This window comes from Massilia phyllosphaerae (assembly GCF_034659755.1).
Lineage (GTDB): Bacteria > Pseudomonadota > Gammaproteobacteria > Burkholderiales > Burkholderiaceae_D > Telluria > Telluria phyllosphaerae.
The window spans coordinates 172,036-280,784 of sequence record NZ_JAXSQX010000006.1 but is presented as its reverse complement, the minus strand read 5'-3'; the positions used below and the strand labels follow the sequence as shown (position 1 = coordinate 280,784).

Annotated in this window: 100 protein-coding genes, 1 other RNA gene and 1 pseudogene (1 of these 102 running past the window's edge); 40 read left to right on the top strand and 62 right to left on the bottom strand. The window is 65.9% G+C overall.

Annotation, left to right across the window (positions count from 1 at the left end; genetic code table 11):
• From U1H99_RS22515 to U1H99_RS22490, 6 genes are all read right to left on the bottom strand, one after another.
• Positions 1-621, bottom strand: a 621-nt coding sequence (locus U1H99_RS22515) for a response regulator (protein ID WP_323143942.1), incomplete at its 3' end; no start/stop codon positions are given.
• Between the two features lie 17 nt (positions 622-638).
• Complete coding sequence (locus U1H99_RS22510) at positions 639-4,892, bottom strand: hybrid sensor histidine kinase/response regulator (protein ID WP_323143941.1); 4,254 nt, start codon at positions 4,890-4,892, stop codon at positions 639-641.
• Positions 4,889-6,061, bottom strand: a complete 1,173-nt coding sequence (locus U1H99_RS22505; RefSeq protein ID WP_323143940.1) for a patatin-like phospholipase family protein — start codon at positions 6,059-6,061, stop codon at positions 4,889-4,891. Before U1H99_RS22505 ends, U1H99_RS22510 begins: the two co-directional genes overlap by 4 nt.
• Before the next feature lie 60 nt (positions 6,062-6,121).
• The gene (ggt, locus tag U1H99_RS22500) at positions 6,122-7,921 is read right to left on the bottom strand and encodes a gamma-glutamyltransferase (RefSeq protein ID WP_323143939.1); all 1,800 of its coding nucleotides are present in this window, start codon (positions 7,919-7,921) and stop codon (positions 6,122-6,124) included.
• A 176-nt stretch (positions 7,922-8,097) separates the two neighbouring features.
• Positions 8,098-8,865, bottom strand: a complete 768-nt coding sequence (locus tag U1H99_RS22495) for a 3-hydroxyacyl-CoA dehydrogenase (protein WP_323143938.1) — start codon at positions 8,863-8,865, stop codon at positions 8,098-8,100.
• Between the two features lie 103 nt (positions 8,866-8,968).
• Positions 8,969-9,736 carry a hypothetical protein gene (locus U1H99_RS22490; protein WP_323143937.1) on the bottom strand — a complete coding sequence of 256 codons (768 nt, stop codon included), beginning with the start codon at positions 9,734-9,736 and terminating at the stop codon, positions 8,969-8,971.
• Positions 9,737-9,903: 167 nt separating this feature from the next.
• On the opposite strand from U1H99_RS22490, the gene U1H99_RS22485 reads away from it, so the two are divergent.
• On the top strand, positions 9,904-11,202 hold the full coding sequence (locus tag U1H99_RS22485; protein WP_323143936.1) for an acetyl-CoA hydrolase/transferase family protein: 1,299 nt from the start codon (positions 9,904-9,906) through the stop codon (positions 11,200-11,202).
• Positions 11,203-11,205: 3 nt separating this feature from the next.
• On the opposite strand, the gene U1H99_RS22480 is transcribed toward U1H99_RS22485, so the two are convergent.
• A complete protein-coding gene (locus U1H99_RS22480) occupies positions 11,206-11,397 on the bottom strand; it encodes a hypothetical protein (protein ID WP_323143935.1) in 192 nt (63 codons plus the stop codon).
• A 279-nt stretch (positions 11,398-11,676) separates the two neighbouring features.
• Here U1H99_RS22480 and U1H99_RS22475 point away from each other — a divergent pair, with 279 nt between their 5' ends.
• Positions 11,677-12,213, top strand: coding sequence for a DsbA family protein (locus U1H99_RS22475; RefSeq protein WP_323143934.1), 537 nt, complete (start codon positions 11,677-11,679; stop codon positions 12,211-12,213).
• Between the two features lie 45 nt (positions 12,214-12,258).
• Here the strand turns inward: U1H99_RS22475 and U1H99_RS22470 are convergent, their stop codons facing one another.
• From U1H99_RS22470 to U1H99_RS22440, 7 genes are all read right to left on the bottom strand, one after another.
• On the bottom strand, positions 12,259-14,466 hold the full coding sequence (locus U1H99_RS22470) for a sodium-translocating pyrophosphatase (protein ID WP_323143933.1): 2,208 nt from the start codon (positions 14,464-14,466) through the stop codon (positions 12,259-12,261).
• Positions 14,467-14,613: 147 nt separating this feature from the next.
• The gene (gene adk / locus U1H99_RS22465; RefSeq protein WP_323143932.1) at positions 14,614-15,270 is read right to left on the bottom strand and encodes an adenylate kinase; all 657 of its coding nucleotides are present in this window, start codon (positions 15,268-15,270) and stop codon (positions 14,614-14,616) included.
• A 224-nt stretch (positions 15,271-15,494) separates the two neighbouring features.
• Positions 15,495-16,253 carry a 3-deoxy-manno-octulosonate cytidylyltransferase gene (gene kdsB / locus U1H99_RS22460; RefSeq protein ID WP_323143931.1) on the bottom strand — a complete coding sequence of 253 codons (759 nt, stop codon included), beginning with the start codon at positions 16,251-16,253 and terminating at the stop codon, positions 15,495-15,497.
• 4 nt (positions 16,254-16,257) lie between these two features.
• Positions 16,258-16,431 (bottom strand): Trm112 family protein, encoded by a 174-nt coding sequence (locus U1H99_RS22455; RefSeq protein WP_141828593.1) that lies wholly within the window; start codon positions 16,429-16,431, stop codon positions 16,258-16,260.
• The gene (lpxK, locus tag U1H99_RS22450) at positions 16,412-17,440 is read right to left on the bottom strand and encodes a tetraacyldisaccharide 4'-kinase (protein ID WP_323143930.1); all 1,029 of its coding nucleotides are present in this window, start codon (positions 17,438-17,440) and stop codon (positions 16,412-16,414) included. Before lpxK ends, U1H99_RS22455 begins: the two co-directional genes overlap by 20 nt.
• Positions 17,441-17,710: 270 nt before the next feature.
• Positions 17,711-18,163 (bottom strand): ExbD/TolR family protein, encoded by a 453-nt coding sequence (locus tag U1H99_RS22445; protein ID WP_323144128.1) that lies wholly within the window; start codon positions 18,161-18,163, stop codon positions 17,711-17,713.
• Positions 18,163-18,768: a MotA/TolQ/ExbB proton channel family protein gene (locus U1H99_RS22440; RefSeq protein ID WP_323143929.1), complete on the bottom strand. Its 606-nt coding sequence runs from the start codon at positions 18,766-18,768 to the stop codon at positions 18,163-18,165. The genes U1H99_RS22445 and U1H99_RS22440 overlap by 1 nt, the downstream gene beginning before the upstream one ends.
• A 1,218-nt stretch (positions 18,769-19,986) precedes the next feature.
• Here U1H99_RS22440 and xseA point away from each other — a divergent pair.
• The 5 genes from xseA (at position 19,987) to U1H99_RS22415 (ending at position 24,350) form a co-directional block, all read left to right on the top strand.
• Positions 19,987-21,348, top strand: coding sequence for an exodeoxyribonuclease VII large subunit (xseA, locus tag U1H99_RS22435; RefSeq protein WP_323143928.1), 1,362 nt, complete (start codon positions 19,987-19,989; stop codon positions 21,346-21,348).
• Positions 21,349-21,464: 116 nt separating this feature from the next.
• Positions 21,465-22,043 (top strand): superoxide dismutase, encoded by a 579-nt coding sequence (locus tag U1H99_RS22430; protein ID WP_141828589.1) that lies wholly within the window; start codon positions 21,465-21,467, stop codon positions 22,041-22,043.
• A 254-nt stretch (positions 22,044-22,297) separates the two neighbouring features.
• Positions 22,298-22,648 carry a DUF3147 family protein gene (locus U1H99_RS22425; RefSeq protein ID WP_323143927.1) on the top strand — a complete coding sequence of 117 codons (351 nt, stop codon included), beginning with the start codon at positions 22,298-22,300 and terminating at the stop codon, positions 22,646-22,648.
• 128 nt (positions 22,649-22,776) lie between these two features.
• Positions 22,777-23,571, top strand: a complete 795-nt coding sequence (locus U1H99_RS22420) for a glycosyltransferase family 25 protein (protein ID WP_323143926.1) — start codon at positions 22,777-22,779, stop codon at positions 23,569-23,571.
• Positions 23,572-23,663: 92 nt separating this feature from the next.
• Positions 23,664-24,350: a response regulator gene (locus tag U1H99_RS22415; RefSeq protein ID WP_323143925.1), complete on the top strand. Its 687-nt coding sequence runs from the start codon at positions 23,664-23,666 to the stop codon at positions 24,348-24,350.
• Between the two features lie 180 nt (positions 24,351-24,530).
• Here the strand turns inward: U1H99_RS22415 and U1H99_RS22410 are convergent, their stop codons facing one another.
• Positions 24,531-25,223: a hypothetical protein gene (locus U1H99_RS22410; RefSeq protein ID WP_323143924.1), complete on the bottom strand. Its 693-nt coding sequence runs from the start codon at positions 25,221-25,223 to the stop codon at positions 24,531-24,533.
• Between the two features lie 2 nt (positions 25,224-25,225).
• Positions 25,226-26,092, bottom strand: coding sequence for a MipA/OmpV family protein (locus tag U1H99_RS22405; RefSeq protein WP_323143923.1), 867 nt, complete (start codon positions 26,090-26,092; stop codon positions 25,226-25,228).
• Between the two features lie 284 nt (positions 26,093-26,376).
• On the opposite strand from U1H99_RS22405, the gene U1H99_RS22400 reads away from it, so the two are divergent.
• Complete coding sequence (locus tag U1H99_RS22400) at positions 26,377-27,705, top strand: ATP-binding protein (RefSeq protein WP_323143922.1); 1,329 nt, start codon at positions 26,377-26,379, stop codon at positions 27,703-27,705.
• Between the two features lie 161 nt (positions 27,706-27,866).
• Here U1H99_RS22400 and U1H99_RS22395 read toward each other — a convergent pair whose 3' ends face one another.
• The 4 genes from U1H99_RS22395 to U1H99_RS22380 all read right to left on the bottom strand — a co-directional run bounded on the left by U1H99_RS22395 (position 27,867) and on the right by U1H99_RS22380 (position 31,848).
• Entirely contained in the window at positions 27,867-28,412 is a 546-nt protein-coding gene (locus U1H99_RS22395) for a thiol:disulfide interchange protein DsbA/DsbL (RefSeq protein WP_323143921.1), read from the bottom strand.
• 261 nt (positions 28,413-28,673) lie between these two features.
• Positions 28,674-29,003: a hypothetical protein gene (locus U1H99_RS22390; RefSeq protein WP_323143920.1), complete on the bottom strand. Its 330-nt coding sequence runs from the start codon at positions 29,001-29,003 to the stop codon at positions 28,674-28,676.
• Between the two features lie 13 nt (positions 29,004-29,016).
• A complete protein-coding gene (locus U1H99_RS22385) occupies positions 29,017-29,679 on the bottom strand; it encodes a thiol:disulfide interchange protein DsbA/DsbL (protein WP_141828582.1) in 663 nt (220 codons plus the stop codon).
• Positions 29,680-29,865: 186 nt separating this feature from the next.
• Positions 29,866-31,848 carry a TonB-dependent receptor gene (locus U1H99_RS22380; protein ID WP_323143919.1) on the bottom strand — a complete coding sequence of 661 codons (1,983 nt, stop codon included), beginning with the start codon at positions 31,846-31,848 and terminating at the stop codon, positions 29,866-29,868.
• Between the two features lie 516 nt (positions 31,849-32,364).
• Between U1H99_RS22380 and U1H99_RS22375 the strand changes: the two genes are divergently transcribed.
• The 3 genes from U1H99_RS22375 to U1H99_RS22365 all read left to right on the top strand — a co-directional run bounded on the left by U1H99_RS22375 (position 32,365) and on the right by U1H99_RS22365 (position 36,443).
• A complete protein-coding gene (locus U1H99_RS22375; protein WP_323143918.1) occupies positions 32,365-34,605 on the top strand; it encodes a M1 family metallopeptidase in 2,241 nt (746 codons plus the stop codon).
• Positions 34,602-35,543: a hypothetical protein gene (locus tag U1H99_RS22370; RefSeq protein ID WP_323143917.1), complete on the top strand. Its 942-nt coding sequence runs from the start codon at positions 34,602-34,604 to the stop codon at positions 35,541-35,543. Before U1H99_RS22375 ends, U1H99_RS22370 begins: the two co-directional genes overlap by 4 nt.
• Before the next feature lie 138 nt (positions 35,544-35,681).
• The gene (locus tag U1H99_RS22365; RefSeq protein ID WP_375341640.1) at positions 35,682-36,443 is read left to right on the top strand and encodes a dioxygenase family protein; all 762 of its coding nucleotides are present in this window, start codon (positions 35,682-35,684) and stop codon (positions 36,441-36,443) included.
• A gap of 125 nt (positions 36,444-36,568) precedes the next feature.
• Here the strand turns inward: U1H99_RS22365 and ylqF are convergent, their stop codons facing one another.
• From ylqF to U1H99_RS22345, 4 genes are read right to left on the bottom strand one after another with little or no spacing between them, the layout of a single operon-like run.
• A complete protein-coding gene (ylqF, locus tag U1H99_RS22360) occupies positions 36,569-37,516 on the bottom strand; it encodes a ribosome biogenesis GTPase YlqF (protein WP_323143915.1) in 948 nt (315 codons plus the stop codon).
• A 60-nt stretch (positions 37,517-37,576) separates the two neighbouring features.
• Entirely contained in the window at positions 37,577-38,830 is a 1,254-nt protein-coding gene (locus U1H99_RS22355) for a choice-of-anchor X domain-containing protein (protein WP_323143914.1), read from the bottom strand.
• Positions 38,831-38,879: 49 nt separating this feature from the next.
• On the bottom strand, positions 38,880-39,755 hold the full coding sequence (locus U1H99_RS22350; protein WP_323143913.1) for a hypothetical protein: 876 nt from the start codon (positions 39,753-39,755) through the stop codon (positions 38,880-38,882).
• Between the two features lie 54 nt (positions 39,756-39,809).
• On the bottom strand, positions 39,810-40,739 hold the full coding sequence (locus tag U1H99_RS22345) for a histone deacetylase family protein (RefSeq protein WP_323143912.1): 930 nt from the start codon (positions 40,737-40,739) through the stop codon (positions 39,810-39,812).
• A 157-nt stretch (positions 40,740-40,896) separates the two neighbouring features.
• Between U1H99_RS22345 and U1H99_RS22340 the strand changes: the two genes are divergently transcribed.
• The 5 genes from U1H99_RS22340 (at position 40,897) to U1H99_RS22320 (ending at position 46,858) form a co-directional block, all read left to right on the top strand.
• Positions 40,897-41,817, top strand: a complete 921-nt coding sequence (locus U1H99_RS22340; protein WP_323143911.1) for an AAA family ATPase — start codon at positions 40,897-40,899, stop codon at positions 41,815-41,817.
• Between the two features lies 1 nt (position 41,818).
• Positions 41,819-42,868 carry a DUF58 domain-containing protein gene (locus U1H99_RS22335; RefSeq protein WP_323143910.1) on the top strand — a complete coding sequence of 350 codons (1,050 nt, stop codon included), beginning with the start codon at positions 41,819-41,821 and terminating at the stop codon, positions 42,866-42,868.
• Positions 42,865-44,868 carry a transglutaminase TgpA family protein gene (locus U1H99_RS22330; RefSeq protein WP_323143909.1) on the top strand — a complete coding sequence of 668 codons (2,004 nt, stop codon included), beginning with the start codon at positions 42,865-42,867 and terminating at the stop codon, positions 44,866-44,868. The genes U1H99_RS22335 and U1H99_RS22330 overlap by 4 nt, the downstream gene beginning before the upstream one ends.
• Complete coding sequence (mltB, locus tag U1H99_RS22325) at positions 44,865-46,052, top strand: lytic murein transglycosylase B (protein ID WP_323143908.1); 1,188 nt, start codon at positions 44,865-44,867, stop codon at positions 46,050-46,052. The genes U1H99_RS22330 and mltB overlap by 4 nt, the downstream gene beginning before the upstream one ends.
• Before the next feature lie 464 nt (positions 46,053-46,516).
• A complete protein-coding gene (locus U1H99_RS22320; protein ID WP_323143907.1) occupies positions 46,517-46,858 on the top strand; it encodes a hypothetical protein in 342 nt (113 codons plus the stop codon).
• A gap of 182 nt (positions 46,859-47,040) precedes the next feature.
• On the opposite strand, the gene cysM is transcribed toward U1H99_RS22320, so the two are convergent.
• The 17 genes from cysM to gyrA form a co-directional block, all read right to left on the bottom strand.
• Positions 47,041-47,943, bottom strand: a complete 903-nt coding sequence (cysM, locus tag U1H99_RS22315; protein WP_323143906.1) for a cysteine synthase CysM — start codon at positions 47,941-47,943, stop codon at positions 47,041-47,043.
• 157 nt (positions 47,944-48,100) lie between these two features.
• On the bottom strand, positions 48,101-48,478 hold the full coding sequence (locus tag U1H99_RS22310) for a ComEA family DNA-binding protein (protein WP_323143905.1): 378 nt from the start codon (positions 48,476-48,478) through the stop codon (positions 48,101-48,103).
• A 187-nt stretch (positions 48,479-48,665) separates the two neighbouring features.
• Complete coding sequence (rfaE1, locus tag U1H99_RS22305; RefSeq protein ID WP_375341638.1) at positions 48,666-49,664, bottom strand: D-glycero-beta-D-manno-heptose-7-phosphate kinase; 999 nt, start codon at positions 49,662-49,664, stop codon at positions 48,666-48,668.
• Between the two features lie 7 nt (positions 49,665-49,671).
• Positions 49,672-51,054: a UDP-glucose dehydrogenase family protein gene (locus tag U1H99_RS22300; protein ID WP_323143904.1), complete on the bottom strand. Its 1,383-nt coding sequence runs from the start codon at positions 51,052-51,054 to the stop codon at positions 49,672-49,674.
• Positions 51,055-51,066: 12 nt separating this feature from the next.
• Positions 51,067-52,242, bottom strand: coding sequence for a lipopolysaccharide assembly protein LapB (gene lapB / locus U1H99_RS22295; RefSeq protein WP_323143903.1), 1,176 nt, complete (start codon positions 52,240-52,242; stop codon positions 51,067-51,069).
• 38 nt (positions 52,243-52,280) lie between these two features.
• Positions 52,281-52,598 (bottom strand): LapA family protein, encoded by a 318-nt coding sequence (locus tag U1H99_RS22290; RefSeq protein ID WP_323143902.1) that lies wholly within the window; start codon positions 52,596-52,598, stop codon positions 52,281-52,283.
• 302 nt (positions 52,599-52,900) lie between these two features.
• A complete protein-coding gene (locus U1H99_RS22285; protein WP_008446215.1) occupies positions 52,901-53,206 on the bottom strand; it encodes an integration host factor subunit beta in 306 nt (101 codons plus the stop codon).
• A 46-nt stretch (positions 53,207-53,252) separates the two neighbouring features.
• Entirely contained in the window at positions 53,253-54,959 is a 1,707-nt protein-coding gene (rpsA, locus tag U1H99_RS22280; protein WP_323143901.1) for a 30S ribosomal protein S1, read from the bottom strand.
• Positions 54,960-55,100: 141 nt separating this feature from the next.
• Positions 55,101-55,763: a (d)CMP kinase gene (gene cmk / locus U1H99_RS22275; RefSeq protein WP_323143900.1), complete on the bottom strand. Its 663-nt coding sequence runs from the start codon at positions 55,761-55,763 to the stop codon at positions 55,101-55,103.
• Positions 55,764-55,776: 13 nt separating this feature from the next.
• The gene (gene aroA, locus U1H99_RS22270) at positions 55,777-57,108 is read right to left on the bottom strand and encodes a 3-phosphoshikimate 1-carboxyvinyltransferase (protein ID WP_323143899.1); all 1,332 of its coding nucleotides are present in this window, start codon (positions 57,106-57,108) and stop codon (positions 55,777-55,779) included.
• Between the two features lie 14 nt (positions 57,109-57,122).
• Positions 57,123-58,031, bottom strand: coding sequence for a prephenate dehydrogenase (locus tag U1H99_RS22265; RefSeq protein ID WP_323143898.1), 909 nt, complete (start codon positions 58,029-58,031; stop codon positions 57,123-57,125).
• Positions 58,031-59,134, bottom strand: a complete 1,104-nt coding sequence (gene hisC / locus U1H99_RS22260) for a histidinol-phosphate transaminase (RefSeq protein ID WP_323143897.1) — start codon at positions 59,132-59,134, stop codon at positions 58,031-58,033. The genes U1H99_RS22265 and hisC overlap by 1 nt, the downstream gene beginning before the upstream one ends.
• 133 nt (positions 59,135-59,267) lie before the next feature.
• Entirely contained in the window at positions 59,268-60,338 is a 1,071-nt protein-coding gene (pheA, locus tag U1H99_RS22255; RefSeq protein WP_323143896.1) for a prephenate dehydratase, read from the bottom strand.
• Positions 60,339-60,479: 141 nt separating this feature from the next.
• Entirely contained in the window at positions 60,480-61,565 is a 1,086-nt protein-coding gene (serC, locus tag U1H99_RS22250; protein WP_323143895.1) for a 3-phosphoserine/phosphohydroxythreonine transaminase, read from the bottom strand.
• A 14-nt stretch (positions 61,566-61,579) separates the two neighbouring features.
• The gene (locus U1H99_RS22245; protein WP_323143894.1) at positions 61,580-62,128 is read right to left on the bottom strand and encodes a DUF2059 domain-containing protein; all 549 of its coding nucleotides are present in this window, start codon (positions 62,126-62,128) and stop codon (positions 61,580-61,582) included.
• Positions 62,129-62,211: 83 nt separating this feature from the next.
• Entirely contained in the window at positions 62,212-62,787 is a 576-nt protein-coding gene (locus tag U1H99_RS22240) for a DUF2059 domain-containing protein (protein WP_323143893.1), read from the bottom strand.
• Positions 62,788-62,863: 76 nt separating this feature from the next.
• Complete coding sequence (gene gyrA, locus U1H99_RS22235) at positions 62,864-65,479, bottom strand: DNA gyrase subunit A (protein ID WP_323143892.1); 2,616 nt, start codon at positions 65,477-65,479, stop codon at positions 62,864-62,866.
• A 398-nt stretch (positions 65,480-65,877) separates the two neighbouring features.
• On the opposite strand from gyrA, the gene ompA reads away from it, so the two are divergent.
• The 7 genes from ompA (at position 65,878) to U1H99_RS22200 (ending at position 71,327) form a co-directional block, all read left to right on the top strand.
• The gene (gene ompA, locus U1H99_RS22230; RefSeq protein WP_323143891.1) at positions 65,878-66,591 is read left to right on the top strand and encodes an outer membrane protein OmpA; all 714 of its coding nucleotides are present in this window, start codon (positions 65,878-65,880) and stop codon (positions 66,589-66,591) included.
• A 179-nt stretch (positions 66,592-66,770) separates the two neighbouring features.
• Positions 66,771-67,490 (top strand): bifunctional 2-polyprenyl-6-hydroxyphenol methylase/3-demethylubiquinol 3-O-methyltransferase UbiG, encoded by a 720-nt coding sequence (gene ubiG / locus U1H99_RS22225; RefSeq protein ID WP_323143890.1) that lies wholly within the window; start codon positions 66,771-66,773, stop codon positions 67,488-67,490.
• An 11-nt stretch (positions 67,491-67,501) separates the two neighbouring features.
• Positions 67,502-68,209, top strand: coding sequence for an HAD family hydrolase (locus tag U1H99_RS22220; protein WP_323143889.1), 708 nt, complete (start codon positions 67,502-67,504; stop codon positions 68,207-68,209).
• A gap of 233 nt (positions 68,210-68,442) precedes the next feature.
• On the top strand, positions 68,443-69,072 hold the full coding sequence (locus tag U1H99_RS22215; protein WP_323143888.1) for a glycine zipper 2TM domain-containing protein: 630 nt from the start codon (positions 68,443-68,445) through the stop codon (positions 69,070-69,072).
• A gap of 116 nt (positions 69,073-69,188) precedes the next feature.
• Positions 69,189-69,547, top strand: a transfer-messenger RNA (tmRNA) gene (gene ssrA, locus U1H99_RS22210).
• Between the two features lie 353 nt (positions 69,548-69,900).
• Positions 69,901-70,254 (top strand): hypothetical protein, encoded by a 354-nt coding sequence (locus U1H99_RS22205; protein ID WP_323143887.1) that lies wholly within the window; start codon positions 69,901-69,903, stop codon positions 70,252-70,254.
• Between the two features lie 413 nt (positions 70,255-70,667).
• Positions 70,668-71,327, top strand: coding sequence for a hypothetical protein (locus U1H99_RS22200; RefSeq protein WP_323143886.1), 660 nt, complete (start codon positions 70,668-70,670; stop codon positions 71,325-71,327).
• On the opposite strand, the gene U1H99_RS22195 is transcribed toward U1H99_RS22200, so the two are convergent.
• The 5 genes from U1H99_RS22195 to U1H99_RS22175 form a co-directional block, all read right to left on the bottom strand.
• Positions 71,278-71,868: a type 1 glutamine amidotransferase domain-containing protein gene (locus U1H99_RS22195; protein ID WP_323143885.1), complete on the bottom strand. Its 591-nt coding sequence runs from the start codon at positions 71,866-71,868 to the stop codon at positions 71,278-71,280. The genes U1H99_RS22200 and U1H99_RS22195 overlap by 50 nt on opposite strands.
• Before the next feature lie 84 nt (positions 71,869-71,952).
• Positions 71,953-72,510, bottom strand: coding sequence for a type 1 glutamine amidotransferase domain-containing protein (locus tag U1H99_RS22190; RefSeq protein ID WP_323143884.1), 558 nt, complete (start codon positions 72,508-72,510; stop codon positions 71,953-71,955).
• 89 nt (positions 72,511-72,599) lie between these two features.
• Complete coding sequence (locus tag U1H99_RS22185; RefSeq protein WP_323143883.1) at positions 72,600-73,931, bottom strand: Nramp family divalent metal transporter; 1,332 nt, start codon at positions 73,929-73,931, stop codon at positions 72,600-72,602.
• A gap of 74 nt (positions 73,932-74,005) precedes the next feature.
• On the bottom strand, positions 74,006-74,323 hold the full coding sequence (locus tag U1H99_RS22180; protein ID WP_323143882.1) for a chaperone modulator CbpM: 318 nt from the start codon (positions 74,321-74,323) through the stop codon (positions 74,006-74,008).
• 1 nt (position 74,324) lies between these two features.
• The gene (locus U1H99_RS22175) at positions 74,325-75,269 is read right to left on the bottom strand and encodes a DnaJ C-terminal domain-containing protein (protein ID WP_323143881.1); all 945 of its coding nucleotides are present in this window, start codon (positions 75,267-75,269) and stop codon (positions 74,325-74,327) included.
• A gap of 524 nt (positions 75,270-75,793) precedes the next feature.
• Between U1H99_RS22175 and U1H99_RS22170 the strand changes: the two genes are divergently transcribed.
• The 4 genes from U1H99_RS22170 to U1H99_RS22155 all read left to right on the top strand — a co-directional run bounded on the left by U1H99_RS22170 (position 75,794) and on the right by U1H99_RS22155 (position 82,868).
• Positions 75,794-76,264 carry a PEP-CTERM sorting domain-containing protein gene (locus tag U1H99_RS22170; RefSeq protein ID WP_323143880.1) on the top strand — a complete coding sequence of 157 codons (471 nt, stop codon included), beginning with the start codon at positions 75,794-75,796 and terminating at the stop codon, positions 76,262-76,264.
• 170 nt (positions 76,265-76,434) lie between these two features.
• Positions 76,435-77,844, top strand: coding sequence for an MATE family efflux transporter (locus U1H99_RS22165; RefSeq protein WP_323143879.1), 1,410 nt, complete (start codon positions 76,435-76,437; stop codon positions 77,842-77,844).
• A 179-nt stretch (positions 77,845-78,023) separates the two neighbouring features.
• Positions 78,024-80,369 (top strand): glycoside hydrolase family 31 protein, encoded by a 2,346-nt coding sequence (locus U1H99_RS22160; protein ID WP_323143878.1) that lies wholly within the window; start codon positions 78,024-78,026, stop codon positions 80,367-80,369.
• A gap of 279 nt (positions 80,370-80,648) precedes the next feature.
• On the top strand, positions 80,649-82,868 hold the full coding sequence (locus U1H99_RS22155; RefSeq protein ID WP_323143877.1) for an alpha/beta fold hydrolase: 2,220 nt from the start codon (positions 80,649-80,651) through the stop codon (positions 82,866-82,868).
• A gap of 173 nt (positions 82,869-83,041) precedes the next feature.
• On the opposite strand, the gene U1H99_RS22150 is transcribed toward U1H99_RS22155, so the two are convergent.
• The 3 genes from U1H99_RS22150 to U1H99_RS22140 form a co-directional block, all read right to left on the bottom strand.
• Positions 83,042-83,215: a CsbD family protein gene (locus tag U1H99_RS22150; RefSeq protein ID WP_323143876.1), complete on the bottom strand. Its 174-nt coding sequence runs from the start codon at positions 83,213-83,215 to the stop codon at positions 83,042-83,044.
• 113 nt (positions 83,216-83,328) lie between these two features.
• On the bottom strand, positions 83,329-83,979 hold the full coding sequence (locus U1H99_RS22145) for a class I SAM-dependent methyltransferase (protein ID WP_323144126.1): 651 nt from the start codon (positions 83,977-83,979) through the stop codon (positions 83,329-83,331).
• Positions 83,980-84,112: 133 nt separating this feature from the next.
• Positions 84,113-86,209 carry a M13 family metallopeptidase gene (locus U1H99_RS22140; protein ID WP_323143875.1) on the bottom strand — a complete coding sequence of 699 codons (2,097 nt, stop codon included), beginning with the start codon at positions 86,207-86,209 and terminating at the stop codon, positions 84,113-84,115.
• Positions 86,210-86,443: 234 nt separating this feature from the next.
• On the opposite strand from U1H99_RS22140, the gene U1H99_RS22135 reads away from it, so the two are divergent.
• Positions 86,444-86,728 carry a flagellar protein FliT gene (locus U1H99_RS22135; protein ID WP_323143874.1) on the top strand — a complete coding sequence of 95 codons (285 nt, stop codon included), beginning with the start codon at positions 86,444-86,446 and terminating at the stop codon, positions 86,726-86,728.
• Positions 86,729-86,821: 93 nt separating this feature from the next.
• Here the strand turns inward: U1H99_RS22135 and U1H99_RS22130 are convergent, their stop codons facing one another.
• Positions 86,822-87,181, bottom strand: a complete 360-nt coding sequence (locus U1H99_RS22130; protein ID WP_323143873.1) for a winged helix-turn-helix transcriptional regulator — start codon at positions 87,179-87,181, stop codon at positions 86,822-86,824.
• Positions 87,182-87,648: 467 nt separating this feature from the next.
• Complete coding sequence (locus tag U1H99_RS22125) at positions 87,649-89,001, bottom strand: FimV/HubP-related protein (RefSeq protein ID WP_323143872.1); 1,353 nt, start codon at positions 88,999-89,001, stop codon at positions 87,649-87,651.
• A gap of 140 nt (positions 89,002-89,141) precedes the next feature.
• Here U1H99_RS22125 and fumC point away from each other — a divergent pair, with 140 nt between their 5' ends.
• From fumC to U1H99_RS22110, 3 genes are all read left to right on the top strand, one after another.
• Positions 89,142-90,539, top strand: coding sequence for a class II fumarate hydratase (gene fumC / locus U1H99_RS22120; protein ID WP_323143871.1), 1,398 nt, complete (start codon positions 89,142-89,144; stop codon positions 90,537-90,539).
• A gap of 175 nt (positions 90,540-90,714) precedes the next feature.
• Positions 90,715-90,927, top strand: coding sequence for an RNA-binding S4 domain-containing protein (locus U1H99_RS22115; protein WP_141828527.1), 213 nt, complete (start codon positions 90,715-90,717; stop codon positions 90,925-90,927).
• Positions 90,928-91,090: 163 nt separating this feature from the next.
• The gene (locus tag U1H99_RS22110) at positions 91,091-91,381 is read left to right on the top strand and encodes a DUF883 family protein (protein WP_141828526.1); all 291 of its coding nucleotides are present in this window, start codon (positions 91,091-91,093) and stop codon (positions 91,379-91,381) included.
• Between the two features lie 73 nt (positions 91,382-91,454).
• On the opposite strand, the gene bufB is transcribed toward U1H99_RS22110, so the two are convergent.
• From bufB to U1H99_RS22065, 9 genes are all read right to left on the bottom strand, one after another.
• On the bottom strand, positions 91,455-93,116 hold the full coding sequence (gene bufB / locus U1H99_RS22105) for an MNIO family bufferin maturase (RefSeq protein ID WP_323143870.1): 1,662 nt from the start codon (positions 93,114-93,116) through the stop codon (positions 91,455-91,457).
• 2 nt (positions 93,117-93,118) lie between these two features.
• On the bottom strand, positions 93,119-93,397 hold the full coding sequence (locus U1H99_RS22100; RefSeq protein ID WP_323143869.1) for a BufA1 family periplasmic bufferin-type metallophore: 279 nt from the start codon (positions 93,395-93,397) through the stop codon (positions 93,119-93,121).
• A 250-nt stretch (positions 93,398-93,647) separates the two neighbouring features.
• Positions 93,648-93,848 (bottom strand): YjfB family protein, encoded by a 201-nt coding sequence (locus U1H99_RS22095; protein ID WP_323143868.1) that lies wholly within the window; start codon positions 93,846-93,848, stop codon positions 93,648-93,650.
• 78 nt (positions 93,849-93,926) lie between these two features.
• Complete coding sequence (mobB, locus tag U1H99_RS22090) at positions 93,927-94,430, bottom strand: molybdopterin-guanine dinucleotide biosynthesis protein B (protein WP_323144125.1); 504 nt, start codon at positions 94,428-94,430, stop codon at positions 93,927-93,929.
• Positions 94,431-94,443: 13 nt separating this feature from the next.
• Positions 94,444-95,307 (bottom strand): general secretion pathway protein GspB, encoded by an 864-nt coding sequence (locus U1H99_RS22085; protein ID WP_323143867.1) that lies wholly within the window; start codon positions 95,305-95,307, stop codon positions 94,444-94,446.
• Position 95,308: 1 nt separating this feature from the next.
• Positions 95,309-96,985 carry an ExeA family protein gene (locus U1H99_RS22080; RefSeq protein ID WP_323143866.1) on the bottom strand — a complete coding sequence of 559 codons (1,677 nt, stop codon included), beginning with the start codon at positions 96,983-96,985 and terminating at the stop codon, positions 95,309-95,311.
• Between the two features lie 8 nt (positions 96,986-96,993).
• Complete coding sequence (locus U1H99_RS22075; RefSeq protein WP_323143865.1) at positions 96,994-97,491, bottom strand: hypothetical protein; 498 nt, start codon at positions 97,489-97,491, stop codon at positions 96,994-96,996.
• Positions 97,488-97,673 (bottom strand): hypothetical protein, encoded by a 186-nt coding sequence (locus U1H99_RS22070; protein WP_141828519.1) that lies wholly within the window; start codon positions 97,671-97,673, stop codon positions 97,488-97,490. The genes U1H99_RS22075 and U1H99_RS22070 overlap by 4 nt, the downstream gene beginning before the upstream one ends.
• Positions 97,674-97,747: 74 nt before the next feature.
• The gene (locus U1H99_RS22065) at positions 97,748-98,572 is read right to left on the bottom strand and encodes a metal-dependent hydrolase (RefSeq protein WP_323143864.1); all 825 of its coding nucleotides are present in this window, start codon (positions 98,570-98,572) and stop codon (positions 97,748-97,750) included.
• 135 nt (positions 98,573-98,707) lie between these two features.
• On the opposite strand from U1H99_RS22065, the gene U1H99_RS22060 reads away from it, so the two are divergent.
• Complete coding sequence (locus U1H99_RS22060) at positions 98,708-100,687, top strand: CocE/NonD family hydrolase (protein ID WP_323143863.1); 1,980 nt, start codon at positions 98,708-98,710, stop codon at positions 100,685-100,687.
• The gene (locus tag U1H99_RS22055; protein ID WP_323143862.1) at positions 100,687-101,070 is read left to right on the top strand and encodes a GFA family protein; all 384 of its coding nucleotides are present in this window, start codon (positions 100,687-100,689) and stop codon (positions 101,068-101,070) included. The genes U1H99_RS22060 and U1H99_RS22055 overlap by 1 nt, the downstream gene beginning before the upstream one ends.
• Positions 101,071-101,127: 57 nt before the next feature.
• On the opposite strand, the gene U1H99_RS22050 is transcribed toward U1H99_RS22055, so the two are convergent.
• Together U1H99_RS22050 and U1H99_RS22045 are read right to left on the bottom strand one after the other, a co-directional pair.
• On the bottom strand, positions 101,128-101,883 hold the full coding sequence (locus tag U1H99_RS22050; RefSeq protein ID WP_323143861.1) for an Npun_F0296 family exosortase-dependent surface protein: 756 nt from the start codon (positions 101,881-101,883) through the stop codon (positions 101,128-101,130).
• Between the two features lie 269 nt (positions 101,884-102,152).
• Positions 102,153-102,344 (bottom strand): PEP-CTERM sorting domain-containing protein, encoded by a 192-nt coding sequence (locus U1H99_RS22045; RefSeq protein ID WP_323143860.1) that lies wholly within the window; start codon positions 102,342-102,344, stop codon positions 102,153-102,155.
• A 93-nt stretch (positions 102,345-102,437) separates the two neighbouring features.
• Here U1H99_RS22045 and U1H99_RS22040 point away from each other — a divergent pair, with 93 nt between their 5' ends.
• The 7 genes and pseudogenes from U1H99_RS22040 to nagA form a co-directional block, all read left to right on the top strand.
• Positions 102,438-102,830, top strand: coding sequence for an alpha/beta hydrolase family protein (locus U1H99_RS22040; protein WP_323143859.1), 393 nt, complete (start codon positions 102,438-102,440; stop codon positions 102,828-102,830).
• Positions 102,831-102,875: 45 nt separating this feature from the next.
• The gene (locus U1H99_RS22035; protein ID WP_323143858.1) at positions 102,876-103,205 is read left to right on the top strand and encodes an alpha/beta hydrolase family protein; all 330 of its coding nucleotides are present in this window, start codon (positions 102,876-102,878) and stop codon (positions 103,203-103,205) included.
• A gap of 230 nt (positions 103,206-103,435) precedes the next feature.
• Entirely contained in the window at positions 103,436-105,199 is a 1,764-nt protein-coding gene (locus U1H99_RS22030; protein ID WP_323143857.1) for a glycoside hydrolase family 16 protein, read from the top strand.
• Between the two features lie 184 nt (positions 105,200-105,383).
• On the top strand, positions 105,384-106,271 hold the full coding sequence (htpX, locus tag U1H99_RS22025) for a protease HtpX (RefSeq protein WP_323143856.1): 888 nt from the start codon (positions 105,384-105,386) through the stop codon (positions 106,269-106,271).
• A 12-nt stretch (positions 106,272-106,283) separates the two neighbouring features.
• The gene (locus tag U1H99_RS22020) at positions 106,284-107,342 is read left to right on the top strand and encodes an AI-2E family transporter (protein ID WP_323143855.1); all 1,059 of its coding nucleotides are present in this window, start codon (positions 106,284-106,286) and stop codon (positions 107,340-107,342) included.
• A gap of 142 nt (positions 107,343-107,484) precedes the next feature.
• A pseudogene (locus tag U1H99_RS22015) lies at positions 107,485-108,129 on the top strand (glucosamine kinase nucleotide-binding domain-containing protein); the annotation flags it as partial.
• A gap of 276 nt (positions 108,130-108,405) precedes the next feature.
• A protein-coding gene (gene nagA, locus U1H99_RS22010; protein WP_323144124.1) for an N-acetylglucosamine-6-phosphate deacetylase crosses the window boundary here: on the top strand, positions 108,406-108,749 show its beginning. Its footprint extends 757 nt past the window's final position; 344 of the gene's 1,101 nt are visible here — the first part of the coding sequence; its start codon is at positions 108,406-108,408; its stop codon lies off the right edge, out of view.

The following is a 108,749-nucleotide window of genomic DNA, read 5'->3' as shown; positions in this document are numbered from 1 at the left end:
CGCCCCCCCAGGCCGGCCGCGCGGGGCGCAGCGTGGGCCCCGCCCCGCCAGCGGCGCGCGCGCCTGCGCCAAGGCTGCGTCCTGGTCGCCGGCCAGCAGCTGCGGGATGTCGGCGGCGGCGCCGGCCAGCTGGCGCTGCAGGCCGCCGAGGTAGAGCAGCAGGCGAGCGTTGTCGATGCCGAGGCGGCGCGCGGTCGCCTGCGGGTCTTCCGCGGCGGAAGCACCGCCGGATGGCGCGAGGCGCCCCAGGTGCTCGCTGACCCGGGCATGGTCGAAGGGCTTGACGATGTAGCCGTCGGCGCCGAGGCTGAGCGCCTGCTCCATGCTGGCGGCGTCGCCGGCGGCCGACACCAGCACGAAGGGCAAGCCGGCGAAGCGGGCGTCGGCCCGGACCCGCGCCAGCAATTCCATGCCCGACAGGCGCGGCATGCGCAGGTCGCAGAACACGATCGCGGGTGCGGCCCCCTCCAGCAGCCGGGTCCAGCCCTCCTCGCCATCCTCGGCTTCCAGCACGTCAAAGGCGCCGGCGCCGTCGACCAGGTGCATCAGCACCATGCGCGACACCACGTCGTCGTCGACGATCAGGACACGCCTGGCATCTTCTTCAAAATATTGTTTCATGGCACATTATAATGAGCTCATACGGTGCTGGCCTCGAAGCGCGCGAGCAATGCCAGCAGCTGCGGCAAGCGCCGCCGCACGTTGTCGAGGCGGCCGGCGTCGGCTTCCCGTTCGAGTTCGCCGCACAGCGCGTGCAGGCCGTCCTCGCCCAGGTAGCCGGCACTGCCGCGCATGCCGTGCAGCAGGCGGCCGGCGGCATCGGGGTCGCCGGCGTCGAGCGCCGCCTGCAGGTCGGCGCGGCGGCGCGGCAGGTCGGCCGTGAAGGCGCTGCGCATGCGCTCCTGCAGGCCGGTCGGCGCGGGTGCGGGCGCGTCCGGCAGCGCCCCGGTGAACACGCCGAACATTGCATCCAGGTCGGCGGTGCTGGGCACCGGCGCGGCGCCTGCCGCAGGCGCACGCGTCTCGCGCGGCGGCATCGGCGCCAGCGGAATGCCGCGCTGCAGCTGGCGTTCGATGGCGCGCGTCAGGTAATAGTGCAGCTGGGTGTCGTCGATCGGCTTGGTGAGGAAGGCATCCATGCCGCAGGCCAGGTAGCGCGAGCGGTCTTCCTCGCTGACGTTGGCGGTGAGCGCGACGATCATCAGGTGCTGGTCGATCACCGGCGCGTCGCGCGAGCCGCCTTCGCGGATCAGGCGGGTGGCGCTGGCGCCGTCCATCTCGGGCATGCGGCCGTCCATCAGGATCATGTCGTAGCGCGTGTGGGCGCAGGCCCGCACCGCCAGCAGGCCGTTGTCGACCACGTCGACCTGGTGCCCCAGCTCTTCCAGCATCATGCGCACGATGATCTGGTTGGTCGGGTAATCCTCGGCGCACAGCACGCGCAGGCGGTGGGTGTGCGGCTGGCGCGGGGCATCCGACAGCACCGGCGGCGCTACCCCGTCGGCCAGCGGCAGCAGCACGCTGAAGGTCGAACCGGAGCCGGGCGTGCTGACGGCGCCGATGCTGCCGCCCATCAGGTCGACCAGTTGGCGGCAGATCGCCAGGCCCAGGCCGGTGCCGCCGTAGCGCCGGGTGGTGGTGGCGTCGGCCTGCTCGAACTGCTGGAACAGGCGCGGCAGCGCATCGGCGGCGATACCGATGCCGGTGTCTTCCACCGAGAAGCGGATCATGTTGCGGCCGGCCGCATCCCACTGGTCTTGCTGGCGGCGCTCGACACGCACCGTGACCTGGCCGCTGTGGGTGAACTTGAAGGCATTGCCGACCAGGTTCACCAGGATCTGGCGCAGCCGGGTCGGATCGCCTTCCACGAAGCGCGGCAGGTCGGGGTCGAGGTGCAGCGCGAAGCCGACGCTGAGGGCCCCGGCCTGCTCCTCGAACAGCGTGACCACCTGGCCGATGGTCTCGTCGAGCGCGAAGTCGATGTGCTCGATGGTCAGCTTGCCGGCCTCGATCTTGGAAAAGTCGAGCAGGTCGTTGATGATCGCCAGCAGCGACTCGGCGTTCGCCTGGCCGCGCAGGATCTGCTCGCGCGTGGATGCCTTCAATTGCCCGTCGCGCAGCGCGAAGCCGAGCATGCCGATCACGCCCGCCAGCGGGGTGCGCATCTCGTGGCTCATGTTGGCCAGGAATTCGGATTTCTGGCGCGTCGCATCCTCGGCGCGCTGCTTGGCCAGGTACAGGCCCTCCTCGTTTTCCTTGAGCGCGTTGTTGGCGCGCGCCAGCTCGTCGGTGCGGCGCCGGACCTGGCGCTGCTGCTCGCGCAGCTCCTCGGTCTGGCGCTCCAGCAGGCGGTTCTGCTGCTCGATCTTTTCGGTGCGCACGCCGACCTGGTGCTCGAGCAGGTCCTTCTGGCGGCGCAGGCCATCCAGGCGCACGCGGTAGGCGCCGTAGCAGATGCCGCCCACCAGCAGCGCGCCCAGGCTGCGGAACCACCAGGTCTTCCAGTACGGCGGCAGGATGGTGATATCGATGCTGGCAGCGGCGTCGCTCCACACGCCGTCCTTGTTGGCGGCGCGCACCTCGAAACTGTAGGTGCCCGGATCGAGGTTGGTATAGGTGGCGAAGCGCTTGCCGGCGTCGGCGCTGATCCACTCCTGGTCGAAGCCGGACAGGCGGTAGGCGAAGCGGTTGCGGCCCGGCGCGGCAAAGTGCAGCGCCGAGAATTCCAGCGAGAACACCGAGTCCGACGCCGGCAGCGTGACCCCGCCGACGCGCTCGATCGGTCCCTGCAGCAGTCCGGGGTGGGCCAGCTGCACCGGCTGGCCGAAGATCTGCAGCCCGGTGATCACCGCGCGCGGCGCGATCGAGTTGTCGTGCAGGGCGCGCGGGTTGAAGGCGGTGATGCCGTTGTTGCCGCCGAAGTAGAGCGTGCCGTCCGGCGTGCGCAGGCTTGACGCGTCGAAATAGGCGCCTTCGATGGTGCCGTCTGCCGAGTTGTAGTTGCGCCAGATGCCGCTGACCGGGTCCAGCCGCGACAGTCCGCTCGATGTGCTGACCCACAGGAAGCCGTCGAGGTCTTCCTGCAGCGCGGCGACGGCGTCGTCTTCCATGCCCTCGCGCCGCGTGTAGCGCTGGAAGCGCGGGGTGCCGTCAGTCGCGATCACCATCTTGTTCAGGCCGACCGCGGTACCGATCCACAGCGTGCCGTGGCGGTCTTCCAGCAGGTAATGTACTTCGTCGTGGCTGAGGCTGGCCGCGTCGTTGGGGTCGTGGCGGAAATGGCGGAACCTGCCGCTGGCGCGGTCGAGCAGGTCGAGGCCGTCGAAGGTGCCGACCCACAGCCGCCCCTGGCGGTCTTCCAGCATCGGCCGCACCACGTTGTCGGCCAGGCTGGTGCTGGAGGCCGGGTCGTGCTGCCAGGTGGTCAGCGCGCCGTGGATGCCGCCGCTGCGCGGATCCAGCCGGTGCAGGCCACCGCGGCTGGCGATCCACACCACGCCGTCGCGCGTGACCAGCAGGTTGCGCACGTTGTTGGCATCGACGTCCTTCGACAGGCTGCGCCGCGCGATGCGCCCGCTGGCCGGGTCGAGCCGCGCCAGGCCGTTGCGGGCGCCGACCCAGACCGCGCCGTCCGCCCCGAGCGCGACCGCGGTGGCCATGGCGTCGCCGGTGAGGCCGGCGGTCACGGGCGCCAGGCGCCAGGCCGTGTCCTCGCCGCTGGCCGGGTCGAAGCGGTGCAGCCCGCCGTTGGTGGCCAGCCACAGCTTGCCGGCGCTGTCGCCGACGATGCCGCGCACCTTGTTGTCTTCCAGCGCGATAGGCGAATCCTCGCCGCGCACGATGCGCGCGAAGCCGCCGCTGCCCATGTCGGCGCGCGACACCCCGCCGTACCAGGTGCCGACCCAGAAAGTGCCGACGCGGTCGGCGTACAGCGCCGACACCTGGTTGTCGCCCAGGCTGTAGCTGTCGGTGATGCGGTGCGGATGGTGGGCGAAGGTGCCGGCCGCGGCCTGCCAGCGGTACAGGCCGCGGTCGTGCGAACCGACCCAGATCTGGCGCCCGGCGTCCTGGTACAGCACGCTGATCTCGCCGGCCGGCATGCCCTCCCCCAGCCCGAAGCGGTGCAGCTCGCCCGACTGGCCCAGCGGCAGGCGCTCCAGGCCGCCCATGCTGCCGACCCACAGGTGCTGCTCGGGGTCGACCAGCAGCGCCTGGATGACGTCGTAGGCGCCGCCCTGCGGCGACGGGTGGTGGCGGAAATGGGCCCGGTCCGGCCCCAGGCTGTCCAGCCCCAGCGACGATCCGATCCACAGGCGCCCGCGCGCATCCAGCGCCAGCGAAGTCAGCTTGTCCGAGGCCAGGCTGTCGGCCACGCCCGGCACATGGTGCCAGATCGTGAAGCGGCCGCTGCCGATGTCGAAATGCTGCAAGCCGTCGGCGGTGGCCAGCCACAAGCCGTCCTTGCCGTCGTCGAGGATGGCGCGGATGTGACGGTTGCCGTTGCCGCGCTTGGCCGGTTCGCTCGGCTGGAAATGGGTGAAGGAACCGGTGCTGGGCTCGAAGCGGTCCAGGCCGCCGTCGGTGCCGATCCACAGCCGGCCCTTGCGGTCGACGTAGAGCACGCGCACCCAGTTGTTGATCAGCGTCTTGGGGTCGCCGATGACGTTGCGGTAGCTGGTAAAACGGTAGCCGTCGTAGCGCGACAGGCCGGACTGGGTGCCGAACCACATGAAGCCTTCCGAATCCTGCACGATCGCCAGGACCGATTCCTGGAGCAGCCCGTTTTCGACCGACAGGTGCTCGAAGCGCAGGGTCGGCACCGGGGCGGCCTGCGCCGGTGCCAGCAACACCAGCAGCAATGCCAGCGTGGCGAAAAGAAAGCGCCGGATCATGCGAAGAACTCCAGTACGTCGTCGCGCCGGGCGTACGTGTCTTCCCGCCCCAGCGCCATCAGTTCGCGCGTGTAGCCCGGCTCGAACAGCAGATAGGAGGCGAGCGCCGCGCCGCGCGCCTCGGTGGCGCCGATCCCGGCCAGCAGCGTGCGCACCGGCCCCGGCAGGTCGTGGGTATGGCGGGCGGCGATGTCGTCGAGGCGCTCGGACGGCGCGATCACCAGCAGCGCCACCGGGCGCAGCGGGGTGCGCGCCAGCAGCTCGCGCGGCAGCATGGCCAGGGTCTGGTTGACGCGGTTCAGGCGCTCGATGTCGGCCGCCAGGCTGTCGAGGAAGATCGAGGACAGCGCGTGCCCGGCGATCTGCGCCAGGCTGGGATAGCGCACGCGGGCGCTGTCCATGGTGCGCTCCTCCGATTCGCTCATGCGCCCGGCGCCGACCACCAGCACCCGCGTCGCGCCGAGGTGGATCGCCGGCGAGATCGGCGCCAGCTGGCGCATCGAGCCGTCGCCGCAGTATTCGAGGCGCCCGTCCAGGTACAGCGGCACCGCCGGAAAGATGAAAGGCAGCGCGCTCGACGCCAGCAGGTGCTCGACGCCGATCTGGTTGGCCAGCGCGACCCGCTGGTGGCGCCGCCACGGTTCGACCGGGCGCGCGCTCTGGTAAAAGGTAACGTGGTTGCCGCCGCTGTAGGACGAGGCGGTGACGGCCAGCGCATCCAGGTGCCCGGCCTCGAGCGCGGCGTCCAGGCGCGGCAGGTCGAGCATGCGGTGCAGCAGGCCGGCCAGCGGCGTGTTGTCGAGCAGGGAATTGGGCGGCGCCGCGTGCCAGCTGCGCAGCAGCCAGCCGAAGGAGAGCAGCGACAGCCAGCGTGCGCCGGAGCGCAGCACGGCAATCGAATCGGCGCGGTAGACCTGGTGCGCGGCGATATCGTTCCAGGTGGCGCACAGGCCGTCGACGGCATCGCCGAAGTCGTCGGCACGGCAGGCCAGGCCGGTAGTATTGATGGCGCCGGCCGAGGTGCCGCACACGATCGCGAACGGATTGCGCGCGGCCGGCCAGCCCGCCTCCGCCAGGATGCGGGAAATCGCCTGCAAGACCCCGGCCTGGTAGGCCGCCCGGGCACCGCCTCCACTAAGGATCAGCCCGGTTTTATGCGCAATATCCACACGGCAAGGTTAGCAAACAATGCTGTGCTTGCGGTGAATAAATAGTCTTTTACTAACTAATTAATCTCCTTTTGCGACACCTTCGCGCCGCGGGTCGGCGCCACCGAACCACAGCGGCACCCCATGGATCTCGATCCGCTGCACGCCTTGCAACCCGGACGTCTGCTCGCCGATGCTGATGCCGTGCCCACGCGCCTTCAGTTCGGCGATCTCGGCCGCCGGGAAGCGTCCCTTCTCCAGCTCGGTCGGGCCGTTGCGGCTGCCGAAATTCGGCAGCGCGATCGCTTCCTGCATGTTGAGACCCCAGTCGAGGGTGCCGACCAGCACCTTGGCCACGTAATTGATGATCAGCGGACCGCCCGGCGAGCCGACCGCCTCGACGAAGCGGCCGGTCTTGCGGTCGAACACGATGGTCGGACTCATCGCGCTGCGCGGCCGCTTGCCGGCTTCGACGCGGTTGGCGATCGGTCCCTGGGCGTCGCGCGAATCGAAGGAAAAGTCGGTCAGCTGGTTGTTCAGGATGAAGCCGTCGACCATCTGGCGCGAGCCGAAGGCATCCTCGACGCTGGTGGTCATCGACAGGCCGGCGCCGTATTCGTCGACCGCCACCACGTGCGAGGTCGAATGGGCCTCGATCGAATTGTCCAGGCCCCAGTTCCACGCCATTTCCACGCCCGGCGGATTGCCGGCCTGCGCCTTGCCCATCGAGCGTTCCTTGACCAGCGCCGCCCGTTGGCTCAAGTAATTCTTGTCGAGCAGCGCCGGCAGGCCGCGGCCCGGCAGCGGCACGAAGTCGGTGTCGGCGGCGTAGCGGTCGCGGTCGGCGTAGGCCAGGCGCCCCACTTCCGAGAACACGTGCACGGCCTCGGTACCGGGGATGCCGTTGGTCGGCGCCAGCGACTTCATGTCGCGCGTCTCGAACATGCCGAGCATCTGCGCCACCGCGATGCCGCCCGAGGACGGTGGCGGCATGCCGCACACGGTGTAGGCGCGGTAATCGTTGCAGACCGGTTCGCGCACCTTGGGTTGATAGGCGCCGATGTCGGCCGCGGTGAGCAGGCCCGGATTGGTCGGGTGGCCCTTGACCTTGGCTTCGATGTCGCGCGCGATGCGGCCCTTGTAGAACACGTCGGCGCCGCCCGCGGCGATCTCGCGCAGGGTCTTGGCCAATTCCGGATTCTTCAGCACGTGGCCGACCGGCCACGGCTTGCCGTCGGGCGCATAGAAGTACGCGCGCGCGGTCGGGTCCTTGCCGATGTAGGGGTCGCCGGCCAGCAGGCTGTTCAGGCGCGGGCTGACCTTGAAGCCGTTCTCGGACAGGCGGATGGCCGGCTCGAACAGCGTTTTCCAGGCCAGCTTGCCGTGCTGGCAATGGGCCAGCTCGAGCATGCGCAGCACGCCCGGGGCGCCGGTCGAGCGGCCGCCGACGATGCCTTCGGTGCGCGACAGCGGCGTGCCGTCCGGGCGCTGGAACAGGTGCTCGTCGGCTTTCGAGGGCGCGGTCTCGCGGCCGTCGAAGGCCTGCACCTTCTTGCCGTCGTAGTACACCAGGAAGGCGCCGCCGCCGATGCCCGACGATTGCGGCTCGACCAGGGTCAGTACCAGCTGGGTCGCGATGGCGGCGTCGATCGCCGTACCGCCCTGCTTCAGCATCTCGTAGCCCGCTTCGACGGCCAGTGGATTGGCCGCCGCCACCATGTTCTTGCGCGCGGCCCAGCCGGCCTTCTCGTGCCAGCCGCTGGCGGCTTCGGGGGCCTTCTGCAGGGCCTGGGCGGCGTCCTGGGCAAAGGCGGTGCCACCGGCAAGGGTGGCAAAGACGGCGCCGAGGGACAGGGCGAGGACGGGCAACTTCAGGGTCATAAGGATTCTCCGGTCATGAAAACGACGCGCGCGGCCTGAGCCGCGCGCCATACCACAGAACATCCTACCCGAAATTGCCAGATCGATCAGGACGAGCAATTTCCGCTGCATAAGGGTGCGCCGCGCCCGACGACGGTGCGGCCTTGCCCTGCGCGGCGCCTTTGCTTATGCCCCGCTTACTTCGGCTGCATGCGGATCGCGCCATCCAGGCGGATGGTCTCGCCGTTCAGCATCACGTTTTCGATGATGGCTTTTGCCAGGTGCGCGTACTCGGCCGGCATGCCCAGGCGCGGCGGGAACGGCACCATCTGGCCGAGCGAATCGCGCACTTCCTGCGGCATGCCCATCAGCATCGGGGTCTCGAAGATGCCGGGAGCGATCGTCATCACGCGGATGCCGCTGCGCGCCAGGTCGCGCGCCATCGGCAGCGTCAGGCCGGCCACGCCGGCCTTGGAGGCGGCATACGCCGTCTGGCCGATCTGGCCGTCGAAGGCGGCGACCGAGGCGGTATTGATGATCACGCCGCGCTCGCCGTGCTCCAGTCCGTCCTGTTTGCCGATCGCGTCGGCCGCCAGGCGGCACATGTTGAAGGTGCCGACCAGGTTGATGCTGATGGCGCGCTGGAAGGCGTCCAGCGGGTGCGGGCCATCCTTGCCGACGGTCTTGACGGCGGGCGCCACGCCGGCGCAGTTGACCAGGCCGCGCAGCGAGCCCAGCGCCAGCGCCGCGGCGACCACGGCCTGGCCGTCGGCTTCCGAGGTGACGTCGCATTGGACGAACCGCGCATTTTGTTCACCCAGTTCGGCGGCCAGGGCAGTGCCCGCGTCAAGCTGCACGTCGGCCAGCACGACCTTGCCGCCGGCTTGCACGATCATGCGCGCGGTGGCGGCGCCGAGGCCGGAGGCGCCGCCGCTCACGATGAATACATTGTTCTGGATTTGCATGCTGTCTTCTCCAAGGTTGTCGTTCTTATTAGACTCATTTGACGTTTACGTAAACGTCATCCTCGGATTGTAGCGAGCTTTTGCGTCGACCGCCATGCGCCCGTCAGAAGCATTGCACGCTGACGCCGCTGCGGGTGCACAGCCGTCCACTGCTGTTGACGCCGGCATTGCCGGTGCCGATGCCGTTGTAGCGCCTGCCGGCGGTGTCGGTGCAGGAATTGCCCTGGCAACCGGCGATGATGCTGCGCGTCGGTCCGGCCGGGCTTGGCGGCACCGCCTGGGCCGGTACCGGTACCGGCACTGCGGGTGCAACGGTGTTGGCGCCAGCGTTTGCCGAGCGCAGCGGGCGCGGCGGCGCCGGTTCGGCGGCCGGCTGCCAGGCGGGGCGGCGCAGGTTGGAGTTGGTCGTGCGGCGCTGCGCGTCTGCCGGGTTGGCGGGCTGGGCCGGCGCCGGGCGGGCCAGGCTGTCGGTTTCGTCGTGGACTTCGGCCGGATCCTTGCGCGCCGGATCGCGCGCTTCCTGGGTGCGTGGCGCCAGCGTCGGGCCATACGAGGGAGCGGCTGCGCCGGTGGTGGCGCCATTGCGGCGCGCCTGCGCCTCGAACTGGGCCGTCTCCGATTGGGCGGTGCGGGCGGCCTGCGCGGCGGTGCTGGTCTCGTCCTCGACGGCGGCGGCGCGGTTCGCTTGCTCGGTCTTGCGGGCCTGGCGCCCGGTGGCGGCACTCTGTTCGCTCGCAGCGGGGGACTGCGCCTGGCCCTGCCCTGCCTGGGGCGGCCGCGCCTGGGCCGGACCCACCTGCCAGGTGGCGCACAGCGCGAGCAGCACGGCGGCCGCCTTCCAGGGTGCTGCCATCGATCCTTCGGTTGCCATATCGCCTCCTGCGTCTCTGCCTGCATGTGTTGCCGCCATTATCGGACGCGGCCACGGAACCCGGCGCGCGTGTCGGATTGCTGTCGCGAATCGGCGTCGATACCCGGGGCCATCCTGCTATGCTGGAAACAGATGCGGCACCAAAATAAAAGCCACAGGAGACAAGCATGCAAACTCTGCAGGAGATGTACCGCGCCAAACGCGGCAGCGCCGACGATGCCCTGAACCACGTGCGCGACGGCGACATGATCATCGTGCCCACCGGCGTCGGCGAGCCCCCGAGCCTGCTGCACGCACTGTCGGCGCAGTGCCGGCGCTTCAACGACGTCCAGGTCGCGCAAATCCTGGCCATGCGCAAGTATGGCTACTTCGACCCCGGCTGCCGCCCCCACGTGCGCCACGCCGCGCTGTTCTTCGGCGGCGCCTCGCGCGCCGGTGGCCAGGGCGGCTGGTGCGACTTCATCCCGAATTACTTTTCCGAGATCCCGGCGCTGATCGAGCGCGGCCTGATGCCGGCCGACGTGGTGTTCGCCATGGCGTCCAGCATGAGCCCGCACGGCTACTTCGCGCTCAGCCTCGGCACCGACTACACGATGGCGGCCGTCGCCAAGGCACGCGCCGTGGTACTGGAAGTGAACCCGAACGTGCCCTTCACCCATGGCCAATGCCACGTGCACATTTCCCAGGTAACTGCGCTGGTCGAAAGCGAAGAGGCGATCCTGGAAGTCGGCCTGCCCACGATCGGCCCGTTGCAGGAAGCGATCGGCAGCCTGGTCGCCGAGCAGATCGAGGATGGGTCGACGCTGCAGATCGGCTACGGCGGCATCCCGGACGCGGTGGTGATGCAACTCACCGGCAAGCGCGACCTCGGCATCCACACCGAGATGATCGGCGACGGCATTCTGAAGCTGGTGGAATCGGGGGCGGTGAACAACAGCAGGAAGACCCTGCTGCCGGGGAAGATGGTGGCGACCTTTGCGCTCGGTTCGCGCAAGCTGTACGAGTTCATGCACAACAACCCGATGCTGGAAATGCATCCGTCGAACTTCACCAACGACCCATACATCGCCGGCCAGAACGACAAACTGGTGACGATCAATGCCAGCCTGCAGGTCGATTTGCTGGGCCAGTGCGGCAGCGAAAGCATCGGCCACCTGCCTTATTCCGGCACCGGCGGCCAGGTCGATTTCGTGCGCGCCGCCAACCGCTCGCGCGGCGGCAAGTCATTCATAGTGCTGCCGTCGACGGCCAAGGACGGCACGATCTCGCGCATCGTGCCGACACTGGCGCTCGGCACCCACGCCACCACCAGCAAGAACGACGTCAACTACGTCGTCACCGAATGGGGCGTGGCCCAGCTGCGCGGCAAGTCGGCACGCCAGCGCGCGCAGGCGCTGATCGCGATCGCCCATCCCGACTTTCGCCCGTGGCTGCGCGAGCAGGCTGACGGGATGTGCGTGTTTTAAGGCTCAGTTCGCGTGCACCTCCACGCGGCTGCGCGCCGGCTGGCCCGCGGTGCCGTACAGCAGCAGGTTGCGGCGCAGCGCCGTCAATTCGCTGTCGGTATCGGCCATGGCGCGGGTTGCCTCGGGCAGGCGGGTATCGTCCGGCCCGGTGCTGCGGACGCCGGGAGCGCCATTGTTCTCGTCGTAGTGCGACATGGTGAATCTCCATTTGGTTGGTAACAGGACGCGGGGCCAGACGTATTACGGGCTCGACCGATGCAGCAACCATGAGAACGGGAGCACAAGCCGCCGCTGATGGGGGTACTCTACCGCAGTTCTGCCGCCCTGGGCGCAAGATTGATGCTTTTTTGACAGTAATTTCCCAGTCGAAAGCTGCGCCAGCAATCCGCACCGGCGTGCCATGATGAACCCATCCGGCGGCGCATGCCCACCCATTGCGCTGCCTTCATCATTCGGAATCGGATTGGAGAAACCATGCAACGAGTCGACGAGATCGGCAAGGACGAACACGTACGCGGCCCGCAGGATGCGGCCGTGACCCTGATCGAATACGGCGATTTCCAGTGCCCGTACTGCGCGCGGGCGCACTTTGCGCTGACGGAGCTGATGGATGAACTCGGCAACGAAGCCGGCGGCATCCGGCTGGTGTACCGCCACCTCCCGCTGTCGGACCTGCACCCGCTGGCCGAGCTGGCGGCGGAAGCGGCCGAGGCCGCGGCCAGCCAGGGCAAGTTCTGGGAAATGCACGACGCGCTGTTCGAGCAGCAGAACCAGGTCGCGGACCCGCAGGACCTGGCCGTGCTGGGCGAGAGCGTCGACCTCGACGTCGACCGCTTTGCCGGCGAGGTGCAGGAACGGCGCCACCGTCAACGCGTGCAGGCCGACCTGGCGCGCGCCCGCCACGATGGCGCGGACCGCACGCCGACCTTCTTCATCAACGGCAGGCACTACCCCGGCGATTCGGACCGGGATTCGCTTGAAGCGGCCCTGCGCCAGGCCTTACAGCGGTAAACGCAGGTCCTCCGCTTGCGTGCCCGACGGACCGTAGGCTACGTATCACCGCGTGGGCGGCGCGACCGTTGCGGCTGATTCGTCGGCGGCGCTTGAGCCGCCCACCCTACGCGCGGCAACCGCAGGCTGCGCTGGCGGTGCCGTGGCCGATGCGGCTGCCGGCGCGCTGCGGATCTGGGCGACGGCCGGTTCGGTGACGGCCAGCCAGCCGCCGGCCGGCAGAAGCGGCACCAGCAGCAGCGCCACGATGTTGATGATCTTGATCAGCGGATTCACCGCCGGCCCGGCCGTGTCCTTGTAGGGGTCGCCCACCGTGTCGCCGGTGACGGCGGCCTTGTGCGCATCCGACCCCTTGCCGCCGTAGTGGTTGTCTTCAATGTACTTCTTGGCGTTGTCCCAGGCGCCGCCGCCGGTGGTCATCGAGATCGCCACGAACAGGCCGGTGACGATGGTCCCCATCAGCAGGCCGCCCAAGGCGGCCGGCCCCAGCAGCATCCCGACCGCGACCGGCACCAGCACCGGCAGCAGCGAGGGCAGCACCATCTCGCGGATCGCCGACGCGGTCAGCATGTCGACCGCCTTGTCGTATTCCGGCTTGCCGGTGCCCGCCATGATGCCGACGATGTCGCGGAATTGGCGCCGCACCTCGACCACCACGGCCCCGGCCGCCCGTCCCACCGCTTCCATCGCCAGCGCCCCGAACAGGTAGGGCACCAGGCCGCCGATGAACAGGCCGACGATCACCATCGGGTCCGACAGCTCGAAGCTGATGTGGGTGCCGCGCGAGGCCAGCGCATGCGTGTAGTCGGCGAACAGCACCAGCGCCGCCAATCCGGCCGAACCGATGGCGTAGCCCTTGGTGACGGCCTTGGTGGTGTTGCCCACGGCGTCGAGCGGATCGGTGACGGCGCGCACGTCGTCCGGCATGCCGCTCATCTCGGCGATGCCGCCGGCGTTGTCGGTAATCGGGCCGTAGGCATCCAGCGCGACAATGATGCCGGCCATCGACAGCATCGCCGTGGCGGCGATCGCGATGCCGTACAGGCCGCCCATCTGGTACGAGACCAGGATGGCCGCGCATACCACCAGCACCGGATAGGCGGTGGCCTTCATCGACAGGCCGAGGCCGGCGATGATGTTGGTGCCGTGGCCGGTGGTCGATGCCTCGGCGATATGGCGCACCGGCTTGAATTCGGTGGCCGTGTAGTATTCGGTGATGTAGACCATCGACGCGGTCAGCACGATGCCGACCAGCGCGCAACCCAGCATCGGCCAGCGCATGGCGCCGCTCGGCCACGCCAGCCAGGTCACCGCCGCGAAGCCCAGCAGCGACAGGCCGGCCGACCACCACAGGCCGGTGTACAGCGCCGACATGATCTTGTGCCCGGCCCGGTTTTTCACCAGCGAGCAGCCGACGATGGAGGCCAGTATCGAGATGCCGCCCAGCAGCAGCGGATACAGCATGGCGGCGCCGCCGACGGTGACACCTGCCTCCGGTACCATCAGCGCGCCCAGCAGCATGGTCGCGACCAGGGTCACGACATAGGTTTCGAACAGGTCGGCCGCCATGCCGGCGCAGTCGCCGACGTTGTCGCCCACGTTGTCGGCGATGACGGCGGGATTGCGCGGATCGTCCTCGGGAATGCCGGCTTCGACCTTGCCGACCAGGTCGGCGCCGACGTCGGCACCCTTGGTGAAGATGCCGCCGCCGAGGCGCGCGAAGATCGAGATCAGCGAGGCGCCGAAGGCCAGCCCGACCAGCGGCTGGATGGCGTCATGGGTCGACAAGGCAGCGTCGGCGCGCGCCACCAGGAACCAGTAGAACAGCGACACCCCGAGCAGCCCCAGCCCCACCACCAGCATGCCGGTGATGGCGCCGCCGCGGAAGGCGACGTTCAGCGCCTTGTCCAATCCGTTCGCCGCGGCCTGGGCGGTGCGGACGTTGGCGCGCACCGAGACGTTCATGCCGATGAAGCCGCACGCGGCCGACAGCACGGCGCCGGCCAGGAAGCCGAATGCCGTGGCACTGCCGAGAAGGAAGAAGATGGCGACCAGCAGCACGATGCCGACGATGCCGATGGTGCGGTACTGGCGCGCCAGGTAGGCCGACGCCCCCTGCTGGATCGCCAGCGAGATTTCCTGCATGCGGCCGGTGCCGGCATCCTGTTGCAGGATCCAGCTGCGCGACCACAATCCATACAATACCGCGATGACGCCGCACGCGACGGCGAACATGAGCTGCGTGGATGCCATTGTCGTCCTCCCTGTCTTCGATCAAGCAACACCACACGTTCGAAAGGCCGCATCCTGCCCGGCCAGCCTACCTGCGTACTGCAAAACTTTGATCCAAAAACCTGGACGGATGGCACAACGTCATCCGGCGCTTATTTTTTTGCGGGCTTACTCCGACAGCGCGGCAAACGCGGCGTCGCGCACCTGCTCGACCGGGCCCACGCCCGTGATCTTGCGGTACTTCGGTGCGCCCGGCAGACCCGATTGCGCCCACTTGTTGTAGTAGTCCAGCAGCACTTCGGTCTGGTTGTGGTACACGGCCAGGCGCTTGGCGACGGTTTCTTCCTTATCGTCGTCGCGTTGCACCAGCGGCTCGCCGGTGACGTCGTCGACGCCCTCGGTTTTCGGCGGGTTGAACTTGACGTGGTAGACGCGGCCCGACGCCGGGTGGCTGCGGCGGCCGGTCATGCGCTCCAGGATCATCTCGTCCGGCACGTCGATTTCCAGCACGTAGTCGATGTTCACGCCGCTGTCCTTCATGGCGTCGGCCTGCGCGATGGTGCGCGGGAAGCCGTCGAACAGGTAACCGTTCTTGCAGTCTTCTTCCTTCAGGCGTTCCTTGACCAGACCGATGATGATGTCGTCCGATACCAGTTGGCCCGCGTCCATCACTTTTTTCGCCGCCAGGCCGAGCTCGGTGCCGGCCTTGATCGCCGCGCGCAGCATGTCGCCGGTGGAGATCTGGGGAATGTTGTACTTTTCTTTGATGAAGTTGGCCTGGGTACCTTTACCGGCACCGGGGGCTCCTAAGAGAATGAGACGCATGAAGGATTTTCCTAATAGTTTTATAAACGACAACGGGCACCGTTATGGTGCACGGAGTGCGCGTTTGATGCTAATTCTGATGCATATTTGCCTAGCTTGACACGGAACTTACCACAAAAGCACCCCTGAAAGCCACTGGCAGGGGGCGATTGATCGACCAGTTGCGCTGGCGCAGACTGGTCAGATTGGTGTTTCCAAGATGATCAAAACCGGCAGTATCAAATTCAGTGACTGCCCTGGTAATGCAGCCGTACCCGCGCCAGGTCTTCCGGCGTATCGACACCGGCATGGGGCGCTTCCGCGGTGACGTGCACCGCAATGGGGACGCCGTGCCATAGCACGCGCAGTTGCTCCAGGGCTTCGATGGCTTCCAGTGGCGACGCTTCCAGCTGCGGGTATTGCTGCAGGAAGGCATTGCTGTACGCATACAGGCCGATATGGCGCAGTGGCACGTAGCCCGGCGGCAAAGCCGCGCGGTCCTGTGCGAAGCCGTCGCGGTGCCAGGGTATGGTGGCCCGCGAGAAGTAGAGTGCCCGTCCGGCCTTGTCGAGCACGACCTTGACCACGTTCGGGTTGAAAGCGTCCTCGGCGGACGACAGCGGATGGGCGCAGGTGGCCATCGGCACGCCGGCGCCGATGCGCGCGGCGCAGGCGGCCAGCAGCGCCGGGTCGATCAGCGGCTCGTCGCCCTGCAGGTTGACCACCACCGCCTCCGGCGCCAGCTGCAGCGTGCGCGCCACCTCGGCGATGCGGTCGGTGCCCGACGGATGGTCGGCGCGCGTCATGCAGGCTTCGATACCGTGTGCGGCGCAGGCGGCGGCGATGTCGGCATGGTCGGTGGCGACGATGATGCGCTGCGCACCGGAGGCCTGGGCGCGCTCGGCGACGCGCACGATCATCGGCTTGCCGCCGAGGTCGGCCAAGGGTTTGTTCGGCAGCCGGGTCGATGCCAGGCGTGCCGGGATGATGACGACGAAACCCATCCGCTTACAGGGTCGGTTCGACCTTGCGCGCCTGGTCGGCCCACATGATCGGGATGCCGTCGCGGATCGGATACGCCAGGCGGTCGGGGCGGCAGGTCAGTTCCTGGGCTTTCTTGTCATATTCGAGCGGTCCCTTGCACAGGGGGCAGACCAGGATATCAAGCAGTCGGGCGTCCACGACATTTCTCCACAATTTGAGCGGCCAGGGCAGTATCGATCTGCGCCGTGACCGGAACGACCCACAGGCGCGGATCGTTGTTGATGTTTTCAAGTTGCCGACATTTTACTGCATCCTTCTCGGTGACCAGGATCACGTCGGCGGAAACCCCGCGGAAGGGATCGTCCAGGAAGTCGTGGTGGTCGGGCAGCGCCATCTCCTCGACCTGCAATCCGTGCGCGCGCAGCATGCCGAAGAAGCGTCCCGGATTGCCGATGCCGGCCGCCGCCAGGATGCGCTGCCCCCTGAACGCCGCCAGCGGCTGGCGCTGGCCGGGCGCCCGCAGCGCTTCCGCCATGCCGCCGTCGAGGCGCATCTGGAACGCCCTGCCCCCCACCGCTGCCGCCAGCGCCGGCGTCAGCTCCGGCGTGTTGACCACCGTGAAATCGCGCCGGCGCGACGGCGGCTCGCGCAGCGGCCCGGCCGGCAGGGTCCAGCCGTTGCCGACGCCGCGGCCGTCGAACAGCACGACTTCGACGTCGCGCCGCAGCGCGTAATGCTGCAAGCCGTCGTCGGCGATCAGGACGTCGACCTCGGGGTGCAATGCCAGCAGGCGCCGTCCGGCCGCGGCGCGCCGCCGCCCGACCACCACCGGGCAGCCGGTGCGGGCGGCGATCAGCAGCGGCTCGTCGCCGACCTCGCCCGCGCGCGCAGCCGGTGTCACCTCGCGCGCTTCGCTTTCCGCACTGCCATGGCCGCGCGAAATCACCCCAGGTCGGAAGCCGGCCGCCCGCAGCTGCTCGGCCAGCCAGATCGTCAACGGGGTCTTGCCGGTCCCGCCGATAAAGATATTGCCGACCACGATGACCGGGACCGGCAGGCCTTCGGATGCCAGCAGGCCGGCGCGGAACAGGCGCGCACGCAGGGCCGCGAGCAGGCGGAACAGCAGGGACAGCGGCCACAAGGCCAGGGCCAGCGGGCCGCGCCGGAGCCAGGCGCGGGTGAGCGTGGATTCGAGGGAGGATACCATGTATGTGTAATTGCAATAGCTTGAGAATGTGCACCGGCTTATTCGCGTAAGTAGCCCATGCACACGCGTTGGCTCACTTACGCGTGTTAGCCCAGAAACGTCGTTCCCGGCACTGCCGGAAACGACTCCCCGCGAAGGCGAAAAAAGCGCCACTGGCGCTTTTTTCCCCAAGTTTGCAAGCATCTCGGCAGCGCAAGCAAAACTTGGATCCCCGCCTGCGCGGGGACGACGTCAATGAATGACGCGGGTATGCAGAGGGTTCGACTTCTGTTACTTCTGCCCACCCGTCTGCGCCGCAAACGTCAGCTTGTCATACCCGGCCATGCGCGCCGCTTCCAGCACGTTGATCACCATCTGGTGCATCGCAAACTGGTCGGCATTGACGATGATCACCGGATCGCGCGCCGGGGTCGCCAGCGGCTGGCCATCCGGACCGGTGGCAGCGGCGCGTTTCAGGTCGTCGGCCAGCCCGGCCACGCCGTGGAAGGAGACCGGCAGGTTATTCACCGTGTAATTGCCCTTGGCATCGACGGTGACGTTGATCTCGAACGGCTTCTCGATCGCCTTTTCGGCATCGGCGGTCGGCAGCGTGATCTGCAACTCGGTGAACTTGCTGTAGGTGGTCGTGACCATCAGGAAGATCAGTACCACCAGCAGCACGTCGATGAACGGGATCAGGTTGATCTCCGGATCCTCGCGTTTGCGGCCGCGGCGAAAGTCCATCATTTGCGGGCACCGTGGACGACGTCGACGAATTTCACGGCCTGCAGCTCCATGTCGATGATGAAGCTGTCGACCAGCGCGCGGAAGTGGCGGTAAAACACCAGCGCCGGCATCGCGATCGCCAGGCCGAAGCCGGTGTTGTACAGCGCCACCGAAATGCCGTGTGCCAACTGGGCCGGGTTGGTGCCGCTGGCGTTCTGGGCGCCGAAGATCTCGATCATGCCGACCACGGTGCCGAACAGGCCCATCAGCGGCGCCAGCGAGGCGATGGTGCCCAGCGTGGTCAGGAAACGTTCCAGCATGTGCGCCACACCCCTGCCCGCTTCCTCGATCGACTCCTTCATCACGTCGCGCGGCGCGTCGACGTTGCGCAAGGCGGCCGCCAGGACGGCGCCGAGCGGCGAATTCTGTTGCAGCTTGTCGATGATATCAGGAGTGACTTTTCCACTGCGATAGACCTGGATGACTTCATCGAGCAGTTGGCGCGGCAGGATCTTTTCGCGGCGCAGGTAGATCAGGCGTTCGATGATGAGCGCCAGAGCAATGATCGAGGCAATCAACAACAACCAGATGGGCCAGCCGGCGGCCTGGAGAATGGCGAGCAAATGGAACTCCTGGGATAAGAAAAAAACAACAGATCAGGGGATACGTTGGGAATTGCGCAATGTAACGTGTTGCTCGTTTTGCGGCAAGTAGAGTTCTTCACACTTTCTGTGGATAAAAGTGTGCGCAATGGCACGCCTTGGCTGCGAGTGCTTTGATTCTTAAAGGATATTTCTTCATGCGCAAAAAGTCATCAAGGGCGGATTGTGTTGCCCACCGACAAATCCAGCTTGGCTCACCCCGGCTAAGTTGCTCACAATTTCTGTGGATAAATTTGTGCGGAACAGGGCGAATCCGACTTAAGCTATTGATTCCTTTAGGAAAATTAAAAAGATTAAAAATGAAGCAGCCTTGCGCGGTATCAAAGCACTCATCTGCAAACGATGTTTCTGCACACTTTTTGTGGACAAAATTGTGCGCAAGCGAAGGCAGCGATAGTCAAGTCATTGATTTTAAAGACAAAAGTTATCAAGCCTAATTTTTAGTCAACATCTTTTGGCGCGCATTCGCCATGACTTTCCACACAAACTGTGGAAAAAGATGTGTGCAAAAGGCCGGGGCAGGCCTCAAGTACCTGATTTCATTTGGAAAACCTATGCAAGCTCAATTTTTAGGCAAGCCCGACCAGAGGCGCGGCCATTGCCTGCCAGGCTTGGCAGATCGACTATCGAGCGCGGCTTGCTGGTATAGTGCCACCCTTTGTTGCCAAGACCTATGCATCACGCGTTCTACACAAATTTTGTGGAAAAGATTGTGAGCAAGGACTTTGATCCATATCAAAGTCTTTGAATTTAAACAGGATTTGCTCCTTGCGCTTTTTTTGAGCACGCCATGCCAGCCGTGGATATGTATTGCTGACACTGAACAATGTGGCGCCGCTGCCAAGGTGTGCACATAAATTGTGGAAAACGATGTGAGCAAGGATGCGAAGTGCCACCTAAGTCCTTGATTGCTTAAGGAAAACTTTTGCATGCTGAATTTTTAGGCGGCCAGGTTTATCGACTTTCTCACAATTTCTGTGGATAAGATTGTGGCCAAGTCATCCCGGGCGGATGGAAGCCTTTGATCCGTAAGGAAATTTTGTTTCTGCATCGAAATCAGGCAGCAGACTTTTTCATTAAAAATCAAACGTTTACAAAAACTATCTTCGGTAGTACTGCAGATATAAAATCGATAACACTTCTGCCGGGTTTTGTGGACAGTTCCTATAGCTCATCCATATGTTCAGTAACGACGACGCCGATCCCGCCTATACCGCCCCACCCGTCCTGAGCGTGACTGCGCTCAACCAGCAGGTCGCGCGCCTGCTCGAGCGCAGCTTTCCGCTGGTGTGGATCGGTGGCGAAATCTCGAATTTCACGCGCGCCGCCTCGGGCCACTGGTACTTCACGCTGAAGGACGACGCGGCCCAAGTGCGCGCCGTGATGTTCCGCGGCCGAGCCCAGTACGCCGGCTTCACGCCGCGCGAAGGCGACAAGGTCGAGGTACGGGCACTGGTCACGCTGTACGGCGCGCGCGGCGATTACCAGATCAACGTCGAGGCGATCCGCCGGGCCGGCGTCGGCGCGCTGTACGAAGCCTTCCTGCGCCTGAAGGAAAAGCTGACCGCGCAAGGCCTGTTCGACCAGGAGCGCAAGCGTCCGCTGCCACTGTTCGCGCGCAGCGTCGGCATCGTCACCAGCCCCCAGGCGGCGGCCTTGCGCGACGTGTTGACCGCCCTCAAGCGGCGCGCGCCACACGTGCGCATCGTGCTGTACCCGGCACCGGTGCAGGGCCAGGGCGCGGCCGAGAAGATCGCCGATGCCATCCAGACGGCATCGCGCCGTGCCGAGGTCGACGTGCTGATCGTCGGCCGCGGCGGCGGCTCGATCGAAGACCTGTGGAGCTTCAACGAAGAAGTCGTGGCGCGCGCGATCGTCGGCGCCAGCATGCCGGTGATCTCGGGCGTGGGCCACGAGACCGACTTCACCATCGCCGACTTCGCCGCCGACCTGCGCGCCGCCACCCCGACCGCTGCCGCCGAGCTGGCGGTGACGCCCCGTGCCGACTGGCTGAACTCGCTCTCGGCCGATGCCGGCGACCTGCGCCGCGCAATGGAACGCGTCCTCGGCGACGCCGGCCAGAACCTGGATAACCTCAGCCGCCGGCTGCTCAGCCCATCGAGCCAGATCGAGCACCAGCGCCTGAAACTTCTTGGCATGGCCAGCACTCTGACCCATGCGGTGCGCGGCCCGCTCAACCGCCAGAGCGTGACGCTGGCCCAGCTGCAGCAACGCTGGGCGCGCCACCGTCCGGATTCGCGGGCCATGCGCACCCAGCTCGCCTCCGAACAGCGCCACCTGGTCGCCAGCATGGCGGGCCAGCTGCGCGCGCGGCGCGAGGCGATGGCGGCGCTGGCGGCCCAGCTCGAACTGCTGAACCCGCAGCGCACGCTGGAACGCGGCTATGCCATCGTCAGCAATGCCAAGGGCAAGGTGCTGCACGCACCTGGCCAGATCAAGCCGCGCGACGTGCTGCGGGTGCGGCTGGCCGAAGGCAGCGTCGAGATCGGCGTGTCCGGCGTGCAGGACGTGCTCGATTGAAGGCTTGACTAAATAGCAGGCTCGACATGCATGTATATGTTATCCGGTTTAGAATAAGCGCCGATTCGGAACATTAACCCGCATCTTTCTGCTGCTAACTAATCAAAGGAAAAGACATGGAACATACTCTGCCGCCGCTGCCGTATGCCAAGGACGCCCTCCAGCCGACCATGTCGGCTGAAACCCTGGAATACCACTACGGCAAGCACCACCAGGCTTACGTCACCAACCTGAACAACCTGATCAAGGGCACCGAGTACGAAAACATGCCCCTGGAAGAGATCATCAAGAAATCGCAGGGCGGCGTGTTCAACAACTCGGCCCAGGTGTGGAACCACACCTTCTTCTGGAACTGCATGTCGCCGAACGGCGGCGGCGCGCCAACCGGTCCGGTCGCCGATGCGATCAACGCCAAATGGGGTTCGTTCGACAAGTTCAAGGAAGAGTTCCAGAAGTCGGCCGTAAGCAACTTCGGATCGGGCTGGACCTGGCTGGTGAAGAAGACCGACGGCACCGTCGACATCGTCAACACCTCGAACGCAGCCACTCCGCTGACCACCGAGAACAAGGCCCTGCTGACCGTCGACGTCTGGGAGCACGCCTACTACATCGACTACCGCAACGCTCGTCCGAAGTTCGTCGAGTCGTGGTGGAACATCGTCAACTGGGACTTCGTGAACCAGAACCTGGCGTAATCGCGCCGGCGCCGTTCGCGGCGTCACCCGTCAACGGCCCGCTCCAGCGGGCCGTTGCCATTTCAGATCGGCACGCGTCTCCTGCAGCTTCCTGCAACGCCAGAACCACACCAATACGCCTGCAATGATGAACAGCCAGGCGGTCCTAGGCTTCCGTGGAACTGCCTCTGCACCATATCGAACCGGCATGTACGAGGATCCGTGCGACGATTGCTCCCCTGCGCACCCGATATCAATTTATTCAGAGGAGACTTATGGCCTGGGTCGTCACGAAATACCTGATCACGGCCGCCGTCGTCGTGCTGGTCTCGGAATTTGCCAAACGGAGCGACAAGCTGGGCGCACTGGTCGCCGCGCTACCGCTGGTCACGCTCCTGACGCTGATCTGGCTGCATGTCGAGAAACAGCCGCCTGCCAGGGTGGCCAACCACGCCTGGTACACCTTCTGGTACGTGGTACCGACGCTGCCGATGTTCCTCGTCTTTCCTGCCCTGCTGGAGAGTCTGGGCTTTTGGCCGGCACTCGGCGTGTGCGTGGTCTTGACCGTGGTCTGCTTTGTCGTGTTCGCAGCGCTTGTCAAACGGCTCGGCATCACGCTCATGTAGAGCATCTTGTCGTAAGTACGGACAATGGCTTTCCACAGGGTATTGACTTATAATCCGAGCGCTTCGGAACAGGCGTCCGCCGCCGGACGCCGAAGCCTGCCCTTCCCTCCCCGATTGCCATTCTCATCGTGATCACTCCGGAAAACATACATACCTTCATCATCAGCCTTCCCAAGGACAAGCACCGCCGCGAATACCTGGGCGGGCAGCTGGAAAAACTGAACATTCCCTATTCGGTGCTGGAAGCGGTCAACGGCAAGGCTCTGTCGGCCGAGGAACTGGCGCTGGCCTACGATCCGAAAAAGGCAGTCCGCCTGTTCAACCGCGAACTCTCGAAAGGCGAAATCGGCTGCACGCTCAGCCACGTCAGCATCTACCGGAAGATGGCTGCCGAGAATCTTCCGCACGCGCTGGTGCTGGAAGACGATGCCAAGATCCTGGAAGACGACCTGGCGGCGACGCTGTCGAAGCTGGCACAGCTGTACCCGGCCGACGTTCCCGTCGCCGTCATGCTGATCCATGTGAAGCGCGTCGACGCCAATTCCCGCGTGCCGCTGGATGCGAAGCACGACGTTTACGACGCCTACCGCGGCGTGCACACGCACGGTTATTTCATTACCAGGGCGGCTGCGGAAATTCTTGCGCAGAAGCTGTATCCGGCTTATGTCGTCGCCGACAAATGGGAATATTTCCAGGAGAATTTCATTGACGTGAAATGCCTGGTGCCCTATCCGGTGGGCCTGACCGAGGCTGCGCAATCGTCCAGCATCGAAGCCATGGGCGTGCGCGAGAAAAAGCTGACGGACGGCCACAATTACGGCTATTACCTGAGAAAGACGTTGCACCAACTGGTGTACCTGGTGCGCTCCCGTCCTTTCATCCGGATCGAACACAAAGGCCGCTCCGAACTGGACCCGCTGTAGCCTGTCACCAAATGTATTGAATTGTCGTACAGGTCACATATTGTTCGCCGAGTCTGGCTGCTCTTATAGAATACCCGCCGGAGGTGACAATCATGTATCGCGTATTGCTGGTGGAAGACGATCCGCGCCTAGCGGAACTGGTGACGGAGTATCTGTCCGGCTATGAATTCACGGTCGAACTGGCGACGCGCGGCGACGTCGCGCTCGACAGCTTCAAGGCCGGCAAGCCCGACATCGTCGTGCTCGACCTGATGCTGCCCGGTATGGACGGGATGGTCGTGTGCCGCCAGATCCGCGACATCTCCGAAGTGCCGATCCTGATCCTGACCGCGCGCGAAGATACCTATGACGAAGTCTCGGGCCTGGAACAGGGCGCGGACGATTTCGTCAACAAGCCGGTCCAGCCACGTGTTTTGCTGGCACGCCTGCGCGCCCTGCTGCGCCGCTCCCAGCCCAAGGCGGCCGGCGACAGCCGCGTGCTTGAGTTCGGCGCGCTGCGCATCGTCACCACCGACCGCAGCGTTACCTGGCGCGGCGAGCCCTGTGTGCTCAGCAATACCGAATACAAGCTGCTGCTGGTACTGGCCGAGGCCGCCGGGCGCGTGCTGTCGCGCGACGAGCTGCTGAAGAAGATGCGCGGCATCGAATTCGACGGACTGGACCGCAGCATCGACAACAGCATCTCCAAGCTGCGACGCAAGTTCGACGATACGGTGTCGGAAAAGATCAAGACGGTGTGGGGCGAGGGTTATCTGTTTTCGCCTTCGGCGTGGAATTGAACGGCAACTGAAGCAATGGAGCCAGCGTCATTCCCGCGAAAGCGGGAATCCATGCTGAGCTATCGACGACCGTCTTCTCGAAACACTACTGCGCTTTGAAATAAGCGAATTCGGTCATTCAGTATGGAGCCCGCCTTCACGGGAACGACCATAAGGTATCGACTCACCTCAGCGCCGGCATCACTCGAACACCGGCAAAATCGCCAGCGGCACTGTGTCCGTCACCACCTGCCCGCGCTCGCTCCCGAAGCGGTAGATCACGGTCGGCAAGCCCTGCTCGGCCACGCCCGGCGCCGCCGGCAGCACTTCCTCGGTCCCGCCCTCGCGCCGCCAGTGCGCCCCGCCCTCGCCTTTTTTGCCGAATACGAAGCGCGTGCCGACGCACTGGCGGCTGCGCTGCGACGCGTCGACGTAGCGCGCGAAGCCGAGCGCCTGGCCGCAGGCGCTGCGCAGGTCGGCACTGTCGTAGACGCCGTCGGCACGGGTGGCGATGCTGACCTGGGGACGCAACGTGAACGGGATGCCCTTGCGGTTCAGCACCAGCGCCGCGTTGTCGTCGTAGGCCGCTTTCTGCAGCGGCAGCGGGGTGCGCCCGAGCGGATCGAGCGGCAGGTGCAACTGGGTCGTCTTGCCGGCCAGCGTCAGCTGCAGGCCGTCGCCGGGGACGGCAGCGCCGCGCGGCAGCACTTGCAGCTGGCTCTGCAGGAAGTGCTTGGGGCCGCCGTATTTTTCGAACACGACCATGGCGCGGTAGGCGTCGCGGTAGCTGGCCCACTCGCCGTCCTGCAATTGCGCCCGCGCCTGGCCGGCCGCCAGCAGCAGCGGCAGGGCGGTGGCAGCGACGGTAGCGAGGGAAAGCCGTACGGTGCGCATCGTCAGAAGCGGTAGGCGACGGCGGCCGAGACCGTCACGTTGGTGGGCCGCTCGACGAGCGGGCTGTTGGCGGCGTCGCCCAGCAGGCGCTTGACCTGCACATTCGAGGTCAGCATCCACGACGGCGTCCAGGCCCAGGTCCAGCGCGCGCCGACGTGGACGTCCTGCAGGCCGCCGCCCGGCCGGTAATAAGCAAAACGGCTGCGCTCCGCTTCCGCCTGCGTCACGCCGAACCAGGTGGCATTGTCCTTGCGGTTGACCAGGGTCACACCGGCTGCCAGCGACAGGGTGTGATGTTCGGCGATCGGGGCGGCCAGGCGCTGCACGCCCAGCTGCACGCGCACGCCGTCGTGGTCCCTGCCGGAACCGGCCAGCGCGGACCCTGTGAGGCGCCAGTCGGGCGTCAGGTAATAGTTGGCGAAGGCGCCGGCCTGCAGGCGGGTAGCGATCTCGTCCATGCCGCCGAGGCGCTGGCCGCGCAGCATCAGCTGCTTTTCGATGGGATTGACGAGCACGAAGCTGGTGGTCTCGACGACGCTGCCGATGCCGTTGCCGCTGCCGCGTTCGTCGCGGCCCGGCAACACCGCCAGCAGCGGACCGAACTCGAAAGTCGGCGAATCGGACAGGTGCATGCCCGCGCTCATGCCGGACACGAAGATGCCATTGCTCCACTGGACCTGCAGCACGGGCAAGGCCCTGACCTTGCGGCTGCCGGTACCGTCGTAGCGCGGCGCCGATTGCGCGCCGAGGCCGAAGTACATGTCGCGGCTGCCGTCCGGCATCGGGTTGCGCGCCGGCGTCTGCGCCCAACCCGGGAGACAGGCGGCGCTGCAGGCAATGCCGAGGACGAGGCGCAGAAGCTGATTCATGTCGAGATGGAGAGATTCGGAAAGACAATATTCTACGTGCTTGTTTTCCCGCCTCCCATATCTCGATGCTGCATCCAGCTGGAATAAAAAAACCCACCCTCACTCGCGCTTCAGGTGGGCAAACGGAAACCTGATATGTCCGCATCGTACGCAAGGCAAGTGCGGCAATCACCCGTGAAATGTCGAGCGATTGTCGTCAATTTGTAAATGCCTACTTTTTGCAATTACTCCTATACAATCTCGCGGATGCGCATGACCTCTTCAACCGCCAACGGCAGCGCGGCGTGAACCGCCTGTTCTTCCGCTTCTTCGTGCTCGTGATGCTGTCGATCACGGCGGCCACCTTCGTCATCTACTTTGTTTTCGCGCGCCTGTTCGGCGATCCGCTGGAAGACATCGCCCGGCGCCAGGCCTCGGCCCAGATCTTCCTGATCGAGCAGTACGTCGACCAGGCCGCAGCCGACGAATGGCTGGGCCGCCTGAACAAGGTACGCGAAGTGTCGAGCGCGCACTTCGACCTGGTGCCGCTGGCGCAGGCGCGCGCCGCCCTGGCCGCGCGCCAGCAGGCGGCGCTGGCACGCGGCGAGATCGTCCTCGATCCGGCCCAGCGCGCTTTCTACCGGCGCGTCGATACGGCCGGCATGCGCTACGTCGGCAGCGAGGACGAGGTGATCCACGCCTGGAACCTGCCGATCGACCTGGAACAGGCGCTGGCGATGGAAGTGCTGCGCTACGTGATCGTGGCGCTGGCGTTGCTGGTGCCGATCGCGCTGTGGTCGCGCGCCCACTGGAAGGCCTTGCAGTCGCTGTCGCGCGTGGCCGACGAGTTCGGCGCCGGCCGGCTGTCGGCGCGGGCGCAGCTGCAGCCGGCCGATGCGGTCTACCCGCTGGCCGAGCGCATCAATGCGATGGCCGAGCGCATCCAGGGCTTGCTGGAAGCGCAGAAGAACCTGCTGCATTCGGTGTCGCACGAATTGCGCACGCCGATCGCACGGCTGGAGTTTGGCCTGGAGCTGCTGGCGGAACGGGCCGCGGACCCTGGCGCCGGCGGTCCTGCCCATGCGGCGGCGCTGGTCAAGCGCATCGGCGCCATGGGCGGCGACCTGGCCGAGCTGAACGAACTGGTGAACGAGCTGCTGTCGATGAGCAAGCTGGACAATGCAGGGGCGGCGCAATCCCTGCCCTTCGCACTCGCACCCATGCTGCAGGAATGTGCCGACGGCATGCATCCGCGCCCGCAGCAGCTGGATTGCGAGGTCGACGCCGGCCTGGGCAGCATCGACGGCGACCGCCGCCTGCTGGCGCGCGCGGTCGGCAACCTGCTGCGCAATGCCGAGAAGTACGCGGCGCGGCAAGTGCTGCTCAGTGCGCGCCGCCTCGAGGACCGGGTCGAGATCGCGGTCGAGGATGACGGCCCCGGTATCCCCGACGACGAAGCCGAGCGCGTGTTCGAGCCCTTCTACCGGCTCGACCGCAGCCGCGACCGCGCCACCGGCGGCTTCGGCCTCGGGCTGTCGATTGCGCGCAAGGCCGTGCTGCTGCATGGCGGCACCCTGCACGTCGAACGCGCCTCGCTCGGCGGTGCGCGCTTCGTGGTCAAGTTGCCGCTGTAAGAGCCTATCCCAGTAGGCAGGGGGAAGCTGATGGCGATGCATGGCAAGCGCGGGCAAGGCGCGAGGAGGAAGCATGGTTTCCCCATGCGACGACGAGCAACGCCGCCCCCGCTTGCCAGGCGCGCCAGCAGCGACTCCGGCCTACTGGGATAGGCTCTAAATTATTTCGACTGGGCTGCCTTGTCGACCAGCGCCGTGGCCACCTGCAGCGTGGCATCGAACAGCGCCGCACGATCGCGCGGCGCGAACTTGGTGCCCACCGTCGCCGGCGAGGTCACGTAGCGGCCGTCGATGATCAGCGCCGGCGCCGAATCGATGCCGTAGGCGGCCGTGATCTTGGCGAGCTGGCGCAGCTTGGTGCTGACGCCGAAGGAATTCCAGGCATTCAGGAAAGTCGCGCGGTCGATGCCGTTATTCGCCACCCACTCGATGATGGCCTCGTCCTTGTTCAGGCGGATGCGGTCGACGTGCACGGCCTTGAAGATCTTCGCGTGCATCTGGTCGACCTTGCCCAGCGCTTCCAGCGTCAGGTACAGGTGGGCTTCGGGGTCGTTGGGACCGGTGTACGGGAAGTGCACGCGGCGCACGGTGATGCGGTCGCCCTGCTGGCGGATCCAGTTCTCGAAGCCCGGCTCGAGTGCATTGCACACCGGGCAGTGGTACATGAAGAACTCGATCACCTCGACCTTCTTGCCGGTGGCCTGCACCGGCTGCGGCTGGGAAAGCGTGAGCTAGTCGACGCCGTTCTGCGGATTGGCGGGCGATGCCAGGGCGGCGGTGGACGCCAGCAGAAACACACTGGCGGCGGCGAGATCGAGGAAACGCATGGTGCAATCCTTCAGGTTCGGTGGGCGAACCTGAAGGGTAGCATTGTTTCCAAGATATATTTACTTAATGGAAACTTAAAGCGAGGAACGTAAAGCGAGACATGTAGCGTGGGCCACGCAAGATGAGCGGACCCAGCGTACTCAGCGGCCCGGCTTCGGCGGCGGCTCCGGCTTTACGTGGGTGACGCCGTACCACAGGTGTTCCCACCAGTGGTCGCGCGAGCGCACCGTGCGCAGGCATTGCTGGTCGATCGATCCCTTGAAGACCGGGTCCTGGCACTGGTTCGTCATCAGGGCATTGCGCTGGTTTTCGGCATTCACCAGCGCGATACCCAGCCAGAAGGCAAGCGCCGCGAAGGCCAGCGCCAGACACCACGCGAGGTGGTTCCAGTTGCTCGAATCGAACAAGTCCTCCGTTTCCGGCTTGGACTTGTCGTATATGTTGAGGATCTTGCCTTCGACGTCGCTCATCTTGCGTTCTTGATTACTTCGTTTTCGCCGCCTTGGCGACCAGGGCATCCATCACTTGCAGGGTGGCCTGGAACAGCTGCGGCTCGTTGGTGGTCTTCACCGAATTGTAGACGATCGACGGCGAGGTCTGGTACTTGCCGTCGATGACGATGGTCGGTGCGCCTTCGACCTTGTAGGCCTCGACCAGCTTGCTCTGCTGGCGCAGCTTGGTCATCACGCCGAACGAGTTCCATGCATTCAGGAAGGTCGCACGGTCGATGCCGTTCTTCGAAACCCAGTCGATGATCGTATCGTCCTTGGTCAGGCGCACGCGGTCCACGTGCATCGCCTTGAACACCTTGGCGTGCATCTGCTCGACCTTGCCCAGTGCTTCGAGCGTCAAGTACAGGTGGGCTTCCGGATCGCTGGCGCCCTGCGACGGGATGTGCACGCGGCGCACGACGATGTTGTCACCCTGCTTTTTGACCCACTGTTCGAACTGCGGTTCCAGCGCGTTGCAGTGCGGGCAGTGATACATGAAGAATTCGATCACCTCGACCTTCTTGCCCACCGCCTGTACCGCTTGCGGCTGGGGGAGCGTAATGTACTCGACGCCATTCTTCGGGTCGGTCGGCGAAGCGAAGGCGGTGCCGGCGGCAAGGGCAGCGGCGAGCAGGGCAAAACGCAGGGAACGCATAGATATCCTTCTGGTGTCTGGTTACGGGTACTGTACGGAACGAACGACCGCGAGATTACCACTTTTTCGGCCGTCGGCCCTTAGCCGGAGCTTAGATTTTGCATTTGCTTACGGTACTTACACCCGATTCGGGGTCAGAGCAAAATGCTTCGACAATTCTGCTCTGACCCCGAATTTGGTTGCGGCTTAGAAGTCGTAGCGGGCCGAGACTTTCACTTGGCGGCCATTGCTCGGGTAGATGCCCGAGCGGCAGCCGTAGGCGTAGCTGTAGTACCGGCGGTCTGCCAGGTTGAGGCCGCTGACGGCGAACTCCCAGCCGTCGGTCTTGACCGCATAGCGGGCGTCGAAGGTCACGTACGAGGGCATGCGCAGGTCGCAGCTGTTGTCGAAGTCGTTGCCGTTGCGCTGGCGGTCGACCCACTGGACGCCGACGTCGGCCGACTGGGCACCCGCCGGCAGCCAGGCCAGGCGCGCGGTGACCACGTTCTTCGGCACCAGCACCAGTTCGCGGCCGGCGTTCGGGCCTTCGGTGAACTCGGCGTTCACGTGCTGCAGGTGGGCGCTGGCGTGCCAGTCGGCGGCGATACGGGTCTCGGCGTCGATCTCGATGCCTTGGCGGCGGGTCGGATCGAGGTTGATGTTGGCGCCGAAGCCGTTCACGGTCGGGTCGTAGAAGATTTCGTTGTTCAGCTTGTGGCGGAACAGGCGCGCGGTCAGCTTGCTGTCGCCGGCCGCGTTGGCCAGTGTCGCGCCCAGTTCCAGGTCATGCGAGGTCTGTATCTTCAGCATCGTGTTGACCGGGAAGCGGTAGGCGTTGTCGTCGACGTTCGGCACGCGGTAGCTCTGCCCTGCCTTGGCGTACACCCCGAGCGGCGCCAGCGGCTTGTAGCTGAGCTGGGCTTCCCAGGCGTTCTGCGATTGCTTGCCGTGGTCCGGGGTGGCGAAGGCCAGCTCGTCGGTGAAGTCCTTGTCGAAGGTCTCGTGGCGCGCGCCCAGGGCCACGCGGCCTTCATGGGCGGCGTCGAAGCGCAGCTCGTCGCGCAGGTAGACGGCGCGCGAGGTCTGGCTGGCGTCGGCGTTCGAGTACGGCGAATCGGTCTTGCGTTTCCAGCGCGCCAGGTCGACGCCGGCCACGGCTTCGTTGACCATGCCACCCACGTTGCCCAGCCAGCGCGCGCGCGGCGAGAACTGGTCCTGGCGGCCGTCGTAGGCATTGGTCGACGGGTCGGCACTCGACAGGTAGGCCGCGCGCACCTTGCGTTCGCGGTGCGACAGCTCGGCCGCCAGGTCGACCGCACCCAGGCGGTACGCGACGAAGGCGGTCGCCAGGTTGGTGTCGAGCGAGCCGAAGTCGAACGGGGTGCCGGCCGTGCTCGGATCCTGGTCGAACTGTTGCAGCGTCAGCGGACCGGGGAAGCGGGTTTCCTGCTGGGCGCTTTCGACGCGCATGCCGATACGGCCGTTGTTGATACGGGTCTGCAGGCCGACGCTGAAATTGCGCAAGTCATAGGCGCTGTTCTTGCGGTCGTTCTGGCTGCCTTGGCGCGCCACCGCGACGTCGGCGGTGATGTCGCCGGTCACCTGGGTCAGCGCCACGCGCACGTCGTGCTGGTGGAATTCGCCGCCTTCGGCGAACACCGAACCGTGCATGCCCTGTTGGCCACCGCCGCGGCGGGTGAAGATCTGGATCACGCCGCCGATCGCGCCGTCGCCGTACAGCACGCTGCCGCCGCCGCGCGTGATCTCGATGCGCTCGACGGTGTCGATCGGGATCGCGGCCAGGCTGGTCGCGGTCTGTTCGTTCTCGCTCAGGCGCACGCCGTCGACCAGCACCACCATGTTCTGGGCGCTGTTGCTGCCGAAGCCGCGCAGGTCGAGCGTGAAGTCGGGCGAGGAATCCAGGCTCTGGCGGCCGTACACACCGCCGATCTTGCGGATCGCCGCGTTGACGTCGTTGACGCCGGCACGGCGGATCTCGTCCTGGGTGATGACGGTGGCGCCGATCGGCTGCAGCGCGGTGTCGCTCGGGAAGCGGGCGCCGGTGACGACGACGGTCGACGGGACGTCCTGGGCGGCGGCGGCGCCGCTCAGCAGGGACAGGGCAAGGGCGCAGGCCAGCGCGAGCGGCCGGACGGCCGGTGCGCCGCTGGAAACAACAGCAGGATTCATTGGATTATTCTTGATTCGTTGTGGCCGGCGCGCGTCCCCGCACGGCGGCTTGTCATCGGAAGCGCAATAAGAGCGTCTGGCAAGGCCTTCAGGGCAAGGCGCAGCGTCGAAGACAGTACGCTAGTACGGCGAGACGATGCAACGCAGCCATGAAGGTTTTGCCAGGCGCTCCGGCGCTTTCCCCCTGTTCTGGCCGGTATCCGGGCTGACAAGACGGACCGCATCGCGTTTTGCGATGCAGCCTGCCGCCAAGAAAGGCGGCGCTTGCTTACCGCGCTCTTATCCAATTTTGGGGCAGCACACGTTGACGCCGGGCCGGAGGCCGGGCATGCCGTGTCCCGTTTGACTCGGCGCGCGGAACGCACGCCGGAGCACCAGAACCGGGCGATTATACCTTTGATAAAAGTCCACCGCCATCCGTGGACCGACAGGTCATCATAAAGAGTGGATTGTCCGTCGCGTTCTCGCATATAGTTATGTGCATAAAAGCAAGATCACTTTGAGGGGTGCGTTTTCATGCGACTCAGTTCCACGGTATTCAAGATCGCCGCCGCCGCGGGCGTCGCCGGCAGCTTGCTGGCAGCGGGCGCCGCGGTCACGGCCGGCCTGCGCGTCCAGGACGGCCACCCTGCCGCGGCGCCTGCCGCCACGGCATCCACAGTGTCGCCCGGCGCCGACGGCATTCCGCTGGCAGGCCCGCACGCCGCCGCGGTCACCACGCCGAGCAGCCCGGATGCCTGGGGCGGCCCGCGCAGCGGCAGCGAGCCGACCCTGTCCGACCGTGTGGTCCACTACGACATCGACGCCACGCTGGACCCGGTCAAGCACAGCGTCACCGGACGCGAAAAACTCACCTGGCGCAACCGCAGCGCCGTGCCGGTGAAAAGCGTCTACCTGCACCTGTACATGAACGCTTTCGAGGGCAGCGGCAGCACCTTCTTTACCGAGAAGCGCCTGCGCGAGAGCGGCTTCCGCTCCGGCGTCGATACCAAGGATGGCGAATGGGGCCACATCGCGCTGCGCGGCGTCAGCCAGGGCGACGCCCAGGTACCGTGGACCTTCGTCCAGCCCGACGGCGGCCCGGCCAGCGACCACACCGTGGTGCGCTTCGACCTGCCCGTCGCGGTGGCGCCGGGCGCCTCGACCACCTTCGACATCAACTTCCATACCCAGCTGCCGCGCGTGATCGCGCGCACCGGCTACTTCGGCACCTTCCACCTGGTCGGCCAGTGGTTCCCCAAGATCGGCGTGCTGGAACTGCCGGGCGAGCGCGGCGCCACCGCCCCGCGCTGGAATACGCACGAGATGCACCTGAATTCCGAGTTCTACGCCGACTTCGGCAGCTACGACGTCCGGCTGACCGTGCCGAAAGAGTACACGGTCGGCGCCACCGGCGAGCGCGTCGGCACCCCGGTCGAGAAGGACGGCATGCTGACCCATCGCTTCGTGCAGGGCGACGTCCACGACTTCGCCTGGACCGCCGACCGCCGCACCGCCAAGCCGATGGTCGACACCTGGACCGGCCCCGGCAGCCCGCAGGTGACGGTGACCGTGCTGTACCCGCCCGAATACGTGGCCAGCGCGGCGCCGGCGCTGAAGGCGGCCAAGGATTCGCTGACCTATTTCTCGAACACGCTCGGCCCCTACCCGTATAAGACGCTGACCGTCGTCATCCCGCCCTACAACGCCGAAGAAGCCGGCGGCATGGAATACCCGACCTTCTTCACCGCCGAAGGCTACGTCAACGCCGATCCGGACACGCTGAGCCGCTATGCGCTCGACGCCGTCACCATCCACGAATTCGGCCACGGCTACTTCTACGGCCTGCTGGCCTCGAACGAATTCGAGGAACCGATGCTGGACGAAGGCCTCAACGAGTACTGGCAGCTGCGCATGCTGCGCGCGCGCGGCCAGGACATCCACCTGGCCACCCCGCTCAGCCGCAAGCTCGGCTTCGGGCCCGGCTTCAAGGCCTTCGAGGCCGAACGCATGGGCACGCCGCGCAACGACCCGGCCGACGCGCCCGGCCAGAACGCCTACGACCGCCTGCAGGGCATCGGCCCGGTCTATTCGCGCACCGCCACCACGATGCGCGACCTGGAAGCGCAGATCGGCAAGGAAGCGACGGAACGCGCCTTCAAGGAATACTACCGCCGCTGGAAATTCCGCCACCCGAGCGTGGCCGACCTGCGCGAGACCCTGGCCGAAGCGAGCGGCCGGCGCGCCGCGGTGGAGGCGGTGTTCGCGCAGCAGGTCTACAAGAGCACGCGCGTCGACGACCGCATCGCCGCCTTCAGTAGCCGCGAGGAGCTGCCGCTGCCGGGCACGCGCCAGGCCGGCAGCGCCTGGGTCGAGGACAAGCAGAGCGACATCGACAAGCGCGTCGAGACCGTGCGCGCCGACTGGAAGAAGGCGCATCCGAACGCCAGGGATGGCCAGGGCCCCTACCCGTGGCGCACCGAAGTGCTGGTGCGACGCCAGGGCGCGCCGGTACCCCAGCTGCTGCGCGTGAAGTTTGCCGACGGCAGCGTCGAGACCGTGCACTGGGACGCCGACGAGCCATGGCGCAAGTTCAGCTGGGTCAAGCCGGCCAAGGCGGTGTCGGCCGAACTCGATCCTGAGCGCCGCCACTTCCTCGACGTCAGCAAGCTCGACGACAGCCGCACCCTCGAGCCCGACGCCAGCGCCGCGCGCCGCTGGAGCCTGGATGTCGCCGCCATCGTGCAAACCCTTCTCACCCTGATCGCGACCGTATGATGAATTCCCAACTCGAATCGACGTCGCTGGCCCCCGAGAACGATGCGCTGCGCGGCGTGCGCCGCCCTCCTTTCGGACTCAGGCGCGCGCTGCGCGCGGCCGGCGCCGCGCTGCAATGGCGCCTGCTGCTGTGGTGGGTCCTGCTGCTGGTGCTGCCGGCCATCGTGGCCGCGCTGCCGGTGTGGCGTATGCTGTCCGCCAATCTCGACTACGCGGTGCACGCGCCGCAGCTGGCGGCGCGCCTCGACATGCTGGCTATCGCCGACATCGGCGCCAGCCTGCAGGAGCGCTGGAGCACGGCGGTCGGCACCGGTGGCATGGTCGCGCTGGCGCTGACGCTGCTGCTGTCGCCGCTGCTGTCGGGGATGACGATCGCCGCCGCGCGCGCGCCGGGGCGCCTGGGCATGGGCGCCCTCTTGACCGGCGGCGCCCAGGAATACCCGCGCATGCTGCGCACGCTGGTCTGGGCCGTGGTCCCGCTCGGGATCGCCGGGCTGCTGGCCGGCGCCGCCTTCCGTGCGGCCGGCAACACGGCCACCAATGCGCTCCTGGAAACCGATGCCGCCCATGCCTCGCGCAGCGCGGCCCTGGTGGCGCTGCTGGTGTTCGTGATCGTGCACGCGACGGTCGACGCCGGCCGCGCCCTGCTCGGCAGCGAACGGCAGCGCAAGTCGGCGGTGGTGGCCTGGTTCGGCGGCGTCAGGCTGCTGCTGCGCCGGCCGCTGGCGCTGCTGGGCAGCTACGTGGTCATCACCGCCATCGGCCTGACGCTCGCCGCACTGCTGGCGCTGGCGCGCGTGCAGGTGCCGGCGCTGGGTGCCGGCGGCACGGTCGGGGCCATCCTGCTGGCCCAGCTGATCGTGGTGGTGCTCGGCTGGATGCGCAGCGCGCGGCTGTTTGCGCTGATGGCGCTGGCGCGCGACCAGGCGCCGCGCTGACGCCCCCCGCCACGCGAACGGCGCGGATGGGATACCATCGGCATTTTCCCTGTCAGCCAAGGAGCCGCCGTGTCCGATTTACCATCTCTCCGCCTGCCCACGTATTTCGTCTCGCACGGAGGCGGCCCCTGGCCGTGGATGAAGGACCAGTACGGAGGGGCCTACGACAAGCTGGAAGCCTCGCTGGTCGACATCCGGCGCCAGGCCGGCGCCCGTCCCAAGGCGGTGCTGGTGGTGAGCAGCCACTGGGAAACCGAGGGCTTCACGGTATCGTCGGGCACGGCACCGGGCATGATCTACGACTACGGCGGCTTCCCGCCGCACACCTACCAGATCCAGTATCCGGCGCCGGGCCAGCCGCAGCTGGCCGAGCGCGTGGCCGGGCTGCTGAACGCCGCCGGCCAGCCGGCCACGCTGGATGCCGAGCGCGGTTTCGACCACGGCACCTTCTCGATGCTGAAATCGGTGTACCCTGACGCCGACATGCCGGTGGTGCAATTGTCGATCCGCCGCGGCTATGACCCGGCGGTCCACCTGGCCGCCGGGCGCGCGCTGGCGCCGCTGCGCGACGAGGGCGTGCTGATCCTCGGCAGCGGCCTCTCCTTCCACAACCTGCGCCAGTTCGGGCCGGGCGGCGCGCTGGCCTCGCATGCCTTCGACACCTGGCTGCAGCACGTGCTGCTCGAGCTGTCGCCGGCGGACCGCGAACAGGCGATGCTGCAGTGGAGCGAGGCGCCGTATGCGCGGCATGCGCATCCGCGCGAGGATCACCTGGTGCCGCTGTGGGTGGCGCTGGGCGCGGCCGAGCAGGAGGCGGCCGCTTGCGTGTATCACGAGGATGCGTTCTTCGGCGCCTTGACCGTGTCGAGCTTCCGGTTCGGCCAAGCGCCAGGTGAATGATGTAGGGTGGGCTCTCCGAGCCCACGCGGACGTATGCGTAACGCCGGCTTCCGCGTGGGCTCGTGATTGATGCCGCCGGCATCAATCACCCCACCCTACGAGTCCTTACTACGCCACCAGCAAATTTACGTACCGCGCTTGCCGCGGGCTGCTTCCTCGGCCTTGCGGGCGGCTTTCTCGGCAGCGATGCGCGCCTTTTCTTCCATCTCGATGCGGTGTTGCTCCAGCGCCGCGGCGCGGGTCTGCGGCGTTTCCAGGCTGATGCGGCCCAGCGCGCCCTGGCGGTAATCCTGCAGCAGCACGTGGGCCGCCTTTTCGTAGTCGAAGTCGCCGCCGCGCACGCGGAAGCCGCGCCGCGCCGCCACGCCTTCGATCACGCCGACGCCGTCCAGGCCCTCGGTCTTGAGGCCGTAGCGCGCCGCCAGCAACTGCGGATAGCGTTCCAGCAGCAGCGTGCCGAGGAATTCCGCGACTTCCTCCTCGATCACGGCATTGGTGCCGACCGCGTGGCTGGCGGCCAGCATCATGCCATCGCTTTCCATGGCGATCTTCGGCCACAGCATGCCGGGGGTATCGACCAGCACCGTGAACTTGTCCAGGTAGAGCCGCTGCTGGGTCTTGGTCACGGCCGGTTCGTCGCCAACCTTGGCCACGCGCTTTTTCAGCAGCGCGTTCATCAGGGTGGACTTGCCGACGTTGGGAATGCCCATGATCATGATGCGCAGCGGCTTGGTCGGCACACCGCGGTGCGGCGCCAGCGACTTGCACAGCTCGGGGATGCGGTTGACGTCGGACGGCTTCTTGGTCGTCATCGGATAGGCGGTGACGCCGTCCTGGGCGTCATACCAGGCGGCCCAGGCGGCGGTGGCCTGGGGATCGGCCAGGTCGGTCTTGTTCAGCACTTTCAGGCAGGGGCGCTGGCGGAACTTGCGCAATTCCTCGACCATCGGGTTGCTGCTCGCCTGCGGCAGGCGGGCGTCCAGGACCTCGATGACCACATCGATGTTTTCCATCTGCTCCGCGGCTTCCTTGCGCGCGGCGGCCATGTGCCCCGGGAACCATTGTATCGACATCTTGTATTCTCAAAAATCTGCGTTCAAAGCGCTATTTTACGCTGGGTGCGCCTCCTTCCCCTATTTTAGGGGCGCGTTTTGCCCTGCTTGCGCACACGCGCTCGGCGGCAGGGGCTGGCCGGGATCGAAGGCTGCCAACTGCTGCCGGGCCAGCGCCACGTCCTTGCCGAACTCGGTCAGGTAGCGCGAGCGTTCCTCGCTCTGCCATTCAGCGTCCGAAAAACCGGCCAGCGAATGCGCCGCGCTGGTGAGGACCTTGCCCTCCAGGCGCGGCAGCAGGGCGCGGTCGGTGGCGCTGCCGTTGCCGGATGCGGGATTTTCCTTGAGCAGGTAGCCGTCGACGTCGCGCAGCGTCAGCGGCAGCGCGGCTTCCCGGTCGCGCATCAGCTTGCCGAACACCGTCAGCCTGAGGTCATTCGGACCCGGGCCGAGGATGTCGTTGAAGGTCAGCAGTGCGAACGGGCGGCCGGCGGCATCGTCGACGCGGCCGCTGATCACGTAGCGGCCGGGCATGCGCACATCGAGCTTCAGGATGAAGGCCAGCGCGCCGTTCTCGACCGCCTCGCGCGCGGGGCCGCTCCACACCGCCGGCAGCGCGGGCGTGTAGATGACGTCGAACAGGACCGCGCCGCTCTTGCCGCCGGCATTGAAGCGGACTTCGGTGCGGATGGTGCCGTCGAAGCCGGCCAGCCCGGTCTGGGCCGGGGCCAGCACCCCGGTGAAGGCGCCATCGCCCGCAACCGGGTCGGCGCCGTTGCCATCGTCGGCGAAGGGTAGCGCGGCCTGGGGCGCCGCGCGCGTGGCGCCGTAGGTGATGCCGCCAGCCAGCGCCCGCGTGACCACCAGCGGTAGCACCCTGCCCTCGGCGTCGACCGCGCGCAGCGAGAAGGCCACCGCCTCGCCCGCCGCCAGGTAGACGCGCGACTGCGCCGTCTGCACCTGGATCTTGGCATCGCTGGCGCCGCCCTCGAGCCGCAGCGGATGCATCTCGGTAACCGGTGCATTCGGCGCATTCTGGTCGATGTGCTCGGCCATCGGGCGCGAACCGGCCGGGTAGCGGCTGCCGGCGCGGTAGCTGCAATACATGTGCTCGACCAGCTGCAGGTGTTCGGTCAGCGCGCGGCGCCGGCGCGCGCGGTCGTCCGGCATGGGCAAGCCGGCGCCATCCGCCTTGCTGGAAACATGGCGGGCCGATGCGCCAGGCATGGCGGCCGCGGCGCTGGGCACCGGCGCCGGCGGATCGTGACGGAACAGGCGCGACGCCATCATCAGCGCCAGCAGCAGCGCCAATATCAGCGCGAACCTCGGCGCCAAGGTCCGCGCCGCGCTCATGGCCCGCCGGGACCGTCCCGCCGGGCGTCCCCTAGCGCGCGTTGGCCGCCACCGCATTGCGCATCACCGACACGATCCCGCCCCAACTGCCGTTCGTGTAGTGGTTGTAGTCTTCGCGATCGTCGCGGAAGGCCACCGAATGGTTGTTCCACTTGGTGCTGCCGCCCTGGTTCGGCGCCGTGCCGAGGGTCAGGTCGTCGCAGAACCAGTCGCCCGGATTGCACAGTGCCCGGCCCGAACTGCCGGACACGCCGCCCGCGCTGTGATAGGCCTCGACCTCGTCGTCCTGGCCCGGCAGCACGCCGGAATACAGGGTGCCGCGTGCGCCGGCATACATCCAGAACATGATGCCGCGGGTTTCATTGTGGTTGTACATGGCGCGCGCGGTGGCGACCCTGACGTCCTGCACCAGCGGCTCCGAGGTGGTCCAGGCGCCGATGGTGGCCAGTTCCGAGCCGCCGCCGGAGCCGGCCGCCGAGGCCACCCACTTGATGTTCCAGCCGGTCTGCGTGCCGCCACCGGCCCCACAAACGCCGGCGCCATCGGCCACCGCATTCCTGACCGTGCGCGTCGAGCCGCCGTAGTTGGCCAGCGTGTAGCCGATCAGGAGGTCGCCGGCGCTGTGGGTCGCGATGTAGCACCAGTTGTTGCCGGTGCAGAAGCAGTCGAGGGCGTCGCGGATGCGCGGGCTGGCCGCCGCGATGCTGCTGCGCCCATCCCAGTTGGCGGATTTCTTGTTGATGCCGGCGTCGATGCCGGACGGGCCCCAGTAGGTCCAGCTGTTGTAATTGCCGACGATGCCGCCGCCGGTACGGCCGTTGATCCACAGCGTGTAGTTGGTGGCCGAGGCCAGCCCCGTCACCACGAGCAGGCACAGCGCGATGCAGGAATGCAGCAGTCTCATCATTCTCTCCAACCTGGTTGTTGTCGAGTTTAGAGACTGCCGCGTTCAAATAGGTTCTCAGTCCAGCTCGGCCAAGGCCTTGACGTGGGCCACGACGCTGCGGCCCAGCGCCGATAGATTGTAGCCCCCCTCCAGGCAGCTGACGATGCGTCCCTGCGCGTGTTCGCGCGCCACCTCCACCAGCCGGTGCGTGATCCACGCGTAATCCGCCTCAACCAGCGCCATGCCGCCGAGGTCGTCCTCGCGGTGGGCATCGAAGCCGGCCGACACGAAGATCATCTGCGGCCGGTGCGCATGCAGGGCCGGCAGCCATTGTTCCTCGACCACCTTGCGCATGGCGCTGCCGTCGGTGCGGGCCGGCACCGGGATGTTGACGCTGGTCGGTGTCACCGGGCCGGGTTCGGTGTACGGATAGAACGGGTGCTGGAAAAAGCTGGCCATCAGCACGCGTGGGTCGTCGCGGAAGGATTCATCGGTGCCGTTGCCGTGGTGGACGTCGAAGTCGACGATCGCGACCCGCTCCAGCCCGTGCGCCTCGAGCGCGTGGCGGGCCGCGATGGCGACGTTGTTGAACAGGCAGAACCCCATCGGTTCGGACGGGCGCGCGTGGTGCCCGGGCGGGCGCACCGCGCAAAAAGCGTTGTCGATGGTACCGGCAAGCACCGCGTCGGTGGCGGCCACGGCGGCCCCGGCGGCGCGCAGCGCGGCGCGGTAGCTGTCCTTGCACAGCAGGGTGTCGCCGTCGAGCGGATAGTGCTCGCCGGCGGGCGGCAGGTTGTCGCGCACCAGGTCGAGCGCGCCGCGGCTGTGGTTGCGCAGGATGGCGGCTTCGTCGGCCAGCGGGGCGCTGCAGTGCTCGATCAGGCCGTCCAGGCGCGCCAGGATCAATTGGTCCTCGATCGCGCGCAGGCGGGCCGGCGTTTCCGGATGCCAGTCGCCCATGTCGTGCAGGAGGCAGTCCGGGTGGCTGTAGATTGCGGTACTCATGGTCGTTGTCGGTATGCTGCGCTCATCCATATCGCCCCCGATTTACGGTTCTCGCATAGAATCGAACCGGAAGCATGTTGACGCAGGAATAAAAAGATTGCCGTTGACGTTAATCTACCATGCGTCTGGGGCTCGCGCGGAATCAAGAAAGGAATCCATGTTTAACAAACTGCACGCCGCGGCACGCCAGGTCAGCCAGATCGTGGTCGGCAAGGACCGGCAGGTGCGCCTGGCCATCACCTGCCTGCTGGCCGGCGGCCACCTCCTGATCGACGACGTGCCCGGCGTCGGCAAGACCACGCTGGCGCATGCGCTGGCCCTGTCGCTCGGCCTGAAATTCAACCGCGTCCAGTTCACCAGCGACCTGCTGCCGGCGGACGTGGCCGGCATCTCGGTCTACGAGCGCGAAAAGAACGGCTTCGCCTTCCACCCCGGGCCGATCTTCACCCAAGTGCTGCTGGCCGACGAGATCAACCGCGCCACGCCCAAGACCCAGTCCGGGCTGCTGGAAGCGATGGAAGAACGCCAGGTGACGGCCGACGGCGTCACGCGCGCCCTTCCCGAACCCTTCTTCGTGATCGCGACCCAGAACCCGGCGCACCAGGTCGGCACCTTCCCGCTGCCGGAATCCCAGCTCGACCGCTTCCTGATGTGCCTGTCGCTGGGCTACCCGGACGCCGCCGCCGAACGCGCGCTGCTGATGGGAGAAGACCGGCGCGCCATGCTCAAGACCATCGTCCCGACCATGCAGCCGGGCGAGCTGATGGAGGCGCAGCGCGCGCTGCGCGCGATCCACGCGTCCGGCTCGCTGATCGATTACCTGCAGGCGCTGGCCCAGTCCTCGCGCTCGGGCCAGCTGTTCGCCGAAGGCCTGTCGCCGCGTGCCACGCTGGCGCTGCTGCAGGCGGCGCGCGCCTGGGCCGCGCTGGAGGGGCGCGACCACGTGATCCCCGAAGACATCCAGACGCTGCTGGTGCCGGTCTGCGCGCATCGCCTGCGCCCGTTGAAGGCGGCGCATGGCACCGCGATGGCCAGCCGCGACCTGGTGCTGCAATTGCAGAAATCGGTCCCGGTGTGACATGAAAACGGCGACCGTGGCGCACAAGGTGGACGGCGCGGAATCGCCGTGGGCCGGCTGGCTGCGGCGCCGGCGCGGCGCCTGGCGCACGCGCGCCACCGCCAGCGACGCCGGCGAGGTGGAACTCGGCCAGCGCCGCGTCTACATACTGCCCACCGGCGCCGGCATCGGCTACGGCGTGCTGCTGCTGGTATTGCTGATCGGCTCGATCAACTACAACCTCGGCCTCGGCTTCGGCCTGACCTTCCTGGCCGCGGCCTGCGCCGTGGTCGACATGTTTTATACCTACCGCAACCTGGCCCACCTGCGCCTGCGCGCCGGCCGCGCGCCGGACGTGTTTGCCGGCACCGAAGTGCCGTTCGAGCTGCATGTGTCGAATCCGACCCGGATCGACCGCTACGCGGTGCTGGCCGACGTCGACGATGCGCCCGAGCCGCGCCACGCGATCGACGTGGCGGCCGGCAATAGCGTTGCGCTGGTGCTGGCGGGGCCGACCGATCGGCGCGGCTGGCGCGCCGCGCCGCGGGTGCGCCTGACGACCCGTTTTCCGCTCGGCCTGTTCCGCGCCTGGAGCTACTGGCAGCCGGACAGCCGCGCGCTGGTCTATCCGGCGCCCGAGCAGGATGCGCCGCCGCTGCCGATGAGCGGACGCCCCAGCCCGGACGGCAGCGGCAGTGCCGGCAGCGACGATTTTGCCGGGGTGCGCAGCTACCAGCCGGGCGATCCGCTGCGCCACCTGGCCTGGCGCCAGATCGCGCGCCTCGACCCGCGCGACGGCGGCCACCTGGTCACCAAGCAGTTCGAGGGCGGCGCGGTGGACCAGCTGCTGCTCGATTTCGACGCCCTGCCGACGCAGCTCGACCTCGAGCTGAAGCTGTCGCGCATGGCGCGCTGGGTGCTGGAAGCCGAGCTGCGCACCCTGCCCTATGCCTTCCGGCTCGGGCGCATCCAGCACGACACCGCGCTCGGGCCGGCGCACCAGGCGGCCTGCCTGCGCGCACTGGCGTTGTACGGACTCCCCCAGTCGGACCCCATGCGGGACAAGCCATGAAAGCGCGCTTCCTGAACCTGGCGCGCGACAAGCAGGACACCCTGCTGCTGCTCGCCAGCGCCCTGCTGGTGCTGGCCCCGCACGCGGCCCACCTGCCGCTGTGGGTCTCGCTGCTGTGCGGCGCCACGCTGGCCTGGCGCGCCGCCATCACGCTGCGCGGCAAGCGCATGCCGCCCACGCTGGTACTGGTGCCGGTGGCCGCGGCGGCGATGGCGGGCGTGCTGCACTCCTATCACACGCTGCTCGGCAAGGATGCCGGAGTGGCGATGCTGGTGCTGCTGGTGGCCTTCAAGATGCTGGAAATGCATGCGCGGCGCGACCTGTTCGTGGTGATCTTCCTGTGCCTGTTCCTGGTGCTGACCAACTTCTTTTATTCGCAGAGCATCGGCACCGCGCTGCTGATGCTGGCGTCGCTGGCGGCGCTGCTGACGGTGCAGCTGTCGTTCCAGCTGACCGGCGCCGTACCGCCGCTGCGCGCGCGCCTGCTGATGGGATCGCGCATCCTGCTGCTGGCGGCGCCGCTGGCGGCGGTCGCCTTCGTCGTGTTCCCGCGCGTCGAGGGGCCGCTGTGGGGCATGCCGGACGACGGCCGCAGCGCGCGCACCGGCCTGTCCGACACGATGTCGCCGGGGCAGATGGCCAACTTGGCGCAATCGTCCGAGATCGCCTTCCGCGTACGCTTCGACGGCCCGGCGCCGTCCCAGCCCCAGCTCTACTGGCGCGGTCCGGTGCTGGCCAGCTACGACGGCCAGACCTGGACCCGGCTGGCGCCGGGACGGCGCCAGGGGCGTACGCAAGCGGTGTCGGTCTCGGTCAACGGGAAGGCGCTGCATTACCAGGTGACCCAGGAGGCGTCGCAGGCGCGCTGGCTGTTCGCGCTCGAGGTGCCGCAGGCGCTGCCGGCACTGCCCGAGCGCAGCGTGAGCCTGAGCCCCGAACTCGAAATCCAGGCGAACGCGCCGCTGACCGAGCGGGTGCGCTACGACCTGGCCTCCTTTGTCAATTTTCGCCTGCAGGGCGACGCCGCGCTGGACGATCCGGCCGACTGGCTGCTGCTGCCCTACGGCGCCAATCCGCGCGCCCTCGCCGCCGGCCAGCGCCTGCGCGCCCAGGAAGCCGATCCGGCACGCCGCGCGGCGGCCGTGCTGCGCGATTTCGCCGGCAAGGGTTACGTGTACACGCTGCAGCCGCCGCTGCTGCCGGGCGAAAACTCGATCGACGAATTCCTGTATCGCACCCGCGCCGGCTTTTGCGAGCACTATGCCGGCGCCTTCGTGTTCCTGATGCGCGCGGCCGGCGTGCCGGCGCGGGTCGTGACCGGCTACCAGGGCGGCGAGTTGAACCCGATCGACGGCTACCTGACGGTGCGCCAGTCGGATGCCCATGCCTGGGCCGAGGTCTGGCTGGAAGGACGCGGCTGGGTACGCCTCGATCCGACCGCCGCGGTGTCGCCGCTGCGCGTGCAGCGCGGCATGGCGGGCGCCCTGCCGCCGCCGGCGCCGTTCGGCATGGACATGCTGGGCCGCCTGATCCAGCCGGACCCGAATTCGCTGCTGGCGCGGGTGCGCTACGCGCTCGGCGCCGCCAACAATGGCTGGAACCAGTGGGTGCTGAACTATACGCCGCAGCGCCAGCACGACCTGGTGCAGCGCCTGCAGGGCGGCCTGTTCGGGTGGCGAAGCGTGGCGCTGCTGGCGCTGGGCTGCCTGGTGTTGCTGGGCGCCAGAATATTATGGCGGCGCCGCCGGGCCGACCCGGTCGATACGCTATACTCCGCCCTGTGTGGACGCCTCGGCCAGCTTGGCCTGGCGCGTGCGCCTGACGAAGGCCCGACTGCCTACGCGGCGCGCATCGCCGCCGCCGGCCTGGCGCCCGGACCAAGCGCCGCCGCCGATGAATTCCTGCGCCGCTACAGCGCCTACCGCTACGGGCCGCCGCATGCCGGCGCCGTGCCTGCCCTGCTACCGATCCTGAAAGATTTGCTGTCCCGAGTTCGATGAAATCCTTAGTTCCGCTGTTGCTCGCCCTGGCCTTCGGCGCCGGCCAGGCATCCTCCGCCCTTGCCGCGTCGTCCACCCGCCCTGCCAAGACGGCGTCCAAATCGACCGCGAAGGCCACAAAGGCCGCCAAAGCCGGCAAGCATGCCAAGTCCAAAGGCAAGGCAGGCAAGGCGGCCGCCGCCGCAGTGGCGGCCGTCGCGGCGCGCCCCGGCATCGACTACGACGGCGAAGCGGCCAACTTCAGCGAATGGCAGGCGGTCCGCGACTTCGAGGACGAGATGGTAGCCAGTCACGGCTTCGACCGCGCCGCGCTCGACGAGACCATCCGCCAGACCCGCTTCGTCGATTCGGCAGTACAGCTGGTGAAACCCGCCCCGCCCGGCAAGCCGAAGAACTGGCGCACCTACAGTAGCCGCTTCATCGAGCCGATCCGCATCGGCGCCGGCGTGCGCTTCTGGAACGAGAACGCCGCGACCCTGGCGCGCGCCGAGGCGCAGTACGGCGTGCCGGCCGAGATCATCGTCGGCATCATCGGCGTGGAAACCATCTACGGCCGCGATACCGGCCGGTTCCGCGTGGTCGACGTGCTGGCCACCCTCGCGTTCGCCTATCCCGAAGCGCCGAACCGCACCGACCGCATGGCCTTCTTCCGTGACGAGCTCGCCAGTACCCTGCTGCTGGCGCGCAAGGAAAACATCGATCCGTTTTCGCTGCTGGGCTCGTTTGCGGGGGCGGTCGGCATGCCACAGTTCATGCCGGGCAATATCCTGAAATATGGCGTGGATTACGACGGCGATGGCGTGGTCGACCTGCGCGGCTCGCCCGCCGATGCGATCGGCAGCGTCGCCAACTTCCTGGTCGAGCATGGCTGGGACCGCACCAATACCGGACCCTCCGTGTTCGAAGCCAATGTCGCCCCGAGCCTGGCCTGGCAGCCCCTGCTGGGCGGGCTGAGCGCACGTTATCGCCCGGACGAACTGCAGGATGCGGGGGTCGCTACCCGCACGACCCTGCCGGATAGCCGCCTGTACGGGTTGGTCGACCTGCAGAACGGGGCCGATCCGACCGAGTACTGGGTGGCGAATGCTAACTTCTTTGCAATCACAAAGTACAATCGCAGTTATTTCTATGCCATGTCGGTGGTCGAACTGGGCCGCGCCATCAAGCTGTCGCGCGGTATTTGAGCTTGCCCGAGCCAGAAAGTTTGTATCAGTTTGTAACGGAAATGACGCTTTTTTAAAGACTTGCTGTCGTCCTGATAACGATATACCCCCGGGGTGTATGTTGATTTTGACTAAACAGTTCTCCTAAGAAACAGGGTAGAAGCAGCGCATACCCCCGCTTTCATTGTCATTCCCCCATCCTAATGTGTAAGCGTGCGGCCACGCATCGATAATTGCTTTACACTTAAGCTTAAGTAAAAAACAATTATTATTTCAGTGACTTTGTGAGAGAATTGCATTGCGGCTATTGTTGCGATTAGACAACGAACTCAACAGAGCCTACTGATATTTATTGCTCTTGAGTACTAAATTAGAAATTACTTGTATAATTTAGTAGAAATTTTCGAAACGTTTTTATATAACGTAACTTGAATTTCGGCAGAAACGCCCCAAGTGAACCCCTGGACATAGGAATAGTGAACATCATGACCAACCAAGTCGGCATCGATATGAACAGTGATTCGGAATCCGATGAGCTGCTGCAGTACAACCCCAACCGCCTGCTCGATACCCTGATCGAGAACCTGCGCCTGAAGAACGACGCTGCCCTGTCGCGCGCACTGGAAGTGGCACCGCCGGTGATCTCGAAGATCCGCCACCACCGCCTGCCGGTCGGCGCTTCGCTGCTGATCCGCATGCATGAAGTCAGCGACCTGTCGATCCGCGACCTGCGCTACCTCATGGGCGACCGCCGTGCGAAGTTCCGCATCAGCGACAAGCAGTTCAAGCCGAAGGACAAGGACAACGCAGGCATCGGCGCCGAGTAATCGTGAACGCCGGACCGGACGGCGGCCCGATTGCGTGCCGCCCAACGTCCATCATGCAGCGAGATTTACGGTAGACCTTGTTGCCCTATCCGGGAACAGGGAGATTGTTTTCCCCCAGCGGGAAGCACCCAGCGCCTAAACGTCGCGCCGGGCTTGCGATGCCAGGACTGGCATCCAGTTGATTACGCGGGAAACACACCCGTCGACAGATAGCGATCGCCGCGGTCGCAGACGATGAACACGATCGTCGCATTCTCTACGGTTTGCGAAATACGCAATGCGATTTCGCAAGCCCCGGCCGCGGAAATACCGCAGAAAATCCCCTCTTCGGCCGCCAAGCGGCGTGCCATCTGTTCCGCAGCCGCCTGCGTCACGCTTTCGACCTGGTCCACACGGCTCTTGTCGAAGATGCGCGGCAGGTAGGCTTCCGGCCATTTGCGGATGCCCGGGATCGACGATCCCTCTTCCGGCTGGGCGCCGACGATGTGAATCGCCTCGTTTTGTTCCTTCAGGTAATGCGACACGCCCATGATGGTGCCGGTGGTGCCCATTGCGCTCACGAAGTGGGTGATGCGGCCTTCGGTATCGCGCCAGATCTCGGGACCGGTGGTCTCGTAGTGGGCGCGCGGATTGTCCTCGTTGGCAAACTGGTCGAGGATGATGCCCTGGCCGTCCTTCTGCATCTGCTCGGCCAGGTCGCGTGCATATTCCATGCCGCCGGTCTTCGGGGTCAGGATGATCTGGGCGCCATAGGCAGCCATGCTCTGGCGGCGTTCGATCGACAGGTTGTCGGGCATGATCAGGACCATCTTGTAACCGCGGATCGCGGCCGCCATCGCCAGCGCGATGCCGGTGTTGCCGCTGGTCGCTTCGATCAGGGTATCGCCCTGCTTGATCTGGCCGCGTGCCTCGGCGCCGCGCAGCATTGACATGGCGGCGCGGTCCTTGACCGAGCCTGCCGGGTTATTGCCTTCGAGCTTGCCGAGGATGATGTTGTTGCGGGCCGCCGCGTCGGCGCCGGGGATGCGCATCAGTTGCACGAGGGGGGTATTGCCGATCGTGTCTTCGATGGTCTTGTATGCCATTGCTTTGCTTTCTTGCGAACTCGAAAGAGACATTTTAATCCGAGATGCGTTGCAGCGTATGAAAGCGGTTATGTACACAAGTACGTCGCCCCTGCGCAGGCAGGGGCGACGTTTGCATCAGCTGAATACCTGCAGCTTCAGCTCAGCGCAGCGCGGATCAGCTAGCCGCTTTCGCCGGCTCGGCCTTGGCGGCATCCGGTTTGGCTTTCACCGCCTTGGCCGGCTTGGCGGCCGTTTTATCGCCCGGCGCCGCCATCGGCGCGCCGTCCATCGCCTTGCCGTTCACCTGCAGCCCGGCCTGCGACAGCTTGGCCGCGCGCTTCTCGCCGACGCCTTTCACGCGCTTCTGGAAATCGGCCCAGTCCTTAAACTCCCCTTTGCTGCGCTCGTCGATGATTGCCTTCGACATGCTCGGGCCGACGCCCTTGACACTGTCCAGCGCCGCGGCATCGGCCTTGTTGACGTCCACCTGGGCGAACGCAAAGCCGGTCGATGCCACCAGGGTGGCGAGAGCAAGTATCAGTTTCTTGATCATCTGGTTTCTCCGTTCTTATCGATTGAGCAGTGACATGGACGGCACATGCCGCCCCTGCAGATAACGGATACCGCTGAGGATGCGTTGACGGAATACGATTGTGCGATATCAACGTAGGGTGGGCGCACCGTGCCCACGCGGACGCAGGTCTCACGCCAACGTTACGCGTGGGCACATGGTACCCATCCTACGCGCCGTCGCTGCGGCGGCGCTGCGCGAACAGCTCGTCGCGGGTGACGGTGGCCGTGCCCAGCTTGCCGACCACGATGCCCCCGGCGCGGTTGGCGGTGGCCAGGGCTTCCGGCAGGGGCACGCCGGCGCCGAGCATGGCGGCCATGGTGGCGATCACGGTGTCGCCCGCGCCGGAGACGTCGAACACTTCGCGCGCATCGGCCGGGACGTGCACGATCTCGTCCGCGGTGTACAGGCTCATGCCCTCTTCCGAACGGGTCAGCAGCAGGGCCTGCAGGTCCAGTTCCTCGCGCAGGCGCTGCGCCTTGTCGGTCAGTTGCTCTTCGGTCTTCCAGCTGCCGACGATGCGCTTGAGTTCCGACTTGTTCGGGGTCAGCATGGTGGCACCGCGATAAGGCGTGAAATCGTCGCCCTTGGGGTCGACCATCACCGTCTTGCCGGCGGCGCGGGCAAGCCGGATCATCTCGGCCACGTTGACCAGGCTGCCCTTGTTGTAGTCGGACAGGACGATCACGTCGTAGTCCGGCAGCAGCGCCTTGAATTGCGTGAGCTTGTCGCGCAGGACGGTCTCGGTCGGGGTGTCCTCGAAGTCGATGCGCACCATCTGCTGCTGGCGTCCGATCACGCGCAGCTTGATGATGGTGGAGATGGCCGAGTCGCGCTTGAGGTAGCTGTGGATGCTCGATTCGCGCAGGATCTGCTCGACCGAGTCGCCGGCTTCGTCGTTGCCGACCACGCCCAGCAGGCCGCAATGGGTACCCAGCGCGGCCGCGTTGCGCGCCACGTTGGCGGCGCCGCCGAGGCGCTCTTCACGCTTTTCGATGCGCACCACCGGCACCGGGGCTTCCGGCGAGATGCGCGAGACGTCGCCGAACCAGTAGCGGTCGAGCATGACGTCGCCGACGACCAGCAGGCGCACGCTGTCGAGCTGCGGCGCCTCGGCCTGGCGATAGCTGTCGGTCGAGAGCTGGCGGCTTGGAATCATGTCGTTCATGCGCGCCTCACTTGCCGGCCACATGGCCGGTGAGCACGGAACGGCCGATGCCATGGTACTCGATGCCAAAACCGGTCATCAGCGACGGCTCGAACAGGTTGCGGCCGTCGATGATCACCGGCTGCTTCAGGCGCGCCTTGATCTGGTCGAAGTCCGGGCTGCGGAAGGCCTTCCATTCGGTGACGATCAGCAGCGCCTCGGCGCCATCCAGCGCGTCCATCGGCGCCGCCTTGAATTCGACGCGCGCCATCTGCTCGGCATCGAGATCGAGGGCCAGCACGCGCTGCGCCTCGTGCATCGCCACCGGGTCGTGCACGGCGACGCTGGCGCCGCGCTTCAGCAGTTCGGCCAGCAGCACGCGCGACGGCGCTTCGCGCATGTCATCGGTGTTCGGCTTGAAGGCCAGGCCCCAGACCGCGAAGCGCTTGCCCGCCAGGTCTTCGCCGAAGCGCTGCACGACCTTGCGGCCCAGCACCCCCTTCTGGCGGTCGTTGACGGCTTCCACGGCGCGCAGGATCAGCAGGTCCTGGTCGTACTGGCGCGCGGTGCGCTCGAGCGCCTGCACGTCCTTCGGGAAGCAGGAACCGCCGTAGCCGGCGCCGGCGTACAGGAAGCTGTGGCCGATGCGCGGATCGGAGCCGATGCCGTGGCGCACGGCTTCGATGTCGGCGCCGACCTGGTCGGCCAGGTTGGCCAGTTCGTTCATGAACGAGATGCGGGTCGCCAGCATGGCGTTGGCGGCGTACTTGGTGAACTCGGCCGAGCGCACGTCCATCCAGTGCACGCGCTCGTGGTTGCGGTTGAACGGCGCATACAGCAGCTTCATGAGGTCGCGCGCGCGCTGGCCGGCCGGCGAATCCGCCGTGCCGATCACGATGCGGTCCGGTCGCATGAAGTCCTCGACCGCCGCGCCTTCCTTCAGGAATTCCGGGTTCGAGACGACCGCAAACTCTGAAGCATCCTTGCCGCGGGCCGCCAGTTCTTCCTGGATGGCGGCCGCCACGCGGTCGGCGGTCCCGACCGGCACCGTCGACTTGTCGACGATAACCTTGTAGCCTTCCATGTGACGGCCGATATTGCGCGCCGCGGCCAGCACGTATTGCAGGTCGGCCGAGCCGTCTTCGTCGGGCGGCGTGCCGACGGCGATGAACTGCAGCTGGCCGTGCGCCACGCTGGCGGCGACGTCGGTCGAGAATTGCAGGCGGCCGGCAGCGCGGTTGCGCGCGACGACTTCTTCCAGGCCCGGTTCGTGGATCGGGATCCCGCCGCTGTTGAGCATGTCGATCTTGCGCGGATCGACGTCGAGGCAGAACACGTCATTGCCGAGTTCCGCCAGGCAGGCGCCAGTGACCAGGCCGACGTAGCCGGTACCGATAATCGTAATTTTCATTCGTTCACTACCTTAGTTCATCACATTCAATTCTTCTGTACGGCGCGGCGGGTAAGTTTCCCACTTGCTGCACCCCGGGCACTGCCAGTAGTACTGGCGCGCCTTGAAACCGCAATGGCTGCACTGGTAGCGCGCCAGCTTCTGGGTATAACTGTGGATCAGGTTCTTGACCATCGACAGTTCTTCCCACACATTGGCCGGCGCATCCATCAGGCGCGCTTCGAGCAGCTTGTCCAGGCCGAGCAGGGTCGGATTGCGGCGCAGCTCTTCCACTACCAGCTGTTTGGCAGCGTCGACGCCGTTCAGTTCGATGACGGCCTTGAACACCACCTCGATCAGATCAATGGATGACGCTTCTTCCAGGTAGGAACGCAGCAGGCTGACGCCCTCTTCCGGCCTGCCGACGCGGCGGTAGCCATCCATCAGGCGGCTGGCGACCAGCGCCACGTGCGGCACGCTCTGCTGTTCGACACGGCGCCAGGTCTTCAGCGCGCCTTCGACATCGCCCTGGGCCAGCAGCGCGTCGCCGTACAGCATGGTCGCGCGCACGTTCTTGCGGTCGGCCTGCAGCGCCTTGTCGAGCAGCGCCTTGGCGTCGTCCGGCTGCAGGTGCACCATGGCATCCTGGGCCAGTTCGCAATAGAACTGGGCGATTTCCTTGTGGTGGGCGCCGGCGCCGGATTCCTGCAGGCCCTCGGCGGCGGTGATGGCGCGGCGCCATTCCTTTTCGCGCTGGAAGATTTCCAGCAAGGCACGCCGTGCCTGCACGCTGTACTGGGTACCGACCAGCGAATTGAAGCTTTCCTCGGCGCGGTCGAGCAGGCCGGCCTTCAGGTAGTCCATGCCGAGTTCGTACTGGGCATGCATCTGCTGCTCGATCGGGAGGTCCGGGCGCGACAGCAGGTTCTGGTGGACGCGGATCGCGCGCTCGGTCTCGCCGCGGCGGCGGAACAGGTTGCCGAGGGCGAAGTGCATCTCGGCGGTCTCGGGGTCGAGCCGGACGATCTCGATGAAGGCGTCGATCGCCTTGTCCGGCTGCTCGTTGAGGAGGAAGTTCAGGCCCTTGAAGTAACCGCGCGGCAGGCTGCGCGATTCCGACACGAGCTGTTTGATGTCAACCCGTGCGGCCAGCCAGCCGAGGGCGAAAAAGACGGGGATGCCGAGCAGCCACCAGATTTCAAATTCCATGTGTTTTTATTCGTGTGTTACTGGGTAGCCGGTCGGCATCAGCCGCGCGAGGCGACGCTGTCCGGCTGCGGAGCCTGGATCCCGCTCGCCGTGGCGGTACCGGCGGCGTTCTGCAGGGCCTGGATCGTGTCCTTGTGCTGCGAGCTCTCGCGGCGGTGGCGGAACACGGTCGGCGTGACCGCCAGGATGCCGAGGAAGGCACCGGCGATGAAAAACGCCAGCAACATCAGCACCAGCGGGCCGCGCAATTCGTAGCCCAGGAAGAAATGCAGGTCGACCTGGTCGGTATTCTTCAGGGCGAAGAAAAAGAACAGGACAAACAGCAGGCATCCGGCAATCGTCGAGACAAATTTCATCGGCAGGTCCCGTGGGCAATAACTTTAAAGGCGCAGTGTCGCATATTTGAAATGAGTTTTCAAAACGACGCCTCAGGCCGTCGCGAAGCGACGCCTCAGGCGTCGCCCCTGCGAAGGCAGGGGTCCAAGTTTGTTTGCATAGCCTACAACGTTTTTCGAGGCTGCTCAGCAAAATTGGACCCCTGCCTCCGCAGGGGCGACGTTCATGCGTACGTAGCCAAAATCAATTCGAAATACGCACCACGAAAAAAAACGGCATCCCCAAAAGGAGACGCCGTTCTTGCCCGCTCGCGCAGACGACTTCAGTCTTCGATGATCGGTTGCCCGACCATCGCGTCGACCCGCTCGCGCAACTGCTTGCCCGGCTTGAAGTGGGGCACCCGTTTTTCGGGCACCATCACCTTGTCGCCGGACTTCGGGTTGCGTCCGATGCGGGGCGGCCGGCTGTTCAGCGCAAAGCTGCCGAAACCGCGGATCTCGATGCGCTGCCCGGTCGCCAGGGCGTTGGTCATCGCATCGAGAATGGTCTTGACTGCATATTCCGCATCCTTGGCCACCAGCTGAGAATAACGCTCAGCCAGGCGGTTGATCAGCTCGGACTTGGTCATCTGCTCGCTCCGGTTCTCAGGTTATCAACCCTTGCTTAGTTCTTGCTCAGTTCTTATTATCGAACTTTGCCTTCAGCAGGGCGCCCAGGCTGGTGGTGCCGGTGGCTGCGCTGTTGTCGGACTGCAGGCGCTGCATCGCTTCGTTGGTGTCGGCGTTGTCTTTTGCCTTGATCGACAGCTGGATGCTGCGTGCCTTGCGATCGATGTTGATCACCAGGGCTTCGACCTTGTCGCCCACTTTCAGGTGGGTGCCGGCATCTTCCACGCGGTCACGCGAGATTTCCGAAGCGCGCAGGTAGCCTTCGACTTCTTCGTTCAGCGCGATCACGGCGCCTTTCGGCTCAACCGATTTCACGGTGCCGGTGACCAGGGTGCCCTTGTCGTTCAGCGAAGCGAAGTTGTTGAACGGGTCGCCTTCCAGCTGCTTCACGCCCAGCGAAACACGCTCGCGCTCGACGTCGATGGCCAGGACCACGGCTTCCAGCTCGTCGCCCTTCTTGAAGCGGCGCACGGCTTCTTCGCCGGACTCGGTCCACGACAGGTCGGACAGGTGCACCAGGCCGTCGATGTTGCCCGGCAGGCCGATGAACACGCCGAAGTCGGTGATCGACTTGATCGAACCCTTGACCTTGTCGCCCTTCTTGTGGGTCATGCCGAAATCGTCCCACGGATTCGCCTTGCACTGCTTCATGCCCAGCGAGATACGACGACGCTCTTCGTCGATTTCCAGGACCATGACTTCGACTTCGTCGCCCAGCTGCACGACTTTGTTCGGGGCCACGTTCTTGTTGGTCCAGTCCATCTCCGACACGTGCACCAGGCCTTCGATGCCTTGCTCGACTTCGACGAATGCGCCGTAGTCGGTCAGGTTGGTGACTTTACCGAACAGGCGGGTGCCTTGCGGGTAACGACGCGACAGACCGGTCCACGGATCGTCGCCCAGTTGCTTGACGCCCAGCGAGACGCGGTTCTTTTCCTGATCGTACTTCAGGACCTTGGCGGTGATTTCCTGGCCGACGGTCAGGACTTCCGACGGGTGACGCACACGACGCCATGCCAGGTCGGTGATGTGCAGCAGGCCGTCGATGCCGCCCAGGTCAACGAACGCACCGTAGTCGGTGATGTTCTTGACGACGCCGGTAACCACGGTGCCTTCTTTCAGGGTTTCCATCAGCTTCGCGCGCTCTTCGCCCATCGATGCTTCGATGACGGCGCGACGCGACAGCACGACGTTGTTACGCTTGCGGTCCAGCTTGATGACCTTGAATTCCAGGGTCTTGCCTTCGAACGGGGTGGTGTCCTTGACCGGACGGGTGTCGACCAGCGAACCCGGCAGGAAGGCACGGATGCCGTTGGTCAGGACGGTCAGGCCGCCTTTGACTTTACCGTTGACGGTGCCGGTGACGATCTCGCCCGACTCCATTGCTTTTTCCAGAGCCAGCCACGATGCCAGGCGCTTGGCCTTGTCGCGCGACAGGATGGTATCGCCGAAACCGTTTTCCAGCGATTCGATGGCCACGGAAACGAAGTCACCCACGTTGACTTCCAGTTCGCCCTGGTCATTCTTGAATTCTTCGATCGGGATGAAGGCTTCCGATTTCAGGCCGGCGTTGACGATCACGAAGTTGTGATCCAGACGGACGACTTCGGCCGAAATGACTTCGCCCGAACGCATGTCTTGACGCGACAGCGACTCTTCGAAGAGTGCTGCGAAGCTTTCCATGCCGGTATCTTGATTTGCTGCAGTAGCCATGAGTTTTTGAAAGGTGAGCCAGCAGAACGGCGAGATGCCCTCTGAACTGGGTTAAGGTTGAAACACGCCCGGGACGTCCCGGGCACCACGAAACGCGGCGTTCGCACGCCGCGCACTCCCTCGAACAGGGAGCTTGAATGCTTATTTTCCCGCGTACCAGGCCAGCACCTGCTCGACCGCTTGGTCAGCGGTCATTTGCGAGGTGTCCAGCAGGTGAGCGTCCTCTGCGGGCATCAGCGGTGCCACGGCGCGCTGGGTATCGCGCGCATCGCGGGACTGCAAATCTTCCAGCAGATCGTCAATATTAGCAGAAAATCCTTTGTCAATCAATTGCTTATATCGGCGTTGCGCCCGCGCCTCAACGCTTGCCGTCAAGAACACCTTGAGCTGGGCACCGGGGAAGATCACGGTGCCCATGTCGCGCCCGTCGGCAACCAGGCCGGGCGTCTCGCGAAAGCCCAGCTGCAGCGCGAACAGCGCCTGGCGTACCGCCGGCAGGGCCGCGATCCTGGATGCCGTATTGCCGACTTCCTCGGCGCGGATCGCGTGGCTCACCTCTTCCGTGCCGAGGTAGACGTGGCCGCCGTTGAAACGGATCGTCAGGTGCTCGGCGACCTTGGCCAGCGCGTGCTCGTCGTTCAGGGCGGTGCCGCGACGCAGCGCCGACAGCGCGGTCAGGCGGTACAGGGCGCCGGAATCGAGCAGGTGGAAGCCGAGGCGGTCCGCGACCTTGTGAGCCACGGTGCCTTTACCCGAGGCGGTCGGGCCGTCGATGGTGATGACGGGGATGTTCGAATTTGGCATGTAAAAATATAAATCAGAACAAATCGTTCTTCGCGATCGACGCAAGGGTTTCGAAATAATCCGGGAAGGTCTTGGCCACGCACTTCGGATCGTTGATGCGCATCGCATTTCCGCGCCGGGCCTTGCCGTCGAGGGAGGCCAGCGAGAAGCACATCGCCATCCGGTGGTCGTCGTAGGTATCGATGGTGGCCGGCGACAGCTCTTCCGGCGGCGTCACGCGCAGGTAGTCTGCGCCCTCTTCCACGATCGCGCCGATCTTGCGTAGCTCGGTCGCCATCGCCGCCAGGCGGTCGGTTTCCTTGACTCGCCAGCTGGCGATGTTGCGCAGCGTGCTGGGGCCGTCGGCGTACAGCGCGGCCACGGCGATCGTCATCGCCGCATCCGGGATGTGGTTGAAGTCGGCGTCGATGGGCAGCAAGGGGCCGTTGGCGCGCGCCTCGATCCAGTTGTCGCCGCGCGTGATGATCGCGCCCATCCGTTCCAGCGCATCGGCGAAGCGCACGTCGCCCTGGATGCTGTCCTTGCCCACGCCTTCCACGCGTACCGGACCGCCGGCGATGGCGCCGGCCGCCAGGAAGTAGGAGGCCGACGAGGCGTCGCCCTCGACGTGGATGCTGCCCGGGCTGGCGTAGTGCTGGCCCGGCTGCACCGTGAACGAGGCCCAGCCGGCCTGCTCGACGGTCACGCCGAAGCGGCGCATCAGGTTCAGCGTGATCTCGATGTAGGGCTTCGAGATCAGCTCGCCCACCACGTCGATGGTCACCGCGTGATCCTTGGCCATCAGCGGCGCCGCCATCAGCAGCGCGGTCAGGAACTGGCTCGACACGTTGCCGCGCACCGCCATGCGGCTGGTGGCGATGCGGCCGCGGCGGATGCGCAGCGGCGGGTAGCCCGGCTCGCCGGTGTACTCGATCTGGGCGCCGACCTCGTTCAGCGCATCGACCAGGTCGCCGATCGGGCGCTCATGCATGCGCGACACGCCGTGCAGCTTGTAGTCGCCGCCGATCACGGCCAGCGCCGCGGTCAGCGGGCGGATCGCGGTGCCGGCGTTGCCCATGAACAGGTCGGCTTCGTGGTTGGGGAGCTGGCCGCCGCCGCCATGCACGATGTGGGTGCGCGCGTCGACCTGCTCCCATTTGATGCCGAGCTGCTGGAGCGCGCCCAGCATCACCAGGGTGTCGTCCGAGGCCAGCAGGTCGTGGATGGTGGTGGTGCCTTGGCTCAGCGCCGCCAGCAGCAGCGTGCGGTTGGAAATGCTTTTCGAACCCGGCAGGCGCACCGTGCCCTCGACATGCATCACGGGTTCGAGGTCGATGTGCTGGGGATAGTTTTTAGACTGCGTCATGTTTGCGTTCCTGCTTATTTTCCTGCTTCCTGATCGGCCGGCTGCGGCTTTTCCGCAGCCTCGATCGCTTCGATCCACGCGCAGCGGGCGCGCTGGGCATTGGCGTACACGGCTTCGAGCCCGGCGCCGTCACTGGCGGCAAGACGCCTGCGAATCTGCGTCAATTGTGCCAGATAGGCATCCAGCTCGCCCAGGAGGGCATCGCGGTTGGCCAGGCTGATGTCGCGCCACATTTCCGGCGACGAGCCGGCGATGCGGGTGAAATCGCGGAAGCCGCTGGCCGCGTACTGGAACAGCAGGTCGGCATGCGGCTTGGCCGCGACGTCGTCGACCAGCGCGAACGCCAGCAGGTGCGGCAAATGGCTGACCGCCGCGAACACCTTGTCGTGCTCGCCCGGCGTGAGGATGTGGATGATGGCGCCGCACAGCTTCCATGCCCGTGCGACCGCGTCGACGCTGGCCTGCGCGTTTTCCGGCAGCGGCGTGAGCACGGTCTTCTTGCCGCGGTAGAGGCCAACGATGGCGGCATCCGGCCCGTTCGATTCGCGCCCGGCGATCGGGTGGCCCGGAACGAACTGCCCGATGCGCTCCCCCATCACTGCGCGCGCCGCCGCCACCACGTCCGATTTGGTGCTGCCGGCATCGGTGACGATGGTGTGCGGCGCCAAGTATGGCAGCAGCGACGCCAGAATCGGCGCGGTCTGCGCCACCGGGGCAGCTATCAGCACCAGGTCGGCGCCGCGCAGCGCTTGTTCCGGACTGTCGCAGGCCTCGTCGATCAGGCCCAGCGCAAGCGCACGCGCCAGCGCTTCCTTCGAGCGACCAAGGCCGGCGATGTGCCTGGCCGCACCGGCGGCTTTCAAGCCCAGCGCGAACGAGCCGCCGATCAGGCCGACGCCAACGATGACGACCTTATCGAACATCAACCGAGTGCCCTCTTGAGGGCTTCGACGAAGGCCGCGTTCTCTTCCGGCAGGCCGATCGAGATGCGCAGCCACTGCGGCAGGCCATAGGCGCCGACCGGGCGCACGATCACGCCCTGCTTCAGCAGCGCCAGGTTGACGCGGGCGCCGGCGCCGTCGTCGTTGCCGACCTTGACCAGCACGAAGTTGCCGTACGACGGCACGTATTCCAGGCCGAGTTCCTCGAAGGCGGCGACCAGCTGGCGGTAGCCGGCGCGGTTGTTCTCGGCACCCTTTTCCAGGAAGGCCGTGTCGTTCAGCGCCGCGATCGCGGCCGCCTGGGCCAGCGAATTCACGTTGAAGGGCTGGCGGATGCGGTTCATCAGGTCGGTCACGGCCGGCTGGGCGATCGCGAAGCCGACGCGCAGGCCGGCCAGGCCATAGGCCTTGGAGAAGGTGCGCGACACGATCAGGTTCGGGTACTTGCGCACCCACGCGGTCGACTCGAACTGGTCTTTCGCTTCCAGGTATTCGTTGTAGGCTTCGTCGAGCACCACGGCGACGTGGGCCGGCACCTTGTCCAGGAAGGCTTCGATCTCGGCCGCCGGGATGAAGGTGCCGGTCGGGTTGTTCGGGTTGGCGATGAACAGCAGGCGGGTGTCCGCTTCAATTGCTGCCAGCATGGCGTCGAGGTCGTGGCCGTAGTTTTTCGCCGGGGCGGCGATGCCGCGCGCGCCGACGCCCTGGGCGGCCAGCGCGTAGATCGCGAACGAATACTGCGAGTACACCACCGATTCGCCGGCCTTGACGAAGGCGTGGGCGGCGATCTCGAGGATGTCGTTGGAACCGTTGCCGAGGGTGATCCAGTCGGCCGGCACGTCGTAGCGCTTCGCCAGCGCGGCCTTCAGTTCGAAGCCGTTGGCATCCGGGTAGCGGCCGAGTTCCGCGGCGGCGGCAGCCATCGCCTGCTTCGCCGATTCGGGCACGCCGAACGGGTTCTCGTTGGAGGCCAGCTTGACGATTTTCGCTTCGTCGAGGCCGAACTCGCGGGCGACTTCGGAAATGGGTTTGCCGGCCTGGTAAGGGGCGATGGCGCGGATGTACTCTGGACCAAATTGCGACATGAATGAATCTCTCTACTGTTCTGAAAATGAATCGTAACGTCTACAAGGTAGGGTGGGCTCCCCGAGCCCACGAAGCAGGCGTGACGCGACGTTTACGCGTGGGCAGGGAGCGCCTACGCCGGCCGCGCCCACCCTACAGCGCTACCGGGTACGACCCCAGGACCTTGAAGAAGGCGGCATTGTCCTTCAGTTCCGCCAGCGCGCGGCCCACGGCTACGTCCTGCAGGTGGCCTTCGACGTCGACGTAGAAGTAGTACTCCCAGGTGCCGATGCGCGCCGGGCGCGATTCGAAGCGCGTCATCGACACGCCGTGGGTCGCCAGCGGCGCCAGCAGGCCGTAGACGGCGCCGGCCTTGTTCGGCACCGCCAGCACCAGCGAGGTGCGGTCCTGGCCCGAGCGGCCTGTGGCCTGGCGCCCGATCACGGCGAAGCGGGTGCGGTTGTGCGGGTCGTCCTGGATGTGGGCTTGCACCACGCCCAGCTTGTACTGCTCGCCGGCCATCTCGCTGGCGATCGCCGCGATACTCGGGTCCTGGCTGGCCAGCACGGCCGCCTCGGCGTTGGAGGCGACGGCGCGGCGCTCGATGTCCGGGTGGTGCAGGTTGAGCCAGACCTGGCACTGGGCCAGCGCCTGCGAATGCGCGCACACGACCTTCACGCCGTCCATGCTGCCGGTTCTGGTCATCAGGCTGTGGTGAACCGGGATCGAGACTTCGCCGCTGATGATGCAGGTGGTGGCCAGCATCAGGTCGAGGGTGCGGTTGATCGCGCCTTCCGACGAATTCTCGACCGGGACCACGCCGTAGTCGGCGGTGCCGGCTTCGGTGGCGCGGAACACCTCGTCGATCGAGATGCAGGGCAGCGCTTCGACGGCGCTGCCGAAATGCTGGAACACGGCCTGTTCGCTGAAGGTGCCGGTGGGGCCGAGGAAGGCGACCGTCACGCGCTTTTCCAGCGCGCGGCAGGAAGACATGATCTCGCGGAAGATGGTCTGCACGTCGCGGCTGTCGAGCGGCCCAGGATTGCGCTCGGCCACGCCGCGCAGCACCTGCGCTTCGCGCTCGGGACGGAACACCGGCGCCATGGTTTCGGCCTTGACGTGGCCGACTTCCTGGGCGACCTTGCCGCGCTGGCTCAGGAGTTCGAGGATTTGCGCGTCGATCGCATCGATCTTTTCGCGCAGGGGTTGGAGTTTGTCTGTCATGATTTGCTAATTATTGGGTAGGGTGGACGGGTTTCCCGTCCACGTGTTCGCGCGCCCTTCGATTTACCGTAGCGGTCTTCGGACGGCGCGTACCACCGCGTGGACAGGGGACCCGTCCACCCTACGATGCATCGCGGCCGTTCAACGCCCGGCGAACTCGTTCAAATAATCGACCAGGGCTTGCACGCCCTCGATCGGCATCGCGTTGTAGATCGATGCCCGCATACCGCCGACGGACTTGTGGCCCTTCAGTTGCAGCAGGCCGCGCGCCTTGGCGCCGGCCAGGAATTTGTCGTTCAGGGATTCGTCGCGCAGGTAGAACGGTACGTTCATGCGCGAGCGGGCGCTCGGTGCCACACGATTCTGGTAAAAATCGTCGGCGTCCAGCGCCGCGTACAGCAGGCGCGCCTTGTCGATATTGATGCGTTCCATCGCTTCCACGCCGCCGAGGCGCTTCAAGTGCGCGAACACCAGGCCGGCGATATAGATCGCGTAGGTCGGCGGCGTGTTCAGCATGGAGTCGGCGTCGGCCACGGCGCGCCAGTTGAAGACGCCCGGGCAGATCGGCAGCGCGCTGTCCAGCAGGTCGTCGCGCACGATGACCAGGGTCAGGCCGGCCGGGCCGATGTTCTTCTGGGCGCCGGCAAAGATCACGCCGTACTTCGACACGTCGACCGCGCGCGACAGGATGTGCGAGGACATGTCGGCCACGACCGGCACGTCGCCCGCGTCAGGGGCGAAGTTGAATTCGACACCGTCGATGGTTTCGTTGGTGCAGACGTGCAGGTAGGCCGCGTCCGGGCTCAGTTTCCACTCGCCCTGCGGCGGCACCGACGTGAAGCCGCCGGCCTCGCCGGAAGCCGCCACGTTCACCCGCGCATAGCGCTTCGCTTCCTTGACCGACTTGCTCGACCAGGAGCCGGTCTGCACGAAATCGATTGTTGCTGGCTGCTGTTTGCGCCCCAGCAGGTTGAGCGGCACGATCGCGTTCTGGCCCAGTCCCCCACCCTGCATGAACAGGATGCGGTAGTTGCCTGGTACCGCCAGCAACTCGCGCAGGTCGGCTTCGGCCTGTTCGTAGATCGAGATGAATTCCGGGCCGCGGTGGCTCATCTCCATGACGGACATGCCGCTGCCGTGCCAGTCGAGCATCTCGGCAGCGGCCTGCTGCAGGACTTCCTTGGGGAGAACGGCGGGGCCGGCGGAAAAATTGAATACCTGAGTCATCGGTCCTTGCACCCTCACTTGCCGGCGGCCTGCCCGTTGGCGGCCATGATCTTCTGCATGCGCGGCATCAGCACGCGCTGGCTGATCGCGAAACTGCGCGCCATCAGCTTGGGCATGTTGGCCTGCATCTTCTGGCCCACCGGCGACGTGTAGAAGGCCGTCAGCTGGCGGATCTCGTCCAGCGTATAGGTCTCGGCGTACAGCGTCACCGTCTCGTTGACCATTTCATCCACCAGGGTCGGATCGGCAAACACCGCGTGCATCTGCGTGGCGTTGGCGGCCACGGCCTCGTCGAGCTTCTTCATCTGCTCGGCCTTCTGCGCCGCCGTCATGCCGGCGTTGGCGTTGATGGCGGCGGCGGCCGAGGCGCGCATCTGGGCCGGCATCTGCTGTTCCATGGTGGCCATCATCGTCCGCATCGACTCGCGCACCTTCATCGCCTCCAGCATCTGCCGGGTCGCGTTGACGACGGCCGGGTCGGCCGACGGCGCCGCCGCCTGGCTGAACGCCGGCGCGCAGGTGAAGAGTATGGCGGAAGCGATGGCGGCGAGCGATGTTTTCACGGTTGTCCTTGCATGGGAGGGAATGGGAGTGGTGCCTCCCGATTTTCGCATGAATCTTGCAAAAAATCCCTACCCGGCGGTTTTCACTTTGCCTTCGGCGCTTGCGCGGCCTGCGGCGGCGGCGGCAGCTTCGGCATCAGCGACAGCACGCGCTCGCGCAGCAGGGTCTGCACCACGGTGTTCGCTTCCTTGGTCACTTCCGGCATGGTGCTGCGCAGCTTGACGGCCACCGGGCGGCGGTTGAAGGCGTTCAGCTCGTTCAGCTCGGCCAGCGTGAACTTGCTGGCGTAGATCGGCACCAGGGCGTCCACCGCGTCGTCCAGCAGTTTCGGGTTGGCCAGCGCCTTTTCGGCGGCTTCCACCTGCTTCGGGATGTCCTTCGAGACCTTGGCCAACTCGGCCTTCTTCTGGTCGAGCGTCAGCTTGGGATCGGCATCGATGCGCTGGGCATAGGCGCGCAGCAGCATCTGCGGCAGCGCATTCGCGCCCTGCTTGAAGGTGGCTGCGGTCTGCTCGCGGTAACGCATGTTTTCCAGCAGCTCCCTGACGGCCTTGTTGACGGCGGGATCGATGGCGGCGGGCGGCGCGAAGGCGAAGGCGGCGGCAGGCGCGGCGGCCAGGACCAGGGTGCCGATGAAGGCAGCCAGACGTTTGTTCATGCTTACTCCTAATTACTGATAGACGGATACAAACAAAAAGGGAGGGACAGCGCCCTCCCTGCTTCGGTGCGAGGCCTTACTCGGGCGGCTGCTCCAGCTCCACCTCTTCCAGGTCGGTCTCGACCACGCGCTGCAGGCCGGACAGCTTGGTGCCGTCCTCCACCGCGATCAGGGTCACGCCCTGGGTCGCGCGGCCCATCTCGCGGATCTCGGCCACGCGGGTACGGATCAGGACGCCGCCGGTGGTGATCAGCATGATCTCGTCCGTGTTTTCGACCAGGGTCGCGGCCACCACCTTGCCGTTACGCTCGGTGGTCTGGATCGCGATCATGCCCTTGGTGCCGCGGCCGTGGCGGGTGTACTCGCCGATCGGGGTGCGCTTGCCGAAGCCGTTCTCGGTGGCGGTGAGCACCGACTGCTGCTCGTTTTCGGCAACCAGCAGCGCGATCACGTTCTGGCCCTCGTCCAGGTTCATGCCGCGCACGCCGCGCGCGGTACGGCCCATCGGGCGCACGTCGTTCTCGTCGAAGCGCACGGCCTTGCCGGCGTCCGAGAACAGCATCACGTCGTGCTTGCCGTCGGTGAGCGCGGCGCCGATCAGGAAGTCGCCGTCGTCGAGGTCGACCGCGATGATGCCGGCCTTGCGCGGGTTGCTGAAGTCCGGCAGCGGGGTCTTCTTGACGGTACCCAGGCTGGTCGCCATGAACACGTAGTGATCTTCCGGGAAGGTCGAATTCTCGCCCGACAGCGGCAGGATCACGGTGATCTTCTCGCCATCCTGCAGCGGGAACATGTTGACGATCGGCTTGCCGCGCGAGTTGCGCGAACCCTGCGGCACTTCCCACACCTTCAGCCAGTACATGCGGCCGCGGTTCGAGAAGCACAGCATGTAGTCGTGGGTGTTGGCGATGAACAGCTGGTCGATCCAGTCCTCGTCCTTGGTCGCCATCGCCTGCTTGCCGCGGCCGCCGCGCTTCTGGGCGCGGTATTCCGAGATCGGCTGCGACTTCATGTAACCGGTGTGCGACAGGGTCACCACCATGTCCTGCGGGGTGATCAGGTCTTCGGTTTCGAGGTCGCTGGCATTGTGCTCGATGGCCGAACGGCGCGCGTCCTTGCCGTTTTCGGTGTAGTCGGCCCGGATCTGGCCCATCTCGTCGGTGATGATCTGGGTGACGCGCGCCGGCTTGGACAGGATATCCAGCAGGTCGGCGATGTGCGCCATCACGTCCTTGTACTCGTTGACGATCTTGTCCTGCTCCAGGCCGGTCAGGCGCTGCAGGCGCATCTGCAGGATTTCCTGGGCCTGCTCGTCGGACAGCTTGTACAGGCCATCCGGCTGCATGCCGTAGTGCTTCGGCAGGTGCTCCGGACGGAAAGCCTCGATGCCGCCGGAAGCGCCCAGTTCGGTACGGGTCAGCATCTCGCGCACCAGCGACGAATCCCAGGCGCGCTGCATCAGCTCGACCTTGGCGACCGGCGGGGTCGGCGCAGCCTTGATGATGGCGATGAAGTCGTCGATGTTGGCCAGCGCCACGGCCAGGCCTTCCAGCATGTGGCCGCGCTCGCGCGCCTTGCGCAGCTCGAACACGGTGCGGCGGGTGACCACTTCGCGGCGGTGCGACAGGAAGCACTCCAGCATCTGCTTCAGGTTCAGCAGCTTCGGCTGGCCGTTCACCAGCGCCACCATGTTCATGCCGAAGGTATCTTGCAGCTGGGTCTGCTTGTACAGGTTGTTCAGCACCACTTCCGGCACTTCACCGCGCTTCAGCTCGATGACCACGCGCATGCCCGACTTGTCGGACTCGTCGCGGATATCGGAAATGCCTTCCAGCTTCTTGTCGCGCACGTTCTCGGCGATACGCTCGAGCAGCGACTTCTTGTTCACCTGGTACGGCAGCTCGTCGACGATGATGGCGACGCGGCCGCCGTCCTTGCCGTATTCCTCGAAGTGGGTCTTGGCGCGCATCACCACGCGACCACGGCCGGTGCGATAGCCGTCGCGCACGCCCGAGACGCCGTAGATGATGCCGGCAGTCGGGAAGTCCGGGGCCGGGATCAGCTCGATCAGCTCGTCGATCGTGCAATCCGGGTTGCTCAGCACGTGCAGCGCGCCGTTGATGACTTCGGACAGGTTGTGCGGCGGGATGTTGGTCGCCATGCCGACCGCGATGCCCGAGGAACCGTTGATCAGCAGGTTCGGGATGCGGGTCGGCAGGACGGTCGGTTCCTTTTCCTTGCCGTCGTAGTTGGGCTGGAAATCGACGGTGTCCTTGTCGATGTCGGCCAGCAGCTCGTTCGAGATCTTGTCCAGGCGGCACTCGGTGTAGCGCATCGCCGCGGCGCTGTCGCCGTCGATGGAACCGAAGTTGCCCTGCCCGTCGACCAGGGTATAGCGCAGCGAAAAGTCCTGGGCCATGCGCACCAGGGTGTCGTAGATCGACGCGTCGCCGTGCGGGTGATACTTACCCATGGTGTCGCCGACCACGCGCGCGCACTTCACGTACGGGCGGTTGAATACGGTATTACTTTCGTGCATGGAGAACAGCACGCGGCGGTGCACCGGCTTCAAGCCGTCGCGCACGTCCGGCAGCGCACGCCCCACGATCACGCTCATCGCGTAATCGAGGTAGCTCTTGCGCATCTCTTCTTCCAATGAAATTGGAACGGTTTCTTTTGCGAATTGATCCATTGGCTGGTCGATTGCTTTCAGGCGAATAATCGGGAGTACAAGCGTACGATTTTACCACGCGCGCTATATCAGCAGTGCAATTTGGAAGCAAGCCGCAGACCACAGCGAATTACGCACAATTGACGTTTTGACACATGCTTGTCATAAACGTTCGTCAAGCTTGCGCACTGCTCACAACCTCTTGTTGCGCACAAACAACGTGGCAAATCGCATGCACCACAATTGAGCAACTGACGGTCGTGCGGAAGTAGCCCATGTGGCAAAATGGCCGAGAAGTTAATTGCTTGTTTCACAATGCGAAACAGACTCGGCGGCACACGATGTTAGTATTCTGCTCACATCCAGCGATTTTTGCGCAGTTTCGCACCGGCAAGATTTTACCGAAAGGAAGAAAAAATATGAAAAAAATAGCAACCCTCATGCTTGCAGCTTCGGCAGCGATGGCCGGCAGCGCTTTTGCGCAGAGCGCACCTCCGTACGCCCCGTTGACGACTGACATCCAGGCGAAAACGCCATACAGCGCCTACGCGCAGGATGCCCGCGGCGTGATCGTCCGCAATCCTTTCGGCCTGTGCTGGCGTACCGGCTACTGGACCCCGGCGGATGCAGTCCCGGGTTGCGATGCGCCGCTGTGCGTGGCGCCGGAGCGTCTGGAAAACGGCAAGTGCGTCGCCCCGCCGCCGCCGCCACCGGTTGAAGCACCGGCCCCGGCGCCTGCACCGGCCCCGGCACCGGCTCCGGTCCCGACCTCGGAAAAAGTCAGCTACTCGGCCGACGCCTTCTTCGACTTCGACAAGGCCGTGCTGAAGCCGGCCGGCAAAGCGTCGCTGGACGACCTGGTCGGCAAGCTGAAGGACATCAACCTGGAAGTCATCATCGCCGTCGGCCACACCGACTCGGTCGGCACCGATGAGTACAACCAGAAGCTGTCGGTGCGCCGCGCCGAAGCCGTCAAGTCCTACCTGCAGGGCAAGGGCGTCGAATCGACCCGCATCTACACCGAAGGCAAGGGCGAAAAGCAGCCTGTGGCAGACAACAACTCCGCCGCCGGCCGCGCCAAGAACCGTCGCGTGGAAATCGAAGTCGTCGGTACCCGCGGCACCCAGCAGTAATCGCTGCTGAAGCTGTATGGAAAGACCCCGCTGCGGCGGGGTTTTTTTATGCCTGTCGTCTCGCGCACTGCCCGAGACGACTCCCCGCGAAGGCGCGCTACTGCCCCCGGGCACTATCGCTCCAAGTTTTTCTTGATCCTAACCGTCGCGCTGGAACAATTCCGCTATTATTCGGACCTATGACTACGACCAACACCACCAAGACCAACATGGATCCGCTCGAGATCCAGAAATTCAGCGAACTGGCCCACCGCTGGTGGGACCCGACGTCCGAATTCCGTCCGCTGCACGAAATCAATCCGCTGCGCCTGGAGTGGATCAATGCGCGCGTGCCGCTGAGCGGCAAGAACGTGATCGACATCGGCTGCGGTGGCGGTGTGCTGTCGGAATCGATGGCGCGCAAGGGCGCGAAAGTCACCGGCATCGACCTGTCGAAAAAGGCGCTCAAGGTCGCCGACCTGCACAGCCTGGAATCGGGCGTCGAGGTCCGCTATAAATTGATCGCCGCCGAAGACATGGCCGCCGAAGAGCCCGGCCAGTTCGACGTCGTCACCTGCATGGAGATGCTGGAACACGTGCCGGACCCGGCTGCCATCGTGCGCGCCGCCGCCACCCTGGTCAAACCGGGCGGCAAGGTGTTCTTCTCGACCCTGAACCGCAACCCGAAGTCCTACCTGTTCGCGGTGATCGGGGCCGAGTATGTGCTGCGCATGCTGCCGCGCGGCACCCACGACTACGCCAAGTTCATCACGCCGGCCGAACTGTCGACCTTCGCGCGCGACGCCGGCCTGATCGTGGACGGCCTCAAAGGGCTGAGCTACAACCCGCTGACCAAGATCTATTCGCTGAACCAGGACACCAGTGTCAACTACATGGTTGCCTGCAGCAAGCCTCTGTAATTATTAGTGTGATGACCTTTTCTTCCCGCCCACGTGCGCCGCGCGCCGTTTTGTTCGATCTCGACGGCACGCTGGCCGACACCGCGCCCGACCTCGCAGCGGCCGTCAACTGGCTGCGCACCGAGCGCGGCCTCGCGCCGACGCCCTACGCGATCCTGCGTCCGACCGCCTCGGCCGGCGCCCGCGGCATGATCGGCGCCGCTTTCGGCCTGGCGCCGGGCGACGAGGGATACGAAGCGCTGCGCCTGCAGTGGTTCGACCGCTACCAGGCCAACATGGCGGCGCACAGCACGCTGTTCGACGGCGTCAATGAACTGCTGGACGGCATCCGCGCAGCCGGCATGGAATGGGGCATCGTCACCAACAAGCCGATGCGGTTTACCGATCCGCTGCTGCCGCAGATCGGGCTGGCGCATGCGGGCTGCGTGGTGTCCGGCGATACCATGCCGCATGCGAAACCGCATCCGGCGCCGCTGCTGGAAGGCGCACGCCGGCTCGGGCTGGATCCGGCCGAGTGCTGGTATGTCGGCGACGATTTGCGTGATATCCAGGCGGGCCAAGCGGCCGGGATGGTGACGGTGGCCTGTGCCTGGGGCTATTGCGGCGCGACCGAGCCGGTGACCTGGGGTGCGGATATGCTGCTGGCCACGCCGGCGCATCTGTTCGAGCGCTTGCGCGAGGTGGCTGGCGTTGCCGGTGTGCCGGTTGCGGCAGCCTGATCCGGTTCAGGCTGCCGTTTCCCCTGCCTCGCTGCAAACGTTCCTGCTGTAATCTGCTCGACTGTGGCGGCCTTGATGGCCGCCTTTTTGTTGGCGCAGATTACTTATGTCGGTTAGTTGCAGTATATCCCTTACATATCTTTACGTTTGATACAGGCAACAGTCTAGTTCTCGGCGGTGCAACTGGGTAATCTACTCCCATCAAACAACACGACGTATCAGGAGAGACGAACATGGAAGCGATCAAGAACACCATCCAACGTATCCACCCGCTGATGGCCGCCGCTGCGGTATCGGTGATCGTTGTCAGCGTGGCCGGTACGGCTGCCATCACCGGCCTCCTGCCGAGCTCGCACAGCGCACCGCAGGCCCCATTGGCGAAAGCCGCGGTCAACCCGGCTTATGCGGCCACGCTGGCACCGGCTGGATCGCAGGCGATGCCAGCACCGGCTGCCGCCCAGTTTGCGGGTCAGGTCGGTTCGCAAGCGGCTTACGCCCAGCCGGTCGCCTATGCCCAGCCGGTTGCGGGCCAGTACGCTCCGAGCGTCCCGGTGGTGGCGCAAGCCGCGCCCGCCCCTGCTCCAGTTGTGATCAAAGAAACTGTTATCAAGGAAGTGCCGGTGAAGCAAGCCGCACCGAAAACGCGCGTGGTGCACCATACCAAGTACGTGCGTGACGATGGCTACTACGCCCCGGCACCGCGTCAGGCACCGCAACCGAACTACGTCGCGATCGGTACCGGCGCCGTGGTGGGCGGCCTGATCGGTAACCAGGTCGGCGGCGGCAACGGCCGCAAGCTGGCCACCATCGCCGGCGTGATCGGCGGCGGCATGCTGGGTAACCAGATCGCCAACAGCCGTTAAGTGCAAAAGGCCGCTAAATCAGGCGGCCTCTTCTGTACTTACACTTGGTGACACTTCTGCCTGGTACACCCGCTGCACACCGATGCCGTTTGGAGTACAATGGCAGTTCTTCGTTGGGGGGCGACCTGGTTTCGACGTGGGTTGCAAAGCAGCGCAGGGCATACCGAGGACTGGTTACCTCGTAAATACATCCAGAAATCAATAACTGCAAACGATAACTCGTACGCACTCGCAGCTTAATTGCTGCTAGCTCTACACTACCTCGCCTCTGGGGTGGGCCGCAAGGCAAGTAGAGTCATTTACAGAGGCTAGGACTCAACCGGGTTACTTGGTTGCTTCCGAAATTTAAGGTAACTCGCTGGTACACAGGGTGCACATCCCCGTTGTGCCGGTTAAATTAAATGATAGTGCTAAGTATGTAGAACTGTCTGTAGAGTGCTTGCGGACGAGGGTTCGATTCCCTCCGCCTCCACCAGTATTCAAAAACAAAGGCCCGCCGGTGAAAACCGGCGGGCCTTTGTTTTTGAATACTTCGTTGCAGCGTCGGCACCGGCACCCGGGCCCGGCCCGGCGGCGGGGGGGAGCCGGGGTTTCGCGCCGCACCGCGGCGCGCCGGCGTAGCGGCCTTTGCGCTGGCAAGCGCAAAGGCCTCTCCGATTCGCCCATTGGAGCAATCGCGCAGCGATTGTGCCTTGGTTTCTGGATTGTGCCTTGATTTCTAAATACCCATCCCACGCACGCCAAGAACAAGCCCCTGCTCCCTGCTGTGTTAGCATTAAATCAACGCAAACCACACCGCAAGCAAACAGAAATCAGGGAGCAAAATCAGTGCTGAAAATCAACGGCAAAGAAGTCACCTACACCAAATCCTTCCTGCTCGAACGCGGCGAGGAAGCCATTCTCTCGGGTCCCGAGTTGTCGAATGAAACGCTGCGCCTGAGCAGCTTCGAGTACATGGTCGGCATGAGCAGCAAGGCCGACGTCCGGGCCGAACTGGTCGACGGCGCGGTCGCGCTGCGCATGCCCTTTCTCGACAAGGGTTCGTTCGCCACCACGCTCCAGCTGGAGCTGAACAACAAGTCGACCATGAAGCTGCGCATCGCCGGCATGGGCGTCGGCGGCAACCTGCTGGTCCAGCTGGACGTCTACCTCAGCCGCCCGGTCAATTTCGCCCCGCGCTGACGCATCCAGACTGTCGTCGGCATCATCTCCGGCACCATATTCCCAATATTGCGTAACGGGCGACGCGACGAACTTGGGCCCCGGCCTTCGCCGGGGCGACGGTCTCACTGCCAACGAAACAAGCCGGTAAGCCCCGACCCTCAAGCCGCTTCCAGCATCCGCAGGTTCTCCGCCACCGCCGAGCGCTCCGGCAGCGCGTCCGATCCGGTCACCAGGTCGACGTGCCCGTCCGGAGACACCAGCGCGATTGAGGACACCCTGGGTCTGCGGATTGGCGCAGCCGGCCCGCCCGGCTGAGGCGTATCAATCCCGTCGCTGCGCGATCATGCACCGTAGAGGCTTCGCCGCTGCCCGAGCCAGGCCATGCACCACATCGTTTGTCCCGCGACGCCCGACCGCACCGAGGTGTGCCGATGAATGCCTTGAGTCCGCGCCGCGCCCTTCTCGCCGGCTGCGGCCTGTTCGCGGCCGGGATCGTGCTTGGCGCGGCGCTGGCCCCGCGCGTGCTGGCGCCGGCGCCGGTGACGGTGGCGCGCGGCACCACCCTGGCCAGCTTCGCGCCGGAAGCGATCCTGTCGGTCACCTACGCCACCCGCAGCGGCATCACCACCCTGCAGCGCGCAGCGCGCGGCGCCCGCTTCCACGTGCAATCGACCTATGCCGACGAGCGCCCGCCGCAGCGCTGCACGGTGCCCGCCGACCTAGCCGGCCACTTGGTCCGGTTTGCGGAAATGAAGGCGCGGCGCGGCCTGTCGCGCGAGCAGCGCGACCGCGAATTCCCGCTCCAGCTGGGGGTGCTGGACATCCGCGACAACGTCACCGGCGAGCCGGCGGTGTCGGTGCTGGTGTTTGCCAACCGGGCGCAATCGGCGCTGGCCGTGGCGCTGGGAGGCTATGCAGGCGAGGTGATCCTGCCGGTGTCCGAGCTCAGGTGGCTGGAACGGGCCTGCGACACGGTTGCCATGAGCGAGGAACCGGCACCGCTGCTGGCCGAACCGGCGGCCGCGCCGGACGCCATGGTGGTCACGACGTCGGCCCCGGATCCGTCCCCGGCGCCATCATCAACTCCTTGAGCAACGCATCGTTAAAGGCCGGCAAGTCATCCGGCTTGCGGCTGGTGACCAGGCGCGCATCGACCACCACCTCGTCGTCGGTCCACTCGGCGCCGGCATTGGTCAGGTCGCGCTTCAAGCTCGGCCAGCTGGTCAGGTGCTTGGCGGTGGCGATGCCGGCGTCGATCAGGGTCCAGGGACCGTGGCAGATCGCGGCGACCAGCTTTTCCTCGACCGGGAAGCCACGGATGAACTCGATCGCTTCCTTGCTCATGCGCAGTTGATCCGGGTTGGCAACGCCGCCCGGCAGCACCAGCCCGTCGAAGTCGGTCGGGTTGGCGTCGGCGACGTCGAGCTCGACCTTGAATGTGTCGGCCGGCTGCAGCTGGTTGAAGCCCTGTACCTCGGCGCCGGCCGGCTTGGGCGATACCAGCACCACGGTCGCGCCGTGTTCTTCGAGGAAGGAACGCGGGCTGGTGTATTCGATCTGTTCCACGCCATCGGTCATCAGCATCGCGACGCGGATGCCTTGCAGCGGCTTGCCGGCAGCTTGTTCCAACATAAGAACCTCCATGATTCGTCAACTAGTCATGGAACCATTCTAGGCACGCCGCGGCCGGCACGGCGCGCGGTGTCCGGCAGGCATTTACTGCTGGAGCTGCCCCAGGATCGCCTGGTTGAATGCCGGGATATCGTCCGGCTTGCGGCTGGTGACCAGCTTGCCGTCGACCACGACCTGCTGGTCGCTCCATTTTGCGCCGGCATTTTCCAGGTCGACCTGCAGCGTCGGCCAGCTGGTCATCTGGCGGTTGGTGACGAGTTCGGCGTCGATCAGGGTCCAGGGGCCGTGGCAGATGGCGGCGATCGGCTTGTTGGCCATGCCGAAGGCGTGGATGAAGGCGATCGATTCGGCCGACAGGCGCAGCTGGTCCGGGTTGGCGACGCCGCCCGGCAGCACCAGCGCGTCGAAGTCGGCGTGGTTGGCGCCGCGCACGTCCCGCTCGACCTTGAAGGTCTGGTCCGGGGTCAGCTGGTTGAAGCCCTGGATGGTCTCGCCAGGCGCTTTCGGCGACAGCAGCGTCACCGTCGCGCCCTGCTCTTCCAGGAAGCTGCGCGGCCCGGTGTACTCGACCTGCTCCACGCCGTCCGTCATCAGGATGGCGACGCGTTTGCCCTGCAGGGCCGGGGATGAAGCTTGTTGCATGTGACCTCCACTTGAACAATGATTATCAGAATATTCATTGTAGAGGGCATGACGCGACCACGGCGCCCGTATGCGTGGTGAGTACCTGCTCAGCCGGACAGCGCCTGCCACACCATCCACATGTTGGCGGCGGAAATCACCACGAACAGGCACCAGGCCAGGCTCGACGTCCACCAGGCGTTCACGAAGCGTCCCATCAGGTCGCTGCGGCCGGTCAGGCGGATCAGCGGGTACATGGCGAACGGCAGCTGCATGCTGAGCACGACCTGGCTGCCGACCAGCATCTTGCCGATCGCGTGGTCGCCCAGCGTCAGCACGCCGACCATGGCTGGCGCCAGCGCCAGGGCGCGCGTGATCAGGCGCCGTTGCCAGCACGGGATCTTCATCTTGAGGAAGCCTTCCATGATCACCTGGCCGGCGATGGTACCGGTGAAGGTCGAGCTTTGCCCGGACGCCAGCAGCGCCAGGCCGAACAGGATGGCGGCCATGGCGGTGCCGGCCACCGGCGCCAGCAGGTAATAGGCCTGGTCGATGTCCATCACGTTGCCCCCGCCGGGTTTATGAAAAGCGGCAGCGGCCAGCACCAGGATGGCGCCGTTGATGAACAGCGCCAGGATCAGCGACACGACGGTGTCGATGCGCGACATCCCGATCGCTTCGGCCAGGCGCCCTTCCCGGCCTTGCATGCCGAGCGAGGCGACGCGGGTCTGCACCACCGACGAATGCAGGTACAGGTTGTGCGGCATCACGGTCGCGCCCAGGATGCCGATGGCGAGGTAGAGCGCGTCGCGGTCGGCGATTTTTTCGAGCGAGGGCACCAGGCCGGCCGCGACCGCGTGCCAGTCGGGCGAGACCAGCGCCAGTTCCGCGAACAGGCAGATGGCGATGGTGGCGATCAGCGCCAGGATGATGGCTTCCAGCTGGCGGAAGCCCTTGCCCTTGAGCGCCAGGATCAGCAGGGTGTCGAGCGCGGTGAGCGCCACCCCGGTCGGCAGCGATACCCCGAGCAGCAGGTGGAAGGCGAGCGCGCAGCCGAGCACCTCGGCCAGGTCGCAGGCGATGATCGAGAGTTCCGCGAACAGCCACAGTGCCTTGGCCGACAGCGGCGAATATTGCTCGCGGCAGTGCACGGCCAGGTCCTTGCCGGTGACGATGCCGAGCCGCATGCTGAGGCATTGCAGCACGATTGCCGCCAGGCTCGACAGCACCACCACGAACAGCAATTGGTAGCCGAACTGGGAGCCGCCCTGGATGGCCGTCGCCCAATTGCCCGGATCCATGTAGCCGACCGACACCATCAGGCCGGGGCCGGCGTAGCGGATGACTTTCTTCCAGAACGGGTCGCTCTCGGGAACCGTGACGGTGCCGGAGACTTCGGAGGGACAGAACGGGGCGGTGGCGGTGGTGGGTAGCTTGAACATGGGGTTTGCGCAGTCGGATCAACCGATTCTAGCGCAAACCCTTGGTTTAGATGAGTCCGCTCGGACCCGCTTCTTCAAGCCGTTTTATTGCCCAGCACCTGCATGCGTGTACGCAGACGGCGGATCTCGTCGGCCATGTCGACCACCAGGGCCGCCAGGTCTTCGTTGGCGTCGAAATCGCGTTCGATGCGCACTAAGCGGCGCGCGCGCATCAGGTCGATGCTGCGGAAGCGCAGGGCAGTCACTTGCACTTCGGCCTGGCTGCCGAGCACGCCGGCGTGCACGTGGCGCACCACCCAGTCCGGTTCCACATCGCAGGCGCGTGCCAGTTCCTCGAGCGTCAGGGCGACCTCGTCCAGCAGCACGCCACTCAGGCTTTGCTGAATCACCATCTCATGCTCCTATGCGTTCACGGGGATTGAAGGCCAGGTCGCGCGCCATCGCCTCGTACAGCTCGCGCGCACGGTCGCTGCTGGCAGGCGGCAGCACCACGTCCAGGATCAGGTACAGGTCGCCCGGCTGCGCCGCCGGGATGCCGCGGCCCTTCAGGCGCAGCTTGCGACCGCTCTGTGAACCGGGCGGCACCGTCACCTCGACCGGGCCGGACGGCGTCGGCACCGAGATACTGGCGCCGAGGGCGGCTTCCCACGGCGCCACCGGCACGTTCTCGTAGACGTTGGTGCCTTCGAGGCGGTAGCGCGCATCCGGGTTCAGCTGCACTTCGAGGTAGATGTCGCCGGCCGGCCCGCCTTTGACCCCGGGATGGCCCTGCCCCTTCATGCGCAGCTGCTGGCCCGGGGTGATGCCCTTCGGGATAGTGATGCTGAGGGTCTTGTCGCGGGTGACGGTACGGCCCGACGCATCCTGTTCGGGCACGCGCAGGGTCACCGTGCGGGTGGCACCCTGGTAGGCGTCGCGCAGGTCGATGGCAATGGCGGCATGGATGTCCTCGCCGGCCATACGGAAGCCGCCGCCACCCATGCCGCCCATGCCGGCTCCACCCGTACGGCCACGGCGGCCGACATGGGCGAACAGGTCGGCAAAGAAATCGTTGCCTTCGGCGCCGTTGAAATCGAATTGCGAACCCCAGTCCGGCGGCGGCCGGAATTCCTGGCCGGGCCGGTACCCACGGCCGAGTTCGTCATAGGCGGCGCGCTTCTCGGCGTCGCCCAGCACGTCGTAGGCTTCGTTGATTTCCTTGGTCTTGGCGTCGGCATCCTTGTGCTTGCTGACGTCGGGGTGGTATTGCCGCACCAGCTTGCGATACGCCTTCTTGATCTCGTCGGCGGACGCGGTGCGTTCCACGCCGAGTACTTTGTAGTAGTCCTTGTATTCCACGAGCTTGCTCCTGGATCAATTCAATCGGGTTGGATGGTTCACTGGAGTGGCATATGAGGTTCGCAAGCTTGCTTTTCAACTAAACACGATCTCGGAAGAATGGTGTAGCACAAGGCTTTGGGAATCGTAAAAAAGTTTATGAAAGGACCGATTTAATTCCTTGATTTAATAATGTTAGTTGTCGGGAAATAATAATAGAGGCGGGGTATGCGTACGAAAAATAATCCTTACCCGATTTGGGAATTAAAGTGCCGATATTTTTTACACTCATCAATAACTAAAGTTAATCTTTATTAACTTTTCCAAATGGAATCAATGATCTAAATTAATGTGGTTTTTTGGCACGGTACTTGCATACACGAAGGGCTCAAACAACTAGGGAGGTTTTGATGAAGCTGAGTTCCGTTGCAAAAGCAATCGCCAGTCTGTCGTTCTTTGCATGCACTTCGCTGTTTGCCGCACCTTTGACCGTGGATATCACCGGTGTCCAGAGCGTCGGTGAAATTGGTGATCCGGGTAATACGGTGCTGACCTACAATGTCGGTGCCAATGCGACCATCACCGCCATTACCTATTCTGTCAACGTGACGGCTTTCACGCCGAGCTGGCTGTCGGAAATCGGCCTGGCATTCACCGATTCCGACTTCTTCGAGGGCGTTATCTTCAATCCGGGCACGGGTGACGATTTTGCGGGCACGGCGACGTATTCGGACTCGGCCGACCTGGCAGCCCTGGGCCTGTCCTTCAACGTCGGCGCCGACGGCATCCTGCGCCTGGAGTTCTACGAAGATTTCGACGACTCCCAGGTCGATCCGGACGGCCGCTGGAACTTCGGCACCATCACCTTCAACGTGGAAGGCGGCACCGTGCTGCCGCCGGTCGATCCGGGCACCCCGGGCGGCGAGGTGCCGGAACCGGCAAGCGCACTGCTGATCGGCGCCGGCCTGGCAGCGCTGGGTTACCGCCGCCGCCGCGCCGCCAAGCAGGCGCACTGATCCGCGCCTTGCCTGAAGCGTAGCACCTGGCCGGGGCAATACCGTCGATACGGTGTTGCCCCGGCCGTTTTTTACGGCCTGTATTAACCGGCTTCCATTGCGCCGGGTACCGTCACCCGGCCTTAGCAATTAGTCAGTACAATCCGGGGTTTCGCCAGCTGCCCCGAACCATGACGTCCACCGTATCCGCCGCCCCCGCCTCCTCCCCCGTCCGCACCGAGATCGCGACCTTGTGGCGCCTGTCGTGGCCGATGCTGGTCGGCCAGCTGGCCACGGTCGGCATGGGGGTGGCGGACGTGGCGATGACCGGGCACGTCAGCGCGGCCGAGCTGGCGGCGGTGTCGCTCGGCACCTCGGTGTGGTCGATCATCCTGGTCACCGTGATGGGCGTCATGATGGCGGTGAATTCCGTGGTCGCGCACGAGATGGGCGCCGGGCGCTTCGACAAGATCTCGCATTCGGTGCGCGAATCGCTGTGGATGGGCGCGATCGTCGGCATCGTCGGCTGCCTGGCGGCGAATGCCTGCACGCGGCTGTTCGACCACATCGGCCTCGAAGCGGCCGTGGCCGAGCGCGCCAAGATCTTCCTGCACATCATCAGCCTCGGCATGCCGGCCTTTGCCTGCTACCGCGCGCTGTACGGCTATACCACCAGCATCAACCAGACCAAGCCGATCATGGTCATCGCCATTTGCGGGCTGCTGTACAACATCGCGCTCAACTGGATGCTGGTGTTCGGCAAGTTCGGCTTGCCGAAGCTGGGCGCCCTCGGCTGCGCGGTCTCGACCGCCAGCGGCGTGTGGCTGATGCTGGCGGCGATGGTGATCTGGATCAAAATTTCTAGCGCCTATCGCATGACCTACCCGTTCACGCGCTGGGAAGGCCCGAACTGGCGCGAGATCGGCAGCATGCTGCGCCTCGGGCTGCCGATCGGCGTCACCCATTTCGCGGAAGTCAGCGCCTTCGGCATCGTCAGCCTGCTGGTGGCGCGTTTCGGCGTGGTGCAGGTGTCGGCGCACCAGATCGCGCTGAATTTCGTGTCGCTGGTGTTCATGGTGCCGCTCAGCTTCGGCATCGGCGCCCTGACCCGTGTCGGCCAGGCGATGGGCGAAGGCAATGCGGTGCGGGCGCGCTTCGTGGCCTGGACCGGCACCGGCATGTGCATCGCCTTCGGCGTGCTGTCGGCGATCTTCATCGCGCTATTCCGCTGGCAGATTGCAGCGATGTACACCTCGGACGCGGCGGTACAGGCCACCTGCGCCATGCTGCTGCTGTTCGCCGCGCTGTTCCAGTTGTCCGACTCGACCCAGGTGGCGGCCGCCTCCGCGATGCGCGGCTATCAGGTCACGCGTTCGCCGATGGTGATCCAGATGATCGCGTTCTGGGGCGTGGCGCTGCCGGTCGGCTGGATCCTGGGCCTGGCCCCTAGCTGGTTCCCGTGGTCGCCGGCCCAGCCGATGCAAGCCACCGGTTTCTGGATCGGCCTGGTACTGGGCCTGACGGTGGCGGCCGTGCTGCTGGCCTGGTCGCTCAACAAGCTGTCGGCCCTGCGCGTGCGCGCAGCGGATGTTAGCGCCTGACAATTATTAATTGCATATGTGATCGCTAACATGCACAATAGCCGCACACAACAATAAGCGAACCCAGCGGTCACAGAACGCGATATCCAGGAGACAGCCAGCTAGCTTCATACGCGGCATCCATCCGATCCGTCCGTGCGCTCGGTCGCCCGATCGATTCGATACCGACAGGAGACGGGATGAGGCTGACACCCCACACCACTTTGGCCGCGCTGGCATCGGCGCTGGCCTTCACCCCCGCGGCCTTTGCCGCACCATTGACCACCCTTGATCGCAACGGCGCCTGGGTCTCGGTCGAAGCCTACGGGCCCAACATCGTGCACGTGACGATCGCCGCCGACAAGGACCAGGTCCTGAAAGGTCCCGGCTACGGCATCCTGCCGAAAGCGGCCGAGAATGGCGCCTTCCGCCATAGCCGCGCCGCGGACGGCGATACTTTTGCGTCCTCCGGCATGACCCTGCACGTGAACCCGGCCCCGGCGCCGCGCGTGCCGAGCCAGGGCGAGAAATACTTCGCGCCGGCGCTGGCCTCGGTCGGGCTGCAGGTGAAAAATGCGCGCGGCGAGCAAATCCTCAGCATGACCGGCTGGGAAATGGCGCCGCACACGGTCAACGGCGAAAAAACTTACCAGGTCGGCGCCTCGTTCGCGGCCCCGCGCGACGAGCATTACTACGGCATGGGCCAGAACCAGGAATCGCTGTCCGGCCTCGACCTGCGCGGCCGCGTCCTCGACTGCAAGCACTGGTACGACGCCCCGGCCGGCGAAACCGTATGCGTGCCCTTCATGGTGTCGTCCAAGGGCTACGGCATCGTCTGGGACAACCCGTCCGCCACGCGCTTCATCGCCGGCGTGCACGGCAAGACCGCCTTCCAGTCGAACGTGGGTGAGCGCGTCAGCTTCTTCGTCATCACCGGCAATTCTTCGGATGAACTGTATTCCGGCTACGCCCGCCTGACCGGCAAGACCCCGATCCCACCGAAAGCCGCCTTCGGCCTGATCCAGTCCAAGGCGCGCTACGACAGCCAGCAGGAAGTGCTGCGGGTGGCGAATACCTACCGCCAGAAACAGTATCCGCTCGACGTGATGGTGGTCGACTGGTTCTACTGGACGCGCATGGGCCAGATGGACATCAACCCCGCCGAGTTCCCCGATCCGGACGGCATGAACAAGCAGCTGCACGACATGGGCATGCAGTCGATCATCTCGATCTGGCCGCGCTACGAGACCTCGGGCCGCTACTTCAACGAGCTCGATGCCAAGGGCTACCTGCTCAAGGACAAGGACGGCAAGACCGTCGACGGCCTGCCCTTCCGTTCCGACCGCACCGGCGGCCTGATCGACGCCACCAATCCGAAGGCCCGCCAGTGGTTCTGGGAAAAGTCGCGCGACAATATCCTGGCGCACGGCTTCGATTACCCGTGGCTGGACGAGACCGAACCCGACCTGGTACCGGACGGCTTCATGTATGCGATCGGCTCGGGCGACCGTTTCCACAACCTGTTCCCGCTGCTGCACGTCGAAGGTTTCGCCGACAACATGCGCGCCTGGAAACCGAACAAGCGCGTGCTGATCCTGTCGCGCGCCGCCTACCTCGGCTCGCAGCGCACCGGCGCCCTGTTCTGGTCCTCCGACATCAACCCGACCTGGGAAGCGCTGGCGCGCCAGATTCCGGCCGGCCTGAACATGACCGCGTCCGGCATCGCGCTGTGGGGCAACGACATCGGCGGCTGGCAATACCTGCCGCAGACCACCAGCGCCACCAAGGCGCCGCTGCTGGACCCGTCCGACGCGCGCGACGTCGTCGGCCAGAACCACGACTATCCGGAACTGCACACCCGCTGGTTCCAGTACGGCACCTTCCTGCCGACGCTGCGCCTGCACGGCGACCGCAAGCAGGCCGACATCTGGTCCTTCGGCAAGGCGGCGGAAACGATCATGGCGCGCTATGACCGCTTGCGCTATCAATTGATCCCGTACATCTACAGCCAGGCCAAGTTCACCCACGACACAGGCGCCCCGTTCATGCGCCCGCTGTGGATGGACTTCCCGCAAGACCCGAACGTGGCCGACATCGGCACCGAGTACATGTTCGGCCCGGCCTTCCTGGTGGCGCCGGTGACGGAGCAGGGCCAGACCGAGAAGGATGTCTACCTGCCGGCCGGCAGCGACTGGTACAACTTCTGGACCAAGGAAAAGCTGGCCGGCGGCCGCTGGGTGAAAGTGGCGGCGCCGATCGACCAGATCCCGGTATTCGTGAAGGCCGGCTCGATCGTACCGCTCGGCGCCGACATCCAGTCGACCGCGACCAGGCAGGCGATCGCCGAGATCCAGGTGTACCCCGGCAAGGATGGCGAGTTCAGCCTGTACGACGACGATGGCGTGTCCTACGACTACGAGAAGGGCAAGTCGACCACGACCCGCCTGCGCTGGAGCGAGGGTAGCGGCAAGCTGACGGCGTCGGGCGGGGATGGCGGACTGGCCAGGTCGCTGCCTGGGTTGGTGAAGGTGATCGGCAAGCAGTAACCGGCAATGCAGGAGCCGCACACTTTCTAACGCCGCTCCTGCTCATCAACGTCGCCCCTGCGCAGGCAGGGGCCCAAGTTCTGCCCGCGCTGTCGAAACGCGTACAACTTGGGCCCCTGCCTTCGCAGGGGCGACGTTCTTGTGCTGTCGCATCGATCAAACGGGTTGGTACGCATGCTCCGCCTGCGTCGATGCCCTCATATTTGCAGCTTTTCACCCCCGACTCTGGTATCGTCTCGGCCGTTGCACACAATTAATCAATTGCCCAGAGACCATTCCATGCGCCCTCTCATCCTGCTCCTTGCCGCCCTGTCGGCCGCTCCCGCATCCGCGGAGCGCCTGACGCTGGACCGACTCCACGCCGACCCGGCGTTGGCCGGTCCTGGCGTGCGCGCCTTGCGCGTGTCGCCCGACGGCGAACGCGTGACTTTCCTGCGCGGCCGCGCCGACAACCAGTTCCAGCTGGACCTGTGGGAATACAACATGAAGGACAAGACCACGCACCGCCTGGTCGACTCCAAGAAGCTGGTCCCGAACGAGAACTTGTCGCTGGAAGAACGCGCACGCCGCGAACGCGCCCGTACCGCCAGCCTGTCCGGCATCATCAGCTACAGCTGGTCGCCCGACGGCAAGCAGATCCTGGTGCCGATCGCCGGCGATTTGTACCTGGTGGACGTCAAGAATCCGGATGCGGCGCGCAAGGTCGCCTCGGGCAATGTCGGCGATCCGAAGATTTCGCCGAAGGGCCGCTACGTCTCCTTCGTGCGCGACCAGAACCTGTTCGTGATCGATTTGACGACCGGCCAGGAACGCCAGCTGACCAGCGACGGCAAGGGCACGATCCATAACGGCGAAGCCGAGTTCGTGGCCCAGGAAGAGATGGACCAGAAAACCGGCTACTACTGGGCGCCGGACGATTCCGCGATCGCCTACCGCCACTTCGACGAAGCGCAGGTGCCGGTTGCGCGCCGCTTCGAAATCTACGCCGACCGCACCGAGGTCATCGACCAGCGCTACCCTGCCGCCGGCGACCCGAACGTGGTCATCGACCTGATGATCGTCAATCCGGCCACCGGCGCACAGAAGAAAGTGGATCTCGGCGCCGAGAAGGACATCTACCTGGTGCGCGCCGACTGGAGCGGCGACGCCAAGACCCTGGTCTACCAGCGCCAGTCGCGCGACCAGAAGCGCCTCGACCTGGTGGCGGTCGATACTGCCACGCTGGCCCAGCGTCCGCTGTTCACCGAAACCTCGAACACCTGGGTGGCGGTGCCGGCCGACCTGCGCTTCCTGAAGAGCCGCAACGCCTTCATCTGGGCGTCCGAGCGCAGCGGCCGCAACCACCTGTACCTGTTCGATATGACGGGCCGTCTGCTGCATCCGATCACCAAGGGTGAATGGGGCGTCGACAGCATTCTGGCGGTCGACGAGCAGGCTGGCAAGGTCTACATCTCGTCCAACAAGGATGCGGTAATCGACAAGCAGACCTACGCCGTCAACCTGGACGGCGGCAATGCCGACAAGCCGGTGCGCATCACCAAGCAGGACGGCATGCACGACGATACCTTCGCCCAGAACGGCAAGATTTTCGTGGACACCTTCTCCGATCCGAAGACCCCGCCGCAGGTGTCGATCCGCCGCGCCGACGGTTCGCTGGTCGAATGGCTCGAGCACAACGAGGTGAAGGGCGACCATCCGTACGCGAAGTACATGGCCGACCACCTGCCGACCGAATTCGGCAGCATCAAGGCGCACGACGGCCAGGACCTGTATTACTCGATGATCAAGCCGTCGAACTTTGACCCGGCCAAGCGCTATCCGGTGTTCCTGATGGTGTACGGCGGCCCACACTCGCAGCAGGTGACGCGCGGCTGGGGCAATATGTTCAAGCAATACATGGCGCAGCAAGGCTTCGTGGTGTTTACGCTGGACAACCGCGGTTCGTCGCGCCGCGAGCGCAAATTCACCGACGTCATCTACGGCGAACTGGGCAAGCATGAAGTCGAAGACCAGCTGACCGGCATCGACTGGCTGGCCAAGCAGAGCTTTGTCGACCCGAAACGCGTCGGCGTGTTCGGCTGGAGCTACGGCGGCTTCATGACCCTGCGCCTGCTCGAAGCAGGTTCGGACAAGATCGCGATGGGCGTGTCGGTGGCGCCGGTGACCGACTGGTCGCTGTATGACACCCACTACACCGAGCAGTTCGTCGGCGCGACGCCGAAGTCGAATCCGAAGGCCTACGAACAGAGCGGCGTGTTCGCCCACCTGGACGGCCTGAAGTCGCCGCTGCTGCTGATCCACGGCATGGCTGACGACAACGTCCTGTTCACCAACTCGACGCGCCTGATCGACGCGCTGGTCAACCGCAACGTCAAGTTCGAGCTGATGACCTATCCGGGTGCCAAGCACGGCATTTCGTCGCGTGCCGGGCAGCGCCATGTGTATGGCATGATCGAGGGCTTCTTCAAGAAGAACCTGGGCGGGACCGACGCCAAGTAGGGTGGACGGGTTCCCCGTCCACGCGTTCACATCACGTCTGCACACACGCGAACGCTAGTGGAACGCGTGGACGGCAGGGCCGGCTCGCCGCCCGCGTCCACCTTACCGTAACGCATGCATTACAAACAAAAACAGCCGCTAAAAGCGGCTGTTTTCATTGAAGCTGGGGCGGCTTACTTCTTGCCGACCACGTCCTTCAGGTCGCCAGCTTTCTCTTGCACTTTGCCTTCAGCCTGGTTTGCCAGGCCCTTGGCTTGCTGCTCTTCGCTGCCGATGGCTTTACCGAAACCTTCTTGGATTTTGCCACCGATGTCTTTGGCTTTGCCTTTGATTTGGTCTTCGTTCATGTTCGTTCTCCTATCGTCAGTGAAATACTGCTTCTGGAAGTGAAGCGGCATGGGTGTATAGTGCGCCCATTGCGATCGCAATACTGTTCGCGACTTAACAAATAATCAAAATTTCAGCGCGGCTTGCGCCAGACGCTGGCCAGCCAGGGCTGCTGTTCGCGTGGCAGTCCTGGCGGACGGTAATAGTGGCACAGCGGATCGAAGCCGGCCCCGGTCACATGGCGTTCCCAGCTCGGATAATCGTGGAAACTGCCCCAGCGCGGGCCATTCCAGCCCTCCTCGTTATTCCCGCGCGGATTCGAGCTGAACAGCACGCCGCCCGGCTTCAGCGCCGCATACAGCTCGCCCAGCACCTTGGGCAGCAGGCTGCGCGGCACGTGGAACAGCGAGGCATTCGCATAGATGCCGTCGAACAAGCCATCCGGCAGGTCAAGGTCGAGGAAGTTCTGCTGCCACACTTCGCAGCCGCTGTAGGCCGCCGCCATCGCCACGAACTCGGCGCTGCCGTCGAGGCCGATGGCACGGTGGCCCATGTCGCGGAAGGTTTTCAGGTCGCGCCCCGGACCGCAGCCGAGGTCGAGCAAGGTGTAGGGTGCGTCGGCCTCGATCGCCTCCAGCAGGGCGGCGATGTTCTGGCTGACGTCGTGGTCGATGGTGCCGGCGAAGAAGCGCGGCGCCACCGAGTCGTAGTGATGCAGCGTGCGCTGCGTAATGTCGCGGAAATCATCGTAATCGGTGATGCCGGACACGTCATCCTGTCCCATATGCGGATCCTGGTGCAGCCTGGGCCGCTTGATGTCGAGAAAATCCGGGTGCATGGGCCACCAGCGAAGAAATAGACTCCAGGCTATTGTAGGCCTGCCATTTCTAGCGCCAGTGTCCGTTACCCCTAATAAATTACCAAACCCGTACGCGCTGGTCCGGCGGCAGGTACAGCGCCTGGCCCGGCTGCACGTCGAAGGCCTTGTACCAGGCGTCCAGGTTGCGCACGGTGGCGGTGCGGTACTGCGGCGGCGCATGGCCATCGGTCAGGATACCGCGGCGCTCGGCCGCCTCGCGTGCCTTGTTGCGCCAGCTGGACGCATAGCCGATGAAGAAGGCGCGGTCGCCCTCCTCGTTGGCGTTCTTGCCGCCGGAAGCGCGGTAGGCATCGTAGGCCGCTGCGAGACCGGCCAGGTCGGCCAGGTTTTCCGACAGCGTCAGCTGGCCGTTCACGGCCAGGTCTGGGAAGGGTTTATAGGCGTTGTACTGGGCCACCAGCTTGCTTGACGCCGCCTTGAAGTGTTCCATGTCTTCCTCCGTCCACCAGTCGCGCAGACGGCCCTGGGCGTCGAACTGCGCGCCCTGGTCGTCGAAGCTGTGGCTGATTTCGTGGCCGATGATGGCGCCGATCGAACCGTAGTTGGCGGCATCCGGCGCCTTCGGGTCGAAGAACGGCGGCTGCAGGATCGCGGCCGGGAAATTGAGCGCGTTCTGCAGCGGCAGGTTGACGGCATTCACCAGTTGCGGCGGCATGGCCCACTCGGTGCGCTCCGGCTTGTGGTGCAGCTTGGCGATTTCTTCCTTGTAGTGGAACTGTTCGGCGCGCACGGCATTGCCGAAGGCATCATTGGGCACTACCTTCAGGGCGGCATACGACTTCCACTTGTCCGGATAACCGACGCCGACGTACAGCGTCTTGAGCTTTTCCTTGGCCTGGGCACGGGTGGCCGGGGCCATCCAGTCGAGCTTGTCGACGCGCTTGCCGAAGGCGTCGACGATGTTCGCCACCATCTGCTGCAGCCTGGCCTTGTTCTCGGCCGGGAAGTACTTCGCCACGTACAGCTTGCCGACCGCCTCGTCCATCGCCTCGTTGGTGGCGCCCAGCGCGCGCTTCCAGCGCAGCGACTGCTGCGGGGTGCCGGTCAGCGCCCTGCCGTAGAAATCGAAGCGGGCGTCCACGAAGGCCTTGGGCAGCACGCCCGCCATCTGGTTGATGCGGTGGAAGGCCAGGTAATCCTTCCAGGTCGCCAGGTCGATGCGCTCGACCAGCGCGGCGGTGCCCTTCATGGCCGACGGGTGCCAGACGATGAACTTGTCCTGGTCGCCCAGCTGGGCCGCCTTGAAGAAGGCGTTCCAGTCCAGGCCCGGGGCGTTGGCCGTGAAGTCCTTCAGGGTCCAGGTATTGTCGGCCTTGAGCACGTCGGCCGAGTCGGCGCGGCTGGCGTGGCCGTTGGCGATGTCGACCTCGAGCGCGAACACCTTGGCGGCGCGCGCGTCGGCATCGTTCTCAGTTTTACTGTAGCCGGCCAGTTTCAGCATCGTGGCGATGTGTTTCTGGTACTGCGTGCGCAGGCCGGCCATGCGCTCGCTGCTGTCCAGGTAGTAGGCGCGGTCGGGCATGCCCAGGCCGCCCTGCAGCAGGTAAGGCATGTTGCGCGCGGTGTCGTGCAGGCCTTGCGCGACCCACAGGCCGAACACATTCTCGGTGAAGAAATCGGTATTGTTCAGCGGGTCGACGTCGGCGCGCAGGCTGTCGCCCAGTGCGCGCACCAGGCCCGGCTTGTCCTTGATCGCGGCAATCCGGTCCAGCTGCGGCTTGAGCGGCGCCACGCCCCTGGCTTCGATCGCGCCTTCGTTCATGTAGGCGGCAAAGTAATCGCCGACCTTGCGCGCCTCGCTGTTGGCGCCCTTGTCCTTGCCCGCATCCTCGATCAGCTTGACGATGCGCTGGTTGGTCTCCTCGGCCAGGCTGGCCATCGCGCCCCAGCTGCTGCGGTCGGCCGGGATGTCGGTCTTGGACAGCCAGCCGCCGTTCGCCCACGCAAAGAAATCGTCGCCGGGACGCAGGGTGCCGTTCGCCGGCGCGGTGTCCGCGGCTGCCCCCTTGTCGGCGGACGCAGTCGGCTTGGCCGGCGCAGCAGCCTGGCCACCCGCGAAAGCGGCGGAGGCAAACGCGCCGCATAGGGCAAGGACGATGGCAGTGTGTCGGATCGGTGTCCAGCTGGTCTTCATGGGTTCCCCTAGTGACGGATTATCCGTGTAGTTTACTGCAATGTACCGGCCGGGAGGCCTTCCGCAGCCAGGCCACCAAAACATGCGCCATGGTTGCCGACGCGTGCTTGCTATCCCTTGTCGAAATTTATTTTAAAAATTTCTTTTGAAAACCCTAAAGTTCCCCAGTGCACGACCGTTAAAGGGAGACAACCGGTAATCCAGCCGGCGCTAGTCCCTTACAAGTGTGACAACATGACGTCGAACGAAGTCCTCGCAATGTACGAAAACATCGCTGCCATCACTGGCCGCATGGCGGTTGCCGCGCGCGAGGGAGACTGGGATGGCCTGGCCCGGCTGGAAACGCAATGCGCGCTGCACTCGAGCGCTGCCCGCGCCGGCGTGCCGCCGCTGGAAGGCGACCAGCGCAAGCGCAAGATCGACCTGCTCAAGCAGATCATGGCCAACGACCGCATGGTGCGCGACGTCACCGAACCCTGGATGGGCCAGCTCGACCGCGCGATGCGCCCGGCACACTGATTTATCCCTGGCGGCCGGCATCGGCACCCCAGCGGCAGCACATCGAACCCCGCAGCGCCTGCGCTCCGGGGTTTTTTCATGCCCGCCGCAACCCTAGGCCGGCGCCTGGACGTGCAGGCTGCGGCCCGCCATGATGCCGTCGAGGTTGCACTCGACCCAGTCCACCACTTCGTGCAGCCGGGCGCTGATCTCCTCGCCCAGCGGGGTCAGGCGGTATTCGACACGCTGCGACGGACCGGGATGCGCGACGCGCTGCACGAAGCCGTCCTGCTCGAGCCATTGCAGGGTCTGGATCAGCATCCGCTCGCTGATGCCGCCCACCTTGCGCCGCAGCTCGCCGAAGCGATGGGCGCCGTCGCCCAGTGCCACCAGCAGCAATACCCCCCACCGGCTGGTGACGTGCTTGAGCACCTCGCGCGATGGGCAGTGCTCGGACATGACGTCGCCACGCATGGCATGATCGGACAGCGGTTCGTTCATCCCTCTCCTCGCTTTTCTGGTTGACGCCCGGAGTCGCGCAGCGCCGGGCTGTCGGGTCATTGTCGCGCAAAAGCCGGTACGGCGGCGGCGCGCTGAACGGGCGTGCAAGCCCGGAAAAAGGCCGTAAAAAAACCCGCGCGGCTCGCGTCCGCGCGGGTTTTCTATAGACGGATGGCCTTGCCACCCCTCGGTATGGGGAGAGCGATCGCCAGGCATCCCCTGGCGTCGCCTCTTGCCGGTTGCATCCGGCGTCTACGTGCGCACTGTTGGCCCGCAAACCGCTTCCGGGGTCAGGCGCTTCATCAGCGATCATCCGGTTCCCGCGCCACGCAATCGGTGGTGGCTGCGCCGGACCTGAGCCGTTTTTTCATGATCGAAAAGATCACATGCGAACCAGTATAACTCAACATTTACATTTGTGTAGACAAGTTTGTGCGCGCCTATTCCATTGTCGGTTCGACCACTTTTGCGGGGGTACCCGCGGGGGGCGAAGGCGCCTTGCCGCGGCTGGCAAGACGCGCCTTCAGCATGCCGAGCAGACCGTCCGCGGCCGGGGTGGCGGCCCCACGCGACCGGCGTTTCAGGACAAAGGCGGCGGTGGCGGCGGCTGCCAGCAGGGCGATGCCGGCGCCGATCCAGCCCCAGGGGGCGCCGCCCTGCTCCGGCAGCGGCGTCTTCGGCTTGTGCGGCACCAGCGGCTTGATCGAGCTGATCGGCTTGGGGCCTGCGGGCGGGGCCGGCCTGGGCGCGGGCGGCCTGGCTTCGGTGGGCGCGGCGTCCGGCTCGTGGCTGTCGGGTTGGTGTTCTTCGGCCTTCGGTTCGCCGCTCGTCGGTGCTTCGGCTTTGTGGCCGTCGGCACCCGGCGGCTCGGCCTTGTGTTCGTCGGCCTTGTGTTCGCCGTTCTCGTGCTCGCCGCTCTTGGCGGCTACGGTTTTTGCTGCGTCGGCCTTGTGCGTTTCCGCGACAGGCGCGGCGGCCGGCGCGGCCGCGGGCGTCACACCCAGTATTTTCTGCAGGCCCTTGACCTTGTCCTCCAGTGTGGCCAGCTGCGCGCGCAGGGCCGCATTCTTTTCGCCGAGCGCGCTGCAGGCCTGGGCTTCGCCCGGCGTGCAGGCCGTAGGCTGGCCGGCCGCATGCAGGGCAGCCGGCGCGGCCGGCTTGTGGATGGGCAGGGCCGGCAACGGCTTGCGGCGTTCGGCCGGCGGCTGGGCCGCGGCCTTGGCAAGGACCGGCGCGGACGGCGCGGCGGAAGGATCGGCGGCCGCCGGCGCGGCGGTTGGCGCGGCGGTCGAACGTGCGGCCGGCCGCAAGGCGGGTACCAGTGCCGGTGCCGGTAGCGGTGCAGGACCACGTGCCGGCGCCGCTGCTGCGGCCACGCTGGCCTGCACAGCCGCGGCTGCGGCTGCAGGCGCCGGCACAGGGACGGGCACGGGTGCCGGCGGCGGCGCCGGGTTCGGGTCCGGCGTCAGCCACAGCGTTGCCAGGCGCACCGCGCGCTGGCCCTTGTCGGTCAGCTCCAGGTACAGGTGCAGGTGTTCGGCGTCGAGCGGGCGCAGCGAGGTCACGTGCAGGAACTGGCGGCCGTCGCGCCGCATCACCGTCAGGTTCAGGTTCGACAGCACCGGCGGCAGCGCAATGCCGGCGCCGCGGTAGACCTCGGGACTGGCCAGGCGTACCGCCACGGGCGCCGCCGGGTCGTCGAGCATGACCAGTTCGATGTCGGCCACGAGCTGCTGGCCGATGTGGGACGACACCCTGGCGTCGCCCAGCTCGGCGGCACCGGCGTCGCCCATAGCGGCGCCAGTCAATACAAGGATGGCAAGTAAACTGCGGGAGCGGCGGAGCATAGGGAGTGGAATTCGTAGCCTCAGCGTCGTTATCGGCCGTTGCGGTACACTCTTTAATAGAACAGTCACCAAAGACAGGACCCAACATGGAAAACAGGATCGAGAAAGACAGCTTCGGCCCGATCGAAGTCCCGGCAGGCCAGTTGTGGGGTGCGCAGACCCAGCGCTCGCTGCACCATTTTCATATCTCGAGCGAGAAGATGGCACCCGAGCTGGTGGCCGCGCTGGCCCAGGTCAAGCGCGCCGCGGCCGCGGTCAACCGCTCGCTCGGCAAGCTCCCCCAGGACAAGGCCGACGCCATCATCAAGGCCGCCGACGAAGTGCTGGACGGCCGCCATCCGGCCGAATTCCCGCTGTCGGTGTGGCAGACCGGGTCCGGCACCCAGAGCAACATGAACATGAACGAGGTGCTGGCCAACCGCGCCTCCGAACTGCTCGGCGGCGAACGCGGCGAGGCGCGCCTGCTGCACCCGAACGACCAGGTCAATATGGGCCAGTCCTCGAACGACATGTTCCCGACCGCGATGCACGTCGCCGCCGCGCTGGCCGTGGCCAAGGACCTGCTGCCGGCGCTCGCCAGGCTGCGCGGCACGCTGGAGATCAAGTCGCGCGACTTCGCCGGCATCGTCAAGATCGGCCGTACCCACCTGCAGGACGCCACCCCGCTGACGCTGGGCCAGGAATTCTCGGGCTACGTCGCCCAGCTGGAGTTCGCCGAGCACGCGGTCAAGAGCGCCCTGCCCGGCCTGCTGCTGCTGGCCGCCGGCGGCACCGCGGTCGGCACCGGCCTGAATGCGCATCCGGAATTCGCCAACCGCATCGCGGCCGAGATCTCGTCGCGCACCGGCCTGCAGTTCAAGTCGGCGCCCAACAAATTCATGGCGCTGGCCGGGCACGACGCCATGGTGCAGGCGCACGGCGCCTTCAAGACCCTGGCCACGGCGCTGATGAAGATCGCCAACGACGTGCGCTGGATGGCGTCCGGCCCGCGCTCCGGCCTGGGCGAGATCACGATCCCGGAAAACGAACCGGGCAGCTCGATCATGCCTGGGAAAGTCAATCCCACGCAGTGCGAAGCGATGACGATGCTGTGTTGCCAGGTGTTCGGCAACGACGTCGCGATCACGGTCGGCGGCTCGATGGGCAATTTCGAGCTGAACGTGTTCAAGCCCATGATCGCCCATAACTTCCTGCAGAGCGCGCGCCTGCTGGCCGACGGCATGCGCTCGTTCGACGAGCACTGCGCGGTCGGCATCGAGCCGGACCGCAAGCGCATCGGCGAGCTGATGGAGCAGTCGCTGATGCTGGTGACCGCACTGGCCCCGCATATCGGGTATGATCGCGCCGCGCAGATCGCCAAGACCGCCCAGCACGAAGGCCTGACCCTGCGCCAGGCGGCGCTGCAATCGGGCTTCCTCGACGAGGCGCAGTTCGACCAGTGGATCGTGCCAATCGAGATGACCAGGCCGCATCCGGCTGATTAAGGCCACGTCAGTCCGAACGTCGTCCCTGCGCAGGCAGGGACCCAAGTTGCACGCGGATCGTCAGCGCGAGCAGAACTTGGGGAAAAAAGCGCCAGGGGCGCTTTTTTCGCTTTCGCGGGACGACATATTTGAATCAGCCTCAACAGTACGCCCTAATTTTTTTTCCGAGATTAAAATGCAAACAACTATTTTCGAATTGACATCGGAGTTCATCGAACTCAATCAGCTGTTGAAGCTCGTCGGCGTTGTCGACAGCGGCGGTGCAGGCAAGCATGTCGTCGCCAGCGGCGCGGTGTCAGTCGACGGCAAGAAGGAATTGCGCAAGACGGCCAAGATCCGGGCCGGCCAGACGGTGACGCTCGGCGATGTCCGGATCAATGTGAAGTAAGGAAAGGGAGCGTCAGCTGAACCCCGTGGGTTTGCCCGATGCACCTTCCCGGATCGCCCGGTGAGGCGCTCCCGGCCGTACAGGTTGCGTTTGCGCCCTGACAAACTTGAGCAATCTCCATTCTCTATATTGAAGACGTAACATTCGGCTAAAGGTGAGGAAGATGGATACCCCAGAATCGAGCTCCCCGACGCAGCAGCGGCTCATCGGCGACCTGCGTCTCGTTATCGAAAATGCGGAAGAACTGCTCAAGAATACCGACCATTACACCGGTGTCGTGTACCAGAATGCGCGGGCCAAACTGGCATCGGCACTGTCGGCCGCCAACGAGGAACTGGCGCGCTTCGAGGAAGAAGAGCTGGCCCGCATGATGGAAGAAACGGCCGCGGCCAACGAACTGCACCAGGACATGACCGGCGAAGCGCGTATCCTGCGTGCCTTTCAATATCACTGATGGCGTGATGGCCGCCCGGCGGCAGAACGAACACACGGCGCCTGCGGGCGCCGTGTTCACGTCCAGAGGCCGTTCAGGCCAGCGCCACCACGATCCCGGTCCTGCCGCCCTCCCCCAGCCAACGCTTCAGGTGGACCGCCACGTCGAAATCGGCATCCAGGTCGAAGGCCGCATCCAGCGCCGCGCCGAAGCTGTCGCCCGCCGCCAGCCGGCCGAGCGCCGCGATTTCGGCGGCGCCACTGTCCCATACCTCGGCCTGGGAGTGCGGACGCCACACCAGCACGTGGGCGGGCCGTGCCAGCACCTCGGGAAAGGCCGGCCCCTGCGGCTGGTGCGCGTGCCACAGCGCCGGTGCCGCCCACGCGGACGCATACAAGCGCAGTGACGGATGCAGCCGCGCGCGGCAGGCTTCGAAGGCATCCGGATCGAGGCCGGCCAGCGCCGCGGAAGGATGGGGAAGCGGCGGCGCATCGGGCGCATAAAAGCTGTCGTGGACCAGCCATTCGAGGCGCGCCATGTCGGGCAGCCAGGGATAGGTAGCGGCAGGCGCGAAGCCCTCGAGGAAAGCGGCGAGTCCGGCGCCCAAGCGGTTCAGGTCCGGATCGTTTGAAGGTTGCGCGCGGCCGTAGACGAGCGCCAGTGCGTCGAAGAACTCGGCGCCGACCAGCTGGCGCAGCACCGGGTGGCTGGCGGCCAGCGCGCGGCGCCAGTTGGCGTGCAGGTTGCCGCGGTAGATGCCGAGGCCACGGCTGCCGCCTTTCAGACGGGACGCCAGCGCGCCATCGAGCCGGGCGTCGAACAGCGCGGCGCCGAAGGCTTGCTGCAGCTCGTCGGCATCCGCATCCGCATCCGCATCCGAATCGCCAGCGGGCACCACGCTTGACACGACCAGGGGCGGCGCTGCCGGCGCCGCCTCGGCGGCGATGCGGCGCGCGGTCTGCGCCTCGTCCAGCAGCACGTCGAGCGCCGGCAGGTCGGTGTCCCATTCGACCAGTGCCGGCACCGCGCCGAAGCGGGCCAGTGCCGCGCGGTACAGCGCCCAGACGCTGGCGGCGACGCGGTCGCCATGGTGGTCGACCAGGCCATGGTCGGTCGCCAGGTGGCCGCCGAGATGGATCTCGCCGACGCTGCCCGGCGCGAGCGCGGTGAGCGCCGCCAGCGCATCCTCGTCGTGGTTGTGCTGGTTGACGTACAGGTTGTTCACGTCCAGCAGCACGCCGCAGCCGGTGCGGCGCGCCAGCGCGGCCAGGAAGGCGGTCTCGCCCATGGTGTCGCCGCGGAAGCGCACGTAGCTGGAGACGTTTTCGACCAGGATCGGCCGCCCCAGCGCATCCTGCACGCGGCCGATGCGCGCCGCCAGCAGGTCGAGCGCGGCGCGGTCCAGCTGCAGCGGCAGCAGGTCGTTGAGCTGGCGTCCACGTAAGGCGCCCCAGCTCAGGTGCTCGGAGACCAGCGCAGGCTGCAGCGCCCCCACCAGCTCGCGCACGCGTGCCAGGTGCTCGTCCGAAAAGCCGTGCACCGAACCCAGGCCGAGGCCGACGCCGTGCAGGCTCAGCGGGTAGTCATGGCGCAGCGTTTCCAGCACCTGCCAGTCGCGCCCGGAGCGGGCCAGGTAGTTTTCGGTATGGACTTCGATCCAGCCCACGCTTGGCCGCCGCGCCAGGAATTCGACGTAATGCGGCGCGCGCAGGCCGATGCCGACGCCGAGCGCTTTACCTGGCGCGGCCGCCTGCATGCTTATTTACCTTGCTTGTCCTGCTTGGGCGGCGTCGCCTTGCCGCCGGCCTTTTCGCAGGTGCCCTTGGCAACGAAGGTCCATTCGGCCGGGTCGTTGTCGACCGCCGCCTGGCCGGCGCAGCCATGCAGGCCCGTGCCGCAATCGTTCTGGCCGGCCTTGGCCACGCCATAACACTTTTCCTGGTCGCCCTTGGGCAGGTCCATCTGGCCGCTTGCGGATGCATTGGCGGCGCAGACGCCGGCCAGTGCGGCGGCGACCAGAGCTTGACGTTTATTCATGATTTCTTGACTTGTGAAGAGCTGCCACGGATGAATGAGGGAGAAATTCTACTGGATACGTACGCCGGCCGCCGTGGCTGTGCGGATGGCCGAGCGGGCTGGCTGTATTGTAGTGCTTGCGCGCCACGGGTGCGTCGCGCAGCGATATGGTGGTGGCTGGAGCGGTATATGCCAGCCAGCCCGTCGAGCCGGGTACGTAGCCCGACAACGCGCCAGCGGTCCTGCCTGTTGACGCGTCGCGCGGCTTTTTTTATGCCGTCGTGTTGATGTGGTTGCCGAGGTGGGGCGGCAGGTTTTGCGCCGGCGCGGTGGCCTGCACGGCATCCAGCAGCTGCAGCGCACTGGTCGACTGGATGTCCTGTGCTTTCTTGAGGACGGCGATGGCGACATCCTGGCGGGTGCCGGTGTCGGCGATGCTGGTGGCAAGCTTGGCAATACCCGTGACGTCCATGACGATCTCCTGAGTGGCGGGCCGGGACATCCGGCCATTCCCACGGTAACGGCAGCGCCGCGCAAAACATGAGGCTCCTTAAGCGGCGAGCGCGACGTACCCCTTCAGCCAGCCCAGCACCGCCTCCGGATCGTTCAGGTCGAGCCAGGCGATGTGCGGCGCCAGCCCGGCCGGCGCGGCCATGCTCGATGCCACGGCGACGATGTGCGGATCGTCCGGATACACGGCCGGCTTGCCGACTTCCGGCCGGTACACTTCGAGCTTGGGCAGCGGCTCCCACTTGTAGCCTTCGACCAGGGTCAGGTCGGCCGGCGCCAGGCGTGCCAGTAGCGCGGCCAGCGGCGGCTCCTGCTCCTCGCGCAGCTCGCGCATGATGGCGATGCGGTAGGGCGAGGCGATCATCACCTCGGCGGCGCCGGCCGTGCGCAGGCGCGCGCTGTCCTTGTGCGGCGGCTCCAGCGCGATGTCGTGGTGGCTGTGCTTGACCACGTTGACGCGCACGCCCTCCCCGGCCAGCCGGCCCACCAGAAATTCCAGCAGCGTGGTCTTGCCGCTGCCGGACCAGCCGATCACTCCCAACACCCTTCCGGGCACATCAATACGCGACACGGTAACGCACTCCACGGTAATTCATGACGGCTGCCCGCGGCAGCAGCTTTTCCAGCACCAGCCCGGGCGCGACTTCCTCGCCTTCGTGGCGCAAGGCCTTGTCGACCAGCAGCAGGCGGTCGGCCGGATTGGCCGAATACATGTAGCCGCCGAAGGCGACGCGCGGGATGCCTCCCTGGACCGATTCCGGCAGCTGCTGCAGGAACGGCAGGCTCTCTTCGGGCGCTGGTGCGGCCACGGCTGCCGGCGCTGCGGCGCGTGCCGGTGCCGGTGCGGCGGCGACCGGCGCGGCCGGTGCCGGCGTCGGCATGCGCACCTGGACGGCGGGCGCCGCCGGCGTGGCGGCAGCGCGCGATGCGGCCGCCGCCGCGGCATCGGCCACGCGCGGCTGCGCCGGACGCACTGGCGGCGGCGCGGGCGGCGCTTGCACCTCCAGCGAATTGGCTACGGCAGGCGATCCGGCGGCAGGCGATCCGGCGGCCGGCGATCCGGCGGCCGGCGACCCGGCGGCAGGCGCCCCCGCGGACGGCACTTCGGCAGCCGCCATCGGCGCAGGCGTCACCGGCGCAGGCGTCACCGGCGCAGGCGTCACCGGCGCAGCCGCGGGCGCTTGGCCCTGCCCCTGCGCCACCTGCACCGCCGGCACCTGCGCCGGCCCGGACCGCCACAGGAACGCCGCCCCCAGCACCACCACCAGCGCCCCGGCGCCGAGGCCAATGAACAGCGGCCTGCGGCTGGCCGCGGCGTCCGGCTGCAGCGCCGGCACCGGCTGCGCCGCGTGGATGGTCGGGGCATTGCCGAGCTGGCGTTCGGCCTGCGCCTTCTTCAATGCTTCGAGAATGTATGACATATTATTTTGGCTTCCCTGGCGCGGCGGGGGTTGCGGTGGCGGCGGTGGCGGCGAGCAGGCGCGGTTCGTCGACGCCGCTCAACTGGTTCAGGCGCATGTAAGTGCGCGGACCGGCGACGCCGTCCGCCTTCAGGTTCTGCCCGGCCTGGAAGCTGCGCAGCAGGCGCCGGGTGGCAGCGTCGAAGGGCTGGGCCGGCGGCGGCGCCGCGCTCTGGTCGAGCTGCGCCAGGCGGCCGGCGATCCAGTCGACGTCCGGGCCGCTGTCGCCCGGCTTCACTTCGTCGCGGAAGCCGCGCGCGGCCTTCCACAAGGTGGTGAATTCGCCGTCGAAGCGGGTCGCCAGCGCGCCCAGGCTGACCTTCTCGCGGCGGCCGTTGACGCTCAGGGTGGCGCTGTCGGCATCCATGGCGCTCAGCACCGCGTAGCCGAGATTCTGGCCATCGTGCAGGGCGACGATGGCCGGCCGGTCGAGCAGGCGCAGTTCGTAGACGCCGCCGCGGCCGGTGTAGCAGCGCAGTCCCAGCTTGGGCGCACCCTGGCACGGTTCGCCGGCCGGCAGCTGCTGGCCCCACAGCGCGCCCAGTTCGCGCAGCGCTTCTTCCTGGGTGGCCAGGGCCAGCGGCTGGTGCGGCGCGGATGCCGGCGCGGCAACAACAGAAGCGGCAGCAGCGGCAGAAGCGGCCACCGGCTTCACCGGATGCCCGGCCGGCGCGGCCGCTGCCACGGCCTGTGCCCGCGCCGGCACAGGCGCCACCGCGTGCGGCACCGCCTGCCAGGCCGCGGCGCTGATCGCGGCCCCGGCCAGTACCCCGCCCGCCACTAGCGGCCAGCGCAGCGGCGCGCGGGCCGCGGCCGGCTCGCCGGCAAACACTTCCTGGGCCGCGCGGCGCAGGATCTTGGGCGTGACCTGGGCGCTGTTCTCGACGTAGGCGCCGAGCAGCGCGCGGTCGCACAGCAGGTTGATGCGGCGCGGGACGCCCCCGGTCAGGCGATGGATCAGCGGCGCCAGCGCCAGCGGAATGGGCGAGCCGGCGTGCGTCCCGGCCACGCTCAGGCGGTGGGCGACGTAGGCGCCGGTTTCGGCTTCGGACAGTGGCCCGAGGTGGTAGCGCGCGATCACGCGCTGGGCCAGCTGCTCGAGCTCGGGCCGCGCCAGGATCGTGCGCAGCTCGGGCTGGCCGATCAGGATGATCTGCAGCAGCTTGCGCTCGCTGGTCTCCAGGTTGGTCAGCAGGCGCAATTGTTCGAGCACCTGGGCCGACAGGTTCTGGGCCTCGTCGATGACCAGCACGTTGTTGTTGCCCTGGGCGTGGCTGGCCAGCAGGTAGGCGTTGATCGCATCCACATAAGCTTTGACGCCCATCGCCCCGCTGGACGCCGGCGGCAGCGCGATGCGGAACTCGTCGCAGATCGTCAGCAGCAGTTCCTCGACCGTCAGCTTGGGGTTGAAGATATAGGCCAGGCGGCAGTTTTCCGGCACCTGCTCGATGAAGCAGCGGCAGACGGTGGTCTTGCCGGCGCCGATTTCGCCGGTGAGCAGCACGAAGCCGCCGCCGCTGCCGATCCCGTACAGCAGGTGGGCCAGCGCCTCGCGGTGCCGTTCGCTCATGAACAGGTAGCGCGGATCGGGCGCGATCGAGAACGGCGCTTGCTTCAGGTTGAAATAATTGTTGTACATACGTGGGCCTAGGGCCGCGGCGGCAGCGGTTTGAACTTCGCGCAGTATATTTTGCTTTTGGTATTGTAGTAAGCGATCGTACTGCCCGGGTTCGATACCCGCAAAGGATAGGCCGATCCATCCGCCGCCAGGTGGCGGATCCCGGAGGCCGCCCGGATCGATTGTTCCAGCTGGTCCGGCGGCACCTCGGCCACCGCCGCCAGGAACACCAGTTCGCTGGTATCGTCGCTGACCATCACCTCGGTCACCGGCGCGCCCCACAGCGAGGCTTCGCCGGTGCGGAACCAGTAGGCCCCGCCCTCGTGCTTGTAGGGCGGGCCGAAAGCGGTCTTCAGCCAGGAATAGAAATAGCGGTTGTCGAGCTGGTCGTGGCACAGCAGCGCGCCGCCGATCACCGGCCCGAAGGTGGACGGCGGCTTGTCGCCGGCCTGGGCCGCGCATGCGCCCGGCACGCCGGCCAGCGCCAGTGCCAGTGCCGCTGCAGCCGAGCCGGCGCGCGCTGTCACAGCTTGGACAGCCAGGCGCGGTTGGCGGCGATCTTCGACTTCACCGAAGCCGGCAGGGCTTCGTAGCAGCCGGGATGCTGTTTCAGCGCGTGTTCGCGCACTTCCTTTTCCAGTCCGTTGACGATGAATATGTAGACAGAGGCACCCTCCGCATTCTTGCGCGTGCCCATATAGCGAATCACAATGTTCTCCTCGTTAAGCCCTCGATTATGACACCGCCCGCCGCGGCAGGCCATCCGCGTCGGCACAAGCGTGCTCAGTCCGGCGTGCTGCGGATGGCGCGCACCGCGTCGTCGTTGCTCTCGAGCCACATCTGCAGCAGCGCCCGGTTGTCATGCTGCCATGGATGGAAACGCGGCGACAGGTAGTCCAGGCCGGGTTTCAACAGGTGCCAGACCAGGCCGCTGCGCCCGAACCACGCGCCGGCGGCGCTGCGCCAGGTGGACCACGACCACAAGGCGCGGTCGCGCCGCAGGTTGTACGCGGTCTGGCGGGTGGTGTCCCACCAGAACACCAGGCTGACGTGCAGGTACCACAGCACGCGCTTCCAGTAGCCGCCGCCGGCCGCCCGGTAGACGTCGAAGGCCACCGCCTTGTGCTCGCTCTCCTCGGCCGCATGCCAGGACCACAGCGTGCGCATCTGCGGTTCGGCCGCGGCCAGCCAGGCCGGATGGCGCAGCACGAAGTCGGCCAGCATCGCCGTGTAGTGTTCCAGCGCGCAGGTGATCGCCAGGCGGTCGTGCACCGGCAGCCGCGCGATCAGCGCCACCCGCTTGCGCGTGTGTTCCTCGAGCGTGTAGTCGTAGCCCTGGCGCGCCAGCTGGTCGTTGTATTGCTGGTGCACGTAGCGGTGGCTGGCTTCCTGGCCGATGAAGTCCTTGACCTCGGCGCGCAGCGCGGCATCCGGCAGCGTTTCCGGCGGCACCGCGCGCACGCTGTCGATGAACATCTGCTCGCCGAGCGGAAAGCTCATCGAGAGCGCGTTCATGAAGGCCGTGCGGTAGATGTCGCCGCCCATCCAGTGGCGCGCGAAACCGCGCGACAGGTCGACGTTCAGTTTTCGGACAGTCAGTGTGGACATGATGGTCGACTATACACCTGTGCCCGCGACATGCGTACCCGGGCCGGCGTACGGGCTTGTCCTTGTGCTAAGGTATCGAAGCGGCAAGCTGCCCATCCGAAGGCGCGGCCGCCCCACCCAAGCACAAGGACATCCATGAAGTCACCGTTCAAGCCTGTACTCGCCGCGCCCCTCTTCGTTTCGCTGTGCATCGCCGGCCTGGCCACAGCCCAGACCACCCAGACCGCCCCGCCAGCCCCGCAATACCCCGCCCTGCCCTCGGAGACCCCGGCCGAATTCCAGGCCGCGACGTCCGGCTTCAACTACGTCAAGCGCACGGTCATGATCCCGATGCGCGACGGCACCCGGCTCAACACCGTGATCATCGTGCCCAAGGCGGCCATGAATGGGGGCGCCAAGGCCCCGATCCTGATGACGCGCACGCCCTACGACGCGGCCTCGCTGACCAGCCACGCCGACAGCTCGGACCTGGAAACCATCCTCACCGGCTACGACAACGCCGCCGACGTGATCGTCGAGGGCGGCTACATCCGCGTGGTGCAGGACGTGCGCGGCAAGTACGGTTCCGAAGGCGACTATGTGATGAACCGCCCGCTGCACGGTCCGCTGAACCCGACCCCGGTCGACCACTCGACCGATACCTGGGACACCATCGAGTGGCTGACCAAGAACGTCCCCGAGACCAATGGGCGGGTCGGCATCATCGGCATTTCCTACGACGGCTTCCTGCCCCTGATGGCACTGGTCAACCCGCACCCGGCGCTGAAGGTGTCGGTGCCGATGAACCCGATGGTCGACGGCTGGATGGGCGACGACTGGTTCCACCATGGCGCCTTCCGCCAGATCAACATGTCGTATATCCAGGAGCAGGTGGTCACGCGCGGCAACACGGCGAAGTGGTTCAGCTCGAACTACGACGACTACGACATGTACATGCGCGCCGGGTCGGCCGGCGAACTCGGACGCCAGCGCGGGCTCCAGCAGAGCGGCTTCTGGCGCAAGGTACTGGAACACCCGAGCTACGACGCCTTCTGGCAGCAGCAGGCCATGGACAAGATACTGGCGAAGCAGCCGGTCACGGTGCCGACCCTGCTGGTGCACAGCCTGTGGGACGCCGAAGACATCTACGGCCCGGTCGCCGTGTACAAGGCGATCAAACCGAACGACAAAGAGAACAAGGTGTTCCTGTCGATCGGCCCGTGGTCGCACGGCGGCGCGATCGGCGACGGCAGCAGCCTGGGCGCCCTGAAATTCGGCAGCGACACCGCCCTCCACTGGCGCCAGGAAGTGCTGAAACCCTTCCTCGCGCGCTACCTGAAGGGCGACGACTCGGTGCCCGCGATCCCGACCGTGACGGCCTTCGAGACCGGCACGAATAAATGGCGCAATCTGCCGGCCTGGCCGCTGGCCAGCGCCAAACCGGTGGCGCTGCGCCTGGTCGAAGGCCAGAAGGCGGTGCTGGGAGGCGCAGCAGACCGCGGCTACGACGAATACGTGTCCGACCCGGGCAAGCCGGTGCCGTTCCGCCAGCGCCCGATCCCGCCCTACGGCTACGACGAAGCCAAGGGACAGAGCTGGCCGCGCTGGCTGGCCGACGACCAGCGCGATGCCTCGGGCCGCACCGACGTCGCCACCTTCGTGTCGGATGTGCTGACCGCGCCGGTCAAGATCGCCGGCGAGCCGGTCGCCAACCTGGTCGCCTCGACCAGCGGCACCGATTCGGACTGGGTGGTCAAACTGATCGACGTCTATCCCGACCAGGTGGGCAGCCAGCCGGCCATGGGCGGTTACCAGCTGATGGTCTCGGGCGACATCTTCCGCGGGCGCTACCGCGAAGGCTACGAAACGGCGAAGCCGCTGGCATCGAACAAGGCCCTGAATTACCGCTTCGGCCTGCCGACCGCCAACCACGTCTTCCTGCCGGGCCACCGCATCATGGTGCAGGTGCAGTCGAGCTGGTTCCCGCTGTACGACCGCAACCCGCAGACCTTCGTGCCCAACATCTTCAACGCCAAGCCGTCGGACTATAAAAAGGCAACGCAGCGCGTGTACCACAGCAGCTTCGTCGAGCTGCCGCTGGTGGACGCGGCGTCTGCCGCTTCGGCGGCGCGCTGATGACGATGCGGCTTCACCGCGGCAGCTGCCATTGCGGCGCGGTGCGCTTCGAGGCCGAAATCGACCTGGCCGCCGGGACCATTCATTGCAACTGCACGCTGTGCACGAAGCAGCGCAACTGGGTGGCGATCGTGCCGCGCGCCACCTTCCGGCTAGTACACGGCGATACCGCGCTGAGCGAGTACCGCTGCAATACGCGCACCGAGCAGCATTTCTTTTGCGCGACTTGCGGCGTGCGCCCCTTCGGCTACGGCAGTTCGCCGCGCTGGGGCGCCTACGTGGCGGTCAGCGTGGCTTGCCTGGATGACGTGACGGCCGCGGAACTGGCGGCCGTGCCGGTCCGGCTCCTGGATGGGCGCAACGATACCTGGGCCGACATGTAAAAAGGCCGGGCGCCACTCACGTGGAACCCGGCCCATGCGGATTAAAATCCGGAGCGATTACTTCTTGTTGCGGCGGCGCGCCAGGCCCAGGCCGGCCAAGCCGAGGCCGAGCAGTGCCAACGAAGCCGGTTCCGGCACGTCGACCTGGTAGCCGACCACCAGGTTGTCGACTTCGAATGCCGGCGAGGTGGTGGTGAAGCTGAACGAGGTGAACTGCTCTTCAGGGCGGAAGAACAGGTTGACGTAGATGTTCGAGCTGTCGGCGGACTGGTCGCCGGACACGCCGTTGAAGCGGGTGATCAGGTCGGTACCGGTCACGGTCTGGATCACGCCGCCCTGGGCGTTGTAGAAGGTGACGTCGTTGAAGGTGTCGATCGAACCGTAGTACAGGCCGAAGTAGTTCAGGCTAGCGTTGGCGCCGAGGGTGCTCAGCAGGCCGGCGTAGTTGAAATTGACTTCGGCGCTCGACGAGCCGCTGCCCTGGTTCGGGCCGTAGGCAAAGTGGGTCGTATCGCCGGCCGGCGCGGCATACACGCCGTCCAGGCTGCCTTGAGCGTAGCCGAAACCGCCGCCCGAGATCGGCGTGATGGTCAGCTGGCTCGGCGACAGGGTCTGGCCGCCGGTGCCGTCGGCACGGTCGAAGGTCTCGACGAACACGTTGCCGGTGGACTGGTTGCCGGTGCCGGCCAGCTGGCTGGTCTTGCCCGAGCCATCGCTCGGCGTCGCGTAATCGTAGGTGATCGTGACGGCGTGGGCGGCAGACGCCGACATGACCATCAGGGCAGCTACTGCCGAATAGATAGCGTTCTTCATGTTTCAGGACTCCAATTTATTCAAAGAATTCTATTCAATGCAAAAACTATACCCGAAATGAATTGCATTCAAAATCAATGACTTAATTCAATTTCTATGAGGAAACGTCAAGTTTTTCGACAGACTGTCACTTTCCCACCATTATTAATTGTCATGAATCCATATTTGTTGCCGCTTAGCGCTCCGTAGCCTGGGTCTATAAAATTCAATAAAAAAGCTGGGTTCCAGGTAACCGGAACCCAGCGCCATCAGGGCAAAGTAGAACAGTTTTACTTCCTGCTGCTGCGACGCGCGAACCCAAGACCCGCGAAACCCAGCCCCAGCAAGGCCAGCGAAGCCAGCTCCGGCACGGGATTGACCACCTGGTAACCGACGACCAGGTGGTCGGCTTCGAATGCCTGCGAACTGGTCTTGAAGCTGAACGGCGTGAACTGCTCTTGCGGCGAGAAAAACAGGTTCACGTAGATATTCGAACTGTCCGATTTATCAATTACAACGCATAGTTTCTGGTAACAATCACGCATCACGCGGACTCACCTGTGGCAAGATGGGCCATGCTGAAAGCTGCACTCCTCATCCTGGTCGCCGGCGTCGGCCTCTACCTGGCGGCATGCCTCGGCCTGTTCCTGCTCCAGCGCTCCTTTATCTACTTTCCACCGCCGCAGGCGCTGGTGGAAGCGCCCGCCACCTCGACCTTGGCGGTGGCCGGCGCCCGGGTGCTGGTCTCCGAACGGCCCCTCCCCAGCCGCAGGGCAGTGATCTACCTGGGCGGCAACGCCGAAGACGTCTCCGCCAGCGTGCCGCTGCTGGCCCGGGCCTTTCCCCGACACGCCCTTTACCTGCCGCACTACCGCGGCTACGCCGGCAGTTCGGGCAAACCCACCGAAGCGGCGCTGGTGGCCGATGCCATGGTCCTGTTCGACAAGGTCGCAGCAAGCCACCCCTAGGTCGTCCTGATCGGCCGCAGCCTCGGCAGCGGCGTGGCGGTGCAGGTGGCGAGCCGGCGCCGGGTCGCCAGGCTGGTGCTGGTCACGCCCTTCGACAGCGTGCAGGCGCTGGCCACACAGCAATTCCCTTTCATGCCAGTGCGCTGGCTGCTGCGCGACAAGTATGAATCGGGCCGCTACGCGCCGCAGGTGACGGCACCGACGCTGATCGTCGCTGCCGGCGCCGACGAGATCATCCCGGCGGCCAGCACGGCGCGGCTGATGGCGCGCTTTGCGCCGGGCGTGGCGTCGATCCGGGTGATCCGGGGTGCCGGCCACAATACGATTGCAGGCACGCCAGATTATCTGGACGCGCTGCAGTGGGCGGACCAATAACTTTTCATTGCACCATTGATCTTTCTCAATACCTCCCATTCGGAATGTTACGTGCATACGTCAAGCATTTGACGAAGCGCAAGAATCGGCCTATATTTTCTCCCACTGGATTGGAAACGTTTCCATACCAGTGATCCTGTCAGGGCTTTCAGCAACCGGCGACACAGCCGGACTACCGTGGCACGGCACGGGCCGTCCACATCTTTCGAGAAGACGACAAAGGAGACAATATGAATCTGCATCGCGACACATCGCAATCGCTGCGCACGCTGGCCGCCGGCCTGCTGCTGGCCTGCACGGTCCAGGCATCCGCCAGCGTCACCAACCCGGCCATCGGCCAATTGATCTGGTCCGAGGAATTCAACGGCGCCACGCTCGACGCCGGCCGCTGGACCGCCACCGACGGCAACGGCTGCCAGATCAACCTGTGCGGCTACGGCAATGCCGAGCTGGAGTACTACAGTCCGAACAACCTGTCGATCGCCGACGTGCCCTTCGAACCCGGCACCCGCGCGCTGGCGATCCGCGCCCAGCGCCAGACCGTGGGCAGCAACGCATTCACGTCCGGCAAGATCGACAGCAAGGGCAAGGTGCAGGTCCAGTACGGCATGATCGAGATCCGCCTGGCCACGCCCAACCTGGCCAACGGCCTGTGGCCGGCCGCCTGGATGCTGGGGGTCAGCCCGCAGACCTGGCCGCGCAACGGCGAGATCGACATCATGGAGATGGGCCACAAGGCTTCCTCGCGCACCGCGGCCGGCTCGCCCGGCATCAACAACTACGTCGGCTCGAACGTGATCACCTGGCAGCAGGCTGCCTGCGTGCCGGGCAACGAAAGCTGCGCCGCCTCCACCGCCTGGCAGACCAAGAGCTGGTACGTGGCGCCGAACTCGCTGGCCAACCGCTTCGTCACCTACCGCCTGTACTGGACGGAAAGCGAGATGCGCTTCACCGTGGTCGACAACGGCGTCGAGCGCAACATGTACGACGCCCCGCTGGCGGTCAATTCCACCGCCCTGCAGTCGCCCTTCTATTTGTTGCTGAACCTGGCCGTGGGCGGCAACTTTACCGACGCCGCCACCGCGGCCCAGGTCACGGCGCCGCTGCCGGCCACGATGTACGTCGACTACGTGCGCGTCTACCAGCTCGACGGCAAGGGCACGGTCAAGCTGGGCAACCAGACGCTGCCGGAAACCGGCAAGTTCGGCGTGTTCACCGATAACACCGTGGTCAACAACAAGCTGGTGGCCGGCACCACGTCCGACATCTTCCTGTGGAACGGCGCCTCCAGCGGCGCCGGCAACCTGCCGCCCTACGAGGGCAGCAACGTGATCGCCTGGGCCTATACCGCGCCCGGCCAGTGGTTCGGCGGCGGCATCCAGTCGCGCCAGGCGCGCGACCTGACCAACTTCCGCAACGGCACCATGAAGTTCCGGATCAAGATCCCGGCCAACGTCTCGTTCAACATCGGCGTCGGCGATACCTACACCAACCAGAACTGGGTCAGCTTCCCGGCCAACACCACCGCCTACGGCCTGGTGCGCAACGGCGACTGGGCCCAGGCCACGGTGCCGGTGTCGACCCTGATCGGCACCAAGGTGGCGCTGCAGTCGCTGCTCGACGTCTTCATGATCTCGAGCGACGCCAACGCCTTGCCGGCCTCGGCCTTCCAGTTCGCGATCGACGACATCGTCTGGGATTCCGGCAGCGGCGGCACCACCACGCCGCCGCCGGCGACCGGCACCACGTCCGTCACCCAGACCTCCAGCACCACGCTGCAGTTCACGGCCAACACCGGCAGCTGGGCCGACGTCCACTACACCGTCAACAACGGTGCCCAGCAGAACGTGCGCATGCGCCTCAACGGCAGCACCAACACCTACGATGCCGGTGGCCTCAAGATCGGCGACGTGGTGCGCTACAGCTTCACCTACTGGGATGCGGCGCGCAATTTTGCTGTCGATACGTCGCAACAAAGTTATACAATGAAGTAAATACACAAGCCTGAAAATCGCCCGGCAGCGTCACAGGCGCTGCCGGGTTTTTTTATTGATCATATTTTTTCGAAGTAAACCTCCCAAGAACTTCGCTTTTTCCGATCCTATCCCTGTCTTATGCTTCGTTCCTGTATCACGGTCAAACGACCATTTTCTTTATTGACTTGACGAGACTAGGAACATGAAACGGATCGTTCTCTTTATCGCTACCAACCTTGCCATCATGCTCGTGTTGGGCATTTCGGCCAGCCTGCTCGGCGTGAACCGATACCTGACCGCAAATGGCCTCAACCTCGGCATGCTGCTCGGTTTCGCCGCCCTGATGGGCTTCGGCGGCGCCTTCATCTCCCTGTGGCTGTCGAAACCGATCGCCAAATGGTCGACCGGTGCACGCGTGATCGAGCAGCCTGCCAACTCGACCGAACTGTGGCTGATGAACACCATCGCCGCCCAGGCCCAGAAAGCCGGCATCAAGATGCCGGAAGTGGCCATCTACCCGGGTGAGCCGAACGCCTTCGCCACCGGCGCGACCAAGAACGCGTCGCTGGTGGCGGTGTCGAGCGGCCTGCTGGAATCGATGACGCACGAGGAAATCGAAGCCGTGCTGGCCCACGAAGTGGCCCACATCGCCAACGGCGACATGGTGACGCTGACCCTGATCCAGGGCGTGGTCAACACCTTCGTGATCTTCCTGGCGCGCGTGGTCGCCTACTTCGTCGACCAGTTCCTGCGCCGCGACGAAGAGGAAAGCAGCGGTCCCGGCATCGCCTTCACCGTCACCGCGGTGATCTGCGACCTGGTGTTCGGCCTGCTGGCCAGCATCATCGTGGCTTGGTTCTCGCGCCAGCGGGAATATCGCGCCGACCGCGGCTCGGCCCGGATCCTGGGCACCCCGCGTCCGATGATCGCCGCTTTGCGCCGCCTCGGTGGGATCGAGCAGGCCGGCGTGCAGACCAGCCTGCCGAAGAACCTGGCGGCATCGGGTATCACCGGCGGCGGCGTGCTGTCGCTGTTCGCCAGCCACCCGTCGTGCGAGGACAGGATCGCTGCCCTCCAGCGCAGCGCGTAAGGGCGAGGGGGGATGCAGCGCGCCTTGCCCTACCTGATGCCGGCGCTGTTCGCGCTGGCACTGGCGGCCCTGCTCCGCCACTTCCTCGGATCGCTGGCCTGGGCGGGGCTGCTGGCCGTGATCACCTGGCCGCTGCACCAGCGGCTGGTGCGGCGCGGCTGGCCGCGCGCCCTCAGCGCGGCCTTCCTGGTCGGGCTGCTGGTGGCCGGCTTTGCCGGACCGTCGCTGCTGCTGTTCGAAACCCTGGGCGCCGAACTGGCCGGCGTACAGGGCCTGGTCGCCAACCTGAACCACACCGGCGTGCCGGTGCCGGCCTGGGTGACGCGCCTGCCGCTGGTGGCCGAACAGGCCGAGCAGTGGTGGCGCGAGCACCTGGCGGCGCCGGGCGGGGTCCATACCCTGATCCGCAGCACCGTCGGCGACCTGCTGCCGCACCTGAGCGGCGCCGCGCGCACCTGGGGCTCGACCATCCTGGCGAATGCCCTGTACCTGTTCCTGACCCTGCTGACGCTGTTCATGCTCTACCTGCACGGCAACAGCGTCGTCCACTATATGGACCGTGCCGGCGAACGCCTGGTGCCGCAGTACTACCCGATACTGCGCCGCGTGTTCCCGTTGTCGGTGCGCGGCACCGCGCTGGGGCTGTGTTCGGTGGCGATCCTGGAAGGGATCGTGCTCGGCATCGCCTACGCCATCGCCGGGGCGCCGGCACCGGCACTGCTGGGCGTGATCACCGGCTACATGGCCCTGATCCCGGGCGGCGCGCCGCTGTCGTTCACCATGGTGTCGCTGCTGCTGCTGGGCCAGGGCCACTCCGGCGCCGCCCTCGGCCTGTTCAGCTGGGGTGCGGTCGAACTGTTCATGGTCGACAAGTTCATCCGGCCCAAGCTGATCGGCCACAAGGTCAACCTGCCCTTCCTGGCGGTGCTGTTCGGCCTGCTCGGCGGGGTGTCCACGCTGGGCGTGATCGGACTCTTCGTCGGGCCGTTCATGATGGCGCTGCTGTTCGTGTGGCTGCGAGCCGCCCCCTTGCGCGAACAATCCAGAAATACCACTGCCAATACCACTTGAGTACCAGATTTCTCCCTTCCCTCTCAGCAGAATCAGGCAATTTTGGGCGGGTCAACAGGAGCTCGACAATACCAGTTGAGTACCTGTTGACAAGCTTATCAGCCACTCCTATAGTGCCCTGAACTTCCAGCACACTTTCATCATGATCGACTATCTCATCGGCGTCGACGGCGGCGGTACGGGCACGCGCGTGCGTGTTGCACGCACGGCCGGTGCCGGCGGCGGCGAAGTCGCGCACGGCGCCGCCGGACCGTGCGGCCTGGCCCTCGGCGTCGGCAATGCCTGGAACGTCATCCAGGCTGCCGTCGCCGCGGCCTTCGCCCAAGCCGGCATCGCGCAGCCGCCGCTGGCGCGCATCGCCATCGGCCTCGGCCTGGCGGGGGTACACAACAAACGCTGGGCGGCCGAGTTCGTCGCCGCCGACCCCGGCTATGGCGCACTGGTGCTGGAAACCGATGCCTACGCCTGCCTGCTGGGCGCCCATGAAGGGGCTCCCGGTGCCATCGTCGCTCTCGGCACCGGCAGCGTCGGCAAGGCCCTGTATCCGGACGGCAGGCGACTCACCGTCGGCGGCTGGGGTTTCCCGGCCGCCGACGAAGCCGGCGGCGCCTGGATCGGCCTGCGCGCCGTCAACCATATCCAGCAGGTGCTGGACGGACGGCGCGAACCCGGCGCCTTCGCCGATGCCCTGATCGCCCACTGCGGCGGCTGCCGCGATACGCTCCAGGCCTGGCTCGGCCAGGCCACCGAGACCGACTACGCTGCGCTGGCGCAGCTGGTGCTGAAATATGCAACCGCGCATGCCGGCGCGCAGTCGCCCGATTCTGCGGCGCGCGCGATCCTGCTCGACGCCGGCCAGGAAGCCGGCAACATCGCGCGCGCGCTCGACCCGGACGGCACCCTGCCGCTGGCCCTGTGCGGCGGCCTCGCCGCAGCGCTGCGCGACTACCTGCCGCAAGGCCTGTCCAGCCGCGCCGCCGCAGCGCGCGGCGATGCCGCGGCCGGCGCGCTGCGCCTGATCGCGCGGCACCTCGACATCCACCCCATCGAACCCAGGCGCAGAATGCATTCCATCCAAGGCAACATCCTCACCCCTGACGGCTGGATCCAGGGCGACATCGCCTTCGGCGACACCATCACCCGGATCGGCGGCAGCGCGGCCGACCCGGGCGCCAACGGCGACGACTACATCCTGCCCGGCTTCATCGACCTGCACGTGCACGGCGGCGCCGGGCGCGACATGATGGAAGGCGGCGACGCGCCGCACACCATCGCGCGCCTGCACGCCCGCCACGGCACCACCAGCCTGCTGGCCACCACCATGACCGCGCCGGTCGAGGACATCGACCGCGCGCTGCAGGCCATCGGCAGCGCCTGCAAGGCGCGCGGCAAGGGCGAGGCGCGCAT

Bases quoted from the DNA above. Each gene is read 5' to 3' on its own strand.
- U1H99_RS22080 (WP_323143866.1), bottom strand. From the start codon at position 96,985: ATGTACAACAATTATTTCAACCTGAAGCAAGCGCCGTTCTCGATCGCG.
- U1H99_RS22065 (WP_323143864.1), bottom strand. From the start codon at position 98,572: ATGTCCACACTGACTGTCCGAAAACTGAACGTCGACCTGTCGCGCGGT.
- cysM (WP_323143906.1), bottom strand. From the start codon at position 47,943: ATGGCATACAAGACCATCGAAGACACGATCGGCAATACCCCCCTCGTG.
- U1H99_RS22340 (WP_323143911.1), top strand. From the start codon at position 40,897: ATGTTTAACAAACTGCACGCCGCGGCACGCCAGGTCAGCCAGATCGTG.
- U1H99_RS22050 (WP_323143861.1), bottom strand. From the start codon at position 101,883: ATGAAGAACGCTATCTATTCGGCAGTAGCTGCCCTGATGGTCATGTCG.
- fumC (WP_323143871.1), top strand. From the start codon at position 89,142: ATGGAAAACAGGATCGAGAAAGACAGCTTCGGCCCGATCGAAGTCCCG.
- U1H99_RS22380 (WP_323143919.1), bottom strand. From the start codon at position 31,848: ATGAATCCTGCTGTTGTTTCCAGCGGCGCACCGGCCGTCCGGCCGCTC.
- U1H99_RS22390 (WP_323143920.1), bottom strand. From the start codon at position 29,003: ATGAGCGACGTCGAAGGCAAGATCCTCAACATATACGACAAGTCCAAG.
- U1H99_RS22115 (WP_141828527.1), top strand. From the start codon at position 90,715: ATGCAAACAACTATTTTCGAATTGACATCGGAGTTCATCGAACTCAAT.
- U1H99_RS22345 (WP_323143912.1), bottom strand. From the start codon at position 40,739: ATGAGTACCGCAATCTACAGCCACCCGGACTGCCTCCTGCACGACATG.
- U1H99_RS22055 (WP_323143862.1), top strand. From the start codon at position 100,687: ATGACGATGCGGCTTCACCGCGGCAGCTGCCATTGCGGCGCGGTGCGC.
- htpX (WP_323143856.1), top strand. From the start codon at position 105,384: ATGAAACGGATCGTTCTCTTTATCGCTACCAACCTTGCCATCATGCTC.
- U1H99_RS22410 (WP_323143924.1), bottom strand. From the start codon at position 25,223: ATGCGCACCGTACGGCTTTCCCTCGCTACCGTCGCTGCCACCGCCCTG.
- ggt (WP_323143939.1), bottom strand. From the start codon at position 7,921: ATGACCCTGAAGTTGCCCGTCCTCGCCCTGTCCCTCGGCGCCGTCTTT.
- aroA (WP_323143899.1), bottom strand. From the start codon at position 57,108: ATGACGCAGTCTAAAAACTATCCCCAGCACATCGACCTCGAACCCGTG.
- U1H99_RS22030 (WP_323143857.1), top strand. From the start codon at position 103,436: ATGAATCTGCATCGCGACACATCGCAATCGCTGCGCACGCTGGCCGCC.
- U1H99_RS22310 (WP_323143905.1), bottom strand. From the start codon at position 48,478: ATGATCAAGAAACTGATACTTGCTCTCGCCACCCTGGTGGCATCGACC.
- U1H99_RS22215 (WP_323143888.1), top strand. From the start codon at position 68,443: ATGGAAGCGATCAAGAACACCATCCAACGTATCCACCCGCTGATGGCC.
- U1H99_RS22265 (WP_323143898.1), bottom strand. From the start codon at position 58,031: ATGTTCGATAAGGTCGTCATCGTTGGCGTCGGCCTGATCGGCGGCTCG.
- lpxK (WP_323143930.1), bottom strand. From the start codon at position 17,440: ATGGTATCCTCCCTCGAATCCACGCTCACCCGCGCCTGGCTCCGGCGC.
- U1H99_RS22185 (WP_323143883.1), bottom strand. From the start codon at position 73,931: ATGTTCAAGCTACCCACCACCGCCACCGCCCCGTTCTGTCCCTCCGAA.
- U1H99_RS22020 (WP_323143855.1), top strand. From the start codon at position 106,284: ATGCAGCGCGCCTTGCCCTACCTGATGCCGGCGCTGTTCGCGCTGGCA.
- U1H99_RS22290 (WP_323143902.1), bottom strand. From the start codon at position 52,598: ATGAAATTTGTCTCGACGATTGCCGGATGCCTGCTGTTTGTCCTGTTC.
- U1H99_RS22040 (WP_323143859.1), top strand. From the start codon at position 102,438: ATGCTGAAAGCTGCACTCCTCATCCTGGTCGCCGGCGTCGGCCTCTAC.
- U1H99_RS22160 (WP_323143878.1), top strand. From the start codon at position 78,024: ATGAGGCTGACACCCCACACCACTTTGGCCGCGCTGGCATCGGCGCTG.
- cmk (WP_323143900.1), bottom strand. From the start codon at position 55,763: ATGCCAAATTCGAACATCCCCGTCATCACCATCGACGGCCCGACCGCC.
- serC (WP_323143895.1), bottom strand. From the start codon at position 61,565: ATGACTCAGGTATTCAATTTTTCCGCCGGCCCCGCCGTTCTCCCCAAG.
- U1H99_RS22240 (WP_323143893.1), bottom strand. From the start codon at position 62,787: ATGAACAAACGTCTGGCTGCCTTCATCGGCACCCTGGTCCTGGCCGCC.
- U1H99_RS22405 (WP_323143923.1), bottom strand. From the start codon at position 26,092: ATGAATCAGCTTCTGCGCCTCGTCCTCGGCATTGCCTGCAGCGCCGCC.
- U1H99_RS22085 (WP_323143867.1), bottom strand. From the start codon at position 95,307: ATGTCATACATTCTCGAAGCATTGAAGAAGGCGCAGGCCGAACGCCAG.
- U1H99_RS22510 (WP_323143941.1), bottom strand. From the start codon at position 4,892: ATGATCCGGCGCTTTCTTTTCGCCACGCTGGCATTGCTGCTGGTGTTG.
- U1H99_RS22475 (WP_323143934.1), top strand. From the start codon at position 11,677: ATGCAACGAGTCGACGAGATCGGCAAGGACGAACACGTACGCGGCCCG.
- pheA (WP_323143896.1), bottom strand. From the start codon at position 60,338: ATGACAGACAAACTCCAACCCCTGCGCGAAAAGATCGATGCGATCGAC.
- U1H99_RS22125 (WP_323143872.1), bottom strand. From the start codon at position 89,001: ATGGGCGACGCCGGTGCCGCCGAGCTGGGCGACGCCAGGGTGTCGTCC.
- U1H99_RS22150 (WP_323143876.1), bottom strand. From the start codon at position 83,215: ATGAACGAAGACCAAATCAAAGGCAAAGCCAAAGACATCGGTGGCAAA.
- lapB (WP_323143903.1), bottom strand. From the start codon at position 52,242: ATGGAATTTGAAATCTGGTGGCTGCTCGGCATCCCCGTCTTTTTCGCC.
- U1H99_RS22155 (WP_323143877.1), top strand. From the start codon at position 80,649: ATGCGCCCTCTCATCCTGCTCCTTGCCGCCCTGTCGGCCGCTCCCGCA.
- U1H99_RS22490 (WP_323143937.1), bottom strand. From the start codon at position 9,736: ATGGCAACCGAAGGATCGATGGCAGCACCCTGGAAGGCGGCCGCCGTG.
- bufB (WP_323143870.1), bottom strand. From the start codon at position 93,116: ATGCAGGCGGCCGCGCCAGGTAAAGCGCTCGGCGTCGGCATCGGCCTG.
- U1H99_RS22445 (WP_323144128.1), bottom strand. From the start codon at position 18,163: ATGGACTTTCGCCGCGGCCGCAAACGCGAGGATCCGGAGATCAACCTG.
- U1H99_RS22100 (WP_323143869.1), bottom strand. From the start codon at position 93,397: ATGAATAAACGTCAAGCTCTGGTCGCCGCCGCACTGGCCGGCGTCTGC.
- U1H99_RS22135 (WP_323143874.1), top strand. From the start codon at position 86,444: ATGACGTCGAACGAAGTCCTCGCAATGTACGAAAACATCGCTGCCATC.
- U1H99_RS22425 (WP_323143927.1), top strand. From the start codon at position 22,298: ATGGCCTGGGTCGTCACGAAATACCTGATCACGGCCGCCGTCGTCGTG.
- U1H99_RS22165 (WP_323143879.1), top strand. From the start codon at position 76,435: ATGACGTCCACCGTATCCGCCGCCCCCGCCTCCTCCCCCGTCCGCACC.
- xseA (WP_323143928.1), top strand. From the start codon at position 19,987: ATGTTCAGTAACGACGACGCCGATCCCGCCTATACCGCCCCACCCGTC.
- U1H99_RS22300 (WP_323143904.1), bottom strand. From the start codon at position 51,054: ATGAAAATTACGATTATCGGTACCGGCTACGTCGGCCTGGTCACTGGC.
- U1H99_RS22095 (WP_323143868.1), bottom strand. From the start codon at position 93,848: ATGGACGTCACGGGTATTGCCAAGCTTGCCACCAGCATCGCCGACACC.
- U1H99_RS22140 (WP_323143875.1), bottom strand. From the start codon at position 86,209: ATGAAGACCAGCTGGACACCGATCCGACACACTGCCATCGTCCTTGCC.
- U1H99_RS22430 (WP_141828589.1), top strand. From the start codon at position 21,465: ATGGAACATACTCTGCCGCCGCTGCCGTATGCCAAGGACGCCCTCCAG.
- U1H99_RS22470 (WP_323143933.1), bottom strand. From the start codon at position 14,466: ATGGCATCCACGCAGCTCATGTTCGCCGTCGCGTGCGGCGTCATCGCG.
- U1H99_RS22495 (WP_323143938.1), bottom strand. From the start codon at position 8,865: ATGCAAATCCAGAACAATGTATTCATCGTGAGCGGCGGCGCCTCCGGC.
- U1H99_RS22060 (WP_323143863.1), top strand. From the start codon at position 98,708: ATGAAGTCACCGTTCAAGCCTGTACTCGCCGCGCCCCTCTTCGTTTCG.
- U1H99_RS22375 (WP_323143918.1), top strand. From the start codon at position 32,365: ATGCGACTCAGTTCCACGGTATTCAAGATCGCCGCCGCCGCGGGCGTC.
- U1H99_RS22200 (WP_323143886.1), top strand. From the start codon at position 70,668: ATGAATGCCTTGAGTCCGCGCCGCGCCCTTCTCGCCGGCTGCGGCCTG.
- rfaE1 (WP_375341638.1), bottom strand. From the start codon at position 49,664: ATGAACGACATGATTCCAAGCCGCCAGCTCTCGACCGACAGCTATCGC.
- U1H99_RS22350 (WP_323143913.1), bottom strand. From the start codon at position 39,755: ATGATGAGACTGCTGCATTCCTGCATCGCGCTGTGCCTGCTCGTGGTG.
- mltB (WP_323143908.1), top strand. From the start codon at position 44,865: ATGAAATCCTTAGTTCCGCTGTTGCTCGCCCTGGCCTTCGGCGCCGGC.
- U1H99_RS22335 (WP_323143910.1), top strand. From the start codon at position 41,819: ATGAAAACGGCGACCGTGGCGCACAAGGTGGACGGCGCGGAATCGCCG.
- U1H99_RS22485 (WP_323143936.1), top strand. From the start codon at position 9,904: ATGCAAACTCTGCAGGAGATGTACCGCGCCAAACGCGGCAGCGCCGAC.
- hisC (WP_323143897.1), bottom strand. From the start codon at position 59,134: ATGTCGCAATTTGGTCCAGAGTACATCCGCGCCATCGCCCCTTACCAG.
- U1H99_RS22285 (WP_008446215.1), bottom strand. From the start codon at position 53,206: ATGACCAAGTCCGAGCTGATCAACCGCCTGGCTGAGCGTTATTCTCAG.
- ubiG (WP_323143890.1), top strand. From the start codon at position 66,771: ATGACTACGACCAACACCACCAAGACCAACATGGATCCGCTCGAGATC.
- ompA (WP_323143891.1), top strand. From the start codon at position 65,878: ATGAAAAAAATAGCAACCCTCATGCTTGCAGCTTCGGCAGCGATGGCC.
- U1H99_RS22180 (WP_323143882.1), bottom strand. From the start codon at position 74,323: ATGGTGATTCAGCAAAGCCTGAGTGGCGTGCTGCTGGACGAGGTCGCC.
- U1H99_RS22145 (WP_323144126.1), bottom strand. From the start codon at position 83,979: ATGGGACAGGATGACGTGTCCGGCATCACCGATTACGATGATTTCCGC.
- U1H99_RS22110 (WP_141828526.1), top strand. From the start codon at position 91,091: ATGGATACCCCAGAATCGAGCTCCCCGACGCAGCAGCGGCTCATCGGC.
- U1H99_RS22320 (WP_323143907.1), top strand. From the start codon at position 46,517: ATGACCAACCAAGTCGGCATCGATATGAACAGTGATTCGGAATCCGAT.
- U1H99_RS22415 (WP_323143925.1), top strand. From the start codon at position 23,664: ATGTATCGCGTATTGCTGGTGGAAGACGATCCGCGCCTAGCGGAACTG.
- kdsB (WP_323143931.1), bottom strand. From the start codon at position 16,253: ATGGGTTTCGTCGTCATCATCCCGGCACGCCTGGCATCGACCCGGCTG.
- U1H99_RS22130 (WP_323143873.1), bottom strand. From the start codon at position 87,181: ATGCGTGGCGACGTCATGTCCGAGCACTGCCCATCGCGCGAGGTGCTC.
- U1H99_RS22370 (WP_323143917.1), top strand. From the start codon at position 34,602: ATGATGAATTCCCAACTCGAATCGACGTCGCTGGCCCCCGAGAACGAT.
- U1H99_RS22365 (WP_375341640.1), top strand. From the start codon at position 35,682: ATGAAGGACCAGTACGGAGGGGCCTACGACAAGCTGGAAGCCTCGCTG.
- gyrA (WP_323143892.1), bottom strand. From the start codon at position 65,479: ATGGATCAATTCGCAAAAGAAACCGTTCCAATTTCATTGGAAGAAGAG.
- U1H99_RS22480 (WP_323143935.1), bottom strand. From the start codon at position 11,397: ATGTCGCACTACGACGAGAACAATGGCGCTCCCGGCGTCCGCAGCACC.
- U1H99_RS22330 (WP_323143909.1), top strand. From the start codon at position 42,865: ATGAAAGCGCGCTTCCTGAACCTGGCGCGCGACAAGCAGGACACCCTG.
- ylqF (WP_323143915.1), bottom strand. From the start codon at position 37,516: ATGTCGATACAATGGTTCCCGGGGCACATGGCCGCCGCGCGCAAGGAA.
- U1H99_RS22195 (WP_323143885.1), bottom strand. From the start codon at position 71,868: ATGTTGGAACAAGCTGCCGGCAAGCCGCTGCAAGGCATCCGCGTCGCG.
- U1H99_RS22220 (WP_323143889.1), top strand. From the start codon at position 67,502: ATGACCTTTTCTTCCCGCCCACGTGCGCCGCGCGCCGTTTTGTTCGAT.
- U1H99_RS22190 (WP_323143884.1), bottom strand. From the start codon at position 72,510: ATGCAACAAGCTTCATCCCCGGCCCTGCAGGGCAAACGCGTCGCCATC.
- rpsA (WP_323143901.1), bottom strand. From the start codon at position 54,959: ATGGCTACTGCAGCAAATCAAGATACCGGCATGGAAAGCTTCGCAGCA.
- adk (WP_323143932.1), bottom strand. From the start codon at position 15,270: ATGCGTCTCATTCTCTTAGGAGCCCCCGGTGCCGGTAAAGGTACCCAG.
- U1H99_RS22385 (WP_141828582.1), bottom strand. From the start codon at position 29,679: ATGCGTTCCCTGCGTTTTGCCCTGCTCGCCGCTGCCCTTGCCGCCGGC.